The sequence below is a fragment of the Nocardia sp. NPDC059691 genome, from assembly GCF_042733915.1.
Taxonomy (GTDB): domain Bacteria; phylum Actinomycetota; class Actinomycetes; order Mycobacteriales; family Mycobacteriaceae; genus Nocardia; species Nocardia sichangensis.
Genome location: NZ_JBHWFB010000003.1, coordinates 229219 through 341737 on the forward strand (window position 1 = coordinate 229219; position 112519 = coordinate 341737).

Here is a 112519-nt window from a genome sequence, read left to right on the forward strand (position 1 = left end):
ACGCCGCACTGGTGACCATCCTGCGCGGCGGGCGCGTGATCGTGCCGCAGCCGGACGACGCGCTGGAAGGCGACGACGAGCTGCTGTTCGTGACTTCGGTGGAGGCCGAGGAGGACCTCCGGCTGGAACTCGCCAACCACGGCATCAGACCGTAACTCCCCGTGACACGGCCGGACGCGCGTTCTCGGCGAAGCGCTGCCGGAAACCCTACGCGGCCAGCTTCAGCTCCGCGCGCAGCTTGTTCAGTGCGCGGTGCTGCATCACCCGCACCACACCCGGGCTGGTGCCGATGGCCTCGGCGGTCTCCGCGGCCGACCAGCCGAGCACGATGCGCATCACCAGCACCTCACGGTGCGCCGGGGCCAGCACTTTCATGAGTTCCCTTGTGGCGGCGCGGCGTTCGGAGGCCAGCGCCCACTCCTCGGGACCGGCGGCCGAGGACGCGGAGTCCGGGACGTCGGCCACCGGGTAGGCGGGGTGCTGCTGCGAGCGGCGGAACGCGTCGGCGACCTTGTTGGCCGCGATGCCGTAGACGAAGGCCAGGAACGACTTGCCCTGGTCGCGGTAGCGCGGGATGGCGTTGACGGTGGCCAGCAGGATCTCCTGGACCACGTCGTCGGCGGTGACCTGCAGATGGGCCGTGTTGCCCAGGCGCGCGCCGCAGTAACGCCGCACCAGCGGATGAACGATCCGGATGATCTCCGAGACCGCCCGGCGATCGCCTCCGGCCGCCGGACCGATCAGCTTGTCCAGCTCGGCCGAGATCCGCCGGCTCTCCGAGAGCGCGGGGTTGTGGTTGACGGGCAGCGCCGCGGTGTTGTGCTCGGTAGCCACGTCCGAGTCCTTTCTTGCCGATCAGTGCGTGTTTTTCGGTACGCATAGATCGTCTGATGAACTCGGAGGACCAACCAGGCACCCCAGGGTGGGGAAGCACCCACCTCGGCGGTGGCGATCTCCCCACCCCTGTGGTTTTCGCCGGATGGCGGCGGAAGGTTAACGGCTCAGGCCCGGTTCGGTCGCGCGCACCGACTTGGCGGGCAGGTGACCGGCCCGGCGCACAGCCCAGATCGTGACGGCCAGCGCCACCGCGGTCAGCGGCCAGCCCATCGCGATGCGGGCGAAGGCGAGCCAGCCGGTGCGGTCGGTGTCGTAGAGCTGCGACTGCACCAGGTAGCGCGCCCCGAACACGAGGATCCAGGTGGTGGTGGCCAAGTCGTAGAGGCGCACCGAGCGCGGGTCGGACCGCCAGTCGGAGCCGTGGCCGTTCAGCACGCCCCAGATCACGCCGACCAGCGGCCTGCGGATCAGGATGGACGCGAGGAACACCGCGGCGTAGACGAGGCTGGTGTAGATGCCGAAGAGGAAGAACCCTTTGGCCTCGCCCATCCGGTAGGCGATGAAGGCGCAGATGCCGACGCCGAAGAAGCCCGAGATGGCGGGCTGGATGGGATCGCGCCGTACCAGGCGCCACAGGAGGATGGCGGCCGCCACCCCCAGGGCCGACCAGATCGCGGCGGCCAGCCCGGCGACACTGTTCACGGGAACGAACACGACAACGGGAAGCGTCGAGTAGATCAGGCCGCTGAAGCCGCCCAGTTGTTCGAGGAGGGTCTGCTCGGCACGTTCCTCGTCACGGTCGGGCGAGGGGAGCCCGGTGCGGTCGTCCGATCCTGCGTTGTCGTTGCTCGAAGGCATACGTCAGCTGTTCCCGCGCAATTCGTAGTAGGGGTTGAAGATCACTTTGCGGCCGTCGCGGTCGCCGACCCGGCCACGGACGAGGATGCGCCTGCCCGGCTCGATGCCGGGAATGCGCCTGCGTCCGATCCAGACCAGCGTAATCGCGTCGGTGCCGTCGAAGAACTCGGCCTGGACGCTGGCGCCCGCCGACTTGGGACACGCTTCGACGCTACGGAGCCTACCGAGCATGGTCGCCTCGTCACCGCGCCGACACTCCGACGCGCGGCATGCGCCCGATGCTTCGGACGTCTCGGCCAGCTCTTCGGCATCCAGCTGATCGATGTCTTCGGTCAGCCTGCGGCCCAGACGTCGAAAATACCCTGAGGCTGCGGATGACATTGTGCACGCTCTCCTGCATAGAGCAGATGGCATGGGTCGCACACCATCGTGAGGGATCCGATCCGCACGGCCTGCGGCGGCCGTACAACGCCACTGTAGATGGACCGGGGCACCCCCGCTACGCTCGGACCGATGTTCGACTCCCCACACCCCGCTCGTGTCGTGGCACTGCCCGGCACCGGGTCCGACGCCGATTTCGCCAGGCGCGCCTTCGGTCCCGCGAGCGCCGCACGCGGCCTGGATTTCGTCGCGGTGGAACCCGACCCGCGCCGGGTGGTTGCGAGCTGCCGCGCAGCGCTGGATGCGGCGGCGGATTCGGGCCCGGTGCTGGTGGCGGGCATTTCCCTGGGCGCGGCGATCGCACTGGAGTGGGCCGCCGAGCACCCCCGACGCGTCGTGGGGGTCGTGGCGGCACTGCCCGCCTGGACCGGGCCCGACACCGCGGCCTGCCCCGCCACGCTGAGCGCGGCGGCCACCGCGGCGCAGCTGCGCGTGGACGGTCTGGACACGGTGATCGACCGGATGCGGGCGAGCAGCCCGCGGTGGCTGGCTGACGCGCTGACCCAGTCCTGGCGGGCCCAGTGGCCGGAACTGCCGCGGGCGCTCGAGGAGGCCGCGGACTACAAGTGGCCCGATGCCGAGCTGCTGTCGGCATTCGAGCTGCCGCTCGCGGTGGTCACCGCGGTCGACGACCCGGTGCACCCGCGCGCGGTCGCCGAGGAATGGGCGGCGCTGGCCCCCCGCGCGCACCTGTACCGGATCACGCTGGACGAACTCGGCGCCGACCCCGCGATCCTGGGACACACGGGTATCGGCGCCTTCGCGTGAGATCTTCCGCTCAGTTCAGGCCGAGTTGCTGCATGGCCGACCCGTCCGCGCCCCGGCGCGGGCCCTGCGGCATGCGCGGCACCACCGGTTGCGCACCGGTCTGCGCCGCCACCTGCGCGGCCATCGCCTGCTGCTGAGCCTCCACCTGCTGCTGATGGGCTGCGGCGAGTTGCTCGGCCAACTCCTGCGGCAGCACCACCGGAAGCGGGTCCCGCACCGGCAGCGGGTCCTCGCCGCGCCGCACCACGGTCTCGCTCAGGATCGCCCGCGCCGCCTTGACCAGAGGGCTGCCGTCGTTCGCCGCGCCCGAGGGGCCCGCCGCGACCAGCCGCACCATCCAGCGATAGCCGTCCACGCCGATGAAACGCAGGTCCGCGCCTTCGGTCAGGGCCAGCAGTTCTCGGCCCCACGGCCCGTTCTCGACCGACACCCTGGCGCCGTCCTTGCGCAGCGAGTCGGCGAGATCCGCGGCGACCAGCCGCCACTGGCCGGAGGTCTTGGGCGCGGCGTAGGCCGCGACGGTGATCCGGCCGTGCTCCGTGGCCAGGTGCACCGCCTGCGGCTGGCCTTCCGGGGTCATCTCGACCTGCAGCTGACCGCCCGGCGGGACCGGCAACAACACCGACCCGAGATCCAGCCGCTGCTCGGACACCGAATCCAGCAGCTCGGCGACCTCGTCGTAGTCGTAGGGGCCGGGCCGTCCGTTGGGCCGGTCGACGTCCAGATCCACGCCCTCGTACGAGCGCTCGTCGGTGGGGGCGTCGTCGTAGAAATCGTCGTCGTACTCGCCCTCGTAGGCGGACTCGTAGTCGGCGTAGTCGCCCGCCTCGTCGTACCGGTCGTCCGCGGCCCGGCTCGAGTTCTTTCTCTTTCCGAACATTCCCGTCATGCCTCCTCGCCGGTAGCCCGGCCCACCCCGTTCGTCTGTGCGGTCAAACTCGAGTGACCGCCGCTGGAGCCATAGCCACCCGCTCCCCTCGTGGTCTCGTCGAGCGAGTCGACCTCCACGAAATCCACCAGCTCCACCCGCTGTACCAGCAGTTGCGCGATCCGATCACCGCGCCGCAACTCGATCGGCGTGCGCGGATCGTGGTTGATCAGGCACACCTTGATCTCGCCCCGGTACCCCGCGTCGACCGTGCCGGGGGTGTTCACCACCGACAGCCCGGCCTTGGCCGCCAGACCCGAGCGCGGATGGATCAGGCCGACGGTGCCGACCGGTAGCGCGACGGCGACGCCGGTGCCGACCAGCACCCGCTCCCCCGGCTCCAGGATGACGTCTTGCGTGGTGCACAGATCCACGCCCGCGTCACCCGCATGGGCGCGCGTGGGCAGAGGGATGCCGGGGTCGAGCCGCAGCAAGGGTATGGGTGAAAGTGCGCTCACGTTGGACGAGCCTACGCGTAGGCTGTTTGCCCTCGTGACTTAGTGTTGACTCGTGTCGGACCAGCCCAACCCCATGACCGCGGACGAGAAAGCGCAGCCTGCGCACCGATACCGGGAGCGCCTGTGGGTGCCGCTGTGGTGGTGGCCGGTGGCGTTCGCCGTCACCGGACTGCTCGCGGCGGAGATCCATATGGGCGCGCCGGGACTGCGTGCCTGGCTGCCCTATGTGCTGCTGTTCCCCGTGCCGGTCTGGGTGCTGCTGTGGCTGAGCCGCCACCGCGTCGAAGTGGCGCCGGACGCGAACGGCACACCGGAGTTGCGCGCCGATCGCGCGCATCTGCCGGTGAATTTCGTTGCTCGCGCGGCCGCCGTCGCCCCCACCGCGAAAAGCGCGGCGCTGGGTCGCCAGCTCGACCCCGCCGCCTATGTCCAGCATCGCCCCTGGATCGGGCCGATGGTCTTGCTCGTGCTCGACGACCCGGACGATCCGACGCCGTACTGGCTGGTCAGTACGCGGCGGCCCGAACGGGTCCTCGCCGCGCTCGGTCTACCGAGCGCGGGCTGACACTGTTGTTCGATCTCGTCGAGATCAGGCGGCGCAATCCATGCAGATCATCTGACCGCCCTTGTCACTGGCCAGCCTGCTCCGGTGATGGACCAGGAAACAGCTGGAACAGGTGAACTCGTCGGCCTGCTTCGGGATCACCCGAACCGTCAGCACTTCCTCGGACAGGTCGGCGCCGGGAAGCTCGAACGACTCCGCGGTATCGGATTCGTCGATATCCACGACGGCGGACTGTGCCTCGTTACGACGAGCCTTCAGCTCCTCCAGCGAATCCTCCGACACATCGTCGGATTCGGTGCGCCTCGGTGCGTCATAGTCGGTTGCCATGTCGTCTTCCCCTCGTCCTAACTCCGTATATCCCGGACCGGTCCGCTCACACCCGATTCCTGCCGGAATCGCCGCGACCGGTACCGCCCCGCCGGTGGTGCACGTCACACGTACACCGGTCGCCTATCAGGGCGGATCATGCCGATCCACTCCTGATAGCGCTGGGTAAACGCAGGACATGCCCTTCTTGTTCCCGCGACCGACCACTGATTTCCGCACCGGTGATTCGATCTGGGCCGCCAGACAATAGCGGACCCCGGAGCAAAAGTCGCAATCAAAACACAGCCGAGTCGAAAATGAGGGGCAATCGACACCGTCCGTGGAACGCACCGAGACCTTGCGACGCGACCGCTCCACATTTTCGTAGAGTGTGCTGGTGGTTTCACTGATCACCGAAGGCACCGCGACGGATTCGCAAGGGCAACCGTACGTGCGCCGCCGCCCCCAGCCCTGGCTCATCATGCTCGGCGTTCTCGCCCTGATCTGCGGGATCGTCTGGGTCAAAGCCCTTACGACGCACGACACCGACCACACCGCGATGGCGTGCAACTCACCGAGTCCGGCCTCGGATCCCGGTGCGCCGCAACCGACTCCGCTCGGCCAGCGGGTCGGCGCAGGCCGGCTGCAGGACGTGGAACCAGCACCGCTGGCGGCGAGCAAGGTGCGCGTGCTGAACGCGAACAACCAGCGCGGCCAGGCCGCGCACGTCGCCGCCCAGCTCGGCGACCTCGGATTCGCGAGCGCTCCCGGAACGCAATACGGCAACGATTCGGTATACGTCAACGGCGACCTGGAATGCACCGGGCAGGTCCGCTTCGGCGTCAACGGCCGTCCGGCCGCGGCCGCCGTACAGCTGGTCGCGCCGTGCGCCGAGCTGATCGAGGATCAGCGCGGCGACGACACCGTCGATCTCGTGCTCGGCTCGCTGTTCCGGGACATCCGCCCCAGCAACGACGCCGAGGAAGTGCTGCGTTCGCTCAAGAACCCGGCGCCGGGCAACTCCACCTCCATCGACATCAAGCTGCTCGACGCCGCACGGCAGGCCCGCTGCTGATCAGCGGTCCGGAATCGGCTCGGTAGCGCCGACCCGGGCCAGCAGCTCCCCCAGCTCGTCGGCGATGCCGGGCGCGGCGGCCACCACCAGGTCGCCGTCTGTGCCCGGCGCCGTCGCGGGCGGCAGCGTCAGGCGCGCACCCGCCTCGGCGGCGATCAGCGCGCCCGCGCCCCAGTCCCAGGCGTTCAAGCCGTGCTCGAAGTAGGCGTCCACGCGGCCTGCGGCGACATGACACAGATCCAGTGCCGCCGCACCGAAACGGCGGATGTCGCGCACGTGCGGCAGCACCTGCGCGATCAATTCCGCCTGCCTGCTCCTGCGGTGCCTGCCGTAGGCGAATCCGGTGGAGACCAGCGACATCGCCACCGACTCGACGGGCGTGCAACTCAAGTGCTCCACCGCGCCGTCGGCATCGACACGCAGCGCGCCGAGTCCGAGCCCGGCGCTGTAGGTGGCTGCCCGCGCGACGTCCACCACGGCGCCCGCGACCGGACGGCCGCCGCGCAGCGCGGCCACCGACACGGCGTAGCCGGGAATGCCGTAGAGGAAGTTGACGGTGCCGTCGATCGGATCAACCACCCAGTGGACGGTGTCCGCGCTCGCGTCATCGATGCTGCCGCCGCCCTCCTCGCCGACGATCGGGTCGCCGGGGCGTTGTTCGGCGAGCAGTCTTCGGATCAGCTCTTCGGTCTCGGTGTCCACGATGGTGACCGGATCGGTCTCGTGGCTCTTGGACCGCACGGCGCCTTCGGCGTGCACGCCCGCGGGCCCGAACACCTCGGGACGACGGGCACGGACATGGGCGGCGGCCGTCTCGGCGAGGTCGACCGCGACACGGCGCAGGTCGGCTTCGTCGCCACGCGCGACGATCGAGACGAACGAGTCGGGGGTGTAGTCGGACACTGACGATGAGGTTTCCGGCACGCCCACCATCGCATCACACATCCTCGCCGAACGCCCAGCCTCGTGGTCCCATTACTCTTGTCGTGCACGACACAGCGCCGTCGTCGGGCATCCCATTCGCACGCCCGCCATGGGCGTCCCGGGTCCCGTGCAGCGCTGTCATCACACCGGCCAGCACAGGGAAACGAGGGGTTAGTCATGTCCGCTCGGGGGCACGCATTCGGCATCGACATCGGCGGCAGCGGCGTCAAAGGCGCCACGGTCGATCTGGCCACCGGCGAGTTGGTCCACGAGCGGATCAAGATCGCGACGCCGCACCCGGCGACACCGTTCGCCGTGGCGGAGGCGGTCGCCGAACTGGTCGACAAGGCCAAGTGGACCGGGCCGGTCGGCCTCACCCTGCCCTCGGTGGTGATCGGCGGCGTGGCGCGCACCGCGGCGAACATCGACAAGTCCTGGATCGGCACCGACGCGCGGGCGCTGTTCTCCGCCGCGCTCGGCGGCCGTCCGGTCACCGTGCTCAACGACGCGGACGCCGCGGGCATGGCCGAGGACCACTTCGGCGCGGCGCGCAATTTCGCGGGCTTGGTCATGCTGCTGACCTTCGGCACCGGCATCGGCTCGGCGTTGCTCTACCACGGCACGCTGGTGCCCAACACCGAACTGGGACATCTGGAGATCCAGGGCATGGAGAGCGAGCACCGGGCGGCGGCCTCGATCAAGGAACGCGACGGCCTGAGCTACGAGCAGTGGGCAGCGCAGGTCAGCCTGGTGCTGACGGGGCTGGAGAACCTGTTCTTCCCGGTCGTCTTCGTCGCGGGCGGGGGCATCAGCAGAGAGGCCGAGCAGTGGATTCCCCTGCTCACCAACCGGACTCCGGTCATCCCGGCCCGCCTGCGCAACACCGCGGGCATCGTCGGCGCCGCCATGGCGATCGCGGGGGGCGTCGCACCGTGAGGCGCGCGGGAACCGCGAGGATGCCGTTCCCGGCATCGTGCCGTAGGTACCCTGGTTAGATCGTTACAATGGAACGTGCCCGGCTGAGCCGGAGAAACCCCGACCGGCCCTCCGCCGGTGCAACCCGACAGATCGCTCCGCCGGAAACCCACTCTGGCGTGACGCCGCACGAGACCGTCACGAAAGGGCGTACGTGGTAGCCACGAATACCCGTCAGACCGCCGAATCGGCCGATGCCGACTCCGCAGATGTAACCGCAGCACGGCCGGTCCGTAAGGCTGCCGCGAAGAAGGCTCCGGCGAAGAAGGCCGCCGCCAAGAAGGCGCCTGCCAAGAAGGCCGCGAAGGCGGCCAAGGCTCCCGCGAAGAAGGCCACCACCAAGAAGGCGGGCCCCGACGGCGAGCCGGGCGCCGACGAGGCCATCGAGGACGAGTCGCTCGATCTCGACGATCTCGGCGATCTGGAAGTCTCCGAGGAGGACCTCGCCGACGGCGACGAACTGGTCGACGTCGCCGAGGACACCGAAACCGAGGAAGCCGAGAGCGAGGAAGCCGACGAGCCGACGGCGGCCGACAAGGCCTCCGGCGATTTCGTCTGGGACGAAGAGGAGTCCGAGGCGCTGCGCCAGGCCCGCAAGGACGCCGAGCTCACCGCCTCGGCCGACTCGGTCCGCGCCTACCTCAAGCAGATCGGTAAGGTCGCGCTGCTCAACGCCGAGGAGGAGGTCGAACTCGCCAAGCGGATCGAGGCGGGCCTCTACGCCGCGGAGAAGGTGCGCGAATTCGCCGAGCAGGGCGAGAAGCTGCCGGTCGCCATGCGCCGCGACTTCAACTGGATCGTCCGCGACGGCAACCGGGCCAAGAACCACCTGCTCGAGGCCAACCTGCGCCTGGTCGTCTCGCTGGCCAAGCGCTACACCGGCCGCGGCATGGCGTTCCTGGACCTGATCCAGGAGGGCAACCTCGGTCTGATCCGCGCGGTGGAGAAGTTCGACTACACCAAGGGCTACAAGTTCTCCACGTACGCCACCTGGTGGATCCGGCAGGCCATCACCCGCGCCATGGCCGACCAGGCCCGCACCATCCGCATCCCGGTGCACATGGTGGAGGTCATCAACAAGCTCGGCCGCATCCAGCGCGAGCTGCTCCAGGATCTCGGCCGCGAGCCGACGCCGGAGGAGCTGGCCAAGGAAATGGACATCACGCCGGAGAAGGTGCTGGAGATCCAGCAGTACGCGCGTGAGCCCATCTCGCTGGACCAGACCATCGGCGACGAGGGCGACAGCCAGCTCGGCGATTTCATCGAGGACTCCGAGGCCGTGGTCGCGGTGGACGCGGTGAGCTTCACGCTGCTGCAGGATCAGCTGCAGTCGGTGCTGGAGACGCTGTCGGAGCGGGAGGCGGGCGTGGTCCGGCTGCGCTTCGGCCTCACCGACGGCCAGCCGCGGACCCTCGACGAGATCGGCCAGGTCTACGGGGTCACCCGCGAACGCATCCGCCAGATCGAGTCCAAGACCATGAGCAAGCTGCGCCACCCCAGCCGCTCGCAGGTCCTGCGCGACTACCTCGACTAGGTCGCATCGCCTCGACGCCCGCATTCGTCGTCCGCTCGATTCCTCCAGCGGCCGGTGAATGCGGGCGTCGCGCTTTCCGCGCCAGGCCGCAGACGCGACGGATGAAACGGCGCCACGACGGGGGCACTTCGCCGCGCTCGGCTTCCGCCCGGCAGACTTGCGGGGTGGTTGCCTCGACCTCGACTTCGAGCTGGCTGCGGTCACCGTGGACGCAGACCGTCGACCTGCGCGCCGAGTGGCGCGACGTGCAAGCCTGGCTGCGCCGTCCCGGGCTGCCGCGGCGGCTCCTGCCCGCGATCCGCGCGCACCTGGGAGCCGCCCCCGCCAGCACCGCCTACGCGTTCACGCTGTTCGTCACCTGGTGGACGCTGCGCGGGGTCGGTGACTCGGTGGAGCGCAGATTGATCTTCTCGGCGTCGACCAACCTCTACAACATGCGGCACAACCCGGTTCAGGTGCTGGTCGCCTCGGCGTTCTGGACCGACGGCGGCTTCCCCTGGACAACCATCGCCGGTTTCCTGATCGTCATGGCATATGCCGAGCGCTGGCTGGGCACCGCGCGCTGGATCCTGCTGTTCGCGACCGGGCACATCGGGGCGACGCTGCTGACCGTCACCGGCATCTCACACGCCATCGACCGTGGCCTCATCCCGCTGCGGGTGGCCGTCGCCGCGGATGTCGGTACCAGCTACGGCTTTTCGGCCGTGCTGGCGGCGCTGGCATTCCGGTTCCGCGGCAGGGTGCGGCTGGTGTGGGCCGGTGCGCTGCTTCTGACGCTCGGCGTGGCGCTGTGGATCGAACCGACATTCACCGACTACGGCCATCTCTGCGCCGCCGTGATCGGGCTGGCGGTCGGGGCGATCGCGAGCCTGTTCTGGCATCGGTTGGAGCGGACCGCGGGTCGCAGAGCCCGCACGGCGCAGGACTGATCAGTAGACCTGGGGCTCGCGGCGGCCGCGGTTGGGCAGCAAACCGACCATCGGCTCGACCACTCGCGCCGCGATCGGGCCCAGCACCGCCATCAGCAGGACGTAGGTCGAGGCGAGCGCCGTGAGCTGACCGTCCATCGCGCCCGCGCTCACGGCCAATCCCGCGATGACGATGGAGAATTCGCCCCGCGCGACGAGCGCCGCGCCCGCTCTGGCCCGGCCCATCCGCCGGATGCCCTCGCGCGCGGCGGCCCACCACCCGGTCGCCACCTTGGTAACGACCGTGACCGCCGCCAGCGCGATCGCCCAGCCCAGCACCGGCGGGATCGCTCGCAGGTCGGTGTTCAACCCGAAGGCCACGAAGAAGATGGCCGCGAACAGGTCGCGCAGCGGTTCGAGCATCTTCGCCGCCGCGTGCGCGGTCGAGCCGGAGATCGCGATGCCGAGCAGGAACGCTCCGACCGCCGCCGACACGCTCAGCGCCGAGGAGACGCCCGCGACCAGCAACGCCGCGCCGAGCAGCGTGAGCAGGAAGACCTCACGGTCGGCGCTGTCCACGACCGCCGAGACGTACCGCCCGTAACGCAGCGCCACCACGAGCACCAGCGTGATGGTGATCAGTGCCACCGCCAGGGCGCGCAGCCCGCTGAGCCAGCTGAGCCCCGCCAGCACCGTGGTGAGGATCGGCAGGTAGACCGCCATCGCCAGGTCCTCGAATACCAGGATGGACAGGACCACCGGCGTCTCCCGGTTACCCAGGCGTCCGAGGTCGTCGAGGACCTTCGCCACGATGCCCGAGGAGGAGATGTAGGTGACGCCTGCCATCGTGATCGCGCCGTCGACACCCCAGCCCAGCATCAGCGCGACCACCGCCCCCGGTGACGCGTTGACCACGATGTCCACCACACCGGCCGCCCAGGAACGACGCAGGCCGGTCACCAGCTCCGCCGCCGTGTACTCCAAGCCGAGCAGCAAGAGCAGCAGCACCACCCCGATCTCGCCCGCGATATGGCCGAAGTCGTGAGCGGCCCGGAGTTCGATGAGACCACCTTGGCCGAAGGCGACACCGCCGAGCAGGTACAGCGGAATGGGCGACATACCGACACGGCCTGCGACACGCCCCAGCATGCCGAGAACGAAGAGAACCGCTCCGAGCTCGATCAGGGCGAGCGCGGTGTCCGTCACGGCTCAGCCGTGCGTCAATATCTTCGCGGCGGCATCCAAGCCCTCCGGAGTGCCGACGACCACGAGCAGGTCGCTCGCGGTGAAGGTGAAATCGGGTCCGGGCGAGGGATGCAACTGCCCGGCCCGCATGACCGCCACGATGGAGGCCTTCGTGCGGGTACGCATCTCGGTCTCACCGAGGGTGCGTCCGTCGTAGGGGGAATCGTCCCCGATCGGGAGCTGGCGCGTGGTGATCCCGGGCAGGTCGCGGTGGTCGTCGTTGAGCTTGGCGACCAGCTGCGGCGCACCGAGCAAGTTGGCCAGGACCGCGGCCTCATCGGTGGTCAGCGGGATCTGCGCGGCACAGGCGTCGGGATCATCGAGTTTGGAGACGATCAGGTCGATATCACCATCGCGGTGGGCGACCACGCCGATTCGGCGACCGGATCGCACTTCGAAGTCCTTCCGGACACCGATCCCGGGTAGTGCGGTGACGTCGACGTTCACGCCCTCCAGATTAGCCGGATCACCGCGTCCGCGAACGGATCGGTCATCACTTCGGCCGATGGCGCGTCGCGGTCGCTGTGCTGTGATGGAGGCGTGTGGCGGTGGGCGGATGTGCCGGAGCGGGCACGGGATGCGCTGGGCGCCGTGATCGCGTTCGCCGGCGGCGCGGCGCTGTACCTCGCAGGCTTGTCCACCATGACCGAGCGGGGCGAGCAGGCGTCGTTGTGGGTGCGGTGCGGTGTGCTGGCCCTACTGTGCCTGGCGACCTTCTGCCGGCGCCGGATGCCGGTCGCGGCCATGCTTGCCGGGCTCTTGCCGCTGGCCGTGGACATCTGGCTGGGCGCCACGGTGCCGGTGTGGATCGTCTACGCCGACTTGATCTACGCGGCCGTGCTGTACGCCGGGCGCCGGGCGTCGCGGATCACGGCGCTGTCCTGGTCGACGCTCTCCGTCGTCGTGGTGGTGCTGACCCTCGCCTTGACCGGCGACCTGCGCGCGGTCGCGCTGGCGCTGGTGGCGGTGTTCAGCTTCGTCGCGACGCCGATCTGGTGGGCGAACTCGGTGCGCACGCACAAGGAGGTCGCGCACGCCGAGCGCACCCGCGCCGAGGCGCTGACCTTGGTCGCCGAACTCGACCGGCGCGCGGCCATCGCCGACGAGCGCACCACGATGGCGCGCGACCTGCACGACGTGATCGCCGGGCACCTGTCGGCCATCGCACTGCACTCGGAGGCGGCGCTCGGCGTGCTGGCCCGCCGCGACGCCGACCCGGCGGTGGCCGGCATCATGCGCTCCATCCGCGCCAACAGCGTCAGCGCACTGGAGGAGATGCGCACCATGATCGGATTGCTGCACAGCGACGACGGCGCGGCGGAAGTAGCCGCGCCGCGCACCCTCGCGCAGTTGCCGATCCTGGTGGACGCCGCACGCGCGGCGGGGATCTCGGTACGGGTGCGCGAATCACTGGACGGCGCCGCGCTGCCCAGCGCTGTCGACCAGGCCGCTTATCGCATCGTCCAGGAGGCTTTGACCAACGCCATGAAACACGCCCCGGGACAGGAGGTCTCCATCGACGTGCGCGCAGAGCAGGAGAGGCTGACCATATCCGTCCGCAACAGGACAACGCCCGCGCGGCCCCACCGGGCCGTGGACCGAGCGGGGCGTCGCGGTCTGGTGAACATGCGCGAGCGGGCCGCGGCACTGGGCGGAAGCTTGCGCGCCGGAACAGATTCCGGCCACTGGGAAGTTCTGGCCACCCTGCCGCTCGGCTGTGTGGGCGCCGCATGACGATTCGGGTGGTGATCGCCGACGACCACGCCGCGATCCGCGCCGGCCTGCGGATGATCCTGGACGTCGAGGACGATATCGAGGTGGTCGGCGAGGCCGCCGACGGCGATGTCGCGGTGGCACAGGCCAAAGCGCTGCGGCCGCAGGTGGTGCTGATGGACGTGCGCATGCCGGGGGTGGACGGGATCACCGCGACCGAGCGGATCACCGCGGGCGGCGTGGCGAAGGTGCTGATCCTCACCACGTTCGACCTGGACGAGTACGTCTTTCGCACGCTGCGCGCGGGCGCCTCCGGGTTCGTGCTGAAATCCACGTCGGGCCGGGCGCTGGTCGAGGCGGTGCGCGCGGTCGCGGCCGGGGACGGCGTGCTGGCTCCGGAGGTGACGCGAGCGGTGATCTCGGCGTTCGCCGCGTCGAATCAGATTGCCGCGCAAGCGGCTCCCGCCGGATTCGGCGAGCTCACCGAGCGGGAACGCGAAGTGCTCGATTGCCTCGGCGACGGCCTGTCCAACGCGCAGATCGCGGGTCGGCTGTTCATCGGCGAGACGACCGTCAAAACACACGTGTCCCGGGTGCTGACGAAACTCGGTGTGCGGTCGCGGGTTCAGGCCGCCATCGTGGCGCGTGAGATCCGCGACCGATAGTCACGCCTGGAGCGGGGTGAATGTCCCGTCCGCCGCGGGCAGGTACTCTACGACCCCCGTGACCGCCCCCACCGGCAGGGGGCCGTACAGGTGCGGGAAGAGCATCGACTCCGGATCGGTCGGGACGCCCGGCTCCCACTTGATCGGCGACCCGACGCGGCGGGAGTCGATCCGCAGCAACACCAGATCACGCCGTCCCCCGAACAAGCGATTCGCGGGCAGGTGCACCTGTTGCGGCGACGAGAGATGGATGAACCCTGCCTCGGCGAGGGAGGGCGCTCGGTACTCCCCCGTTTGCCGCGCGGATAACCATTCATCCAAAGTGCATAGGTGAACAAGCGTGTGAGTGTCATAGGTCACGGGTAATCTCCCGGTAGACAACTGGATCGGCCGATCGAGAGTGTGACGCAGTGCACATCTACGACAGGACCAGCGGCGTTCGCCCGTAGCGAAATCCCTGGTCGTGTTATCGAAAACACACTGCTTCATCCGCGGGAACAAAGTCCCCCGTCCCGAACGTCTGACAGAGTAGTCATACCCCTGCTGGGAAGTAGCGGTAGCGAGCTCGTGGTGAGTGACCACGGGCCCCACACCAGGTGAACGGTCGTCGGGACCGGGAGCCAGGACGGAGGAGTCATGCCAGGAACCCTGACAAGCACCCCACTGACCGCGGTCGATCGTTGCGACCGCTGCGGGGCGGCGGCCCGTGTGCGCGCCGTACTGCCCGCAGGTGGAGAGTTGCTCTTCTGCCAGCACCACGCGAACGAACACATGGATCGGCTGCGTGAGCTGGACGCCGTGATCGACACGGAGTCCGCTCCCGCGCTCTGACCTGCTCCTCGCGTCCTGACACAACAGCATCGAACAACAGAACACCGTTTCCACCGGCAGCGGGCGACCCACAGGTCGCCCGCTGTCGCTGTGTCCGGCGGCGCTCAGTCCGCGCCGAGGATGCCGTCCAGCAGCCTGGCCAGGCCGTATTCGAACGCGCCGTCCGGGTCGGCCGGCGCCTGGTACAGCTCACCCACCGCCGCCCCGACACGTGCGGCGAGCGGGAACCGGCTCGGCGGCATGACCTCGCTCAGCAGCGGACCGTGCACTTCCCACCACTGCGCGTCGCTCATTCGCGCGGTCTCGCGGGCCGCGGCCACCGCCATACGCGCGTTTCCGGTGGCGAACTCCGACAGCACGGCGATCGCCCGGTCCATCGCCACGTCCGGCAAGCCGAGCCCGTCGATCGCGGCGAGCTGCCGCTCGTAGCGACGCATCCGTCCCGGCCCGAGCACGAGCCGCCACGGCGACACCTCGAGCAGCCAGGGGTGCGCGAGGAGTTCCGCGCGCACCTGGCGGGCCACCGCGGCGAGGCGCTCACGCGGCGGCAGATCGGCGGGAACCGGCGCGTCCTCCTCGGCCACCGCGTCGACCATGAGCACCGTCAGTGCGTCTTTGCTCGGTACGTACGTGTAGAGACTCATCGGCCGCAGCCCCAGTTCGGCGGCGACCGTGCGGATGGAGACCTTGTCATAGCCCTGCCGGTCGGCGAGCGCGACCGCCGCGGCGACCACCGCGTCCACGCTGACCGCCTGCTTCGGACCGCGCCCTGCCGGGCGCGACGGTAGTTCGTGCCGCCACAGCAAGCTCATCAGCCGCCTGGCCTCGTCGGATGTGACGTCTTCGCTCACTGGCTCCTCGGAACCGATCCGGTACGGTGTCCGTTGTCAGATTACTCCGTACACCATACGTTGATTCAAGGGGTGCGCTCTGCCCAGCACACACGCCACTTATCTACCGGATCGGCACATGTTCGCGCTCTGGACCTGGCTCGGACACGCCACCGGTCCGGCTCCGACCGGTCCAGGTGACCGCGAGACCCTCGCGCTGGCCGTCCCCATCGGCGTGGACGGAGCCCTCGAGGTCATCGACGTCGATGCCGCCTTGGTGGATCCCGAGACGTTCGCGGACTCGAGCCTGGAGCACCCGGGTGAGTCGGTCCTGGCCTGGCAACAGGTGGTGCGTTCCGCGCTCGCCGACCCCGCCGGTGAGCCGTCCGGCCCGGACGCCGATGCCCTGCCCATCGCCGCGCACGCCGTGCCGGACGCGTCCCGCACGGCAATCGTCTCCCCGCGACGAGCATTGGCCGTCCTGCGCGACACCGAGGCGGTCACGGCGGATCTGCGAGCCACCCTGAAAGCCCGGCTGCGCCCCTACCAGGCCCGCGGGGTCGGCTGGCTGCGCGAAACGGTGGCCGCGCACGGCGGCGCGGTGCTCGCCGACGAGATGGGGCTGGGCAAGACCGTGCAGACCATCGGCTTCCTGCTCGACAGGGCCGAGGCCGGTCCGCAGTTGGTGGTATGCCCGACTTCGCTGGTCGGCAACTGGGCGCACGAGATCGGCCGGTTCGCGCCCGGGCTGCGCGTGGTCGTGTGGCGAGGCGGCGCCGTCGATCCCGACGCCGCGACGATCGTGGTCGCCGGTTACCCGACGTTGCGGTTACATGGGCAGCTGCTGGCGCAGCGGAGGTGGGCGACGGCCGTCTTCGACGAGGCGCAGGCGCTGAAGAATCCCCGCACCCAGGTCGCGAAGGCGGCGCGCGCGATCGACGCGGCCGCCACGGTCGCACTCACCGGCACGCCGGTGGAGAACCATCTCGATGAGTTGTGGGCCCTGCTGCACCTGGTGGCACCCCGATTGTTCGGGCACCGGACGCAGTTCCGGCGGCGCTTCGTGCGGCCCATCCACGAGGGTTCGGCCGCCGCCGCGGCACGGTTGCGCGGCACCATCGAACCGGTGGTGCTGGCCCGCACGAAACGTCAGGTCGCCGCCGCCCTGCCCGCGAAGATCCACAGCGACCTGCTCTGCGACCTCACCGCCGAACAGGAACAGCTGTACGACCAACTGCTCGACAAGGCCGTGGACGACGGATTCGGCGCGGGCATCGAGCGCCACGGCCGCGTGCTCGCGGCGCTGACCGCCCTGAAGCAGGTGTGCAACCATCCCGGCCTGATCACCGGCGAACTCGACGAGCTCGCCGGCCGGTCCGGGAAGCTCGACCTGTGCACCGATATCGTCGCCGCCAATCTCGAAACCGGCAGTCCGACGCTGATTTTCACGCAGTACCGGCAGACCGGTGACCTGCTGGTACGGCATCTCGCCGAGCAGTTCGGCGTGGATGCGCCGTTCTTCCACGGCGGCCTTTCGCAGGCCGAGCGCGCCGAGATCGTCACCCGGTTCCAGGCCGAGGACGGGCCACCGGTGCTGGTGCTCAGCCTGCGCGCGGCGGGCACCGGGCTCACGCTGACCCGCGCCGCCGACGTCGTCCACTTCGATCGCTGGTGGAACCCGGCGGTGGAGGCGCAGGCCTCCGACCGGGTGCACCGGATCGGCCAGACCCGTACGGTCACCGTCACCACGCTGACCTCCACCACCACCGTGGAGGAGCACATCGCGGGCATGCACGACCGCAAGGCGGCGCTGCGCGACCTCGGCGACGCTGCGGGTATCGCGGCGCTGGCCGCACTGGACGACGCCCAGCTGATCGAGGTACTGCGCCGCAAGAGGGAGAACTGATGGCGGACAACGAGTTCGGCTACACCGCATGGGGCATGGACTGGGTCCGGCTGGCCGAGCCGCTGCGCCAGACCCGGCCGGACCCATTGCTGCCCCGCGCGCGCAGCATCGCGCGCAACAACGGTGTGCGGGCCACCGTCGAAGGACAGGTCGTGCGGGCCACCATCCACCGGGGCGGTCAGGCGTCGGTGACGCAGGTGGAGGTGGCCCCCATGTCCCGGACCGCCGTTACCGCGATCGCCGGATTCGTGCCGGACCCGCCCGTACCGACCGACGAGGTGCACCGCGCGATCAGCGCGGCCGGGGTTTCCCTCGCACCCGTCCTCGCGGGTACCGACTGCTCGTGCACCGCGCGCAAGACACGATGCGTGCACCTTCTGGCCGTCTTCTACGAGATGGCACGGCGAGTCGACGAGGATCCGCGACTGGGCTTGGCGATCCTCGGTTATTTCGCCGCCGCGCCGCACGACTCGGACGAGTCCGCACCGGCGACGCGGTGGACGCCGATCAGTGCGCTGGATCCTCGGCGATTCTTCACCACGACGCCGCGCTGAACTGCCGAACCACCTCGGAGTATCCGGGCCACCGATCGCACCCCCGCCGTCTGGCCCCGGAAGCGGAGAATTACTGCGCCGGAGGCGATCTCGATGGTTCGCGTCGTGGACGGGTGGCGTACGTGGACCCCGCCGCATCGTTGCCGCTGCTCTGCCACGGGCATGCCGCTCGCGCGGGTCGCGAGCCGATCGGTCCCGCGACGCCGAGCACGTACGTCGCGGCGTTCCAGCGAGCGGTCGTGGTCCCGCAGCGGCGGCATTTCGCCGAGATGATCAGGCGTTGGTCCCGCTGTCAACGGTGAGGAACGCACCGGTCACGCTGCGACCGGACGGCCCGGCCAGGAAGGCCACCGTCGCCGCCACATCGTCGGCGGCGCCGAAGCGCCCGAGCGCGGTCAGGTCGCGCTGCCTGCCCGCATGCGCTCCGTCGCCCGGATTCATGTCGGTGTCGGTGGAGCCGGGCTGGACGAGGTTCACCGTGATCGCGCGCGGGCCCAGTTCGCGCGCCAGCGCCTTGGTGAATCCGTTGAGGGCGGACTTGCTGAGGTTGTAGAGCGTCACCCCGTCGAACGGCGCGTGATCGGTCAGGTTGGTCCCGATGCTGATGATCCGCCCGCCGTCGGTCATGTGCGCGACCGCGGCCTGCGCGCCGACGAACGCGGCGCGCGCGTGCACACCGAGCGCGTTGTCGATCTCCGCGACGGTGAACTCCTCGAACGGCTTCGCCGGGAAGATCCCCGCGTTGTTGACCAGGATGTCCAGCCCGCCGAGTTCGGACGCCGCGCGGTCCACCGCCGTGCGCACGGCGGTGGCGTCGGCGCTGTCGGCCTGGATGGCGACGGCTCGCCGCCCGAGCGCCTCGACCTCGCCGACCACCGTCTTCGCCTGCCCCTCGGCGTGCTGGTAGGTCAGCGCCATGTCCGCGCCCGCCTCGGCGAGGCGGCGCACGATCGCCGCCCCTATCCCGCGGCTACCCCCGGTGACCAGTGCGACCTTGCCCGTCAGCTCCGGCATCGGTACTCCTTCTATTTTTGTGTCGATCAATACATAAATAGCCAAGCGCATCCGCCGCCGCGGTGTCAAGGGGTATATTTAACGATCGACACAGAAAGGTTCGGCATGGCTGAACGGGGACGACCACGCGCCTTCGATCGCGCCGAGGCCTTGCGCCGCGCCATGGAGGTGTTCTGGGAACACGGCTACGAGGGCGCGTCGATGAACGACCTCACCGCCGCGATGGGGATCAACTCACCCAGCCTGTACGCCGCGTTCGGCGGCAAGGAGGCGTTGTTCCGCGCGGCCGTCGACCTCTACGGGCACACCGACGGCGGCTACACCGCCCGTGCGCTGCGCGAGGAACCCACCGCGCGGGCGGCCATCGAGGCGATGCTGCGGGACAACGCGATGGCCTACACCGAGGAGAACAAGCCGCACGGGTGCATGGTCGTGCTCGCGGGCTCCACCTACACCACGAGAAACACCGGCATCCGCGATTTCCTGATCGACAAGCGCCGCGCGACGACCGAAGACATCCGGCGACGACTCGAGCGCGGCGTCGCCGAGGGCGATCTGCCGCCCGGTACCGACAGCGCGGCGCTCGCCGCTTTCTACACGACGGTCCTCTACGGGTTGTCCATCCAGGCACGGGACGGCGCGGCGCTGCCGGAACTCACCGCGTCCATCGACTGCGCCATGGCCGCCTGGCCCGCCCCGGCCGACTGACGCGGGCTACTTCCGGCGCAGCGCCGCGATGCGCTCACCGAGTTGTTCGGCGGTGGCCAGCGCGGTCGGCGGCCCGCCGCACTCGCGGCGCAGCTCGCCGTGGATCACGCCGTGCGGCTTCCCGGTGCGATGGTGATGCATCGCCACCAGGCTGTTGAGTTCGCGCCGCAGCTCGCCGAGCCGATCGGCGGTGGCGACCCGCTCCGCGGCGCCCGCCACCTGTGGACCGGGATCCGGGACGGGCGCGGACAGGCTCCGATCCGCGACCTGTCTGGCCTGCCGCTCACGCAACAGCGCGCGCATCTGCTCGGCGTCCAGCAGGCCCGGAATCCCGAGGTAGTCGGCTTCCTCGTCGCTTCCGGCGAAAGTCGCGGTACCGAAGGAGGATCCGTCGTAGATCACCTGGTCGAGCTCGGCGTCGGCGGCCAGCGCGACGAAGGACTTCTCCTGCTCGCCCGGTTCGTCCTGCTGCTTGTTCGCCTCGATCAGCAAGTCGTCGTCCAAGCCGTTCTTCTCCCGGTGCGGCTTGCCGATGACGTGGTCGCGCTGCAACTCCAGTTGCGCGGCCAGATCCAGCAGCACCGGTACCGACGGCAGGAACACCGTCGCGGTCTCGCCGGACTTACGGGCACGCACGAAACGCCCGATCGCCTGCGCGAAATACAACGGGGTGGAGGCGCTGGTCGCGTACACCCCGACGGCGAGGCGCGGCACGTCGACGCCCTCGGACACCATGCGGACCGCGACCATCCAGGGCTGGGTGCTGTTGCTGAATTCGGCGATGCGGTTGGAGGAGGCCGGGTCGTCGGACAGCACCAGCGCCGGCTTCTCACCCGAGATGTGTTCCAGCAGTTCGGCGTAGTCGCGGGCACGGTCCTGGTCGGTGGCGATCACCAGACCGCCCGCGTCGGGCATGCCGGAGGCGCGCTTCTGGCGCAGCCGGATGTCGGCGGCGCGCAGCACGGCGGAGATCCAGTCGCCGGCCGGGTCGAGCGCGGTCCGCCAGGCACGGGCGGTCTGCTCGGCGTTCAGCGGCTCGCCGAGGCGGGCGGAATACTCCTCGCCCGCGCTGTCGCGCCAGTGCGCTTCGCCGGAGTAGGCCAGGAAGACCACCGGCCGCACCACGCCGTCGGCGAGCGCCTCGGCGTAGCCGTAGGTGTGGTCGGCGCGGGACTTCGGGAAACCGGACTCGTCGGGTTCGTAGACGACGAAAGGGATCTGGCTGTCGTCGCTGCGGAACGGGGTACCGGTCAGGGCGAGGCGGCGAGTCGCGTCGCCGAACGCCTCAGCGGTCGCGTCACCCCAGCTCTTGGCGTCTCCCGCGTGATGGATCTCGTCGAGAACGACCAGCGTCCTGCGATTCTCGGTGCGCACGCGGTGGCGCGAGGGATGCGCGGCGACCTGCGCGTACGTGACCACGACACCGTGATAGTCACCCGAGGTGCCACCGGTGGAGTTGGAGAACCGCGAGTCCAGCGCGATCCCGGAGCGCGCCGCCGACTGTGCCCACTGGTGCTTCAGATGTTCGGTGGGCGCCACCACGGTGATCTGGTCCACAGTGCGGTCGGCCAGCAGTTCGGCGGCCACGCGCAGCGCGAAGGTGGTCTTGCCCGCGCCAGGGGTGGCCACGGCGAGGAAGTCCCGTGGTTTGGTGGCCAGGTACTTCGTCAGCGCACGTCGCTGCCAGGCGCGGAGGGAACCGCCGCTGACGGCGGGGCCGATCGCTTTCGAATCGCCCGGCGTCTCTGCCTCTCCCGCCACAGCGGCGCCACCCGACCCAGTCACGCAGACGACCCTAGCGGCCCGGCACGGCGTGTCGCCAAACCGACGCGGCGGGCGCGACGGGCATCACACGGCCACCAGCCAGGACGCTGGGAGTTCACCCGATGCCCACCGACACGTCGCGCGCACACTCCGATGCGGATCGCCGAAGTGCGCGATGCTGTAAGCACGATGACCGAGCACCACGCCATTCCGGGGGATCCGCCGCGGACCGACACACCGTCGACCCGCGCCGCCGCTGTGCGCCCTCCCACTTGGGCCGACCGCGCGAGCGCGTGCACAGCGGTGTTGAGCAGACGGGCCGCCGCGCTGATCCTGCGGGTGGCGGCGAAGGCGTGGACGGATTCCATCTTCGCCAAATCGGCCGCGGCCGCGTTCTGGCAGACGCTCTCGCTGGCGCCGCTGTTGCTCGGCCTGCTCGGCAGCCTCGGTTACGTCGGCGGATGGTTCGGCCCGGACACGGTGCAGATCGTCGAGTCCAAGATCATCGCGTTCAGCCGGGAGCTGTTCAGCGCCAGCGTGGTGTCCGATCTCATCGAGCCCACGGTGCAGGACGTCCTCGGGCGCGGGCGCGGAGCGGTGGTGTCGGTGGGCTTCGTGCTGTCGCTGTGGGCCGGATCGTCGGCGATGGCGACCTTCGTCGACTCGATCGTGGAGGCCCACGACCAGCAGGACGCGCGGCACCCGGTGTGGCAGCGCATCTTCGCGCTGTTGCTGTACCTGCTGTTCCTGGCGGCGTCGGTGTTCATCCTGCCGCTGGTGGCGCTGGGGCCGACGCTGATCGGGCGGGTGCTGCCCACCGCGTGGCGGGCCACCGGACTGCAACTGCTGGACTTCTTCTACTACCCGGGCGTCGGCCTGCTGCTGATCGTCGGGCTCACCACCCTGTACAAGCTGGCACTGCACACCTCGTTGCCCTGGCACCGGCTCTTCGGCGGGGCGCTGGTGGCGGGGGTGTTCTTCATGGCGGCCAGCGAAGTGCTGCGCCGCTACCTGTCGTGGGTCAGCCGCACCGGCGTCACCTACGGTGCGCTGGCGACGCCGATCGCGTTCCTGCTGTTCACGTTCTTCCTGGGCTTCGCGGTGATCCTGGGCGCGGAGTTCAACGCGGCGGTGCAGGAGTTCTGGCCCGCCCGCGCGACGCGCATGGAGCAGGTCAAGGAGTGGATCGCCAATCAGGTGCGCGGCGAGAGCGGAACCGACGCGGACACGACGGATCCCGACGAGGCCGCGGCGGGGCCGGACGACGCGGGCTCCGACGACCTGCGCGCCGTGCTCGATCTGCGCGCGGCGCGGTCCTCGTCCGGCGAGTAGATCGTCGCCTCAGTCGCCCTTGCGTAGGCCGTCGTAGACCTTCTTGCACTCCGGGCACACCGGAGAGCCCGGCTTGGGCGAGCGGGTCACCGGAAAGACCTCTCCGCACAGCGCGACCACGTGGGTGCCCAGCACGGCGCTCTCGGCGATCTTGTCCTTCTTCACGTAGTGGAAGAACTTCGGGGTGTCGTCGCCCGTCGTCTCGTCGGTCGTCGTATCCGGGCGAACCATGGTGTCGGTGCTCACGCACTCCATGATGCCGCATCGCGCGACAACCCCGCTGATCACGGTCTCACCTCGGTGTCGCATCACCGGCCACCGCCGAGCAGACCCGACCCCACCTCGGAGTCGCATCACCGGCCACCGCCGACCAAACCCCACCCCACCTCGGTGTGTGCGCGGAAGGACCACGAGTGGAAGACTCGGGGTATGCAGCAGAACGGCGATTCCCCATCCGCCGACGGCCGCGACCGCGAAGAGCACCCCGACGTGACGATGCCGACGCAGCCCCGCCGTTCCTCCGGATACTTCCCAGGCACCGACGACAAGCACCCCGCGTTGATCACCGAGGCGGCGCCCTCGCTGGACGATCAGCACCGGGCCCGGGTGCGCAGGTACACGATCATCATGGCGTTCCGCATCCCGTGCCTGGTCCTCGCCGCGATCGCCTACAGCGCGTTCGGCAACCCGCTGCTGTCCATCCTGATCATCGTCGCGTCGATTCCGCTGCCCTGGATCGCGGTGCTGATCGCCAACGATCGTCCGCCACGCCGCAAAGACGAGCCCAGCAGGTGGGACCGTCCGCGCACGGCCATCGAGTCGCGTCCGCACAACGCCATCGACGGTTGAGCCCGCCGGAAAGACCGGCTCACCGCGCCGCTGCCGGAGGCCTGCGGACGACGGCCGACATCACGGCGGCGGCGCCGCACAGAGCGCCCGCCAGGTACCAGGCGAGGTCGTAGCTGCCTTGCAGGTCACGGATCACGCCCGCGCCGGTGGCCGCCACCGCCGAGCCGATCTGGTGCGAGGCGAACACCCAGCCGAACGCGACGGGGCCGTCGGCGCCGAACAGTTCGCGGCACAGCACGACCGTCGGCGGCACCGTGGCCACCCAGTCCAGACCGTAGAAGACGATGAACACCCACAGGCTCGGTTGCGTGTCCGGACCCAGCAGCGCGGGCAGGATCAGCAACGACAGACCGCGCAGCGTGTAGTAGCCGATCAGCAGGTAGCGCGGATCGATCCGGTCGGTCAGCCAGCCCGAGGCGATGGTGCCCGCCACGTCGAAGACGCCGACGACGGCCAGCAGGCTCGCCGCGGCGGTCGGCGGCATGCCGTGATCGTGCGCGGCACTGACGAAATGAGTGCCGACCAGCCCGTTGGTGGACGCGCCGCACACCGCGAAACCGCCTGCGAGCAGCCAGAACCCGGGACGCCTCGCGATCGTCCCGAGCACCGTGAGCGCGCGCGACGCGCCGCCCGCGGCGGGCACGCGCAGGCCCGCCGTGCTGTCCGGCTCGGCGCCGTAGGCTCGCACGCCGAGGTCGCTCGGGTAGTCCCGGATGAACAGCACAACCAACGGCGCCACGGCCAGCGCCGCGCCCGCGACGATCAGCGACGGCAACCGCCAGCCGTGGGCGTGCGCCAGCGCCGACACCAACGGCAGGAAGACCAACTGTCCGGTCGCGCCCGCGGCGGTGAGCACGCCGGTGACCAGACCGCGCTGTCGCACGAACCACCGGCCGGTGATCGTGGCGACGAACGGCATGGACATCGACCCGACGCCGACACCGACCAGCAGGCCCCAGGTCAGCACGAGGTGCCACGGCCGGGACATGAAGACCGTCAGCCCGCTGCCCGCGGCGACCAGCAGCAGCGCGCAGGCGACCACCCTGCGGATGCCGAAGCGATCCATCAGCGCGGCGGCGAACGGCGAGATCAAGCCGTATAGCAACAGATTCAGTGAAACGGCCGTCCCGATGGTGCCGTGCGACCAGCCGAACTCCTCGTGCAACGGGTCCATCAGCACGCTGGGCACGGAGCGGAACGCGGCCGCGCCCAGCAGGGCGATGAAGCCCACGCCTGCGACCGGCCACGCCGGATGTAAGCGCCGGCGCGGCGCGGTAGCCAGGGAAACGGGAGTCGGCGTCTGCAGTTCGGTCACCCGATGAGCCTGCCCGAACCATGCTCACGCAACGAGTGGCTGAAATGCCACATAACATTGAATTCCTGCCAAATGTGGCGGCGCCGGTATTTTCTCGACAAGGCGGGCACGCGTCCCTAGGGTCGCATGAGGCCTCGCGCACCACGATCACCGGCCACGGTTTGTTGCGGGCGACAAGACAGGAGTGCACATGATTCGGTGGATCTGGGTCTTCCTGGACCGCCCGGCGCAGCGTTTCGACGACTGCGCGAAGTTCTGGTCCACGGTCACCGGCACCGAGCTCTCCCCTCGGCGCGGCGCGAACGACGAGTTCCTCACCCTGTTGCCGGACCCGGCGCTGTTCGCCGCGGCGAGCGTCAAGATGCAAGCGGTGACCGGCCTCGGCGGCGTCCACCTCGACCTGGACGTCGACGACATCCCCTCCGCCGTGCGCACCGCGCTCGGCCTCGGGGCCGAGCTGGTCGCCAACCATCCCGGCTACGCCGTCCTGCGATCCCCCGGCGGCCAGACGTTCTGCCTGACTCCCAGCGGCCGCGCCACCAGCACGCCCGCTCCCGCCGTCCGGGCTCCGGACGGCGCGCTGTCGCGCCTGGACCAGGTGTGCCTCGACATCGGCCCCGACGATCACGAGGTCGAGACCCGCTTCTGGACGCTGCTGACCGGCTGGACCCATCAACCGGGCAGACGGCCGGAGTTCGCCCGGTTGCGCTCCGAGGAACGGCAGCTGCCCGCGCAGCTGCTGTTGCAGCGCCTCGGCGAGAACCGCCCGACCAGCGCGCACGTCGATCTGGCGGCCACCGACATCGACGCCACCGCCGCGTGGCACGAGTCACTCGGTGCGACCGTGGTGGAACGTCACGAACACTGGATAGTCCTGAGCGATCCCGGCGACGCGTTGTACTGCGTCACCGGACGCGACCCCAGCGGGGTCTGACCGGCTCCGGCGGCGGCCCGAGTGGCAGCGCGGTGCCGCGGAACACAGCGGGCACCTGATCCGCGCCCGGTGGTCGCGGTGGCAGAGTACGGGTGTGCCTACGAACCGATCGACGACCACCGGATCGCTGCTCGCCGCGCTGTGCCCGGATCTGCGGACCGCGCTCACGCGGGTGGGCTACGACGCCGACACCCTGCTCGAGGTGCTCGGCGAGGCGCACGCGGCGCTGGGCCGGTCGGAGCCGGTACCGGTGCGCCGCGCGGCCCGCGCGGCAGGCGAGCTGGGCACCCTCATCCGTCTGTTGCTGTTGGGCGACGCGCTGCCCGAGCGGGAGGTGGCCGCGGCGCTGGCGCCGGTCGAGATGGATCGCGCGGTCGCGGCGGGCCTGCTGGAGCGTGAGGGCGACGAGGTGCGTGCGGCGCTCGACCTGCGGCCGCTCGACACGGGCGCGGGCACTCGGTGGGTGCTGTCCGACCTCGACGACTCGATGCGCAGGCGCACACTGACCGAGGATCACGTCCTCGGCGTCGGCCACGCCTCCCTCTCGCTGCTGCGCGCCACACCCACCCGGCCGGTCGGCACGGTGCTCGACCTCGGCACCGGGTGCGGCGTGCAGGCGGTGCACGCCGCCTCCTACGCGCGGCGCGTGACCGCCACCGATGTCAATCCCCGCGCATTGTGGCTGGCCGAGGCCACCGCCGCGCTCAACGAGTTGGACATCGAACTGGTGGAAGGCTCCTGGTTCGACCCGGTGCGGGGCAGGCGGTTCGACCAGGTCGTGGCCAATCCTCCGTTCGTGGTGGGCCCGGGGCGTGTCGAGCACACCTATCGCGATTCCGGCCTCGCACTGGACGGCGCGAGCGAGTTGGTCATCTCGCAGGCCGCCGACTTGCTGGCGCCCGGCGGTACCGCCGCGATGCTCGCCGCGTGGGTCCATGTCGACGACGAGGACTGGCGCGGGCGCGTCTCCTCCTGGTTGCCCGCGCACGGGGTGGACGCCTGGGTGGTGCAACGTGACGTCGCCGACCCAGCCCTGTACGTGGGCACCTGGTTGCGCGACGCGGGCGCGGACCCGCGCGATCCCGCCACGCAGGCCCGCGCGGAGCGCTGGCTGGACGCCTTCGAGGCAGCCGACGTGGCGGGCATCGGTTTCGGGTTCGTCTACCTGCGCGCCATCGATGGGCCGACCGAATTGCTCGCCGAGGACCTCACCCACGGCTTCGATGATCCGCTCGGCGAGGAGGCCTTCCGGTATTTCGAGCGCTCGGCCTGGTTGCGGGCCGTCGCCGGCGACGAAAATCTCGCCTGGTCTTCACGTTTCGTCGTGGACCGGGCGACGGCGCTGGAGCGGGTGTATCTGCACGACGCCGAGGGATGGGAGCCGAAGGTGGCGCGACTGCATCGCGGCGACGGCCCCCGCTGGCAGCACGAAGTGGATGAGGCGACGATCTCACTGCTGGCGGGAATGCACGCCGACGGCCTGCCGTTGTACGACCTGATCGAACTGCTGGCGCTCGCCCATGGATCCGATGCGGTGGGCACCGAGTTCGCCGCCGACGCGTTGTCCGTGGTCACCGGCCTGGTTCGGCACGGATTGATCAAGCCCGTGTGAGAAACGGCAGCCGCGCGCCGGCCGGTGCAGGTCCTGGCCGGGGATCGTCCCCGCGCTGCGGCGCTTCTCAGGAACTTCTCAGACGAGAAGGGCGAAAACCGCTGCTCAGAGCGGTTTATGCCAGCCGTAACGGGGAACTTTCTCCCTGTCGGGTCCGTTTATCGGAGTGAGACACCACCGACAGGAGGCAAGTCATGACAAGCCCCGCCACCACTCGTGTGCGCACCAGCGATTCGGACCTCGACGCTCAGAGCCCTGCCGCCGACTTGGTACGTGTGTACCTGAACGGAATCGGCCGCACCGCGCTGCTCACCGCTGCCGACGAGGTCGAGCTGGCCAAGCGCATCGAGGCGGGCCTCTACGCGCAGTACCTGCTGGAAACCGGCAAGCGACTGTCGGCGTCCCGCAAGCGTGATCTGGCGATGATCGTGCGCGACGGTCAGGCCGCCCGGTCGCACCTGCTCGAAGCCAACCTGCGCCTTGTTGTCTCGCTCGCCAAGCGGTACACCGGCCGCGGCATGCCGCTGCTCGACCTGATCCAAGAGGGCAACCTCGGGTTGATCCGCGCCATGGAGAAGTTCGACTACGCCAAGGGCTTCAAGTTCTCCACCTACGCCACCTGGTGGATCCGGCAGGCCATCACTCGCGGCATGGCCGACCAGAGCCGCACCATCCGCCTGCCCGTCCACCTCGTCGAGCAGGTGAACAAGCTGGCCAGGATCAAGCGCGAACTGCATCAGCAGCTGGGCCGCGAGGCCACCGACGAGGAACTGGCCAACGAATCCGGCATCCCGGTCGACAAGATCTCCGATCTGCTCGACCACAGCCGCGACCCGGTGAGCCTGGACATGCCGGTCGGCAACGACGAAGAGGCCCCGCTGGGCGATTTCATCGAGGACTCCGAGGCCACCTCGGCCGAGTCCGCGGTCATCGCCGGTCTGCTGCACCACGATGTGCGCAGCGTGCTCGCCACCCTGGACGAGCGCGAACAGCAGGTCATCCGGCTGCGGTTCGGCTTGGACGACGGCCAGCCGCGCACGCTGGACCAGATCGGCAAGCTCTTCGGTCTCTCCCGCGAGCGGGTACGTCAGATCGAGCGTGAAGTCATGGCGAAGCTGCGCAAGGGTGAGCGGGCCGACCGGCTCCGCGCCTACGCCAGCTGATCGTCCGGCGCCGGCCGCCCCGAGACAGCGCCGGCGTTCGGCTCGGTGGCCCTTCCGCCAGGGTCACCTTCCCGCGCCGACCGGTATGCGCGCGTGCCCGTCCCCTCCGGGCGTCGCGCGGGCCGGTCGGCGGTGTCGTATCCCCCTCTCCGCGCCGCGTCGGCTCAGCTCTGGTCCACCGCGATGTCGTATTTCACGGTGTCGCCTTCCACCGAGGTCACCGTCAGCGTCACACCGAGCGTGTTCCCGGCCGCGGTGAGCGTGCAACGCATGGTGGTCCCTTCTTTGCCAGTGAGATCACCGGGGCAATCGATCGCGTCGGGTTCCTGCCCGACCTTCTCGGTGAGCGAGTCCTTGACCGACTTCTCCAAGTCGGCCTCCTTCACCTTCGGGGTGCCGATTGTGACGGAACACGCGGTGAGCGCCGCCGCGAGCAGCGACAAGACGGCAACACTGCGAATCTTCATGGCGAGCAGGCCTTTCTGACGGACGAACGTGACATCCCCAGATCGCGGCAGAAGCGATCGTCCGTTATCGGACATTTCGCGTGTGACGTGTGCGAGCCGATGTCTCAGCCGTGCCACGCGATAGGCGGGGCGTGCTGCGCAGCGAATTCGCCCGGCGGATCCGCCGAGGCTCAACCCAATCGGCGCGGACCGGTGTCGAAACGGCTGGGCTGCGGGCCGATCCGGGCGCGGGCGTACAGGATCTCCGCTGATGTCGGCGAGGCCAGCACCGGATCGAAGGACAGTTCCCGCATCTCCGGCAGGTCGTCGAACAGCGCCGAAATGCGCTGGGCCAGTTCGGCGAGGGCCGCTTTGTCCACGCGTGGACTCGCCGGCGTACCCGACAGCAACGGTGCGGCTCGCGGCGCGTCGATCAGGGCCGTCGCCTCGTCGGCGGTCAACGGCAGTGCCCGATAGGCGCGGTCGCCGAGCAACTCGATGATCAGGCCGGACAGGCCGAATTCGATCACCGAGCCGAACGACGGGTCGTCCTGGACGCGCAGGATGCAGCCGACACCCTTGGTGGCCATCTTCTGGATGTGCAGTACCGGATCACCGCACAACTCCGCCAAGTCCGCGTATCCCTGTCGCACCGCTTCGGGACGCCACAGATCGAGCCGGACGCCGGTGAGATCCGGTCTACGCCGCCACAACTCGCCGGTCGCCTTGGCCGCTACCGGATAGCCGAGTTCTTCCGCGGCGGCGACCGCTTCCTCGGCATTGCGTACCTCGCGGAACTCGACGACCGAGATGCCATAGCAAGCAAGCAGTTCCACCGTTTCCAGATCGGTGAGCCGCCGACCGCCCGAACCGGCCATCCAATCGGCCACCAATTGACGCGCACGGTCGGTGTCGATGCCCTCCGGCCGCACCACCGGCGAGACCGGCCTGGTTCGCCATGCGGCGTATCGCCGCACCCGGGCCAGCGCTCGAGCCGCGCGTTCCGGATCCGGATACGACGGGATCGAGCCGTGCGCCGCCGTGGCGCCGGGACCACGCACCGCGAGCAGGTTCGGAATCCCTTGCTCGGCGACGAACGTGGTGAGAATCGGCTTGTTCGCCTCGGGCACCGCGGCCGCCGCCGCTCGGATCGCGTCGGCGAAACCGGCGGTCGGCAGCGGCACCGGAGGTGCGAAAACGACGATCAAGGCGTCCGTCTCGTCCGAGCGCAACGCTGCGACCAGAGCGTCCAGATACGCGCCCGGCGTCGCCTGCGGACCGAGGTTGACCGGCTCGCCGACCTCGAGGCCCTCCCCCTGCGCCGCGTCGACGGCCAGCCAGTTGAGCGCCGCGCTGTTGCCGACGACCGCCAGCCGCGAGCCGCGCGGCAACGGCTGATAGCCCAGCAGAGCGGCGCAGTCGAACAGTTCGGAGATCGAGTCGACCTGGACGATTCCGGCCTGGGCGAACAGATCCCGCACGATCGACCGGTCCATGTCCCCTGCGGGCTGAGCGACCGAGCGGCCGCTGCTCACCGCGACGATCGGCTTGGTCCGGGCCACCCGGCGCGCGATCCGGGAGAACTTGCGCGGATTACCGAAGCTTTCCAGGTACAGCAGCACCACATCGGTGTCCGAGTCGCTGTCCCAGTACTGCAGCAGGTCGTTGCCGGAGACGTCGGCACGGTTACCGGCCGACACGAACGTCGACAAACCGAGATTGCGGGCGGCCGCCTCCCCGAGGATGGCCGCGCCCAAGGGCCCGGACTGGCAGAAGAAACCGATACGTCCGCGACCGGGCAACACCGGGGCGAGGGTCGCGTTCATGGCGACCGCCGGATCGGTATTCGCGATGCCGAGCGCGCTCGGCCCGACCACGCGCATGCCGTGCCCACGAGCGGCCGCCACCAGTTCGCGTTCGGCCGCCGACCCCCCGGCGCCGGTCTCACCGAAACCCGCGGTCAGCACGACGAGGCCTTTGACCCCTTTGGCCATGCAGTCGTCGAGCACCGAGCCGATCGCCGCGGGCGGCACCGCGACCACGGCGAGATCGACCTCGTCGGGAATCTCCCGGACCGTCGCGTACGCCCGCACCCCGCGCACCGACTTGCGGTTCGGGTTCACCGGGAACACCGGCCCCTGGAACAGACCCGACAGCAGATTCGACAGCACCGCCCCGCCCACCCGCCCGGTCGCGGGGGTGGCGCCGATCACCGCCACCGATCGCGGGGTGAGCAGATTGCCCACGCTGCGCGCCTCGGATGCGCGTTCGCGCGAATCACGCACCGACAGCAATGCTTCGGTGGGGTCGATGGCGAACTCGAGATGCAGGACCGACCCGTCCCGGCTGCGCTCGACCTGGTAGCCCGCGTCGCGGAAGACCGTCACCATGACGGTGTTCTCCGCGAGCACCTCGGCGACGAAGGTCTCGATCTTGTTCTCCGCGGCGGCGCCGGCCAGATGCTCCAGCAGGATCGAGCCGAGCCCGCGCCCTTGATGGCCGTCGGCGACCACGAACGCGACCTCCGCCGCCCGCGGCCCACCCCGCTCCAGCAACTCGTAGCGGCCCACCGCGACGATCGCCTCGCCGAGTTCCAGCACCAGGCCGACCCGGTCGTGGTAGTCGACATGCGTGGTGCGATACAAATCCTTCGGCGAGATCCTGGGGTACGGGCCGAAATATCGCAGATACCTGGTGCGGTCCGACAGCGCGCCGTGGAACTCCTGCAGCCGCTCGGCGTCGTCGGGAGTGATCGGGCGCAGTCGTACGACGCCACCGTCGGAGGCGAGCACGTCGGCGAACCAGTGCTGCGGCGGCGGGGGCGGGGTGGCGGGAGTGTCCGCGGTGTCGGGAAAGTCAGTCACGAGGATCCTCCGGGTCCAGACCCAGCAACCCGAAAGTCGCTCGGCGGGTGGCCAGCACGGCCATGTCGACGGCACGTTGGGCGCGATCGACCCGTACGTCACCGGTCTCACCGGTACCGCCGGGGCCGTCCCATGGACGGTAGGCGACGTCACCGCCGTCGCCCATGGTGCGCGGCGGGTCCGCCCGCGGCACCGCCGCGCCGATCAGGTCGATCCAGTCCTGCGGGATCGCTGTCGCGGGATCGATGGTGCGATCCAACGCGGTGGCCAGCAAGTGGGTCCAGGCCCGCGGCACCACCCGGACCAACCCGTATCCGCCACCACCGACGGCCAGCCAGCGTCCTTCGGCATAGCGGTCGGCGAGTTCACGCATGGCGCGGAAGGCCGCGCGCTGTCCGTCGACGGTGAGTTCCAGGTCGGCCAGCGGATCTTCCCGATGGCTGTCCACCCCGCACTGGCTGACCACGATCTGCGGACGGAATGCCTCCACCGCGCCCGGGACCACGGCATGAAACCCTCGCAGCCACTGAGCGTCCCGGGTGCCCGGCAGCAACGGCAGGTTGATCGACGTGCCCTCCGCCGCGCCGACGCCGATCTCCTCCGGCCAACCGGTGTTGGGCCACAGGGTGGCCGGATGCTGGTGCAGCGAGATGGTCAGTACCCGTGGGTCGGCGTAGAAGGCCCGTTGCACGCCGTCGCCGTGGTGCACATCCACGTCGATGTAGGCGATCTTGTCGAAACCGTGGTCCAGCAGCCAGGAAATGGCCACCGCCGCGTCGTTGTACACGCAGAACCCCGCCGCCGAATCGGCCATCGCGTGGTGCATGCCGCCGCCGATGCTCACCGCCCGGTTGGTGCGGCCCTCCGCGATCTCCCTGGCCGCGGCCAGCGTGCCGCCGACGATCGTGGACGCCGCCTGGTGCATTCGCGGAAAAACCGGATTGTCCGGGGAACCGAGACCGAAGGGTGGAGCGGCAGGCGAACCCACCGGCGGCACGGCGCGTTCGACCGCGTCCAGGTAGTCGGGCGTGTGGACGCGCAACAGATCGGGGCGTTCCGCGGCGGCGGGCTCGAGCACTTCGACGCCATCGAGCAAGCCGAGACTCTCCGCCAGCGCCATGGTGAACTTCAGGCGCGCGGGCTGCATCGGGTGCTCCGGAGTCCAGCGGTAATCCAGGAACCGCTCGGTCCAGACGACGGTTGCGGGGCGGCTCGTTCCGGGCGAAATCGGCGCCCGAGGTTCGCCGCGCGGTGCAGTGGCCATGCTCGCAACGCTAGCGGGAAGCAAGGAACCCCGCGAAACGTTCCTATGCAGTACAAATACAAGAAAGTATGCTCACGGCCGCCTGCCGTGCGCCGATCACGTTCCCGCAATGCCGCCGGAGATGTCGTGCGCAGCGTGGAGCGACACGATCCGGCACACGGGGGTGCCGTCGTGCGTGGGTAGAATTCGTGCCGACGAAGGGGTAACAGGTGAAGGATCTGGTCGACACCACGGAGATGTATCTCCGTACCATCTACGACCTCGAGGAGGAGGGCGTGGTGCCCCTGCGCGCCCGGATCGCCGAGCGCCTCGAACAGAGTGGTCCCACCGTGAGCCAGACCGTCGCGCGCATGGAACGGGACGGTTTGCTGCTGGTCGCCGGAGACCGTCATCTGGAATTGACCGAGAAGGGGCGCAGCATGGCCGTCGCGGTCATGCGCAAGCACCGGCTGGCCGAACGGCTGCTGGTCGACATCATCGGCCTGGACTGGCAGAACGTGCACGCGGAGGCCTGTCGCTGGGAGCACGTGATGAGCGAGGACGTCGAGCGCCGTTTGGTCGAGGTGCTCAACCACCCCACCACCTCCCCGTACGGCAACCCCATTCCCGGCCTGGACGAACTGGGCATCATTCCGCCCGTCGCCGCCGACGAGACGCTGCTGCGCCTGTCGGATCTGCCGAACGGCCAGCAGCACGCCGTCGTCGTGCGCAGGCTCGCCGAGCACATCCAGACCGACCCCGAAGTCATCGGCCGACTGCGGGAGGCGGGCGTGGTGCCCGACGCCCGCGTCACGGTGGAGACGAGGCAGGGTTCGGTGATCATCACCGTGCCGGGCCACGACGGCTTCGAACTGCCCGACGAGATGGCGCACGCCGTCCAGGTGAAGCTGGCCTGACACGTGAGACTTCTCGTCACGGGTGGCGCGGGTTACGTCGGCGGCGTCTGCGCCCAAGTTCTGCTGGAAGCCGGCCACGAGGTGATCGTGGTCGATGATCTGTCCACCGGCAATGCCGAGGGCGTGCCCTCCGCCGCCCGGTTCGTCCAGGGTGACGTGGCGGTCGCCGCGCCGGAGCTGCTGGCCGCCGAACCCTTCGACGCTGTTCTGCATTTCGCGGCCCAGTCGCTGGTCGGCGAGTCGGTGCAGCAGCCGGAGAAGTACTGGCACGGCAACGTCGTGAAGACGTTCGAGCTGCTGGAGGCGATGCGGCGCACGGGAACGCCGCGTCTGGTCTTCTCCTCCACCGCCGCGGTCTACGGGGAACCGGAGCGGGTGCCGATCACCGAGGATGCCCCGACCCGCCCGACCAATCCGTACGGCGCGTCGAAGCTGGCCATCGACCATGCCATCACCTCCTACGCGATCGCGCACGGGCTGGCGGCGACCAGCCTGCGGTACTTCAACGTCGCAGGCGCCTATGGCGGACTGGGCGAGAACCGAGTGGTGGAAACGCATCTCATCCCGCTGGTCCTGCAAGTCGCGGCCGGGCACCGCAAGGCGATCTCGGTCTTCGGCACCGATTGGCCCACCCCCGACGGGACCGCGGTCCGCGACTACATCCACATCCGCGACCTCGCTCAGGCCCATCTGCTGGCCTTGACGACCGCCGAGCCGGGCACCCACCGGATCTACAACCTCGGCAGTGGCACCGGATTCTCCGTTCGCGAGGTGATCTCGGCCTGCGAGCGCGTCACCGGCCTGCCGATCGCCGCGCAGGACGCGCCCCGTCGTCCCGGCGACCCGGCGACGCTCATCGCGTCCAGCGAACGCGCCATCACCGAGCTGGGCTGGCGTCCCGAGCACAACGATCTCGACGAAATCGTCACCGACGCTTGGGCTTTCCTGCGATCGCTCGGCTCCCGCGCGCACAGCGCGCGATAATCCGCCACCTGCGGTCCGAGTCGACCCCGCACCGACTCGGGCCGCGGCGCCGACGCAACTGGCCCGGAGCCGACTTCGCCGCGACGACACCTGCACGGACGAAGCACGGTGTTCCGCCGAATCGTCACGGTGATCCGGCGCGGGCAGCATCGCGAACTCGTTGTCACCGATCCGCATATCCGGCTTCACGGCGCCGGTTCCCCCAGGTCGACACCGAGACCAGCGGCGGTCCGGTAGCCGCTGCGCGCGAGGCGACGCAACTGTTCCGGGCGCATGCCCAGGCGCAGCGAGGTGTCGAGCAGCATCGCCATCGGATGCCCCGGATCCGCCTCCAGCGCGGCTTCCAGCGCGATGCCCGCCAGTGGTCCGTCACCACGGACGTAGGCGCTGTAGCCGAGCAGTGCGGCGGCCTCGGCACGATCCGCGCCGGTCAGCGCGCGGGTCAGCGCGATCCACACCGCCTCCGCCGCGGCGGCGTGGTCGCCAACGGCCAGTGCGAACATCGTGTCCCGCACCGCCCGATCGCGCAGGGCCGCGGTGATCTTCGCGAGTTCGGGCGCCATCAGCGCCGCGCCCGAGGCGGTGTTGGCGATCTGCCACAGCACATGGTCCAGCGCTTGCCTGCTGTATCCGATCGGATCGCCGCGACGCGCGGCCCGGGCGTAGCGTTCGCCCGCACGCGCGAGCGCGTCCGGCAGGTGCGCCGCCATCTCGGCACATGCGAGCGGATCGGGCGCGACCAGACCGGTGAGTTCGGAACGGGAACCGCGGATCGGCCTGCCTTCCAGCACGTGGGTCAGCGTCACCAGAGAGGCCGCAGGATCACGGAGCACTCCGCGCCGCCGTGGTCCCGTCAAGGTCCACCACCGCTGCCCGGCGGCGATCGCAGGCACGGCCCACACTCCGGCCAGCGAGATGTCACACGCTGCCAGCCGCCTGCCGAGCGAGCCGACCAGCGCGTCGAATCGTCCGGCCGCGCATCTCGACCGGTCGGCGCTCGGCTCCACGGCGCGTTCGTCGACGACGACGGCCATGACCTCGGCCGCCTGGTCGTGCGCGCAGATCCGCGCGACCGCGGCAGCCAGCGTCGCACCCCGCACGCTGCGGCCACCGGGCGAATCCAGGTCGAAGCGCACCACCGCGTCGACCGTCGCACCGCCGGGCGTCCCGTGCCGCAGGACGAGCACGACCACCGACCGTTCCGGGGTGAATCCGAGCATCGCGGGCACCGCGGCAATCAACTCCGCCGGATCATCCACGCACACAACATGTTCCGGAGCACCATGGAACTGCGGAGGATCTTCGCCGCATCGAGCGTGCCGAGATCGACCACCGGGAGTCCACGCGTCTGTTCCGTCCTCCGCCGCGCGCGAATGCGAGTGCGGCGCGGCGATCGCTGCGGGAACGGCGCGTGGCGCGGTGTCGGAGCGAGCGCCGCACCTCGATGGATGGTTGCGGCCGGAATCCGGCCGTGATTCGTCGTCCATGCCTGCATGTCCGGCATCGACCGGTTCGGGGGCTCGAAACGGGTTCGCGGAAGTGGTCATGCTTCGACCATGCGGCTCGGTGGACTCCGGTCTTCGACGCCGACCTGGCGATTCCGCCGCCCTGGGGAATCCGCTTCGCGCTGTGCACGACTCGGCCGACACGACGGCGGTATCGCGATTCGTGTCGGAGGCGCCTGCTACCGTGCCGCCCGCGCTACCTCCCGCGCACTTTGCGCACCGCCGTGGCGAACAGCGCATCCAGCGCGGGGGTATCCGGTTCGCCCTCGGCGAACGACATGTAGGTCACCGAGATTCGCACGTCCCCCACTTGCGCGACGTGCGTGCGCATGGTTTGGGTCAGCCGGGCGCCTCCCGACTCCGGCCGAACTGTCCTCCGCAGCGAGAGGGTGTCGTCGGCGTCGATCGGCGGCGGCGAGTCCAACTCGGACGTCACGGTGGTGGCGGCGCCCGCTCGGTTGACCCGCACCGATCGGCACTGCTCCAGCCGGGCGCGCAGGGCGGCCAGCGGCTCGCCGCTGCGGGTCAATTCGACGGTCAGCGTCGCGCGGGTCGCGTCGTCCGTGCCGACCGCCATCGCGGTGCGATCGGGCCCGAAGTCCTGATTCGGCGGCACGCACCGGCTGGGCTGGACGTTCGCACCGCGGCCCATGCCGTCCAGGTCGCCCGCCGCCTGAGCCACGGCGTCCTGGGGCAGCACCACCGCCGCGTACGGCGGTGGAAACTGGCTCGGATCCGGTAGCAATGTCGGCAGTTCCGCGCTGACGTGCCGGGTCACCGCGGTCGGCGCCGACGAGACCGGGCGCCCCGGTACCGTCGACCCGCATCCTGCGAGCAGCACCGCGCAGACGACGGGCGCCACCCGGCCCAGCCGCATGCGCCTCGAATCCGCCACGGTCACATCCCCACTGTGCCAAACTCCTCGTGTCCGGTCGGCGATGCCACGCCGCCGGGCCGGGAATGCGCGGCCCACCGATGCTGTTGGCTCGGAGTACGGGTCGGTGTCCGGCCGTGCGCGGCGACCGCCACGGCATGGGGGACAATGGACAGTGGTCCCCGGTTCGGACGACTGCTCGTCTCCGCACCACCAGGAGTGGCGAACGATCGGGCAGGCAACCACACTGGCGCGTGAGGCACGCGTCCGGGCCGCAGGAGCCGCGCAGGAAGGAGTACGCGATGGACTACGAGTCGCGAATGTACGAACTGGAGTTCCCCGCTCCGCAGCTGTCGTCCGCCGACGGCGCGGGCCCGGTCCTGGTGCACGGACTGGAAGGCTTCACCGACGCCGGGCACGCGGTGCGGTTGGCGACCACGCACCTGCGCGAAAGCCTCGAAAGCGAACTGGTCGCCTCGTTCGACGTGGACGAGCTGCTGGACTACCGGTCGCGGCGCCCGCTCATGACGTTCAAGACCGATCATTTCTCCGATTACGCCGAGCCGGAACTCAACCTCTGGGCATTGCGCGACACCGCGGGGACCCCGTTCCTGTTGCTCGCGGGTCTGGAGCCGGACCTACGCTGGGAGAAGTTCACCACCGCGGTGCGGCTGCTCGCCGACCAGCTGGGCGTGCGGCGCAGCATCGGCCTGAGCGCCATCCCGATGGCGATTCCGCACACTCGCCCGCTGGGCGTGACCGCGCACTCCTCCAACCGCGACCTGATCTCCGAGCACCAGCGGTGGCCGGGCGAGCTGCAGGTTCCTGGCAGCGCGTCGTCGCTGCTGGAATTCCGCATGGCGCAGCACGGTCACGAGTCGGTCGGCTTCTCGGTCCACGTGCCGCACTACCTGGCACAGACCGCCTACCCGGAGGCCGCGCAGACGCTGCTGGAGAACGTCGCCGACAACGCGGGCCTGGAGTTCCCGCTGGCCGCGCTCGGCGAGGCCGCCGCCCGGGTACGCGAACAGGTCAACGAGCACATCGCGGGCAATGCCGAGGTGGAGACCGTCGTGCACGCGCTGGAGCGGCAGTACGACAGCTTCGTCACCGCGCAGGAACGCCAGTCGAGCCTGCTGGTCGGTGACGGCGAGTTGCCCAGCGGCGACGAGTTGGGCGCCGAATTCGAGCGATTTCTCGCCGAGCAAGGCCGTTACACCGGCGACGACGAGGGCGAACAGGACTGATCCGCCCGGCCGCCTGGTCCCGATCGCCCCTGCAAACGTGCTCACGGGCGAGGCCGTAGGGTTGTCGGAGTGGATCTGACCGAACTGCTCGACATCCCGGGGACCGACGCCGACGCGCTCTACGAGTCGTTCGGCATCTGGGCCGCCGAGCAGGGCACCCCGCTCTACCCCGCGCAGGACGAGGCGCTGCTCGAGCTGGCATCCGGATCCAACGTCATCCTCGCCACCCCAACCGGTTCCGGGAAGTCACTCGTCGCGGTCGGCGCGCATATGTTCGCCCTCACCCAGGGCCTGCGCACGTATTACACCGCTCCGATCAAGGCGCTGGTGAGCGAGAAATTCTTCGCCCTGTGCGAGGTATTCGGCGCCGAACGCGTCGGCATGGTCACCGGCGACGCCGCGGTGAATCCGGACGCGCCGATCATCTGCGCGACCGCGGAGATCCTGGCCAATCTGGCGCTGCGCGAAGGCGCGGACGCCGCCGTCGGCCAAGTGGTGATGGACGAATTCCACTTCTACGCCGACCCCGATCGGGGGTGGGCCTGGCAGGTCCCGCTGCTGGAACTTCCCCGCGCCCAGTTCCTGCTCATGTCGGCCACCCTCGGGGAGGTCGATTTTTTCGCCCGTGACCTGGAGCGCCGGACCGGCCGCTCCACCGCGATCGTCGCGGGCACCGAGCGCCCCGTGCCGCTGAGCTTCTCCTATGCCCGCACCCCGATCACCGAGACGCTCGAAGAGCTGGTCACCACCCACCAGGCTCCGGTGTACGTCGTGCACTTCACGCAGGCCGCCGCGCTCGAACGTGCGCAGGCGCTGACGAGTGTGAATTTCGCGACGCGCGCCGAGAAGGACGCGATCGCCGACGCGCTGGGCGAATTCCGGTTCGCCGCCGGATTCGGCAAGACGCTGTCGCGGCTGATCCGGCACGGCATCGGCGTACATCACGCGGGCATGCTGCCGAAGTACCGGCGACTGGTGGAGCGCCTGGCCCAGGACGGCCTGCTGAAGGTGGTCTGCGGCACCGACACCCTCGGCGTCGGCATCAACGTGCCCATCCGCACGGTGCTGCTCACCGGGCTGACCAAATTCGACGGCGTGCGCACACGCAGGCTCAAGGCGCGGGAGTTCCACCAGATCGCGGGCCGCGCGGGCCGGGCGGGTTACGACACCATGGGCACCGTCGTCGTGCAGGCTCCGGAGCACGAGGTGGAGAACACTCGGCTGCTGGCCAAGGCGGGCGACGATCCCAAAAAGCAGCGCAAGGTGCAGCGGCGCAAACCGCCGGAGGGCTTCGTCTCCTGGAGTGAGGAGACCTTCGACCGCTTGGTCGCCGCGCAGCCGGAGCCGATGGTGTCGCGTTTCACGGTCACCAACGCCATGCTGCTGAATGTGATCGCCAGGCCGGGCAACTGCTTCACCGCCATGCGCCATCTGCTCGAAGACAACCACGAGCCGCGACCCGCCCAGCGCAGGCACATTCTGCGCGCCATCCGGCTGTATCGGGCGCTGCGCGACGCCGGGGTGGTGCAGCAACTGCCCGAACCCGACGCGCAGGGCCGCCGCGCCCGCCTGACCGTCGACCTGCAGCGTGACTTCGCCCTCGACCAGCCGCTGTCGCCGTTCGCGCTGGCCGCGCTGGAGTTGCTGGACAAACAGTCCCCGAGTTATACCCTCGACGTGGTGTCGCTCATCGAATCCACGTTGGAGGATCCGCGCCAGTTGCTCATGGCCCAGCAGCACAAGGCGCGCGGCGAGGCCATCGCGGAGATGAAGGCCGACGGCATCGACTACGACGAGCGGATGGAACTGCTCGAAGAGGTGACCTGGCCCAAGCCGCTGGCCGAACTGATCGAGCCGGCCTTCGAGACCTACCGCGCCGGACACCCGTGGGTGTCGGAGTTCGCGCCGGCGCCGAAGTCGGTGGTGCGCGACATGATCGAGCGCGCCATGACCTTCGCCGAACTGATCTCCTTCTACGAGCTGGCCCGATCCGAGGGCGTGGTGCTGCGCTACCTCGCCGACGCCTATCGCGCGCTGCGGCGCACCGTGCCGGAGTCGGCGCGCACCGAAGAACTCGACGACATCACCGAGTGGCTCGGAGAGCTTGTGCGGCAAGTCGATTCGAGCCTGCTCGACGAATGGGAGCAACTGACCAACCCGGGCGCGGAGACCGACGCCGACCAGATCGCGTTCGGCGCCGAAACCGTGCGCCCGATCTCCGCCAACGAACGCGCGTTCCGGGTGATGGTCCGCAACGCGATGTTCCGCCGGGTCGAACTGGCCGCGCTGCGACGCTGGGACGAGCTGGCGGCACTCGGTCCCGGCCCGGACTGGGCCGAGGCACTCGCGGACTACTACGCGGAATACGAGCGCATCGGCACCGGACCCGACGCCAGGGGACCGCAACTGTTCCAAGTGGAACGAAGACCCGGATTCTGGCATGTGCGGCAGGTGCTGGAGGACCCGGCGGGCGACCACGGCTGGTCGATCGACGCGGTGGTCGATCTGGCCGAGTCCGACGCCGCGGGCGAGGTCGTCTTCGACGACGTCACCGTGTCCGCCGGCTGAGCCCGCATCGCCTACCGGCCACCTGTTCCCGCAGGTCAGCAGCTCCGTCGCGGCCTGATGACAGGGTTGCGCCACCATGGGGCGAATCCAGGTTTGGACGGATTCGTTACTGGGTAGGGGCCGCTGATACTCTCTCCCCCGCTGCCGAAGCGAAAGATCAACTATGCCCGAATCGCCGTACCTTGTCATCCATCCCGAGCGTGTCCGCCGGAATTACCGCGCGCTCGACGCCGCCCTGTCCGCGGGCACGGGCGCCGCGACGAGGATCCGTTTCGCCGTGAAGGCGAGCCCGGTGCCGGAGATCGTGCGCCTGCTGGACGAGGAAGGCGCGGAATTCGACGTAGCCAGCATCGGCGAGATCGACCTCTGCCTCGGGCTCGGTGTGGCTCCGGAGCGGCTGTGCTACGGCAACCCGATCAAGAAGGCCGCGCACATCGCCCGCGCCTACGCCCTCGGGGTGCGCCGCTTCGCCTTCGACACCGAGGACGATCTGCTGCGCATCGCCGAGCACGCGCCCGGCTCCGAGGTGGAGTGCCGCTTCCTCGCCTCGGCGCCGGAGTCGCGCACCCCGTTCGGCACGAAGTTCGGCTGCAGCCCCGGCGAGGCGTTCCGGCTGCTGGTCCGGGCCAGGGATCTCGGGCTGGTCGTCGCCGGACCCTACTTCCACGTCGGCTCTCAGCAACTGGATCCCACCGCGTGGCGGATCGGCATCGAGCAGGCGGGCCGGATCGCCGAGGCATTGGCCGACAAGGATATCGCGGTCGGCTCGGTGAACATCGGCGGCGGGCTGCCGATCTCCTACGCCGACCCGGCGCCCGCGCTGGGCGAGATCGCCGCGGTGGTGAACCACGCGGCGGCCGAATTCCTTTCCGGGAATACCGGATTGGTCGTCGAACCGGGCCGGGCACTGGTCGGTTCGGCGGGCACGATTCACGCCGAGGTCGTCGGCGTCCGCACCGCGCCGGACGGTCGGCGCTGGGTGTATCTCGACATCGGTCGCTACAACGGCATGGCCGAGACCGAGAACGAGTACATCGCCTACCGGTTCGTCACCGATCGCGACGGCGACCCCGTCGACGAGGCGGTGGTGGCCGGTCCGACCTGCGACGGCGACGATGTACTGTATCAACGCACGCGAGTCCTCCTACCGACCACGTTGCGAGCCGGTGATCGCGTTCGAATCCTCGACACCGGTGCCTATACCGCGAGCTATTCGTCGGTGTCCTTCAATGGTTTTCCGCCCTTGACCGTTCATGTCTCGGGCGCTGAGCGAGAGTGAGTTTGCCCATGACGGCGGAATTCACCGGTTGGCATGTGCTGGCCGAGTTCGGTGGTGTCGACGCAGCCCTCTGCGACGATCTCGAACGACTCGAATCGGCGTTGCGTGAGTCTCTGATCGCGGCGGGCGTCACCATCTGCGATGTCGTACACAAGAAGTTCGAACCGCAGGGGGTGACCGTCCTCGCGCTGTTGTCGGAGTCCCACGCCTCGATTCACACCTATCCGGAGTCCGGCGACATCTTCGTCGACGTCTTCACTTGCGGCAGCATCGGCGCGGGCGCGTCGAAGGCGGTCGAGCTACTGCGGGACGCGTTGGCGCCCAAGGATGTTCGGATGCAGGTCATCCGCAGGGGACACGGCAGTCAGCGGATCGAGGAGCCGGTGGGCGCGGGCCTGACCCGCATCTGGGACCTGCACGACGTGATCGTCGACACCCACACCCCGTTCCAGCACATGATCATCGCGCGGACCGAGCAGGGCATCAGCCTGTTCTCCGACGACGACCGCCAGTCCACCGAGTTCTCCCAGGTCACCTACCACGAGGCGATGATGGTCCCCGCCTTCGTGCTGGCCGAGAAGCTGGACAAGGTGCTGATCATCGGCTCCGGGGAAGGCGTCGCCAGCCAGATGTCGGTCGCCGCGGGCGCCACTCTGGTCGACCACGTCGACATCGACCAGCTCGAGGTCGAGCTGTGCGCCGAGCACCTGCCCTACGGCTACACCAGGGATGAACTGGCCGCCGCGGTCAAGGGTGAGGGGCCGATCAAGGTCCATTACGCCGATGGCTGGGATTTTCTGGCCGAGGCCGAGCGGGCGGGCACCCGGTACGACGTCATCGTGATCGACCTGCCGGACGAGCGCGTCGAGGACGCGCAGCACAACCGCCTCTACGAGGCGGAGTTCCTGTCCCGATGTCGTGCGCTGCTCGCGCCCGGCGGTGTGCTGTGCGCCCAAGCGGGCTGCGCGACGATGTGGCGCAACGAGACCCTGAAGCGGTCCTGGCAGCGTTTCCACGAGCAGTTCGGCACCGTGGTGCACTACGGCAGCGACGAACACGAGTGGTCGTTCCTGTTCGGCCTGGCCGAGGAGATCGACGACCCGGTCGGCGGGATGACCGATCGCCTGGCGCTGCTGCCCTACAAGCCCGAGACCATCGACGCCAGGGCGCTGGAGCGCGGCGCGATCGAACCGCACGCCCTGCGGGTCTAGGCAACGGCGCTCGAATGCGCCGGTTCCGGATCCGGAGCCGGCGCATTCGGCGTTTCGTGTCCGATCAGAGCCGCGCCGGGTCGACGGGCGGCTGGTCCCGGTTGGTTCAGGAGCGCTGCTGCGCGCGCCACTGCTCGACGTCGACTCCGCCGACGCCCCAGTTCGACAGCGCGACCTCGTCGATCACGACATAGGTGCTCGCGGGCGATTTGCCGAGCACGTCCTGCAGCAGATCGGTGACACCCTTGATCAGCCGCGCCTTCTGCTCGCGGGTCACGCCTTCGTCGGTGACTTTGATGTTCACATAAGGCATTTCAGGCCGCCCTTCCAGAGATGAACCCGCCGTCGACGGGGAGGATGTGTCCGGTGGTGAAGGCCGCGTCGGCGAGATACAAGACCGCGGCCGTCGTTTCGGCGACTTCGCCGATGCGGTTCAACAGCGCGAGTCTGCCCGAAGCAGGCTCGTCGCCGTCGCCGAACAGCGGTGTGCGAATGATGCCGGGGGCGACAGCGTTGACCCGGATGCCCTCGGCGGCGAGTTCGGCGGCGAGGCTGGTGGTCAACGCGTGTATGCCGCCCTTGCTGACCAAAGCCGCGGTGGCGGGCAACCCGGCGAGGGCGTGATCGATCAGCACGGTGCCGATGTTCACGATGCTGCCGCCCCTGGCTTGCGTCAGGAACTGCCGCACCACGGCCTGCGTCGTGAAGTAGGTGCCTTTGAGGTTGCCGTTCAGATAGACGTCCAGGTCTTGCTCGGTCACCTCGACAAACGGCTTGGCTCCGAAGATGCCCGCGTTGTTGACCAGCACGTCCACGCCACCGAATCGCTCCACCGCGACGCGCACCAGGGTCGCCGCGGTCGTGGCGGCGCCGATATCGCCCGGCACCGTAGCCACCCGCTCCGGCGCACCGATTTCGGCGGCCACCCGGGTCAGCTTTTCCGCGTCTCGGCCGTTGAGCACGACGTTGTCGCCGCGTTCCACGAACGCCCGTGCGATATCGCGACCGATTCCGCTCGAGGAACCGGTCACGATGACGGTCTTCACCATGGTGATCCTTTCTTATATACGACCGGTCGTCTCGGAACGGGTAGCCGAAGACGACGGACAGGCGCTGCCCCTGGAATCAGGGCAGGAAGTAATCGCCCAGCAGGCGATCGAGGCACTTGTGCAGCGGCGCGAGGGTGCGCTCCATCTTCATCCTGATGACCGCCCCTTCCCAGGATTCGAGCAGGAGATCGGCCAGTTCGACCGCCTCGATGTCGGCGCGGATCATGCCGAGGCGCTGCGCCTGCGCGAGTTGCTCGGCGACGCGATCGCGCCACGCGCGCCAAGCCACCGACAGCGATTCCCGCAACAACTCACTGCCTTCCAGCTCGCCCCCGAGATTCGCGATGAGGCACCCGCCGGTGAAATCCGCCGCGACGAAATCGTCCATCAGCCGTCCGAAGAACGCCCGCAAGCCGCTCACCGGGTCCGGCTCCGCGCCGAACGCCTCGGTCAGATTGCGCTGTACGCAGACCGAATGGTGCTCGATGATCGCGCGACCGAAGCTCTCCTTGCTGTCGAAGTAGTTGTAGAACGAGCCCTTCGGCACACCGACCTTGTCCAGGATCTGTTTGATCCCCGTGCCGTGGTAACCGTTGGTCAGAAACCCCGCGGCGCCCTCTTCGACGAGAAGACGCCGGGTGTCCTGGCTGCGTCGCGGTCGTGCCATGCGCTGAATATACGACCGGTCGTCTTGGAATTGCAACAGCTACACGCACGGCCTCACGCCGAGGGATCCGACCACCCGGGCCCGGCCGAGCCCGAGAAGCTCGCGGGGTCCTGCCGCCACCGCGCGGACCGGACGGCGAAACGCGCGAGATGCTCGGCGGCGAACCGGTCCCGTTCCCAGTCCGCCGAGTCCGCCGCCACCGTCCAGACGTAGGTCCACACCGGAGCGTTCCGGCCCTCGAGGCGCACTTGGCGCAGGTCGTACTCGTCGTCCTCGAACGCGTCGAGAATCCTCCACTCCGTCGCGCTGAGACCGGTCAGCACGGCGCCGCGGGCGCGCCCGTGCGCCGCGGCGACCAGCCCCGGATACAACCGCCGCGGCAGCGCGGCGGCGCGCCACCCGGCCAGCTCGGCCGGTTCGAGCGATGGCACTCGCCCGAGCAGCGTCGTCAACACCTCGGGGAATTGCAGGGTGCCGTAGACGAACAACGCATGGTCGGATCCGGACAGGCGGCCGAGCCGCCCCTCTCCCAGCGCCGCCGATGCCAACTCGCCTCTCCTCTCACCGGCCTCCACTGTGCCCGGCCGGCGCGTGCGACGCAGCTACATCGGCCGCTGAGCACGGACGATGGCGGCCAGGTATTCGTAATCGTCGGCGCGGGCGCTGGACGTGCGAAAAACCAGGCCGATGGTGCGGCCGGGTGCGGGAGCGGAGAAGTGCGCCACGTCCAACGTGCCGCGCGCGGTCTCCGCCGCGACCGCCATCTGCGGGATCAGCGTGACACCGAGCCCGCCCGCCACGCACTGGACCACGGTGGACAGGGACGCGGCCCTGGTGTCGCCGACGGCGGCGGGATGCACATCGGCCGAGCGGCACGCCTCCAAGGTCTGATCGCGCAGGCAGTGCCCCTCGTCCAGCAGCAGCAGCGGCTGGGCGTCCAGCACCGACGCCGCCAGGTCGCCACGCCCGGCCAGTTCGTGGCCGCGCGGCGTGACCAGCACGAATTCCTCGGAGTACAGCGGAATCTCGACCAGGCCCGGCATCTCGGTGGGGACCGCGAGCAGCGCGACGTCCAGCACGCCGGTGCGCAGCCCGTCCAGCAGCCGGGCGGTCTGGTCCTCGATGATCTGCGGGCGCAGTTCGGGCAGCCGCTTGCGCAATTCCGGCAGCAACCCGGGCAGCACATAGGGGGCGACCGTCGGGATGATGCCCATCCGCAGCGTGCCGCCGAGCCCGTCACCGGTCGCCGACGCGACGAAACGGTCCGCGGCCTCCAGCGTCGCCATCGCCTTTGGCAGCAACCGCATCCCGGCGGCGGTGACCAGCACGCGCCGGGTGCTGCGTTCGATCAACTGGAGCCCGAGCCCGTGTTCCAGGGCGGCGAGCGCCTGCGATAGCGTGGGCTGACTCACACCGAGACGGGCAGCCGCGGTGCCGAAATGGCGGTATTCCGCGATCGCCACGAACGCACGCAGCTGTGACAGGGTGGGCTGATAAGTCTGATCAGTCACCCCTATCAGTGTAGTGCGACTGATCACCTTTACCTTTTACCGCCCCTTGGGCAAGATCGCCCATGAGCTTTCACCCGCGGTGTGAGTGCTGAATTCGAGTCGGTGGACGGCTTTCACGGCAACGGTTCGGCAATACCGCAGAACACAGTTGGCAATCAAATGACGAGGAGACGAGCATGGCCCTGCTGACCATCGGCGACCAATTCCCGGCATACAACCTCACCGCGGTCATCGGCGGTGACCTGTCGAAGGTCGACGCTCAGCAGCCCGACGACTACTTCACCCGGATCACCAGCGACGACCACGCGGGCAAGTGGCGGATCGTCTTCTTCTGGCCGAAGGACTTCACCTTCGTGTGCCCGACGGAGATCGCCGCGTTCGGCAAGCTCAACGACGAATTCGAGGACCGGGACGCCGTGGTGCTCGGCGCCTCGGTGGACAACGAGTTCGTGCACTTCCAGTGGCGCGCTCAGCACGAGGACCTCAAGACCCTCCCCTTCCCCATGCTCTCGGACCTCAAGCGGGAACTGGCCGCGGCCACCGGTGTGCTCAACGCCGACGGCGTCGCCGACCGCGCCACCTTCATCGTCGACCCGAACAACGAGGTCCAGTTCGTCTCCGTGACCGCGGGTTCGGTCGGCCGCAACGTCGACGAGGTGCTGCGCGTGCTCGACGCCCTGCAGTCCGACGAGCTGTGCGCCTGCAACTGGAAGAAGGGCGACCCCACCATCGACGCGGTCGAACTCCTGTCCGCCAGCGTCTGAAAACCGCGGTCGCATCCGGACTTCCTGGTACGTCCCAACCCCACACCATCGAGAACCGACCTGGTCCCGCACGGGATCGCTTCGAGTAGAGGAATCGCCGCATGAGCATTGAGAACCTGAAGAACTCCCTTCCCGAGTACGCCAAGGACCTCAAGCTCAATCTGTCATCCATCGCGCGCACCACGGTGCTGAACGAACAGCAGTTGTGGGGCACCCTGCTCGCGTCGGCGGCCGCCACCCGGTCGACGACCACGCTGCGCGAGATCGCCGAGGAAGCCGCCGACGTGCTGTCGGCGGAGGCGTACAACGCCGCGCTCGGCGCCGCCTCGATCATGGGCATGAACAACGTGTTCTACCGGGGCAAGGCGTTCCTCGGCGGTCGCTACGACGACTTGCGGGCCGGGCTGCGCATGCAGATCATCGGCACGCCGGGCGTCGACAAGGCCGACTTCGAGCTGTGGTCGTTCGCGGTCTCGTCGATCAACGGTTGCGCGCACTGCCTCGAGGCGCACGAGCACACGTTGCGCGAAGCGGGCGTATCTCGCGAGGTGATCTTCGAATCGCTGCGCGCCGCCGCGATCGTGGCCGGTGTCGGCCAGGCGGTGCAGTCGACCGAGGCCCTCACCGCGGCCGCGATCTGATTTCGCTGGGAAAGAGGCCCCTGTCCTGCGACGGGGGCCTCTTTCGCGTTCCATTGTGGTCTGCGTGACAGCTCGCGCCCGCGGCATCCGAGTAGGCTCGGCGAGCATGAGCACACAGGTCGATGTGGTGCGAGTGTTCACCGACGCCGCCGGACGCTTCGGCAACGAGTTGGGTATCGCACGGGCGGCCGACGTGGCCGCGGCCGATCGGCAGGCGCTGGCCGCCAAGGCCGGATACAGCGAGACCGTGGTCGTCGAGGAGCCGGTGGACGGCACCGCCGCGGTGCGGATCTACACCCCCACGATGGAACTTCCGTTCGCCGGGCACCCCTCGGTGGGGACTGCGTGGTGGTTCGCGTCGCAGGGCCTTCCGGTGCGGACACTGGACGTCCCCGCGGGCCCGGTGGCCGTGGAGCTCACCGAGGGATTGACTTGGATCACCGCTCGCGGCGAGTGGGCGCCCGCGTTCACCTTCCATCAACTGGAGGACGCCGAGGAGCTGGCCACCTTGCGGCCGGAGGAGTTCCCCGGCGGTCCGCACTACCTGTGGGCGTGGACCGACGAGCATCGCGCCGCCCTGCGATCGCGCATGTTCGCGCCGACCATGGGCATCACCGAGGACGAGGCGACCGGAGCCGCGGCCGTGGCGTTGACGGCGCTGCTGCGCAAGGGACTGGTCATCACCCAGGGCAAAGGCTCGCAATTGTTCACCCGGTGGGACTCCGACGGCTGGGTGCATCTGGGCGGCCGAGTCGCCGCGGACCAGCCGGTGGAGATCTGACGCCGCTCAGGGCAGGGTCACGCCCACGATCGGATCGCCGCTCGGTGCGTCCGAACCGCCGTCCGGTTCGACGCTCACCGCCAGCACTTCGCCGGACCGGAAACCGGTGACGAACGGCCGCTCGGTCGACGGCACGTCGCTCAGCAATCCCGCCGAGCGTGGTCGCCCGTCGGAACCGACCAGCCACACCTGATACACCCGGCCCAACGGCGGCGGAGCGACCCGATCGAAGACGACGACCGCGCGTCCGAGTTCGGGTGAGGCGTCGACGACGAGCAGCCCACCCCCGGCGAACGATCCGTTCACCGTCCGCATGTGCACCCGATCGGCGGCGGCCGGGTCCGAGTGGGAGCCGAGGAGCTGCGCGGTCACCACGCTGCCACCGATCACCAGGCACAAGACGGCCGCGATCGGCGCCACCCAGCGCAGCGAGCGCCGCCACGACGCGATCCGCGTGCTCGACCGCTCGGCGCGCTCGTCGGGCAGCGCGGCCAGGATGCGGCGTTCCAGCTCCGGCGGCGGCGCGAGCTCACCGAGCACGGCCAGCCGCCCCATGACGTCACGCACCTGCCACACGGTGTCGGAGAACGCTTGGCGCACCTCCGGGTCCGCGGCCGCCAGACGGGCATCGATGTGCCTGCGTTCGATATCGGCGACCGCGTCCAGCGCGCAGGGGTAGGCGAGGTCGATGAGGTCCGCCTCCGAGCGCGGCGAGGTGTCAACCATCGCTGCCTTCCCCGGACAAACATTGCTCCAATCGTTTCAGCCCGTCGCGGATGCGGGTCTTGATCGTGGGCAGCGGCACCGAGAGACGATCGGCGACCTCCCGGTAGGTCCACCCGCCGTAATAGGCCAGCACGATCGCTTCGCGCTGCGTGGGGGTCAACCTCCCCAGGCAGCCTGCCACCTGTTGCTCCTCGATGCGCTGGGTGACCGATTCGGCGACGACATCGTGGGCGCGCCCGAGCTGCCCGTGCGCGTAGACGAGGTCTCGGCTGGTGGCCGAACTCTCCGCGCGAACCCGGTCCACCGCCCGGCGATGGGCGAGCATCATGAGCCAGCCGACCGGACTGGCCAGCGTGGCATCGTAGCGATCGGCCATCGACCAGACCTGGAGGTAGACCTCCTGGGTCACCTCCTCCGCGGCGGCATGACTGCGCAGGACTCGCACCGCGAGCCCGAACACCCGCGGACTGGTCAGCTGATAGAACTCGGTGAACGCGCCGCGATCGCCCGCGCCTGCGGCGGCGAGCAGCGCCGCGAGCTCACGGCTCGCGCTGGTCGCCCCTGCTCGGTCGTAGCCGGTGGGCAGCGGGCACGCGAGCGCCGGGTCATCGGTTTCCTCGCGCGCACGCGCCGGACCGCCGGAGCGATGGGGTGAAGCAGAACCGTGTTCGTTGCTCATGGCCGAATCCCGTGCCTGCATGCACAGGGGTTCGGTATGCGCGGGAAACCGGATTGGTCACGGTCACCGAATGATCACGGCCGCGAGCATGTATGCGGTGCCCGCGTCCATCACCACATGCGGCACCGCCGCCCACGGTTTCGCGGGACCGGTGAGGGCGGCGACGCAGCCGCCGGAACGCACCAGCAGCCCCAGCGGCCCCGGCACGTGCGCCCGGGTCCGGCCGGTACAGGCGGTGAAGGTCACCAGAAGGGCGTCGAGCAGGAACAGGACGGCGAGAACGAGCGCCGGTCCGGTGGACGGACCGCCCACATGGCCGGAACCCGTATGGCCGGACATCGCGTAGAGCATCGCCGCGGCGGCGACGATGTGGTAGCCGAGCGGTACCAGCCGGTCGATCGGCAATGGCCGCCCCTGGGTGGCGTGCTCCACGGCACGGATCGTCAGCAACCCGGCGAACACCACGGCCATCGCCGTCAGTACGCCGCGCACCGCATGCGGGCTCGCGCCCGAGGGAAACGCCAGCATGCCGAGCATCACCAGGCACATCACCAGGTGGGCCGCATCGGATTCGGAGTGCCCGGCCGAGGCGTCCGACGGTGGCTGCGTCTGCGCGACCGACCCGGTCGACGACGCCGCGGCCGCCGCCACCCGCGACAGCACGATCCCCGCGGCGATCACGAACGCCGCCAACATCATCCACCGCAACACGGCATACTCCTGCACGAACTGCGCCACACCCCACCACCTCTCAGCACGGCGACCACGGTCGTCGCCCTTCCATGCTCGCATCCCGGAGCGCTCGGGGTGTCATTTTCAAATCGCGCACATCATGTATGACGCTGAGGGAAGCCACACCTCGGCATTTCGATCGCCTGCCCTCATGGCCGAGTTCCGGTGTGCGCGCCGCATCGCGGATTCGGTCGAACGACAGTGGTTTCGATCTATCCTGAAGACAGCGCTGACAGGTGCTTCTTCGATGCTGTTGAAGGCTGCTGTCGGACAGATACTTACGTTCTGAGCGCGGCCTGCCGTCCCGGCGACGACTTCGCGGCGCGCTCCGCCGTGTCGCGGAGGTCGGCTCCGCGCGGCGCTCTTCGATCCGAGGCCGCCCGGGGAACGCTCGGGTGCGGCCTCGGCGAGGTGCCGAGTCAGCGGCGGGATGCGGGTGGAACCGAGCGACCCGCCATGATGGAGTCATGTCCCACCAGGCCGGCAAACACGTCACCGAAATCGAGCGCGACGGTCTGCGCATCGTCGTCGACGACCTCACCGGCCCGGAGGTCGCGGCACTGCTCACCGAGCACCTTGCCGAGATGGCCGCGCACTCGCCCGCGGAGAGCATGCACGCGCTGGACCTGGCGGCGCTGCGTCATCCGGACGTCACGTTCTGGACCGCATGGGATGGTGCGGCCCTCGCCGGATGCGCCGCGGTGAAGCGCCTCGACGACGACCACGCCGAGATCAAATCGATGCGCACCGCCGCGACGCACCAACGCCGCGGTATCGCGACGACCCTGCTGCGTCATCTGCTCGCCGAGGCCACCGCGCGCGGCTACCGCCGCCTCAGCCTCGAGACGGGTGCGCATGATTTCTTCCGGCCCGCACGACGGCTCTACGCCGCCCACGGCTTCGCCCACTGCCCGCCGTTCGGTGACTACCGCCCTGATCCACATAGCGTCTTCATGAGCCGTGACCTCTGACGTCAAGCATCGTTCAACGCGCGGGTGAATCCCTCGACGAGCTCGGCGACCTGGTCGTCGGTCATGACGAAGGCCGGGGAGACCTGCATGGCTCCTTGGCCCGCGGCGCGACCGGAGATGCCGTGCGCACGCAACGTCTTGACCAGTCGCGGCCCTTCGTCCGGATCGGCGAGCTGGATGGCCGCGACGGCGCCGAATCCGCTGCGCACCTCGGCGACCCTGGGGTGTTCGGCGAGCACCGACAGCTGATCGTGCAGGCTGGATTCCAGGCGCAAAGCGGCCGCGAGCAGGTCTTCCCGCTCGACGATGTCGAGATTCGCCAACGCGGCGGCCGCCGCGCCCGCGTGGCCGCCGTAGGTGTAGCCGTGCCGCCACCAGACGCCGCCCGCGAAGAACGGCTCCGCCACGCGCGGTGCGGCGAATACCGCGCCCATCGGGAGATATCCGGAGGTCAGCCCCTTCGCGGTGGTCATCAGATCGGGTTCGAGCGCGAGCCGGGACGAGGCGAACCACGCTCCGCCGATGCGGCCGAAACCGGTGACCACCTCGTCGGCGACGAACAGGATGTCGTGGTCACGGCAGATCCGGCGCACCTCGGCGAGGTAACCCGCCGGTGGCGGATACACACCGCCCGCGCCGATGACGGGTTCGCAGAAGAACGCGGCGATCCGCTCGGCGCCGACTTCCTCGATGAGGGCGAGCAGTGCCTTAGCGTCGTCCCATTCCACGGTGCGCGCCGCGGGCATCAGCTCGCCATAGCCTTCGCGGTTTCCCGGTAGGCCACCGAGCGCGGTGCCGCCCACGTGCATGCCGTGATAGGCCATCCGCCGCCCGACCATGATCGTCTTGCCCGGCTGCCCTAGTTCGTGCCAGTAGCGGCGGGCGAGCTTGGTCGCGGTGTCGACGGAATCGGAGCCGCCCGAGGTGAAGAAGATCTTGCTCCCGGGAACCGGCGCGAGCCCGGCGAGCCGCTCGGCGAGTTCCTGGGTGGCGGGCTCGGTGATGTCGCCGAAATTGGAGTAGTGCGCGATCGTGCGCAGCTGGGCGGCCACCGCGTCGGCAATCTCGGCGCGCCCGTGGCCCACGTTGGCGAACCACAGGCCCGCGGTGGCGTCCAGGTAGCGGTTGCCCGCCCGGTCGAAGACGTAGGCGCCCTCCCCGCGGGCGACCACGAACGCTCCGTCCCGCTCGACGGCGCCCATGTCGGCGAAGCCATGCCATAGCGCGTTCATGTGTTCCACCTTTACCGGTTCCCCGGCCGCGGTCCATACCTCCGAACACCGCGGCCGCTACGCGAACCGGACACAAGCACCGCGCGCATCGGCGCTGAGCAGCGCATATCCGGGCGGGACACCGCGCCGATCGCGCACCACTGGCTTACTCTCGGCTACCGGACGCACCGCCTGGTGGAAAAATTCGCTGGCGGATTTCGCTAGGCTGGTCGATGCAATGACCAGGACAGCCGCCACCGATCTCCGCGACCTTCGCACCCGCCTGGCGAATCTCTCCCTTCGCGACGAACACCGGTTGCGGCGCAGGCTCGACAAAGCGCGCGGCGGCGACCTGGGCGAGGTGGAGACCGAGATCACAGCGGCCGAACTGCGCGTCGAAGCGCGGCGCGCCGCGGTGCCGGAGATCCGCTACCCGGAGCAGCTACCGGTCACCGCCCGCCGCGAGGACATCGCCGCTGCCATCGCCGAGCACCAGGTGGTCATCGTCGCGGGCGAGACCGGCTCCGGCAAGACCACCCAGATCCCGAAGATCTGCCTCGAACTCGGCCGCGGCATCCGCGGCACCATCGGGCACACCCAGCCCCGCAGGCTCGCCGCGCGCACCGTGGCCGAGCGCATCGCCGAGGAGCTGGGTACCGAACTCGGCGACGTGGTCGGCTACACGGTGCGGTTCACCGACCACGCCTCCGAACACACTCTGGTCAAGTTGATGACCGACGGCATCCTGCTCGCGGAGATCCAGCGCGACCGGCTGCTGCGCCGCTACGACACGATCATCATCGATGAGGCGCACGAACGCAGTCTCAACATCGACTTCCTGCTCGGCTACCTCAAACAGCTGCTGCCCCGCAGGCCCGACCTCAAGGTGATCATCACCTCGGCGACCATCGATCCCGAGCTGTTCGCCCGGCATTTCGCGGACGAACAGGGCACGCCGGCACCGATCGTCGAGGTCTCCGGGCGCTCGTACCCGGTGGAGATCCGCTACCGGCCGCTCGCGCTGGAGCTGCCGAGCGCCGCCGAGGACGAAGACGACGAAGATACCCGCATCGTCGACCGAGACCCGGTGGACGCCATCGGTGACGCGGTGACCGAACTGTTCGCCGCGGGCGACGGCGACGTGCTGGTGTTCCTTTCCGGCGAACGCGAGATCCGCGACACCGCGGACGCGCTGCGCGATCTGAAGCTGCCGCGCACCGAGATCCTGCCGCTGTACGCCCGGCTGTCCACCGCCGAGCAGCACCGCGTGTTCGCCCCGCACACCGGGCGCCGGGTGGTGCTCGCGACGAACGTCGCGGAGACCTCGCTCACGGTGCCAGGGATCCGGTACGTCGTCGACCCGGGCACCGCGCGGATCTCGCGCTATTCCATGCGGACCAAAGTGCAACGGCTGCCGATCGAACCGGTGTCCCAGGCATCGGCGCGGCAGCGATCCGGGCGTTGCGGTCGCGTCGCCGACGGCATCTGCATCCGCCTGTATTCGGAGGACGACTTCGAATCCCGGCCCACCTTCACCGATCCGGAGATCCTGCGCACCAACCTCGCCGCGGTGATCCTGCAGATGACCGCGCTCGGACTCGGTGACATCGAGAACTTCCCGTTCGTGGAGGCGCCGGACCGCCGCGCCATCCGCGACGGCGTCGCCCTGCTCGAGGAGCTCGGCGCACTCGCGCGGCGAGACGGCGGGGCCAGGGCGAGTGGCGACGACGCCGCACTGTCGCTGACGCCGATCGGCCGTGAGATGGCCCAGCTCCCCGTCGATCCCCGGATGGCGCGGATGCTGGTGGAGGCGCAGCGCACCGGGTGCCTGGCCGACGTGCTGGTCATCGTCGCGGCGCTGTCGATCCAGGACGTCCGCGAGCGGCCCGCCGATCAGCAGCAGGCCGCCGACACCAAGCACGCGCGGTTCACCGTCGACGGCTCCGATTTCCTGGCCTACCTGCGCCTGTGGGAATACCTCGGCGGACAGCGCAAGTCGTTGTCGTCCAATCAGTTCCGCCGTCTGTGCCGGGAGGAGTTCCTGCACTACCTGCGGATCCGGGAGTGGCAGGATCTCCACGGGCAGCTGCGCACGATCACCAGGGGCCTCGGCTGGTCGACGCGCGCGGAGAACGCGGAGGACGGCGCGAAACCGGACCGAGCCGAAGCGGCGGCACCGGATCGCAAGTCCGGCAACAGGTCACGCAGAGGTCGCGGTGGCGACGGACGCGCAGGCTCCGAACGTGGCAAATCCGCCGCCGCGGCCGTCGTGGACGACGGACTCCCCTGGGATGCCACCGCCATCCATCAGGCGCTGCTGGCGGGCATGCTGTCGCACATCGGCGTCCGCGAGGCGGAAACCCGGGAGTTCCTCGGCGCCCGCAACGCCAAGTTCATGATCTTCCCCGGTTCCTCGCTGGCCAAGAAGCCGCCCCGCTGGGTGATGGCCGCCGAACTGGTCGAGACCTCACGGCTGTGGGGGCGGATGGCCGCGAAGATCGAGCCCGAATGGGCCGAGCGGCTGGCGGGCGACCTCGTCAAGCGCACCTACTCCGAACCACACTGGTCGGCCAAGCGAGGCGCGGCGCGCGCCTACGAACGGGTGACGCTGTACGGCATCCCCCTGGTCACCGGCAGGCCCGTGGATTACGGCCGCATCGACCCGGAGCTGTCACGCGAGTTGTTCATCCGCCATGCCCTGGTGCAGGGCGAGTGGCAGACCCGGCACGAGTTCTTCCACCGCAATCGCGCGCTGCTGGACGATGTCGCCGACCTGGAGCACCGCGCCCGCCGCCGCGACATCCTGGTCGACGACGAGGTGCTGTTCGAGTTCTACCACAAGCGCCTGCCCGCCGACATCGTCTCGGTGCGACACTTCGACAGCTGGTGGCGCGCCGCACGCCGGGAAGACCCGGCGCAGCTGGACTTCTCCACCTCCACCGTGGTCAACGAGGGCGCGGCCGCGCTGGACCCGGCGGCGTTCCCCGACTCCTGGCGGCAGGGCGAACTCAGTTTCCCGCTCTCCTACCAGTTCGAACCGGGCAACGAGGACGACGGCGTCACCGTGCGTATACCGGTGGAACAGCTCGCCCACGTTCGCGCCGTCGGTTTCGACTGGCTGGTGCCGGGCATGCGCGACGAACTGGCCGCCGCTCTGATCAAGACCTTACCGAAGGCCTTGCGGCGCAGTGTTGTTCCCGCCCCCGATTTCGCGACCGCCGCCTTGGCGGCGCTCACCCCGCGTGCGGAGCCGCTGCGCGCGGGGCTGGCGCGCGAGCTCTCCCGGCTGGGTTCGGTGCCGATCGCCCCCACCGACTTCGACATCGCCGCGCTGCCCGACCACCTGCGCATGACCTTCGCGGCCGTCGGCGGCGACGGGGCTACGCTCGCGCGCGGCAAGAGCCTCGCCGCACTGAAAACGCAACTGGCCGAACAGGTCTCCGCCTCGGTCGCCCGGGCCACCGCGGGCGCGGAACGCCCTCCGGCCACGGTGTGGACCTCCGAATCGCTGGGCACCATCGCGCCGACGGTGCGGCGCGAGGTGGCGGGCCAGACCGTCACCGGATATCCCGCGCTCGTCGCCGAAGGGGACGGTGTGGCGCTCCGGGTTCTCAGCTCCCCCGCGGAGCAGGCCGCCGCCATGCGCCTCGGCACCAGAGCGCTGCTGCTGCACGCACTGCCCACGTCGGTCCGCTCCGCCACCGCGGGCCTGTCGCCCGCGGACCGCCTCGCCCTGAGTCAGAATCCGTACGGCTCGCTGGAGGCGCTGCTCGAGGACTGCCGCGCGGCCGCCGCCGACGAACTGCTCGCGGCCGCGGGCGGGCCGGTGCACGACCCGGCCGAGTTCGACGGGCTCGTCGCCCGGATCCGGCCCGACTTCGCCGCTACCGTCGCTCGTTTCGTGCGCCTGGTCGTGCCGATCCTCGCCGGCGCACACCAGGTCTCCGCGGCGCTGGAGCGAACGAGCGAGCGCGACATCGCCGATGACGTCCGTCATCAGCTCGACAACCTGGTGTTCCGCGGCTTCGTCTCCGAGACGGGCGCGACGAGACTGCGTGAGCTGCCCCGTTATCTCCAGGCCGCGGTGGCGCGACTGGAGGCGCTGCCCGGCTCCGCCGTTCGCGATCGGCAGGGCATGGCCGAACTCGATCGGGCGCTGGCCGCCTACGACCGCCTGGTCGCGTCGCTACCGGAGAACCGCAAGCATGCGCCCGCGGTCACCGAAATCTGGTGGATGATCGAGGAATTCCGGGTCAGTCTGTTCGCGCAGAAGCTCGGCACCCCGTTTCCGGTGTCGGCCAAGCGAATCGAGAAGGCGATCGCCGCTGTGCGGCGCTGAGTCAGTCGGCGGCCGACAACGCTTCCGCACGCGCCCGGCGCATCTCCCTGATCTCGCGTTCGAAGTCGTCGGCCGAGGTGAACGATCGGTAGACCGACGCGAAGCGCAGGTAGGCCACCTCGTCCAGATCCCGTAGCGGGCCGAGAATGGCCAAGCCCACCTCGTGACTCGGCACCTCGGGAGAACCCTTCGCCCGCACCGCGTCTTCCACCTGCTGGGCGAGCAGGTTCAGCGCGTCGTCGTCGACCTCACGGCCTTGGCAGGCCCGGCGCACACCCCGGATGACCTTCTCACGGCTGAACGGCTCGGTGACGCCGCTACGCTTGACCACCGACAGGATGGCCGTCTCCACCGTGGTGAACCGCCGCCCACATTGCGGGCAGGCGCGACGGCGACGGATGGCCGCGCCTTCGTCGGCCTCGCGCGAATCCACCACCCGAGAGTCGGGGTGTCGGCAGTACGGGCAATGCATCCGAGAAATCCTTCGTCGATGCGCGTGCTCGCGTCCGGACCGGGCACCGATCGCGGCGATCGGTCCGGCGAGCCCGTGTACAGAGGTCTATACCCCGGCACCAGGTATTCCTCGTGCGACACGCGGAATACCTGCATAACACTTCGAGGATACCCGTCCGAGTTTCCGGTTTGTCGCACTCACCCCGGCTATCGGACGCTGCTCGGTCATCCGGAGATCTGCCAGTGCGCGGTCAGGTCCGCGAGCAGCTCCGGTAAGCGTGCGGCCAGACGACCGCGCGCCAGCTTGTTCCAGAACGCCTCGCCGAGGACGGCGCCGGCCGACACGGGATCGGTCTCCATATCGATGTGGCGGGGCACCAGGTCACCGGTGATGTAGTTCCATCGGGTGTCGCGGTCGGCCCAGTTGAAGCCGGGCAACGGGACGCGCAGCGCGAGGCCGCGGCCTCCGACTTCGGCGCTCACCACCGTCGGGGCGAACACGCCTGGCGCGCGAACGCCCGGGACAGCGGGTTTACCCGCGATGGTGCTGACATAGGTGAGCACGCGGCCGATCGGCGCGCGACCCGCCGATGTCTCGTCCCACTGGTCGGCCACGACGTGGTTCTGCTCCCGATCGGTCATCCGGACGAGCGCGTCGATGTAGCCGTCCCGGGTGCCCGAGGCGATCGACCGCCAAGCGGCGTGGATGTCGTCGTCCAGCACACCGGCCGCGTACATCTCGTCGATTCCGCGCATGCCGAGCGCGACGTAGGCCTCGTGCATCGGCACCAGATCCGTGAAGATGTGCTTCTGCATGATCATCAGGCGTGTCTGGTACCAGGCGACGTCCGCCGCGGTCAGCCGAGAACCCTCGGTAGCGAGCAGCCGGATGTCCTCCGGCAGCGCAGCCGCCAGTTCCGGTGGAGTGGCGCGCAGGAGATCGGCGACCGTGTCGCCGAGCCGATGGATGCCGGGCAGGTCCAGGACGAAACCCGCGTCGCTCATGTCGAAGAATCCGGAGGCGAACGATCCGCCCGCGATTCCGGCGAGTCCCGCCCAGTAGAACCCCGGCTGCTGGGTGGCCAGCCGCAGGTAGTTGACGTACACCTGGTTGAACGTGCGTTCGTTCGCGCGCGGGCCCCGACCGGGATCCCAGGCCGCCAAGTCGATGTCGGCGTTGCGGGTGGCGACCACCAGCCAGTACTGGTGCAGCAGCGTCGCGTATCTGCGCGGCGGCACTCCGTCGGCCCGTGCCTGCCGCAACGCCTCCGCTAGGTCGAATTCGCTCAGCGGGAGAAGCGGATCGAGTCCACCCGGCCCCGCACCGTCGCCATTGACGGACGGGAGATCGAGATACGCCGCGTAGGCGGGCTCCGCCCTGGCGATGGCTGCCGCGCCGAGGCCGAAGACCAGGCAGAGGGACAAGGCGGCAACGCGGGTGAAGACGCGAACCGAGCGCCCTGCGGTAAGGAGTGTCATGTGCTGAGAAGTCCCGACATCGTTCGGGCGGCGTTGCCCGGATCACGTTTTCAGCACGGTAGCAACACGTTCTAGTTTTCGATCGACAATTCCGGCCGCCCAGGGTGGCCGATTTCCCTTGTGCTCAGCGCGAATTGCCGTCCATCGGCACGCTCGGGCCATCCACCACGGCCGGCACCGACCGGCCGGACCCACCGCCCCACTCACCCGCGCGCACATGCGACAACGCGATCAAGCCCACCACCGTCGAAGCGGTGAGCAGGGCGGCGACGGCGAGGGCGGCGAACCCGATCTGCGCCTGCTCGACCCGGCGCATGGGATGTTCGCCACGAGGACGACGCCGCGCGAAAGTGCTTACGCCCCGGTCATAAGCGAGCATGCCCGCACCGGGACGCGCGCCGGGTGGGCGCCGATCGACCGCGGATCGATGCGCGGGCGTCAGCGTGCGCGGGCGCGCGCCGCCGCGCAGCAGCCGCCGAGCAGTCTCGTACCCGAGATCATCCTGCGCCGGTGCCGGATCGGCGACGCGGCGCTCGGCTTCGGCCTCCGCCGCAGCGATTGAAGGGGTGACATGGCTGATCGCAGTGCTCATCGGACAAACCTCCGTAGTGGGTGCTCCGTTGCCGGTCGAGCCGTTCGAACACACGTTCCGCGCTCATTCGCTCACATGTTCGAAGAACTGGTGTTCGATTTCTACCACGCCGCGACGACAAAGTCAGCAGGAACACCCGACATGCGTCGAACAGATGTTTGATCCAGCGGCGCTACCGGACTAGATTCGAAGGACCGAAGACACGACAGGCCGAGAAGACACATGCCGGGCGCGGACCGGCCTGGCACAGCAGGAAAGGGCGGTTGCGGTGAGGCAGACGGACGACACGGGTGACGAGACCGAGAGCGGCGCCGACGCGGCGGGTAGCGGGGCGGATCTCACCGTGCGTCAGCGCAAAGTGCTCGAGGTGATCCGCACCTCGGTGAGCGAGCGCGGCTACCCGCCGAGCATCCGGGAGATCGGTGACGCCGTCGGCCTCACGTCCACCTCGTCGGTCGCCCATCAGCTGCGCGCCCTGGAACGCAAGGGCTACCTGCGCCGGGACCCGAATCGCCCGCGTGCCGTGGACGTCAGGGGCCTGGACGAAGTGGTCCGGTCGGTGACCAGCTTGCCGGTCGCCGCGGTCGACGACGGGGAGATCACCGTCGACGTCGACCGTCCCGTCCCCACCTTCGTTCCGGTGCTCGGCCGCATCGCCGCCGGTGGTCCGATCCTGGCCGAGCAGGCCGTGGAGGACGTCTTCCCGCTGCCGCGCGAGCTGGTCGGCGACGGTTCGCTGTTCCTGCTGAAGGTCGTCGGTCAATCCATGATCGACGCGGCGATCTGCGACGGCGACTGGGTGGTCGTGCGGCAGCAGAACGTCGCCGAGAACGGCGACATCGTCGCGGCGATGATCGACGGTGAGGCCACGGTGAAGACCTTCAAGCGCACCGGCAAGGACGTCTGGCTGATGCCGCACAACCCGGTCTTCGAGCCGATCCCCGGCAACGACGCCCAAATTCTGGGCAAGGTCGTCACGGTCATCCGCAAGATCTGACGGCCCGGCGCAACGATCCACCGTCGGCGTGCCGAATGCTCGTCGGCCGGTGGACGTCCGGTACTCACAGCTGATTGCCAGGATGCGCGCAGGAGATTCACCAGGACGCTTGCGAGACTCCTGCGGTGACAGCGATCCCCGCCGAGGCCGCCCTGCCCGATGCGAATCCGATTGCCACCCGTCCGGAGCCGGGCGGATTACCGCCCGCGCGGCTATCGGAGCGCGCAGGGCTGGCGGCATTGCTGCTCGGGACCGCGGCCGCGTACTTGTGGCACATCACGGTCAACGGCATGGGCAACGGCTTCTACGCCGCGGCGGCCTGGTCGGGTGCGCGGGACTGGAAAGCGGTGCTGTTCGGTTCTCTCGACCCGGGCAACTTCATCACGGTGGACAAGCCGCCGGTGTCGCAATGGGTGATGGGTGTTTCGGGGCAGCTGTTCGGATTCGGCAGCGCGAGCATGCTGGTGCCGCAGGCGCTGATGGCTGTCGCCGCGGTGGCATTGATGTACGCGATGGTCGCCGGGGCGACGACCAGCCGGGCCGCCGGTCTGCTCGCCGGAGCCGCGCTGGCGGCAACGCCGGTGGTGGCGTTGATGTTCCGGTTCAACAATCCGGATGCCGTGATGGTGCTGCTGATGACCGCGGGCGCGTACTGCACGCTTCGGTCGGCGCGGCAGGCGAGCGCGCGCTGGCTGATGCTGGCGGGCGTCGCGCTCGGGTTCGCGTTCCTGGCGAAGATGCTCGAAGGTCTCATGGTGTTGCCCGCCTTGGCGCTCACCTATCTGATCGTCGCGCCGACCTCGGTGCGGAACCGGTTGCTGCACTTGTCGGCCGCCGCGGCGGCACTGGTCGTCTCGTCCGGCTGGTATGTGCTGCTGACGGTGCTGTGGCCCGCCACGGCGCGGCCGTACCTGGCAGGCTCGACGGACAACACGTTCATGGATCTGGTGCTGGGCTACAACGGGTTCGCTCGCTTCCTGGGACAGAACCACCACGGCGGCAACAGATTCGCGCTGCCTCCGGGGTACGAGATGCCTGCCTCCGCCGGGCACACCGGCGGCGGGTTCGGCGGCTTCAGCGGACCAGGCCCGGCTCGCCTGTTCACCGGTGAGATCGGTTTCGAGATCTCCTGGCTGCTTCCGGCCGCCCTGCTCGCCTTCGCACTGGTGCTCGTCTCCCGTCGGGGTACGCCACGAACGGACCCGGTTCGTGCGGCCGCGCTGGCGTTCGGGCTGTGGCTGGTCGTCGACGGCGTCGCGTTCACCGTGATGCGCGGCGGTATGCACGCCTACTACACGTTGGCGATCGGTCCGGCCGTGGCCGGGATGTTCGCCATCGGGGTGGCGGAGGTGTGGCGGCGCCGGTCGGAGGCGTTCGGTCGTGTCGGCGCCGCCGCACTGGTGCTGACGTCGGGACTGTGGGCGTTCGTCCTGCTGAACCGCAATCCCGGGTGGCTGCCGCCGCTGCGCTGGACGCTCGTGGCGATCTCGCTGGCGGTGGCGCTCGGACTGGTCGCCGCCGCCTTCCCGGCCGGGGCGCGACGGGTGCGAGCCAGAGCCGTATCGGTGCTCGTCGCCGTGGGTGTGCTCGCCGGGATCGGCGGATCGACGGCATACGCCGCGGCCACCCTGCGCAGGCGCACACGGGCGGCAGTCCTACCGTGGGCCCGGCACGGCCCACGACGGGGGATCCGTCGAGCGACATGCGCCGCGCGGTGACCGCGTTCATCGACGGGGAGGTCGAACCCCAACTCGCCACGCTGTTGCGCGACACCTCCACCCCCTGGTCGGCCGCAGTGGACCGGTCCTCGGTCGCCGCGTCGCTGGAACTCGCCACCCACACCTCGGTAGTCGCGATCGGCGGCTTCACTTCCGACGATCCGGTGCCCACCCTCGACGAGTTCCAGACCATGGTGCGCACCCATCAGGTGACGTACTACCTCGCGCAGGAGGTGCGGCTGCCCGATTCGTGGCGGGTGCGCGACCAGCCCGCCGGGGCCGGCCGGAGCGACGCCCCGGACAACGGATGGTGGCGGCCGGCCGGGCACAAAGACATCGCCGAGTGGGTGTCGGCGCACTACAGCGCGGTACACATCGGCAACGTCGCGGTCTACGACCTCACCGCCCCGGCCTGCGACAGTACACAACCCTCGCCGCCCGCGGCCTGCGCGAAATAACTGGGGACTCCCGCCGTCGCGGCCACCCACCGGTGGCTCTCGTCTGGGACGAGAGGTCAGCTGCCGACGCCGAGCGCGGTCAGGAACACCAGCACGACGGTCGTCACGGCGAAAACCCCGTGTGCGGCGACGACGGCAACGGGAAAGTGCTTTTCGGGCGGTTCAGCCGTTCCCGCGGCGGAGCGGCGTTCGACCGTTCCCGCGGCGGAACGCTCTCGATAGGTGGGAATCCAGCGCACCAACATCGTGAATCCGAGTAGGGCGACCGGAATCAGCAGCACGAAGGCGATCCAGGCCCACGCCGTGTTGTCGATGACGAGGTACACGATCCACACGATCAGTCCGGCCACGGCGAGCAGGAAGTGCCCGAACAATACCGGCGCGGGCAGCTGGGTCGAATTCGGCTGACGCGTGCCGCCCTTGGCGATCCAGGTGCCGAGCAGGAAAAAACCGCCGCCCGCGGTGAGCAGCCAGAAGATCAATGCGGCGATGCCCATGGTGTGCCTCCTGACGTTGGGAAGGGATTCAGCGCTTGAAGCCGCTCGCCTGGGTTGCCTCGTCGGCGACACGTACGCCGTACCGGTAGGCGAGCTTGCCCCCGAGATACCCCGATATCGCCAATGCCCCCAGGGCCGCCACCGACAGCGCCAGCGGCCCGGCCGGAACCGCGCGTGTGGTGTCGGCGCCCCGCCGCCAGACGAAACCGACCGCGTAGGCGACGGTGACCAGCAGATTGAGGGTCATGTGCAGCAGGCCGGTGCGGAAGGCGGGCGTACCCGTCGGGATGGCGAGCAGGTCGAGGAACCCGATCGTCGCGGCGGCCAAGGCGCCGAGCACGCCGATCGCGATCAGCCACGACGACCCCTTGACCAGGAACTCCGGATCGTCCACCACTCGGGATGCGAGGTCGAACACCAGACTGGCGACCCATGCGCCGATCGGGACGGTGACCAGGATCGGATGGAACGGGTGCCCGTACGGGCCGGCCAGCGCGGCGCTCACCGGCCGCTTCGCCTGCTGCGGATCCTCGGTCATGGCGCACCTCCATCGAGGTCGATCGCCTTCGCCTCCGCCGACCGGCCACGGGGCCGAGGCTCGGCCACGGTCCGCCGGGTCGTTCGACTCCGCCCGCGCAGATGGCCGACGGATTCCACTCTCCTGTATACGGGAATATCGCATCGAATACGGTAGGCCACAAAGTGGATATACCACCGTACGGAAATCGCACACCTCGTTCGGAAAAGCCGCACCCATCGCCTCGACGCAGAATTGTCGGACGCTTGCACAACTGCGGTTTTCCGGCTTCTGGGACGGCTACTACATCATCGGAAGCATCGGCATCGGCATGCCCGGGAACATGTTGTTCCACATGTCGCGAATCATCCCCATCATCTGATCCAACACTGTAGTTCACCTCCCTTCGGGTGATATCCGAAACGCGGATCAGCCCGTCGGGCACGATGGCGGAGGACGCGCCGACACACCGGATAAATCATCCGGGAACAGTTCGGACTTTCGCCGGACGACTATCGGTGAAATACACGTGTCGCTCCCCGAGGTCGGGCTCGACAGCTATATACAGGATACGCGCACCTGGGTGAGCCAAACACGCCTCGCGGATCTGCCGAATTCGCGAACCGTCGAGTTCGCCACGATTGAGGGAATCGGAACTTTCTCATCGGCAACCGCCGCAACATATCGGCGCTGTCAGCAAGCAGTCCGCCGCCTCGGTGTCGGGCGTGGACGACCGGCAACTCATGTGCTCGTCAGCTGATCGCGGGGCTCCCTTGTGCGGCGAGTCGTCGGTTGGTGAGCTCCAATTGACGCACCGTGCCCACCTCCAGAGCACTCACCTGGGCGTCGTCCAAGCGCCCGCACAGCCGCCCCCAGTGCACCGCGACCCGCTCCCCTACCGCGACATCCGGCAGCGCCGCGTACCCGTCCACCCGGATCGGCACCGACCGCGCCGTCTCCGCCGACAACGCGAGGCGTTCGCCGTCCCAGCTCAGCGCACGGCAGCCCAACACGACCTCGCCGCCGGCACGGTCGAGCACCGTTCCCCAGCCGATCCGGCAGTTGTCGAGCACGTGCAGGGGATGTTCGTTGCCGTGTCCGAGCAGCCGCGACCAGGGGTACACACCGAAGACGTGGAAGCAGTGGTTGGCGGCCGCCTCCTCGGCCAGCCGTGGCGTCAGGTACGTCCAATACCCGCCCGCGACCGGGCCGAGCAGATCCAGCAGTTCGGCGGTGAACTCGCGGGCATCCAGTTCCGCGCCGACGCCGCCGCACAGCCAGTACGCCTCGACGATCCTGCGGTCCAGCGGGTCCGCTATACCGGTCATGCGCGCCATCACGCGCAGGTAGGGCCACGCTCCGGTGAACCGGCGCGCCACCGCCCGCACCTGCTCGTCCGAGCCGTCGCGCAGGGCGGCCGCGTCGGGCGGCCCGCAGTAGCCCAACCGATTGGGCGCGTAGGCGTACCGGGCGAACATCTCCGCTCCGCTGCCCGCCATCAGCACGGCCCTCCGCCCGCCCGGCCCGGGGACCACCGCTGCTCGATCCGGCCGAATCGCCATACTCCGACGGCGACCGCCCAGGTGAGCAGGAACAGTCCGGCGATCACGAAGCCCATGGCGCCCAGATCCAGCCCGCCGACCCACGCCAGCGGTCCGTCGGCGATGCCGAATTCGTCGGCCAGCAAGGAAATCATCTCCTGCGCGCCGATCAGCAGCGCTACGGCCACCGACAGACCGGTGACGACGATGTTGTAGTAGACGGTGCGCAGCGGTCCGGCGAACGCCCATCCGTATGCGTAGTTCATGAACGCGCCGTCCAGCGCGTCGAACAGCGTCATGCCCGCCGAGAAGAGCACGGGCAGCACGAGGATCGCGTACCACGGCAGGTCGGTCGCCGCCGCGCCGCCCGCGATCACCAGCAAGCTCACCTCGGTGACGGTGTCGAAGCCGAGGCCGAACAGCAGCCCGACGAGGTACATCTGCCACGGCGCGCGCACCGCCCGGGTCAGCGGCCCGGTCACCCGCTGCAACGCGCCGCGGTCGTGCAGCCGCTGCCGCAACGCGGCCTCGTCGTAGCTCCCACGGCGCATCGAACGGAACACCCGCCAGATGCCGATCAGCGAGACCAGGTTCAACGCCCCGATGGCGAGCAGGAAAGTGCCGGAGATGCCGGTGCCGAAGAGGCCGGTCCAGCGTTGCAACCCGGAGTTCTCGTCGCGCAGGTTGCCCGCCAGCGCCTTGACGCCGAATGCCAGCAGCGCGACGAGGACGAACACGATGGTGGAGTGCCCGAGGGAGAACCAAAATCCGACCGACAGCGGCTTGCGCCCGTCCGCGACCAGTTTGCGGGTGGTGTTGTCGATCGCGGCGATGTGATCGGCGTCGAACGCGTGCCGCATGCCGAGCGTGTAGGCGGTGACGCCGAGGCCGACGCCGAACACCGCACCGTCCACCACGTATCCACCAGGGACAACGAGCAGCAGCAGCGCCGACCACCCGAGGACGTGCAGGACGACCACGACCGACGCCATCCCCGCGACGCCGCGCCGCTGTCGTCCGTCCAGCGGGGCACGCGACGCCGCAGGCGTCTCGGCGATCCGAACGATGATCCACACCTCGCCTTCTGGCTCAGGGCCGATACCGGTCCCCTGTCAGCAGATCCGCGGCAGCTGCTCGCCCGCGGGCAGATCCACCACCCGCGTACCGCCGAGCGCCGTGCGGGCGACCACCATGCCGGGATGTTCGGCGACGCATCGGCCGATCACGGCGGCCTGCGCGCCCAGTGGGTGCTCCCGCATCGCCGCCAGCACGCGTTCGGCGTCCTCGGGCGCGACGAACGCCAGCAGCTTGCCCTCGTTGGCCACGTACATCGGGTCCAGGCCGAGCAGCCCGCACGCGTCGCGCACGCCGTCCGGCACGGGAAGCTGCCGCTCGTCCAGGGCCACGCCGACTTTCGCGGCACGGGCGATCTCGTTGAGCGAGGCCGCGACGCCGCCGCGGGTGGGGTCGCGCAGCACGTGCACGTCGGCGCCGGTGGCCAGCATCGCCGCGACCAGACCGTGCAGCGGCGCGGTGTCGCTGAGCACGGTGGTACCGAACTCCAGACCCTCGCGGCAACTGAGCACCGCGACACCGTGCACCCCGATCTCGCCGCTGACCAGCACGACGTCGCCCGGGGTCGCGCGTTGCGGCCGGATGTCCACCTCGGGGGGCACCACGCCGATGCCCGCGGTGTTGATATAGATCCCGTCACCGTGCCCGGCGTCGACCACCTTGGTGTCCCCGGTGACCAGCTGGACTTCGGCCGCCAGCGCGGCGGTCCCGACCGCCTGCGCGATGCGTGCGATGTCGGCCAGCGCGGTGCCCTCCTCCAGGATGAACGCGGTGGACAGCACCATCGGACGCGCACCGGACATGGCCAGATCGTTCACCGTGCCGTTGACCGCGAGCTCACCGATGGTGCCGCCAGGGAAGACGAGCGGCTTCACCACGAACGAATCGGTGGAGAAGGCCAGCCGCGCGCCGTCGAGCGTGACGACCGCGGAATCGGTCAGGTCCGCGTTCGCGGCGGAGCCGAACGCGGGCAGGAACAGATGCTCGATCAGCTCGCCGGACATCGCGCCGCCGCCGCCGTGGCCCATGACGATGTTCGGCGAATCCCGCAGCGGCATCGGGCAGACCCAGCCCTCATCGATCGTCACGGGCGCGGCGCCTTCATCACGCATGAGCCACCTCCGCGGGCAGATCCAAGCGCCGGTACAGGTAGTAGGCGGCGCACGCGCCTTCGGAGGACACCATGGTGGCGCCCAGAGGATTCCGCGGCGTGCACTGCTTGCCGAAAGCGGCGCACTCGTTCGGCTTGATCAGCCCTTGCAGCACCTCTCCGGAGCGGCAGATGGTCGATTCTTCGGTGTGCAGGTCGCCCACGGCGAAGCGGTGCTCGGCGTCGAACTCGCGATAGCGCTCCGACAGCCGCCAGCCGCTGCGCGGGATGACGCCGATGCCGCGCCAGGCCCGGTCGGTGACCTCGAAGACGTCCTGCAGCATGGCTTTCGCCGCGGGATTGCCCGCAGCGGCCACCGCGCGCGGGTAGGCGTTCTCCAGTTCGTGCCTGCCGGACTCCAGTTGCAGCACGGTGCGGCGGATGCCCTCCAGGATGTCCAGCGGCTCGAATCCGGTGACCACCATCGGCACCCGGTACTGCTCGGCCAGCGGCGGATATTCGTCGGTGCCCATCACGGTGCAGACGTGCCCGGCGGCGAGGAACCCCTGCACCCGACAGGTCGGGGACTCCATGATGGCGGCGATGGCGGGCGGGACCAGCACGTGCGACACCAGCAGCGAGAAGTTCCTGATCCCCAGCCGCTTCGCCTGGTAGACCGTCATGGCGTTGGCCGGAGCCGTGGTCTCGAATCCGATGCCGAAGAACACTACCTCGCGGTCGGGATTCTCCTTGGCCAGGTTCAGCGCGTCCAGCGGCGAGTACACCACTCGGACGTCACCGCCCTCGCTCTTCACCCGGAACAGGTCCTTGGAACTGCCCGGCACGCGCAGCATGTCACCGAACGAACAGAAGATCACGCCCGGTCGCGCGGCGATCTCCAGCGCCTTGTCGATCACCTCCAGCGGGGTGACGCAGACCGGGCAGCCGGGGCCGTGGATCATCTCGATCTGGTCGGGCAGCAGTTGGTCTATGCCGTGGCGGATGATCGAATGTGTTTGTCCGCCACAGACTTCCATGATCGCCCAGCGGCGGCTGGTCGCGGCGCGGATCCGATCGAGCAGGTGCCGGGCCAGTTCGGGGTTGCTGAACTCGTCGAGATATTTCATGACTTCGCCTCCGGTTCCTCGCGGGACGGCTCGGCGGCGGGATTGTCCAGGCCCGCCTGCTTCGCGGCGATGGCGAAACCGTCGCCGAATTCCTCGTTCAGTACGCCGAGGTGCTCGAACTCGGCCAGGGTCCGCAGCGCGGACTCCTCGTCCAGACGCTGGATCGCGAAACCGACGTGGACCACGACGTAATCGCCGACCGCCGCGTCCGGGATGTATTGCAGGCACACGTCCTTGTGCACGCCGCCGAAGTCGACGACCGACATCAGCGTGCCGTCCCGCTCGTGCAGGCTGAGCACTTTGCCTGGTACCGCAAGACACATCGTTGCTCTCCTTCGCTCATCCCTCGCTGCACGCGAGGAGTTGCCCGAACGCGAGGCCGCCGTCGTTGGGCGGCAGTCTGTGGTGGGTGATCACGGTGAACCCGTTGTCGCGCAGCAGCGCACACGATCGCGCGAGCAGCAGGGCGTTCTGGAACACGCCGCCGGACAGGGCGACGACCGTCCCCGGGGCGGCGTAACGCGCCGCGAGGTCGAGCACCAACCGAGCGACGGCGGCGTGGAAGCGCGCGCCCACCACCTGCGGGGGCGCGCCCGCGCGAACGTCGGCGACCAGGTCCGCGATCACCGGCGCGGCATCGATCCCGGCGGGGTCGCCGTCCGCGAGCGGGAATCGGTAGGCGGCGTCGCCTTCCGCCCCCGCGCGCGAGAGTCCTTCCAGTTCGATCGCCGCCTGGGCTTCGTAGTCGACGACGTGCCGCACGCCGCACAGCGAGGACACCGCGTCGAACAACCGGCCCATGCTGGACGTGGGCGCGCAGCCCAGTCCGGTCCGGAACTGGTGGGCCAGCACCGAACGCTCGGCGGGCGGACACGCCGCGACCGCGGGAATGTCCTCGGACCAGTCGATCCCGGCCGCGCGCAGATGAGCCAGCGCCATGCGGTAGGGCCTGCGCACGGCGAGATCGCCGCCCGCGAGCGGCACGTACTTCAGGTGTGCCAGACGCCGGTAGCCCTTGTAGCCCGCCAGCAGCGCCTCACCGCCCCACACCGCCGCGTCCGGTCCGTACCCGGTGCCGTCGAAGGCGATGCCGACCACCTGCTCGGTCGCGCCGAGCCCGTGCTCGCCCATGACTGCGGCGATGTGCGCGTGATGGTGCTGGACGGTGTAGACGGCTCGCTCGCCCGCGTGCCTGCGCGCCCAGGCGGTAGAGCGGTAGCCGGGGTGCGCGTCGGCGACCAGCTGCGCGGGACGGACGCCGGTGAGTTCTCCGAGGTGGCGCTGCGCGGCGTCGAAGGAGCGCAGCGTCGCCAGGTCGTCCATGTCGCCGATGTGCTGGCTCAGCCAGGCGTAGCGGCCGTCGGCCATCGCGCAGGTGTTCTTGAGGTCCGCGCCGACGGCGAGCGTCGGCGGCAGCGGCACCGGTAGCAACAGCGGCAGCGGCGCGTAGCCGCGCGAGCGCCGGACCGGCAGTTCGCAACCGTCGAGCGAGCGCACCACCGAGTCGTCGCAGGGCACCAGGATGCGCCGGTTGTGCGACAGCCAGCCGTCGGCGAGCCCGGCCAGGCGGGTGCGTGCGTCGTCGTCCTGGTAGCAGATCGGCTCGCCGCCGAGATTGCCCGAGGTCATCACGAGCACCTGCGGGCCGGGCGGGTCGCCGGGCAGACCGAACAGCAGCAGGTGCAGCGGGGTGTAGGCGAGCATCACGCCCAGGTCTGGATTGCCGGGCGCCACCGATGGCGAGACCGCCGGGCCGTCGTTCGAAGGGGGCTCCTCGGGCGAGGATCGGCGAGCGAGCAACACGATGGGGCGAGCCGAGCTGGTCAGCAGCGTCTCGGCGGCGTCGTCGACGGCGACGATAGCCCGTGCCGTGACCAGATCCGGCACCATGACGGCGAAAGGTTTGTCACCGCGGCGTTTGCGACGCCGCAGTTCCGCGACGGCCGCCTCGTTCGTGGCGTCACAGGCGAGGTGGTATCCGCCGATGCCTTTGACCGCCAGGATTCCGCCCGCGCGCAGCAGTCGCCGCGCGGCAGTCAGCGGCGTACCGGCTCCCGGTCCCGTATAGGCGAGCGTGGGGCCGCAGTCGGGGCAGGCGATCGGCTGCGCGTGGAAGCGCCGATCGGCGGGATCGGCGTATTCCCGCGCGCACCGCTCGCACATGGCGAAGTCGGCCATCGATGTGCGCTCGCGGTCGTAGGGCAGGCTCGCGATGATGGTGAAACGCGGACCGCAGTTGGTGCAATTGACGAACGGATGGCGATAACGGCGATCGCGCGGATCGCGCAACTCGCGTTCGCAATCGGCGCAGATCGCGACATCGGGTGAGGCGAGCGTACGACCACCACCCTCGCGCGTGGTGCCCGCGATGTGGAATCCGGTGCCGCCGCGCGCCGGGATGTCGGCCTGCTCGACCGACTCGATCACCGCCAGCGGCGGTGGTCGCAGGCGCAGCCGCCGGGCGAACTCGTCCAGATCTCTGGCCGCTCCCTCGATCTCGACGATCACGCCGTTGCTGTTGTTGCTCACGCTGCCGGACAGAGCCAGTTCGGCGGCGGTGGTGTAGACGAACGGCCGGAATCCGACGCCTTGGACCACACCGCGCACCAGCAGACGCCGCCGCAGCCGCACAGTGTTCATGACTGGTCCCCGCGTTGCAGCAGACGCAGCCCTTGCAGAGCCGCCTCGGCTCCCGCCGCGTCGGTCTTCTCCACCGCGAAGCCCATGTGGATGATCACCCAGTCACCCGGCCGGGCCGGATCGTCGTCGAGCAGCCCGATGTTCACCTTCCGCTGCTCGCCGGAGACGTCGACCAAGGCGATCTGATCGTGGTAGCCGTCAGGGATCGCCAGCACCTGTCCCGGGATGCCCAGACACATCGGTCAGTCCTCCTGTCGCGCTGTGGCCCGCGGAAGCGGGGAGCCATCGGATGTCCCGGCGGGCAGGAACGCGGCCAGCACCTCGCCGACGGCGGCGACCGCCTCCGGCACCGCCGCCGCGACCGGCGCGGACAGGCCGATGCCCTCCTCCACGCAGGCGACCTGGCAGCCGATCACCACCGTGGGCGGCAACACACCGCCCAGCGCGCGTACCCCGGCGAAGACGGCGTCCGGGCTCATCGCGTGGGCGTCGAGCCGGGCGCCGGTGTCCTCCGGCTCGGCGCCGAACACCTCGACCCGGCCGGGCGCGCCGCGGTCGGGCAGCGCGTCGATCAGCAGCAGCGCCGCCCAGGGGTCGAGCAGGTCGTAGGCGAGGTGCATGCCGCGGATGCCGTAGTCCACCGCGCGCACACCGGGGTCGGGGTGGTGCGGCAGCCTGCGCACCACCTCGGGTCCGAATCCGTCGTCGCCGAGGAAGATGTTGCCGATCCCGGCGATCAGCACCGCGGCCGTCGAGTCACCCCTCTTTCTCGGTGGGTGTCGTCGCGCCGCCCACTCGCGCGTCGTCGACCTTTCCGGTCGCCGTCTCCGCGGGGGCGTTGGCGGTGTCCTTGCGCTCGTCGTACGGAGGTGCCGCCGCTTCGGTGCCGGTCGGGGCTTCCGAGGTGAACTCGGTGCCCTTCTTGGCGTCTTCCGGATGCGCGGAGGTCATCTCCTCGTGACCGATGTGGCCCGGTTCCCGGTCCGCCGGGCCTCCGGCCGCGATGCCCGTGCCCGCGTCGCGCGAACCCGGCGCGCCACGTGCCGATTGCGGCTCTTCGCGATGCTCACCCATGATGCTCCTTTCCGGTGCCCCGCTACATGTGCCGGATCTTCAGATATCGCCGCAGATCCGGGAGCGACCGCACGCCGAGATACACTCCCGCCGCCACCAGCACGGCGACGACGGTCGTCGAGACCACTCCCACGGTTTCCATAGCGGACTTCCTTTCATTCCTCGGTGCCGTCGAGCGGCTCCAGTTCGTCGGGCGCGAAATATAGGTAGCGCCCGTACCATTCGTGCAGCTCGGCCGCCGGATCGGCGTCCAGCACCACCCCGACGTGCGCCTGTCCGTCCACGTCCTCGTGCACCGAGACGACCCGCGCGCACTGCCCGTCGAAGAACAGATCCTGGGCGTCGGCCCGGCGCGCCGGATGCAGCCGGACGCGGCTGCCCTTGCGCACCAGCGCCCCCGCGACCGGCACAGCGTCCAAGTCCGGACGGACGGCGCTGTCGGCCAGCGGGTCCCACCAATCGACGCCCTCGGGAATCTCCGGGATCAACCCGGGCCCCTCGGCGTGCGGGTCGCGCAGCACCCCGTGCAACTGCCGCATCGCGTCGGGCGACATGGCCTCGCAGCGGTCGATGATCTCCGCCGCGCGCGGGTCGGTGGCTCGGGCGCTCGCCTTCTCCGCATCGGTCATGGTGAGTATGCGCAGCGTGAGGATCTCGTCGATCTCGGTGGAGTCGAACAGCGCTCCTTCGCTCTGCTCCGCGATCTCCGGGTGGTCGTAGAGAATGATCGGCGAGATGAGCAGCACGCTGTAGTCGCCGGGCGGCCCCGCGAGCACCGGGAAACACCGGTACCGATCGCAGCGGGCGGCCACGGCGGTTGCGTCGGGCGGCGGTTCCAGCAGGGAGACGAACTGTCCGCCGGTGATCTCCGCGATGATGTGCGCGCCGATCAGCGAGCGGGCGATGGCGTCGCGCTTGTCGGTCGCGGGTGCGCCCACGTTGCGCAGGACGACCGTGAGCCGTAGGAAGCCGTCGTCTCGGTCGGCGGCGAGTTCCAGCTCACCCGTCAGCGGCAGCCGGGTCCGCACGAACGTGCCCGGCGCGGAGACGGCCGCGGTGGCGATCTGCTCGGCGTCGGAGCCGCCCGGGATGTCCAGCGGCACGACCATACGGGCGGGCGGGACGGGGCCGACGGTGATCTCCTTCTCGACCGCCTCGTCCCAGGACAGCCACGACCGCGCGCCATCGGTCAGCTCCGCGACGGGCGTACCGTCCCCGTCCACCACTTGACGGCGCTGGAGCTGGAGGAACCGCACGGTGAGGGTGAGTTCGGGATTCTCGCCCGGTTCGATCAGGCACTGCGCCGACAGCGTCGACTCCTCGCCGAGTCCCGCCGCGGCGGCCTCGTGCGGTCCCAGCACGCCGAACTGCCAGCGCGACTGGTTCTTGCGCGCGTCGGCCCGGTAGGGGTAGAGCAGATAGCCCTCGTAGAGCACCGCGTCGGCCACGGCGCGGGCGCGGGCACGAGCTTCGGCGGTCGTCACGGCGTCTCCTCGGCGCTGGTCAGCAGGCGGGTCACCGCGTCGTCGAAGCCGTGCAGGCCGTGGCTGGATTTATAGGTGGCCAGCGCCCGAAGCGTGTCGTTGTGCAGCCGCACCCACCCGGTATTCGGGAAGTACGCGTCCATCAGGCCCTGCCAGACCGATACGGGCATCTCGAACTTGTCCTCCCGGTCCCATGGAATCTGCTGGATGGCGAATCCGGTCGTGCCCCGGATGAAGACCGTCCCGCTGAACAGGAACAGCAGCGGAACCACACCCTCGCGCAACGCGTGCAGGTACTTCGATCCGGTCACCTCGAAGTCGTAGGTGCACGGCATCGGCAGGTCCACTTGGGCGCCGCCGGTGAAACTCGGAACCATGGTGGCGCAGTGCATCCAGAGAAACGAGCGCTGGGTCTCGTGCCACCGTTCGCGCGGGCCGAACAGATCGACCAGCCCTGCGGCCTCCTCGTCGGAGTAGCCGCGGCGGAACGGCTCGATGCGCACCTGCGCGCGCAGGGCGATGGCGTGCACGGGCTCCTCCGCGAGCGCGGCGATGCCGACGCGCGCGGACAGGATCGGCGCGACGGCGTACGGCTCGGGTTTGATCTCGAGCACGGCGAACGTCGTCGAGTACACCGGGCTCACGCCGCACCGCCGGTTTTCGCGCGCGCCGACGCCTCGGCGAAGAACTCCTCCAGGTATCGGTGCACGTCCTGGCCGCCGTCGAATCCGTGCCACAGCAGCCGCATCCGGCCGACGAACTCGTAGCAGGCGTCGATCGGTAGCAGCAGGCAGGCCGCCCGCTCGGTGCGGCGGTCGGGCACCCGGATGAGCAGCGCTTCCACGTCCGGGGCGAGCACGTCCAGCTCGGGATGCCGGTGAATGATCGAATTCCATTGCTCCAGAGGTAATTCCGACTCTGTAGCGCCGGCGGGTCCTGGATAGAACGCCACCGTCCGGTCCAGTGCGGAATTGCGGAAGAAGAACGCCAGATTCACGGGGATGTCCAGTGCGTCCCATTCGGCCCGGCTGATCGTGAAATCCGGGAACGTGAGATACCGGTCCGGCACCGCGCGATACCGCAGCTCCGCGTTCTGGTCGACGAACAGCAAGTAGCAGCCGCGGCATACGCACATCAGCTGCCTGCCTTCGACGTTCACCACGTGCTGGTGCCGGTCGGCGATCGGCTCCGCGCACATCTCGCACCGCTCGCCGGGCCGGGGAGCGGGCCCGCGATCGGCGGCGATCCGCTGGAGCGCGCGAAACGGTGTGCTCACCCGCGGACCTCCACCGGCACCGCCACCGACAGTTCGCCGGAGCGCACGAGCACGGGGAGCGGTTCGAGGTGACCGTCACCGTCGACCCGAGCGCCCGCGTGCACCACGTCGTAGTGCGCCCGGCAGGTCGGGCACCGAAGCACCGCGTCACCGGCCGGGAACCCCACGCGCCGCTCCAGCGCCGCACCCGCGAGCGATCGGTCGCATCCGGGGCAGTGGTCGCGATAGGCGTACAGCTCCGTTCCCACCCGGCAGGCGAGCACCGTCAGCCCGGCGACGTCGAAGCCGCCCACCTCGCCCGCGTCGAGTTCGGCCAGTTCGGGGACCGCGACCCAGTTGCCGGACCGCGCGCCGTCCGCGCGCACGCGCGAGAACAGCGAGTCGGCGGAGATCACCCCCGCCGACTCGGTCTGCGCGGCGACCACTTCGATGGACTCGATCTCCGGCGCGGCCGCCCGCACCGCGTCCTCGACGGCCAGTTCGAGCGTCACCGACGAGGACGGACAGCTCTTGCAACTACCCGCCAGTTCCAAGCGCACCACGCCGTCGACGATGTCGACCAGGTGGACGTCGCCGCCGTGGGAACCGAGATACGGACGCACGCTGTCCAGCGCGTTCCCTACGCGGGTGGTCACATCGTGCGGATGCAACCCGTGCACGAGCAGCAGGCTCGCGACCAGGTCGTCGCGGGTCAACCGCTCGACCGCCGCGTCGTCGAGCAGCTCGACCACGCGGGTCAGCGCCGCGCCGTAGAGTTCGACGAGTTCGCGCACGAGTTGCTCCGCGCGTTCGCGGGCGAGCGCACCGCCCGCCGAACTCGCTTCCAGCAAGGTCTCGATGCGATCACCGGCTTCGCGCCACCGGGAGTCGTCGAGCGTCGCGTCGTCCCGGTCGTCCGGGCGATCCTCCACCGTCACCTCCGGGTCGTTTCGCCCGACGCGGACTCACTCGGGAGTGAGCGTCTGCGTCGGTGAATGCAGCTTCTCCAGCGTCTTGCCCTTGCCTAGATACATGTGCACGCCACACGGCAGGCACGGATCGAAGCTGCGCACGGTGCGCATGACGTCGATGCCCTTGAAGTGCTCGCGGTCGTTCTCCTCGAAGATCGGCTGGCCCTGCACCGCGTCCTCGTAGGGACCCGGCGTGCCGAAGCTGTCGCGCGGGCTGGCGTTCCACGGCGTCGGCGGGTACGGGTGGTAGTTCGCGATCTTGCCGTCCCGGATCACCATGTGATGCGACAGCACGCCGCGCACGGCCTCGGTGAAGCCGCAGCCGATGCTTTCTTCCGGCACCTCGAACTTCTCCCAGGTCTTGGTGTGGCCGGCCCGGATCTCCGCCATCGCCTTCTCCGCGAAGTGCAGCGCGCAGGCCGCCGCGTACGCCTGGAAATAGGTGCGCGCGCGGTTGCGCTCGAGGGTGTTGCTGCCGTGCACCGGCACCTTCCACTCCAGCGTGACCGGCCCCTTGAGCGCGGTCTTGGGCAGATTGATCTGCACGCTGTGCCCGGTGGCCTTCACGTAGCCGATGTCGATGAGGTTGGCCAGCGCCGTCGACCACAGCCGGGCCAGCGGGCCGCCGCCGGTGTCCAGGGGGAGGTGATCGGTGCCGTCGAACCACCGCGGCGACATGACCCAGCTGTACTTCTCGTCCAAGTCGCGTTTCTGCGGCCGGGGGTTGGTGTGCTGGTTCCAGGGATGGCGGCGGTCCACCGGGTTGCCCAGCGGATCGGTCTTGACGAACATCTCCTGATCGGTCCAGTCCTCGTAGTACGAACTGCCCAGCAGGATCCGCAGTCCCAAGTTGATGTCGACCAGGGAGGTGGTCAGCAGTTTGCCGTCGACCACGACGCCGGGGGTCACGTACATCTTGCGGCCCCAGTCCGCCATGTCCTTGTACTCGAAATTGCAGAACTCCGGGTCCTGGAACGAGCCCCAGCAACCCAACAGCGTGCGCCGCAGGCCGACCTTCTCGTAGCCCGGCAGCGCCTCGTAGAAGAAGTCGAACAGATCGTCGTGCATCGGCACGACCTTCTTCATGAACTCCACGTAGCGCATCAGCCGGGACATGTAGTCGGTCATCAACTGGATCGTCGCGACCGTGCCGGGTCCACCGGGATACAGCGTGGACGGATGGACGTGCCTGCCTTCCATCAGGCAGAACATCTCGCGCGTGATCCGGCTGACCTGCAACGCCTCCCGGTAGAACTCACCGGTGAACGGGTTGAGCGCGCGCATGATGTCGGCGATGGTGCGATACCCGTGGTCGCCCGCGTGCGGCGCCTCGGTGTTCTCGGCCCTGGCCAGCACGCCCGGATTGGTCTCGGAGACCATCTTCTCGCAGTAGTCGACGCCGACCAGGTTCTCCTGGAAGATGTTGTGGTCGAACATGTACTCGGCGGCCTCGCCCAGGTTGACGATCCATTCGCCGAGGTGCGGCGGGCGCACGCCGTAGGCCATGTTCTGGCAGTAGCACGAACAGGTGGCGTGGTTGTCGCCGCAGATGCCGCAGATGCGGCTGGTGATGAAGTGCGCGTCGCGCGGGTCCTTGCCCTTCATGAAGATCGAGTAGCCGCGGAAGATGGACGAGGTGCTGTGGCACTCGACCACTTCCCGATTCTCGAAGTCGATTTTGGTGTAGATGCCGAGGCTGCCGACGATGCGAGTGATCGGGTCCCACGCCATCTCGACGAGGCGGTCCGGCTCGATCGTTTTGTGCGACGGCTCCGGAATGATCTGGGTCATCAGAGAACCTCCTACCAGGTGCGGGTCGCGCCGGTTTCCAGCTTCCGGCCGCGGTGCCGCCAGTGCGGCTCCTTGTCGACCGTGCGTCCGGTGATGTGACGGAGGCTGCGGATCACCGATCCGTAGAGCCCCGATGCGCTGGACGAGAGCTTTCCGCCCGGTGGTTCGTCCATGAACGGCATGAACTTGTCCGGGAATCCCGGCATGGTGCAGCCGATGCAGATGCCGCCGACGTTCGGGCAGCCGCCCAAGCCGTTCATCCAGCCACGCTTGGGCACGTTGCACTTGACCACGGGCCCCCAGCAGCCGAGCTTCACAATGCATTTCGGCGAGCCGTACTCGGTGGCGAACTCACCCTGCTCGTAGTAACCCGCGCGGTCGCAACCCTCGTGCACCGTCGCCCCGAACAGCCACTTGGGCCGCAACGCGTCGTCGAGCGGAATCATGGGCGCCTGGCCGGTCGCCATGTAGAGCAGATAGGTCAGCGTCTCCGACAAGTTGTCCGGCTGGATCGGGCAGCCCGGCACGCAGACGATCGGAATACCCGCTTTGCTCTTCCAGTCCCAGCCGAGATAATCCGGCACGCCCATCGCGCCGGTGGGATTGCCCGCCATGGCGTGGATGCCACCGTAGGTCGCACAGGTGCCCGCCGCCACGATGGCCGTTGCCTTCGGCGCGAGACGGTCGAGCCATTCGCTGGTCGTCATGGGCTGGCCGGTGGCGGGATTGTTGCCGAACCCGCACCAGTAGCCCTCCTCTTTGATCTGCTCGTTCGGAATCGAGCCCTCGACCACCAGCACGAACGGTTCGAGTTCCCCGCGGTCGGCTTTGAAGAACCACTCCAGGAAGTCGTCCGCACCGCCGTTGGGGCCGCACTCGTAGTCGATCAGCGGCCAATGCACGGCGATCTTCGGCAGACCGGGAAGCGCGCCGAGGGCGATCTCTTCGACGCTCGGCTGCGTGGCCGCCGTCAGGGCGACCGAATCACCGTCACAACTGAGTCCCGCGTTGATCCACAGAACGTGGATCAGCGTCTCTTCGGCTCGTACTGCTTCCTGAGTGGGCATTTCTCGCCACCTTCCGCAGCGGACCACGGGGGCCGAATCTCGCCTTTCTCGAAGAAGGGGTCACCCGCAGATGTGATCCTGATCACTTCACTTTAAGCGCGCCCGGCGGCTTCCTCAAGAGCCGCCGGACCGGCCGCGCGACGCTGCTCGGCCAGCCAGTCGTACCAGGTAGACAGGCCTGTTCCGCTGCTCACGGACAGCGGCAGGACCTCGACGCCGGGGTGTATCGAATGGATGTATTCCCGGCATCGGTCCACATCGAAATCGACATACGGCAGCAGGTCGGTCTTGTTCACCAGGACCAGCCCCGCCGCCTGGAACATGTGCGGATACTTCAGCGGTTTGTCGGTCCCCTCGGTCACCGAGATGACGACCACCTTCTCCCGCTCCCCCAGATCGAACAGCGCCGGGCAGACCAGGTTGCCGACGTTCTCGACGAACAGCAGTGTGCCCGGCGCCGGGTCGAGGGTCTCCAGCGCGCGATACATCATCTCCGCGTCGAGGTGACATCCCGCGCCGGTGTTGACCTGCACCACACGGCACCCCGTCGCCTTGATCCGGTCGGCATCGAGCAATGTCGCCTGATCCCCTTCGATCACCGCGATCGGGGACTGGCCGGACTCACGGATGGTGCGCTCCAGCAGCGTGGTCTTACCCGCGCCCGGCGAACTCGTCATATTGAGCGCGAGGATGCCGCGCCCGGCCAGCCAGTCCCGGTTGCGCTGCGCCAGTTCGTCGTTCTTGGCGAGGACCTTCAACTCCAGGGTGACCGTCTCGGTGGCGGGCACGTGGACGTGGTCGGCGCCGGGGCCGTGCTGGTGTGGATGGTGGTCCTCGTGCGTGTGCTCATGGTCCGCATGGGCGTGATCGTGCCCGTCTGCGTGCTGGTGATCGTGCGGGACGCGAATCAGCGCGGCGGCGTCGTCGCCGCACCCGCAGGTTGCGCACATGCCTCACTCACCTCCATGGATCGGATACGCAGCTCGCGCCCGGAGCGGATCTCGACATCGGCGCTGCCGCAGGGACACAGCAGGATCGGGTCCGGCAGCCGGAACTCGGCGCCACAGGTACGGCATCCCGCCACCCCCGGGATCTCCACCAGGACCAGGTCCGCGCCCTCGGCGACCGTCGCCTCGGCCGCGACTTCGAAACAGAACCGCATGGCATCGGGTACGACAGCGCACAGCGCGCCGACCTCGACGGTGACGGAATGGACCCGCCGGCCCGCCGCGTGCTCGCAGACGGCGTCGATGACGCCGCGCGTGATGGCCATCTCGTGCATCCGGACCTCGATTCCTCGAGTGGACAACTTGAGGCTACTCCCGGGCAAACCGCCCGCGGGGCAAATCTTCGATGCTCGGCGAACGCGTCTCCGGGGCGTCACGCGTTACGTCGGCCACGGACCACGGATACCGGCGAAGCCACGGCCGGAATCCCCCTCCGGATCCCTGCCGCCCGGCAGCAAACACCTCGTGCTTACCCATGCGCCGACCCGTCACACCTGCGTCCGCCGACGCGGTCAGTCGGGGTCGACCACGGTGCGGACCTGGCCGCTGTCGGCATCTATCGTCACGTCGTGCTCCACGCCCGCGGGAGTGGTGAGCTCCACCTCCCACACCGCGACCCCCCGGTCCGTGTCGAGCTGGATGGACGTGACCCGTCCGCCCGGCACGGCCGCCAGGGCCTTGTCGATGGCCTGCTGCCTGCTGATACCGGTATCGGCCACCAGCGACCGGTCCGCCGCGACCGAACGGAACGCGACGGTGTGATCGTCCGGACCGCCGGTGGCCACCGCGGACAGGACCGCGCTCAGACCGACGACGGCGGCCGCGACGGCCGTGCCGACGAGCAGCCAGCGAAGACCGGCGTAAGCACGGCGGAATACGGTTGTCATGGGAAACCTCCTGCGCGAGTGATGATCTCGAATGCGTTCACTGTGGCGAACCGAGCTGAAGGCGAGCTGAAGTCACCTGAAGACGGTTTCAGGATCCGTCTGCCACTCTTGGGGGATGCGTCTGCTGATCGTCGAAGACGAGAAACGTCTGGCTCGCACGCTGGCAAAAGGGTTGTCGGCCGAGGGATTCGCCGTGGATGTGGTGTACGACGGCGCCGAGGGCCTGCATCTGGCGACGACAACCGACTACGACTTGATCATCCTCGACATCATGCTGCCCGGCATGAACGGCTACCGCGTCTGCGCCGCGCTGCGCGCCGGTGGCCACGAGACGCCCGTGCTCATGCTCACCGCGAAAGACGGCGAATACGACGAGGCCGAGGGCCTGGACACCGGCGCGGACGACTACCTCAGCAAGCCGTTCTCCTACCTGGTGCTGCTGGCCCGCATCCGTGCGCTGTTGCGCCGCCGGACCCGCGGCGGCGCGCGCGTGTTGCGCGTCGGCGACCTGATCGTGGACCCGGGCACCCGGACCTGCCGCCGCGGCACGCGGGACGTGACGCTGACCGCCAAGGAGTTCGCCGTGCTCGAGCACCTGGCCGTCCGCGCCGGGGAGGTGGTCTCGAAAGCCGATATCCTGGACCATGTCTGGGATTTCGCCTACGACGGCGACCCGAACATCGTCGAGGTCTACATCAGCACATTGCGCCGCAAGATCGACGCGCCGTTCGGACGCCGATCGATCACCACCGTTCGCGGCGCGGGCTACCGGCTGACGGCCGATCGTGCCTGAGCGAGCCGCGCGGGCCTGGTGGCGCTCGGTCCGCGTGCGCACCACGGTCGCGGCGACGGTTGTGGTCGCGGTGGCGCTGACCGCGGCCGGGCTCGTGGTGCTGGCCGTGCTGCGGCACAACCTGGTGCACAGCGCCGAAATGCAGGCGGAGTCCACCGCGCAGGACGTGGCGACGCAGCTCGCGACGGGCACGGATCTCGCCCGGCTGCGGCTTCCCGATGCCGAAAGCGAACCGGTGCAGGTCGTTTCGCTCGACCGCCGCGTGCTCGCGGCCGACGACGACCTCGCGGGCAAACCGCCCATGGCCGAGTTCGGCCCGTACGCCAAGACTTCCGATGACGATGACGAGGACGAGGAGGACGACGAAGAGGACGAGGACGAGAAGCCGGGCCGCGAAAGCCTGTCGCAACCCACGGACCCCACGGCGGCCGACGCCGAATTCGGCGACGTGCGGCTGACGGTGGACGACGAGGACGGGCCGCATCCGTTCCGGGTCGCCGCCCTCGCGGTGACCATCCGGGGCGGACAGCCCGCCACCGTCTACGCGGGCTCCTCGCTGGCGACCGCCGACAGCGCGGTGGCGGACGCACGGCAAGCGATGCTGATCGGCCTGCCTCCGCTACTCCTGGTGGTCGCCCTGGTGACCTGGCTGGTCACCCGGCGCGCCCTGCGCCCGGTGGAGGCGATTCGCAGGCAGCTCGCCGAGATCATGGACGGCGATCTCTCCCTGCGCGTGCCGGAACCGGGCTCCCGCGACGAGATCGGCAGGCTGGCGAGCACCACCAACGCCACGCTCGCCGCGCTGGAGGAGTCCACGGAGCGCCAGCGGCGGTTCATCGCCGACGCCGCACACGAGTTGCGCAGCCCCATCGCGAGCCTGCGCACCCAGCTCGAGGTGGCCCAGGCGCACCCCGAACTGCTGGAACTGGACGGACTGATCGGCGACACCATCCGGCTGGAACATCTCGCGGCGGACCTCTTGCTCCTGGCCCGGCTCGACGCGGGCGAGCAACCGCGCGCGGATCGGGTGGACCTGACCGTGCTGGTCCGTGAGGAGTTGGAGCACCGCGTCCGGGACCGGGTGGCCGTGCGGATCTCGATACCGGAAGAGCCCGTGGCGGTCACCGGGAGCCGTACCCAGCTCGCCCGCGTTCTGGGCAACCTGGTCGACAACGCGCAGCGGCATGCCGCGAACACCGTTGACGTCGCCGTGGACCACGACGCCGACGAGCGGGTGGTGCTGTCGGTCACCGACGACGGACCGGGTGTGCCGCCCGCCGACCGCGACCGGATCTTCCAGCGATTCGTCCGCCTGGACGACGCGCGCAGCCGCGACGATGGCGGCGCGGGCCTCGGCCTGGCCATCGTCCGCGACGTCGTGGAACGCCACGGCGGCACCATCCACGTCACCGACGGCACACCCGGCGCCCGTTTCGTGGTCACGCTGCCCGCAGCCGGTACGTAGCCGGGCGCAACGGGTTCGACGTTGGCAGGTCACGGACCTACGACACCGCCACGGTGCCCACGACGAATCCGCCGCTCGCAGCCCTGGACAGCCCCGTCGGCGGCGAGGCCCTGCCCTTGTCACGCGTCAGCCGAGCTCGCACGCGAACCGGGCGGCGACAACGCGATTCGGCACCGCACCGTCGTTCAACTGGCGAGCGCGCTACGCAGACTCTCGATGACGACCCGACGCGCGGCACGCCCTTCCGGGGTCGGGGTCAGCGGATAGACATGGGGCAGGCCGGGAGCCTCGTGGTAGTCCACCACGACCCCGGCGTCGCGCGCCGCCTCGACCAGCAGGAGGGTGTCCGGCCACAGGATGTCATCGGTGCCGCAGAAGACCGTCAGCGGGCCGAGTCCGCGCGGGTCGGCGGCCAATGGGCTGACGCGCGGGTCGGCGAGCTCGAGATCGCCGCGCCAGTGTTCGATGAACACGCGCGATCCCGCGACGCCCAGCCACGGGTCCCGTGGCTGCACGACCTCGATTTCCGGATTGGTCAGCGACAGATCGAGCGCGGGGGCGATGAGCACGGTGCCGGGCAGCCGCACGTCGTGCTCGTCCCGCAGGGCCACCGCGGCCGACAGTGCGATCTGCCCTCCGGCGGAATCCCCTGCCACGCATACATTTCCGTAGGTCTCCCGGTTGGCGAGCGCCAGCTCCACGAAGCCCGCGACGACCTGACCTGCCGTCCCGAACGGAATCAGCGGGTAGATCGGGACCGTCACCGCCGCACCGGCTTCCGCGGTGACCGCCGCGCACAGCGCCCAGTGCTGCGGCGCGATCTCGTGCACCCAGCCGCCGCCGTGTGCGTACACAACGTTCCCTCGTGGCGTGCGCCCGCGCGGAGTGAGGGTGTAGACCGGCCAGCCGCCGCGACGCTCCACCGTGATGGTCACATCCGCGCGCAGCCGCCGCGGCGGACCGTAGTTGCGAGGCCGCACGCTCCGATCGAGGACCCGCCTGCGCGCCGCGTCGGCATCGATGAACACGCGATTGGCCCGCGTCGCCTTCAGGTACCCGCGCACCACCTGGTTGGCCAGACTCGGCATCGCATCTCCTCCACTCCGGCGACCGGCGAACGGCGAGTTCGCCATCACCTCGGAAGGCGATTGTGCCGCACCCGGGCCGGCGGCAGCCGTCGGCCCGAGCCGGAATTCGCGCGGTCAGGACAGCTTCAGGCTGCGTCCGATGATCTCTTTCATGATCTCGGTGGTGCCGCCGTAGATGGTCTGGATGCGGGCGTCCATGTAGGCCTTGGCGATCGGGTATTCCTTCATGTAGCCGTATCCGCCGTGCAGTTGCAGGCAGCGGTTGATCAGGTCGAGCTGCTCCTCGGTGCTCCACCACTTCGCCATCGCCGCGTCCTCCGCGGTCAGCTTGCCCTCGTTGAGCAGCTCGATGAACTTGTCGACCATCAGCCGCACCGCCGTGGTCTTGGTGGCCAGTTCGGCGAGCACGAAGCGGGTGTTCTGCAGCGCGCCGATCGGCTTGCCGAACGCCTTGCGGTCGCGGACGTACTGCACGGTCATGTCCAGGCAGGACTCCATCGCCGCCGCGGCCATGACGGCGATCGACAGGCGTTCCTGCGGCAGGTTGTGCATGAGGTGGATGAAGCCCATCCCCTCGGTGCCGAGCAGGTTCTTGCCGGGCACGCGCACGTCGGTGAAGCTCAGCTCGGCGGTGTCCTGGGCCTTGAGGCCGAGCTTGTCCAGGTTGCGGCCGCGCTCGAAGCCGGGCATGCCGCGCTCGACCACGAACAGGCTGAAGCCCATGGCCCCCTTCTCGGGGTCGGTCTGCGCCACCACGATCACGATGTCGGAGTTGATGCCGTTGGTGATGAAGGTCTTGGCGCCGTTGAGGATCCAGTCGTCCCCGTCCCGCACCGCGCGAGTCTTGATGCCCTGCAGGTCCGAACCGGTACCGGGTTCGGTCATCGCGATCGCGGTGATGATCTCGCCCGCGCAGAAGCCGGGCAACCAGCGCTGCTTCTGCTCCTCGTTGGCCAGCTCGAGCAGATAAGGCGCGATCACATCGTTGTGCAGCGAGAAGCCGAGGCCGGAGTATTGGCCGCGCACCGACTCCTCCGAGACGATGGCGTTGTAGCGGAAGTCCTTCACCCCGCCGCCGCCGTACTGCTCCGGCATGGCCATGCCGAGGAAGCCCTGCTTGCCCGCCTCGAGCCAGACCGCCCGGTCGACGATGCCCTGCTCCTCCCACTTCGCGTGATTCGGCGCGACGTGCTGATCGAGAAACTTGCGGAACGACTCCCGGAACAGTTCGTGCTCGGGTTCGAACAGTGTGCGTTCCACGCCAACCTCCTAGTGACCACACCGGCCGGTCCACACCGACCAGTCGTTGCCCCATACCGTACCCGGGGCGAGAATCCCTGTTCACTTCTGGGGCCGGAACCATGGTCTCACCAGGAGCGGCGGATCGGGTCGAGATCAGCGAACGAGATTCCCGGCAAACGATCGAAGGCTTGGGACGATTGGCCGCCGGCCGGGGCGTGACGCCGCAGAACGAGGCCGGCCTGCCACTGACCGGCACGCGCTTCGGTTGTCGATCAAGACGACGAGCCGCGCGACCACGGGCGCCGACGAAGCCGACTCAGGCGAAACGCCGACAGGCGCAGACGCCGCTCGCCGATGGCAACGACCGCCGCGGCACCCGGCGCGCGAGGTCCGATCCGTCGACGAACCGATGGTGTCGACGGAGGATCCGGCCGACTGTCATGTCCGAGGCCGGAAACCGCGCGCACGACTGGGATCGCTGGGGGCTCGGCTGGTAGAACGGCTCGCAGTCGCTCCGATCGTCGGCGGCCATCCAGCTTACGGCGCGCTCGAGAACCGGCCGTCACGAAACGTGTTCCGACGACTCAGCCGCCGACCGTTTCCGCGGCCGCGCAAGCTTCAGCTCGCGACGGCGATGCGTCCGGCCGGGAAGTTCCGTGGCGAAGGCGCTGATCGGGCGTGAAACGGTCGAGCCGTGAGCTCGGCGGCGAATCGCCCTACGTGACGTGCCGCATGCAGCACCGACGCCGACGATGGACAGTCGGACGATGAACAGTCGACCGACGCGCCGATCTCCGAAGCCATCAGCGTGTCAGCCAGCCCCGCAATCGGCCCACCAAGGTGCGGCCTTCGTCACGCGCGCGTTCGGCGAAGAGGAAGTTCATCTCCTCCTCCAGCGCTTTGCGCACCACGTCGCGGAATTCCGTGGCGGCGGCGTGCATGTCGCCCGCGTTGCGCCACGGCGCCGGGTCGATGGGCGCACCGGCGGAGAAGTAGAAGCGTTCCGGACGGGGGATGACGGTGGGACCGACGCCGCGGATGAGTGGCGGGGTGAGGTCGCGGCTGAGCCCGAGCGCTTCCACGGTCCAGCGCAGGGGGCGCAGGATCGGATGGTCGCCGTCGACCAGGATGTCGTAGGCGTCGTCGACGCCGATCATCGCGACCGGGACGATGGGCGCGCCCGCTTCGATCGCCATGCGCGCGAAACCGCTGCGCCCCTCCCACTTCAGCAGGTACTTCTCGTTCTTGCGGCGGACCGCCTCCCGGCCACCGCCAGGGAACACCATCACGGCTTCGCCGCGCCGGAGCAGGGCCAGGCAGTTGGACCGAGTGCCGCGCACCGCGCCGTAGTGGTGCAGCAGGTGCCGGACACCGGGAACGTTGATCAGCACGTTCTCGGCGAGACCGCGGATCAAGCGGCCGCGGCGGCGCAGCACCTCGGGCAGCAGCATGGGGGCGTCGATGCCGCCCAGCAGGTTGTGGTTACCGACCAGCAGCACCGGGCCGTCGGCCGGGATGTTCTCCAAGCCGTAGAAGCGCGGGCTGGTCCACGCGCGCAGCGGCGCGAGCAGGGTGTCGATCACCCGCAGATCGGTGTCGGTCAGCGAAACCGACAGCGGCGCACCGTCGCTGAGCGCCGGATCGGCGCTGTTCGCGGCGCCGGAGCGCCGGGTGCGGGAATCGGAGCGGGCGTCCGACATGAACCCTCCTGGTGTCGATTCGATGACGATAGCGCAACGAAATCGACTGCGTCGCACCGGATGTGCGCGTCGCATCGCGACACGCCCGATCCGGTCGGTCGACCAGCTCGTTCGCCGTCCCGGCAAGCCTGTCGCGAACTCGCACTTCAGCGGCGGTCCGCGAGCACGGATACGCCGCGGACCAGCGCGCGGAAAGACAGCGTCACATCTCAGGGAGTGAGATGCTCGACCTAATCCTGCGTACCGGCCGTGCCCGCGTGCGCGTACTCCGACAAGGCGGCGGCGAGAGCATGCGGGACGCGCGCGTGGACGCGGGTTCCGCCCTCTTCGTGATCCGAACCGAGGATGCGGCCATCGGCGTGGATGCGGGCGAGCAGGTCACCGCGCGTGTACGGCAGCAGCACGCTGATCTCCACGTCCAAGTCCCCGAGCAGCTCGGCGAGCCGCTCGCGCAGCCCATCGATCCCGCGGCCGCTGCGCGCCGACACGAACGACGCGTCGGGCAGCAGCGCACGCAGGTTGGTGAGCTCGGTCGGCCCCATCGCGTCGGTCTTGTTCACCACCAGCAGTTCGGGCGGGGCGGGCGTACCGGATTCCTTGATCACGTCCGTGATCACCTCGCGGACCGCCTTGATCTGCTCGGCGGGCAGCGCGTCGGAGCCGTCCACCACGTGCACCAGCAGGTCGGCGCCGGTCACCTCCTCCAAGGTGGAGCGGAAAGCCTCGACCAGCTGGGTCGGCAGGTGCCGCACGAAGCCGACGGTGTCGGTGAAGACGACTTCGCGCCCGTCGTCCAGCTCGGCCCGGCGGGTGGTCGGATCGAGGGTGGCGAACAGGGCGTCCTGGACCAGCACGCCGGAGCCGGTGAGCTTGTTCATCAGGCTCGACTTGCCCGCGTTGGTGTAGCCGACGATCGCGACGGACGGGATGCCACTGGACGTGCGGCGCGACCGCATGGTGTCGCGCGCGGTCTTCATCTCGCGGATCTCCCGGCGCAGTTTGGCCATCCGCTCACGGATGCGACGACGATCGGTCTCGATCTTGGTCTCACCGGGGCCGCGCAGACCCACGCCGCCGTTGCTACCGGCGCGGCCACCGGCCTGCCGGGACATCGACTCACCCCAGCCGCGCAGCCGGGGCAGCATGTACTCCATCTGGGCCAGCGAGACCTGCGCCTTGCCCTCCCGGGAAGTGGCGTGCTGAGCGAAGATGTCCAAAATCAACGCGGTCCGGTCGACCACCTTGACCTTGACCACCTTCTCCAGGGCGGTCAGCTGAGCGGGGGTCAGCTCACCGTCACAGATGACGGTGTCCGCGCCGGTCTCCAGCACCACGGAGCGCAGCTCGTCGGCCTTGCCGGAGCCGATGTAGGTGGCCGGATCCGGCCGGTCGCGGCGCTGGATCAACGCTTCCAGCACCTCGGAGCCCGCGGTCTCGGCGAGCGCGGCGAGTTCGGCCATGCTGGCATCGGCCTGCGTGGCGGTCCCCGTGGTCCAGACCCCGACCAGCACGACGCGCTCCAGGCGCAGCTGCCGGTACTCGACCTCGGTGATGTCGGTGAGCTCGGTGGACAGGCCCGCCACACGGCGCAGCGAACTGCGGTCCTCCAACTGCAGTTCACCGGTGGTCGGATCGGCCGACCAACCCGATCGCCGCATCCGTGCCCGGTGCTCGGCGACGACGTCGCCGGTCACCGCGTCTTCGCCGGACACCGCGTCGTCGGCCGCATCGGCGGCGCGATCGTTCGCGTCCGCCGGAGTGAATTCATACGTCTCTGACTTCCTCATACACCATCCATGCTGCCACGACATCACCGCAGCACGCACCCGGTTATCGGGGCGATGCCGCTACCGACCGTCCCACCAGGACCCGGCGAGGCGACCCGAGGCCAGCAAAACCGACGGCCCGCGCAGCCATGCCGACCCGCGCTCGAGCCCGACGGTCAGTTCGCCGCCGGGCACCCGGACCGTCACCCGACCGGAGTCGGCGCCGATCCGGAAGCCGTCGGCGGCCAGCGCCGCGGCGGCCGCGGCGACGGTACCCGTTCCGCAGGAACGGGTCTCGCCCACACCGCGCTCGTAGACCCGCATGTCGACCGACCTCTCGGCGTCCAGCGCCGTGACGATCTCGACGTTCACCCCGTGTGGGAACAGGTCCGGATCGAAGCCGGGCGGCACGGTCAGGTCGAGCTTGCCGAGCGCGTCCACGGACATACCCGGATCGACGCAGGCCAAATGCGGATTGCCGACATCGATGCCGATCCCGGGCAGCGCCCAGCCCGCGATGGTCGCGGTGGACGGGCCGAGTTCGCGCACCCGGCCCATGCCGACGGTGACGTCCCCGGTGACCGAGTTCCCGGCATGCACGGTGACCGGGCGCGCCCCGGCGCGGCTGCCGACCACGAAGCTGTCGCGGGTTTCCAATCCCGCCGCGTGCAGGTAATGCGCGAATACGCGCACGCCGTTGCCGCACATCTCCGCGATCGAGCCGTCGGCATTGCGGTAATCCATGAACCAGTCGTCGGCGCCCACGTCCTCCGGAAGCTCCGCCAGCACACCGGCGGCCTGCAACGCACCGGCCCGCGCGACCCGCAACACGCCATCCGCGCCGAGCCCGCGCCTGCGATCACACAGCGCGCCGACCTGCTCGGCCGTCAGCGCGAGGCCGGCCTGCGGGTCGGGCAGCACCACGAAATCGTTCTGGGTGCCGTGCCCCTTGGTGAACTCGATATCCGGCACGTGCGATGTCTCCCTGTCTCGTCGTCATTTGGCAAACGTCCGGCGTTGCCGGGAAATTTCGTAGAGCGCCACCGCGGCCGCCGAGGGCGCCCCCAGCGAGCTGGCCGTCCCACCCATCGGGATGTGCACCATGTCGTCGCAGGCCGCCTCCCACGCGGCGCTCATACCGCTGGTCTCGTTGCCGATGACGAGGATGGTCGCGTCGGTGAAGTCGTAGTCGTAGGCGGCGTGGCTGCCGTGCTCGTCGGTGCCAACGATGCGGGTCGGGATGCCGCGGCGGATCTGCCGGTTGCGGAACTCCAGCACCTGCGCGGGCCCGGCGGCGCGGATCACCGGCACGGCGAACAGCGAACCGGTCGAGGCGCGCACCGCCTGCGGGTCGTACTGGTCGGCGCCGTGTCCGGTGACGATGACGCCGCTGGCGCCGAACGCGTCGGCCGAGCGGATCAGCGTGCCCAGGTTGCCCGGCGAGTTGGGCCGGTCGAACACCACGACCACCGGCGCGTCCTCCCCCGGCTCACCCGGCTCGAAGGCCTCCAGTTCGGGCTGCCGCGACTCCGCGACCGCCACCAGTTCCGGTATCCCGGCGGCCTTTTCGCCGAGTTCGGCCATCAGCTCGGGCACCAGGCCGACCTGTGGCACTCCGCTGGTGTCCAGCACTTCGCGCGCCCAGCTGGACAGCTCGGGGCCGCCGAGCCGGTACAGCAGCGTCTCCAGCGGCCAGTCGTTGGCCATGGCCTGCGTGATCGGACGCACGCCCTGCACCAGGAAACGGCCGTCGCGATGACGCTTGGTGCGGTTGTTGAGGTAGGCCTGCCACACCTGGACGGAGGCGTTGCGCGTGCTCACACGTCGGGTCACTGCGGAGTCCGTTCTTTCTCGTCGAGCAGGGCCAGCGCCGTCGCGGCCGGATCAGGGGCGGCGCCGTCCACCCACCGCACCCGGGGATCGCGCCGGAACCAGGAGCGTTGCCTGCGCACGTAGCGCCGCGTGCCGATCAGGGTGCGTTCCTGAGCATGGTTCAGGTCGTATTCGTTGTCCAAATAGGCCAGGACTTGTGCGTAGCCGATGGCCCGCCGGGCCGTGACGCCCTCGCGCAGGCCGCACTCGATCAGGCCGCGTACCTCCTCGACCAGCCCGCCTTCGAACATCGCGGCGGTGCGCCGCTCGATGCGCGCGTCCAAGGCCGCGGTCTCCCGGTCGACGCCGATGACGATCGTGCCCCAGCGCGGCTGCCCGATGGTCGGCGCCGACGCGGCGAACGGCTGTCCGGTGAGTTCCACGACCTCGAGCGCACGCACCATACGGCGCCCGTCGGTGGGCAGGATGGTGGCAGCGGCCACCGGATCGGCCGCGCGCAGCGCCGCGTGTACGGCCGCGACGCCCCGCTCGGCGAGCACCGCCTCCCAGCGCGCCCGCACGGCCGGATCGGTGGCCGGGAACTCCCATTGGTCCAACAGCGCCTGGACGTACATCATCGAGCCGCCCACGATGACGGGCACCCGGCCGCGCCCCATGATCGCGACGACGTCCGCGCTCGCCGCCGCCTGATACGCGGCCACGGACGCGGTGTCGGTCACGTCGAGCACGTCGAGCTGGTGGTGCGGGATGCCCCGGCGCTGCGCGACGGGCAGCTTCGCGGTGCCGATGTCCATGCCGCGGTACAGCTGCATGGCGTCGATGTTCACGATCTCGCCGCCGAGTTGTTCGGCCAGGTCGAGAGCCAGATCGGATTTGCCGGTGGCGGTGGGGCCGACGACCGCGATCGGAGTGATGCCGGAATCCGTCACGGCGCGTCGTCTCCCGCGGGCCGCCAGAGGCTCACGTGGTAGCCGACTCCGAACGGGGCGTCCCGGTAGCGCGTCTCGACCAGCGGATCGGCGCGGAACAGCCCGGCCAGCACCTGATAGGCCGGGCGGCCCGTCACGCCCAGTTCGGCACACAGTCCGGAGTCGAGTGCCCGCAACGCGGCGCGATCACCTGTGCTCAGCGCGGCGTCCAGCCGGTCCTGCACCGGGCGGGCCCGTTCGTCGAGGTAGCCGGGCGCCTTGACCGACAGCGTCGCCGCCCCGTCGGCGACGACCAGCACACCGCGCGGCTCGCCGTCGCTGTCCAGCTCGGCACGCAGCTTCGTCCCGGTCTCCCGGCAATGCTCCGCGGGCGCGTCCGCGGCGACGACACTCGCCTCGGCGACCGCGTCAGGGGCGACCTGCCCGCGTAGCCACCCGCCGATCAGTACGGCCAGCGGCAACCCGGCATCGGCCTGCCGCGCTCCGGCGACGGCGGCACTCGAGAGGCCGACCCGCACGTCGACGCCGAAGCCGCGGAACGTGCCGACGGTCTCCGGACCGAACGTGCGGTCACCGGCATCGGCGCCGATCACCGTCCAGTGGCCTGTCACGGACGCGAAGGCGCGCACGGTGTCGAGCACGGCCGACCGCAGCACCGCGCGCGGATCCGAATCCCCTGCTCCCGCCGTGTCCGCCGTACCACCGCACAACTCGGGGACCAGCACGGGCGGCGACGGAACGAGGGCGGCGACGGAGAACACGTCGTAACCGTAGTCGTTGCGGGTACTGCCGGTACCGGCCGGCTTCGAGTGTCTCTGCCGTAAATACCGCCGAGATTGATAGTGTTCGAGGAGCTACAACCCAGGTCATCAGGGGTTGGAATCCGCGGGATTCCTCCGTGGGAAGGCATGGATCGATGGTCACAAGGGCTCGGACCGGGTTGAATGGGATGAGCTAGGGCGTAACCAGGCAGCCGTGACGCGCGGCAGGGACGAGGAAAAATGACCGACAGCAACGGAACCGCGAAAGCCGGACCCGGCAAGATGCCCCGTTCTTCCGGTGCTCCGAAACCGGGCCGCTCGATTCAACCGCCCAAACCGCACGCGGTCAAACCCGCCCCGGGCCCGGCCCAGCAGCATCCCCATCCCGTCGTCGTGCCCACCGTCTCCGATCCGAGCCGGTGGGGCCGGGTCGACGAAGACGGCACCGCGTGGGTGAAGACCGCCGAGGGTGAACGCCAGATCGGCTCATGGCAGGCCGGTGACGCCGCGGAGGGCTTGGCCCACTTCGGCCGCCGGTTCGACGATCTGGCCACCGAGGTCGCCCTGCTGGAGGCCAGGTTGGCCGCGGGCGCGGACGCACGCAAGACCAAGGCCGCCGCCGTCACGCTGGCCGAGTCGCTGCCGACCGCCGCCGTCATCGGCGACATCGAGGGCTTGGCCCGGCGCCTGCAGGCCATCGCCGAGCACTCCGAAGAGGCCGCCGCGCACGCCAAGGAAGAGAAGGAACGCGCTAGGCACGAGCACACCGAACGCAAGGAGGCGCTGGCCGCCGAGGCGGAGAAGATCGCCGCCGAGTCCACCCAGTGGAAGGCCGCGGGCGATCGGTTGCGCGAGATCCTCGACGAGTGGAAGTCCATCCGGGGCGTGGACCGCAAGGTCGACGACGCGCTGTGGAAGCGCTACTCCAAGGCGCGTGAGGCGTTCAACCGCCGCCGCGGCGCGCACTTCGCCGAGCTGGATCGCGAACGCGCCGCCGCGAAGGCGCGCAAGGAAGAACTGTGCGTGCAGGCCGAGGAACTGTCCGGCTCCACAGAGTGGGTGGCCACCGCGGGCATCTTCCGCGATCTGCTCACCGAGTGGAAAGCCGCCGGTCGCGCGCCGCGCGAGGCCGACGAGGCGCTGTGGCGGCGCTTCAAGAGCGCCCAGGACGTCTTCTTCGCCGCGCGCAACGCCGCGGTCTCCGAGCGCGACGCCGAGTTCGAGCACAACGCGGCCGCCAAAGAGGAACTGCTGAACCACTACGCCTACATCGATCCGTCCGCCGACCTGGAAGCGGCCCGCGGCGCGCTGCGCGAGCTCCAGGACAAGTGGGACGCCATCGGCAAGGTTCCGCGCGAGCGCATGCAAGAACTGGAAGGCAAGCTGCGGGCTATCGAGAAGCGTGTGCGCGACGCCGTCGACGCGCAGTGGCGGCGCACCGACCCCGAGGCGATGGCCCGCGCCGCCCAGTTCCGCGAGCGCGTGGCGCAGTTCGAGGAGCAGGCCGCGAAGGCGCAGGCCGCAGGCAAGGCTCGCGACGCGGAGAAGGCGCTGGAACAGGCCAAGCAGTGGCGAGAGTGGGCCGAGGCCGCCGAGGGAGCCGTCAGCAACCGCTGAGATATCGGCACGATCGAAACGAACAGCGGCCCCTCCCGGCTGGGATGGGCCGCTGTCGTGTGGAAAGAGCCGGTCAGGAATCGCCCATCAGCCGACGACGGTCGCGTTCCTCCGCCGCCGCGGCGGCGTTGCGGCGCTGCTCCTCTGCGGCCAAGTGCAGTGCGGTGCGGCTCCACACCACCCGGATCCAGTGGAAGGTGAGCACGACGGTCACGATCGCGCCGAGGATCAGGCCGATGCCGGGGCCCGCGCCGACATAGTTGCCGAGCCCGGGCGTCTGGCGGTGCCAGACGGACAGCACGCCGAACACGGCCGCCACGGCACTGCCCGCGACCGCGACCCAAGCCAGCACCCAGCGGCGGGTCATCAGCGCCAGCATCGAGAAGCCGATGCCGAACACCACGACGAACCACACGAAGATCCGCGAGGGCAGCCCGATGTGCTCGGCCCGCGCGACGTCGGTGTTCAGCAGCACGTCGAAGCCGCGCGCCGCGCCGGCGTGCGACAGCACCAGCGAGGCCAGCAGCAGGAACACCGAGCCCGCCACGACCATCGCGCGGACGCCGGGATCGATCTCACCGGCGATCTTGCGCTCGACGGCGTCGAGATCGTCGCGGAACTGTTCGAAATCGGCGGTGCTCTCGACCGAGCTCACGGAATCCTCGTTTCGTTCGTCTGCGTCGGGGCTCGCCGGCTCGCGCCCCCGGTCGGCCGCGGACGCGCCGCGCTGGTCGTCGCCGGACGCGGGGACAGATCCATCGGCGCCACGGGTGGCGTCGTCGTTGTCCTGCGGGCTCGCGGTCATGCGTCGCAGCCGGTCGAGCAGCTCGCGGCCGTGGGTTCCGGGGCGGGTGCGCCGATGCGAGGCAGTCCGAGCCCGACGCCGATCGGCGCGGTCTTCGGGGTGACGCCGCGCTCGTGCGCGTCACCGGCGCGGGTACGGCGGTGGGTCTTGATCGCGGCATCGGCGACCAAGTGGTGCGGCGCCGCGGCGGTGATGTCCACCGTGATCAGATCGCCGGGGCGGATCGGCTCGGCCGTGCCGCCCGGGCGGAAGTGCACCAGCCTGCCGTCGCGGGCGCGGCCGCTCATGCGCGCGGTCGCGGCGTTCTTCTTGCCCGCGCCCTCGGCTACCAGCAATTCCACCTCGGTGCCGACCAGCTCTCGATTGGCCGTCAAGGAGATCTCCTCCTGCAACGCGATGAGCCGGTCGTAGCGCTCCTGCACCACGGCCTTGGGCAGCTGATCGGGCATGTCGGCGGCGGGCGTACCGGGCCGCTTGGAGTACTGGAAGGTGAACGCGCTGGTGAAACGCGCCTGCCGGACCACGTCCAGGGTCTCCTGGAAATCCTCCTCGGTCTCGCCGGGGAAGCCGACGATGATGTCGGTGGTGATCGCGGCATGCGGCATCGCGGCGCGCACCTTGTCGATGATGCCGAGGTAGCGCGCCTTGCGGTAGGAGCGGCGCATCGCCTTGAGCACCCGGTCCGAACCCGACTGCAGCGGCATGTGCAGCTGCGGGCAGATGTTCGGGGTCTCGGCCATGGCCTCGATCACGTCGTCGGTGAACTCCGCCGGGTGCGGCGAGGTGAACCTGACCCGCTCCAAGCCGTCGATGTGTCCGCACGCGCGCAGCAGCTTGGCGAACGCGCCGCGGTCGCGGGGTTCGTCCGGGTCGGCGAACGAGGCGCCGTAGGAGTTCACGTTCTGGCCGAGCAGCGTCACCTCGAGCACGCCCTGATCCACCAGCGCCCGCACCTCGGCGAGCACGTCACCGGGGCGGCGGTCGACCTCCTTACCGCGCAGTGACGGCACGATGCAGAAGGTGCAGGTGTTGTTGCAGCCGACCGAGATGGAAACCCAGCCCGCGTAGGCGGATTCGCGCTTGGCGGGCAGGGTGGACGGGAACGCCTCCAGCGACTCCAGGATCTCCACCTGGGCTTCCCTGTTGTGCCGCGCCCGCTCCAGCAGCACCGGCAGCGAACCGATGTTGTGGGTGCCGAAGACCACGTCCACCCACGGCGCCTTGCGCACCACGACGTCGCGGTCCTTCTGCGCCAGGCAGCCGCCCACGGCGATCTGCATGCCCGGATGGCCCGCCTTGATCGGCGCGAGGTGGCCGAGCGTGCCGTAGAGCTTGTTGTCGGCGTTCTCACGCACCGCGCAGGTGTTGAAGACGACGAGGTCGGCCGTCGCGCCGGGCGCGGCCTTCACGTAGCCCGCGTCCTCCAGCAAACCCGACAAGCGTTCGGAATCGTGCACGTTCATCTGGCAACCGAAGGTGCGGACCTCGTAACTGCGTGCTGTGCCCTCGGCGGGCGCGGGAGACAACACTGCCTGTCCGATCGAATCCACCCGTCCAGGGTACGGGGCGGCCTCCGGTGGCTTTCGCGGGCATCGACGCAGGCTCGGGGCGGTCCACCGCCGACGACGGAGGAACCGCGAAGTTACGCGCACATGTCGAATCGGCGTGGCGAGAGGGTGTGTCGCCGAAAGTCGGGCAAATTTCCGATTTTTGCCTAAGGTCATGACCATGACCGACGACGACGCCGCGCCCGCCACGACCGGGGACGCCTCTGCCGGGGCCGTCAACGCCGCCACCAGCGGCCCACCGATGATCTTGATGCGCAAAGTGGACAAACACTTCGGCGACCTGCACGTACTCAAGGACATCAACCTCGAGGTCCCCAAAGGGCAGGTCGTCATCGTGCTGGGCCCCTCGGGATCCGGCAAGTCGACGCTGTGTCGCACCATCAACCGGCTGGAGCCGATCGATTCCGGTGACATCGCCATCGACGGTGTCCCGCTGCCCGCCGAGGGCCGCGCGCTGGCCGCGCTCCGCGCCGACGTCGGCATGGTCTTCCAGTCCTTCAATCTCTTCGCGCACAAGACGATCCTCGAGAACGTCGTGCTCGCGCCGGTCAAGGTCCGCAAGATCAAGAAGGACGCCGCCCGCGCCCGCGCCATGGAGCTGCTCGACCGGGTCGGCATCGCCGATCAGGCCGACAAGTACCCGGCGCAGCTGTCCGGCGGCCAGCAGCAGCGCGTCGCCATCGCCAGGGCGCTGGCGATGAACCCGAAGGTGATGCTGTTCGACGAGCCGACCTCCGCGCTGGACCCGGAGATGGTCAACGAGGTGCTCGAGGTCATGGTGTCGCTGGCCAAGGACGGGATGACGATGCTGGTCGTCACCCACGAGATGGGCTTCGCGCGCCGCGCGGGGAATCGGGTGCTGTTCATGGCCGACGGCCAGGTGGTGGAGGACGCGACGCCGGACACCTTCTTCACCGCCCCGAAGTCCGAGCGAGCGAAGGATTTCCTGGGCAAGATCTTGAGCCACTGACCTGCCGGACACAGCGGCCAGCACACCCACTGGATAGGGAGAAGGAACTCGATGAGGATCAATCGCGCTCTGCGCATCGGTGTCGAGGCGATCGCCCTGACACTCGCCGCCGCGACCGCCACCGCGTGTGGCGGCGGCGGCGACAAGTCCGCCCTGGATCACGCCAAGGACGGCAAGCTCACCATCGGCATCAAGTTCGACCAGCCGGGTCTGGGCCTGCGGAACAAGGACGGGTCCTACAGCGGCTTCGACGTCGAAGTGGCCAAGTACGTCGCCGGGAAACTGGGTGTGCAGCCGAACGACATCACGTTCAAGGAAGCGCCGTCGCCGCAGCGTGAGACCCTGATCGAGAACGGACAGGTCGACTACATCGTCGCCACCTACTCGATCAACGACAAGCGCAAGGAGAAGGTCGACTTCGCCGGTCCGTACTACGTCGCGGGACAGTCGCTGCTGGTGCGCGCCGACAACACCGACATCAACGGCCCGGACAACCTGAAGGGCAAGAAGGTCTGCTCGGTGAAGGGCTCCACCCCAGCCCAGAACATCGAGAAGAACTTCCCCGACACGCAGTTGCAGACCAACGACACCTACTCGCTCTGCCTCGAGGGCCTGCGCGCCGGATCCTGGGACGCGGTGACCACCGACGACATCATCCTGGCCGGTTACGCGGCGCAGAGCAGCGGCGCGTTCAAGGTGGTCGGCAAGCCGTTCACCACCGAGAACTACGGCATCGGGTCGAAGAAGGGCGACAAGGAACTGCGCGACAAGATCAACGACGCGATCGAGGCGATGATCGCCGACGGTTCCTGGAAGAAGGCGTTCGACTCGACCGTCGGCGCCTCGGGCTACCAGGCCCCGCAGCCGCCGACGGTGAACCGGTACTGAGCGTCCGCACCGTTCGCCTCAGCACGGGTGGCCCGTCCCCGACCGGGCCGGGCCACCCGCCGCACCTCCCCTGACCATCGCGACCCGATCGGAGGAACGCGTCCGCCGTGTTCGACCTGATCTCGAGGTACGACAGCCAAATCCTCGAAGCCTTCTGGGTGACCATCCAGCTGACCGTGCTGTCCGCGGTCGGCGCGCTGATCCTCGGCACCGTCGTCGCGGCGCTGCGCGTGTCCCCCGTGCCGGTCGCCCGCTGGGTCGGCACCGCCTACGTCACCATCTTCCGCAATACTCCGCTCACGCTGATCATCGTGTTCATGTCGCTGGGCCTCTACACGACAATGGGCTGGCGCCTCGCCGGCGAGGGCCCGAACTCGCTGGCCCAGAACAACTTCCGCTTCGCGGTCGTCGGCCTGAGCATCTACACCGCCTCCTTCGTCTGCGAGTCGCTGCGCGCGGGCATCAACACCGTGCCGATGGGCCAGTCCGAGGCGGGCCGCTCGCTCGGATTCGGCTTCCTGCAGAACCTGCGGCTGGTCGTGCTGCCGCAAGCCTTCCGCTCGGTGATCGCCCCGCTGGGCAGCGTGCTGATCGCGCTGACCAAGAACTCCACCATCGCCTCGGCGATCGGCGTCGCCGAAGCGGCGACCCTGATGGCGGAGATGACCGAGACCGAGGCCGCGGTGCTGGCGATCGGCGCGATCTTCGCGCTCGGCTTCGTGATCCTGACCCTGCCGACCGGCCTGTTCTTCGGCTGGCTGGCCAAGAAATACGAGGTGTCCCGATGAGCGCAGGCGCTTCGGTCCTGTTCGACGCGCCGGGCCCGAAGGCGAGGCTGCGCAACAACGTCTACTCGCTGCTGGTCGTGGTCGCCGTGGCCGCGACGGGCTGGGTGCTCTATCGCGGTTTCGCCGACAAGGGGCAGTTCACCGCGGAGAAGTGGAAGCCGTTCCTGGAGGCGGAGGTCTGGTCGACCTACCTGCTGCCCGGTCTGCGCGGCACCGTCGTCGCCGCGCTGCTGTCCATCGTGTTCGCGCTGATCATCGGCATGATCTTCGGCGTCTTGCGGCTGTCGGACCATCGCGTGGTGCGCTGGGTCGCGGGCACCGTCGTCGAGGTGGCGCGCGCCATCCCCGTGCTGATCCTGATGATCTTCCTGTTCGCGGTGTACTCCCAGTACGACGTGTTCCAGTCCGAGGATCTCGCGCTCGCCGCGGTGGTCACGGCGCTGACCGTCTACAACGGCTCGGTCATCGCGGAGATCGTGCGCGCGGGCATCCGCTCGCTGCCGAAGGGGCAGACCGAGGCGGCCGTCGCGCTGGGCATGCGCAAGAACCAGCTGATGCGGTTGATCCTGCTGCCGCAGGCGATCACGGCCATGCTGCCCGCGCTGGTCTCACAGATGGTGGTCGCGCTCAAGGACTCGGCGCTGGGCTACCAGATCACCTACGTCGAAATCGTGCGCTCCGGCCAGCAACTCGGCGCGGCCGAACAGAACACGATTCCGGCGCTGATCGTCATCGCGATCGTCATGATCGCGCTCAACAGCGCGCTGACGCTGGTGGCGACCAGGCTGGAACGGCGGCTGCGGGCGCGCAAGCGCGGAAAGGGCGGCGGCGCTGTCCTCGCCGCGGACTCGGTCATCACCGATGCCGCGCCCGGCGTCGACCTCGGCCAGAAGCCCTGAGCCGGGCTGCGGAAACCTTGCCGCGCAAGCGAACTGGTTAGCGCGCGGCAATTCCGCACGGGTGCCGGAGTGTTGTGCTCGAGCTGAGCGCAACACTCGTGCCCTCGGCGGCGTCCCGTCAATCTCGTAGGCATACGCCGATCCCCGGTATTCGACCGGTGGGACGGTCATCAGCGCGTCATACCTGCGGGAGTTGATCGATGACCAGCCGTACCTCCGACCTTCTCTTCGACGAGTCCTTCTCCTTCCCCGGCGAACTGCGCCACCCCGGGAACGCGGGCCCCGCACGGGTCGCGGTGATCGGCGCGGGTGCGAGCGGTCTGGCCGCCGCCTACGAGCTGCAACGCCACGGTCTGGACGTGACCGTCTATGAGCGCACGGCACGTCCCGGTGGGCGGGTCCGCACCTGGCGGTTCTGGGACGGCACCCACGGTGAACTCGGTGCGATGCGGATCCCGGGCAACCATCACTGCACGCTGCACTACGTCGACGAGTTCGGCTTGGCCACCAGGCCTTTCGTCAACGCGAATCCGGATGCGTACTACCTGCTGCGGGGCCGTCGGGTGCGCAGGTCCCAGGTGGAACAGGTGCTGCCCGCCTACCAGCTGGACGAGGCCGAGCGCACCGACCCGCTACTGGTGCTCGAGCGGCTGCTGCGTGCCGCCTGGCAGGGTCTCGGCGATCATCGGCGCAAGGCCCTGCTGGCCGGTGACGTGGCCGACCCGGAGCTGGACCGGCTCGCGGCGACCTCGCTGTGGCAGTTCACCCGGCAACGCCTCTCGCCGGACGCCTGGGATCTGATCGGGCATGCCAGCGGACTGCTGCACTACGAGCACGCCTCGCTGCTGGAAGTGCTCGTGGATTACTTCGGGTTGTTCAATGTCGACCAACTGGAGCTGGTGGACGGCACCGATGCGCTCATCCGCGGTTTCACCGACGCGTTGCGCCCAGGCAGCCTGCGGCTGGCCACCCGCATCACCGAACTGCACGTCACCGGCGACGGCGTGCGGTTGCGCGGCGAGCGGCACGGCGCGGCGTTCACCGACGAAGTCGACTTCGTGATCTGCGCGGTACCCGCGCCCGGCCTGGATCAGATCGACATCTCCCCCGCGCTGCCCGCGCCCCAGCGGCAGGCGATCCGCGGCATCAGTTACGCCAGCAGCACGAAGACCCTCGTCCACGTCCGTGCGCGGCACTGGGAGCACGTCGACGGGATCTTCGGCGGCGGCAGCTTCACCGATCTGCCGATCCAGCAGGTGTGGTACCCGTCCGACAACGCCCGGCTCGCCCCCGAGTCGGCCCGCTGGAGTGCGGCGGATCCCGAGCGCTCGCACGCACCGGCCGTGCTCACCGCGGCCTACCTGTGGGAGAACAACGCCCGGCGGTTCGCGGCGCTGCCCGAGAGCGACCGCACCAGAATCGTGCTCGCCTCGCTCGAACAGCTGCATCCCGGCCTGACCGCCGTCGTCGACGACGTCGTGCACTGGACCTGGGACGAGCAGGTCGGCATCGGCGGCGGGGCGTTCGCCTACTTGGCGCCGGGACAGCACGCGCGCTACCTCGCGGAAATCGGCGCACCGCATCCGCATCCGGCGCCGCGGGTGTTCTTCGCAGGCGAGCATCTCTCGGTCGCGCACGCCTGGATCCAAGGCGCGCTGCAGTCGGCGCTGGAGTCGGTGCGCCACGTGCTGGATCAGGTGAGCGTGCCGCGTGCGGCTTGATCGCGCGACCTGGGTGCTCGCCTCGGTGAGCACCGTGTGGGGCGCCAGCTACACGGTCACCGGCTGGGGTCTGCGCGAACTGGACGTGGTGACCTTCAACGCGATCCGCTTCGCCGCGGCCGCGCCACTGCTGCTGGTCCTCGCGTGCGCCGTGGAGGGCAGGCCCGCCATCGCGAGCCGGTGGTGGCCGCGGCTGGCGCTGTCGGCCGCGATCGGCATCGTGGCGTATCAGCTGGCCTTCAGCGCCGCGGTGGCGCTCACCACGGTCACCGAGTCCGCCATCCTGATCGCTTTGTCGCCGTTCTGGACCGCGCTGCTCGCGCGGCTGAGCGGTGAGCCCGTCCGCGCCGGCGTGCTGATCGGCGCGTGCGTGGCGATGGCAGGCGTGGTCCTGGTCGTCCTCGGCCGCGAGGCGGGCCACGCGGCGCCGAACCGCGCGCTCGGGGATCTGGCCGCTTTGGTCGCGTCCGCGCTGTGGGGCGCCTACCCGGTCGTCACCCGTCCCTTGCTGGTCGACCACAGCCCCCTGCGGGTGACGGCGTGGGCTTCGGTGATCGGCGCCGCGATACTGCTGCCCGCGGCGTCCGCACTGGGACCGCCGCGCGATGTGCAGGAGATTTCTGGAACGACCCTGGTCTCGCTGGCCTTTTCCGTGCTCGCCGTGACCATTTACGGCCTCGTGGCGTGGTACTGGGGCGTGCGGCGGGTGGGGTCGGCGCAAACGATGGTCTTCATGTTCGCGGTGCCGGTGGCGGCGGCGGTGTTCGCCGTCGCGGCCGGCACAGAACGCGTCACCTGGCCGCAGGTCGCCGGTGCGGGGCTCGTGCTCGCGGCATTGACCTGTAGCCAACGCAATCCGAAAGTCCTCGACACAGGAGTAGGAAATGACGGTTACCACGACCTCGATCACGCTGGAACGCGCGACGCTCATCGTTAGCGAGGCGCTGGCCTACGGCGCCGCGCACGGGTTCGACCCGCTCACGGTGGCGGTTCTGGATCCCGGCGGCCATCTCGTCGCGTTACAACGCCAGGACGGCTCCGGCATCCTGCGACCACAGATCGCGATCGCCAAGGCCTGGGGCGTGCTCGGCCTCGGCGTCTCCAACCGCGAGATCGCCCGCCGCGCGGCGGCCGCGCCGACCTTCTTCACGTCGGTGGCCGCGCTCGCCGAAGGGCGCATCCTCGATGTCCCCGGCGGTGTCTTCATCCGGGACGCGGCGGGCTCGATTCTCGGCGCGGTCGGTTCGACTGGGGCCACGACCTCCTTGGAGGACGAACGCGCCGCCGTGGCGGGTATCGAGGCCGCCGGTCTATCCGCGGATACAGGAGAGGTGTAGACCGACGATGCCGCACCCGAAACCCGCGCAGCGTTGCACCTCCGCCGCAGCGGTACGAAGGGCACAGACCTCGACCGCCGCGGGCCGGGCCCCGATCGGCTGTCCGAGCAGCGACAATCAGCAAGCCGATCGAAAACGCCGTAGTCGCCCGCGTTTTCGCTAGCACGGCGGCTGCGCCGGGCCGTACCCGAGCAGTAGCCGCACACCGACCATCCGTATCCCGCACAGCCGACCGGCGTGGAGCGCAGTTGTGAGCGGGATAGGGCTTCCCCTACCGGGCCGGATCCGGTCGGCGCCAACCGTGCGCGCTCCCCCGCACGACCGCACATCGCTTCGGCAGCGGTGTGCCGATTCCGGTGAGATCGGTACCGCCGACGAACTCCCACCAACTCGCGCGGTTCGACTGCCGCCGGTATACGACAACGCCTCGAACTGGTGGAGCACGGCTCCCGATCGCCGGGAGCCGCATGGGCGAGTTCAGTCGATGGTCTCGTCGAGGTCGCCCTCGAACCCCTGATCGGCCAGTTCGGCCTTGACCACCCGATACGCCGTGGACTGACCGTAGCCACGGCGGGCGAGCATGCCGACGAGGCGGCGAATCATCTTGTCCCGGTCCAGATCTCGCGGCAGAGAGCGCAATTTGCGGCGGACCAGCTCGGCGGCGCGGGTTTCCTCGTCGTCGGTGGTGATGGCGTCGAGGGCGGCCACGGCATCCGATTGTGCGACGCCCTTGCGCCGAAGTTCTTGCGCGAGCGCCTGCTTGCCCTTACCGGAGAAGGTGTGCCGAGAGTGCACCCATTGCTCGGCGAAGGCGGCGTCGTCGACGAGACCCACTTCGCCGAGGCGATCGAGCGCCCGTTCGCTCACTTCGGCCGAGTACCCCTTGGCGGCCAGACGCTGAGCCAGCTCGGCACGGCTGCGGGCGCGAACGGCGAGCAATCGGAGACACGCCTCCTTCGCCTGTTCGACCGTTCCGGCTTCGGATCCGGCCGCTCCCGGATCGGCCGTTGGTCCTTCGGTGAGACCGGAGTCGGCCGAGGGCGAGCCGATACGCGCCCGCGCACCCCGGGGACCACGACGGGACCCAGCCGGGCGCGCCCGCTGCGGATCGGACGCGCCCGGCCGAGTTCCCATGGTGTCCGGCGCAACCGAACCACCTTCGGCCCTCCGGACGAGCTCGGCGTCCTGTCCGCGGGACCGGGCGCCGTCGGGCGGACCGGAAGCGGACAAGAGTTCTTCCAGCCGACGCCGCATCTCCTGCACCGCGTCGGCCCGTGGCCGCCCGGAATCGGCCGGAGCCGTTCCGGGCGAGCGACGGCTGTGCGTCGGCTCAGAAATCGGCGGGCACCTCCGCGGCCGCATCGGCCGTCACGTCGGCGCCGATGCCGAGCTTCTCCTTGATCTTCTTCTCGATCTCGTCGCGGACGTCGACGTTCTCCAGCAGGAACTTGCGGGCGTTCTCCTTGCCCTGGCCGAGCTGATCGCCCTCGTAGGTGTACCAGGAGCCGGACTTGCGGATGAAGCCCTGCTCGACACCCATGTCGATGAGCGAGCCCTCCTTGGAGATACCGTGCCCGTAGAGGATGTCGAACTCGGCCTGCTTGAACGGCGGGGAGACCTTGTTCTTCACGACCTTCACGCGGGTGCGGTTGCCCACCGCGTCGCTGCCGTCCTTGAGCGTCTCGATGCGGCGCACGTCCAGGCGCACCGACGCGTAGAACTTCAACGCCTTGCCGCCGGTGGTGGTCTCCGGCGAGCCGAACATCACGCCGATCTTCTCGCGCAGCTGGTTGATGAAGATCGCGGTGGTGCCGGAATTGTTCAGCGCGCTGGTCATCTTGCGCAGCGCCTGGCTCATCAGGCGGGCCTGCAGACCGACGTGGCTGTCGCCCATCTCGCCCTCGATCTCGGCGCGCGGCACCAGCGCGGCCACCGAGTCGATGACGATGATGTCGATGGCGCCGGAGCGCACCAGCATGTCGGCGATCTCCAGCGCCTGCTCACCCGTGTCGGGCTGGGAGACCAGCAGCGCGTCGGTGTCGACGCCCAGCTTGCGGGCGTAGTCCGGATCGAGCGCGTGCTCGGCGTCGATGAACGCCGCCACGCCGCCCGCGGCCTGCGCGTTGGCCACCGCGTGCAGCGCCACGGTGGTCTTACCCGAGGATTCGGGGCCGTAGATCTCGACGATGCGGCCGCGCGGCAGGCCGCCGATGCCCAGCGCCACGTCGAGCGCGATCGAGCCGGTGGGGATCACCGAGATGGGCTGGCGCGCCTCCTCGCCGAGGCGCATGACGGCGCCCTTGCCGAAGCTCTTCTCCACCTGGGCCAGCGCGAGTTCGAGCGCCTTGTCCCGGTCGTACGCCTGTGGTGCCATGGTCCTGCTCCCCTTTTCGACGGGTAAGTCTCGTTCTGTGGTTGGCGCCTACAGTAGAGCGCGGCACCGACAAGTTCTGGCGACCAGCCTAGACGAACAGGTGTTCGAGTCAAGCGACGCGCCCGGCGCGCAGCGCACCGCTCGCGCCCTCTCCGGCGAACGCCGCGCGATCAGCGCACCAGGGCGATCCGGTCGGTGTCCAGCAGCGTCTGCGCCTGTTTGAGCACGCGCAGGGAAGGCGTCACTTCCACGTCGGTGATCCCGTCCAGCGCGCCGAGGCGCTCGGTCACGTACCGGTAGAGATCCGCGGTGTCGCGGCAGATGATCGAAGCGAACACATTGGACGGCCCGGTGGTGGCGGCGACGAACACGATCTCCTGGTGCGTCGCCAGCGCGCGCCCCACCGCGTCCAGATCGGCGGGCCGCACGCGCAGCCAGAGCGCGCCGCGCACGCCGTAGCCCATCCGCTCGATCGCGAAATCGACGTCGAAGTACAGCACGCCCGCCGCGGTGAGCTCGGCCATGCGCCGCGCGACTCGCGGCGCTGTCCACCCGGTTTCGGCCGCGAGCTGGGCGTACGGAGCGCGCCCGTCCCGGCCGAGCAGCGTGAGCATCGCCTCGTCGGCCGCCGAAAGGTGCACCGGTGCTTCCGGTCCCGCGTCCGCGGTCCGGGGCCGGGCGGGGCCGAGTGCGTCGAGCTGGGCGGCAGTGAGCAGGTGCCGATAGCGCGGCCACTCCTCGTCGAGCGGAAAACGATGGATGACCTCGTACGCGGTCAGCGCCAGCACTTGCGGGGCGCGCGGCAGGATCTGCAACAGCAGCGCGTCGCGCCGCTCGATCGAGCGCGGCCTGCCCACGCAGGTCACCTCGGAGCCGGTGGACAGCAGGGTCACCCAGCTCAGATCCGGGAACCGGGACAGGGATTCGGCCAGCCGCAGCGCTTTGTCCGGTGTCGATTTCAAGCGCAGCACCCAGCGCGCGTGACCGAGCGGCGCCGCGTTCACCTGTCCGGCCACGTGCAGGATGCCGCATTGCCGCAGTGCGCGGTAACGCCGCGCCACCGTCTGCTCGGAAACGCCGAGAGCGCCGCCCAGCCGGGCGAACGGCATCCGGGCGTCGTGAACCAGCGCGTGCACGATCTGTTTGTCCAGGACATCCAGATCGGAAGATTCCCTCGGGCCATCGTCGCGCACAGGAGGAATCTAACGCAATTACCGCTGTGGCTAGGGGGATCCGTCCGATTGCCGCACGCTTGGCGTCGAAATCATTCGAATCCGCCGTGGAGGCTCCCGTGAGGAAATGGCTCCCCCTGTTCGCCGCGTGCCTCGGCACGCTGATGCTGCTCATCGACGTCACCATCGTGAACGTCGCCCTGCCGGATATCGCCGCCGATCTGGACACCGGATTGTCCGGCTTGCAGTGGGTGGTGGACGGCTACGCCTTGGCGCTGGCGGCGCTGCTGCTGGTGCTCGGCTCGCTCGCCGACCGGGTCGGTGCGAAGCACGCCTACCTGGCCGGACTGGTCGTCTTCGCGATCGCGTCGCTCGGGTGCGGCGTCGCCGAGAACGCGGCGGCGCTCGTCGCGGCGCGGGCGCTGCAAGGCGTCGGCGGCGCGGCCATGTTCGCCACCACGCTGTCGCTGCTGCACGCCACCTACACCGGCCGTGACCGCGGCGTCGCCTTCGGCGTCTGGGGCGCGGTGTCCGGTGCGGCGGCGGGCATCGGAGTGGTGCTCGGCGGCGTGCTCACCGAGGCGCTGTCGTGGCGCTGGATCTTCTTCGTCAACCTGCCCATCGCCGTGCTGGCGATCGGGCTGACCGCCACCGTGTTCCCGCCCGTCCAGCGGCGGGTGGGCCGCGCGGTGGACCTGCCGGGCATGCTGGCCTTCGCGACCGCGGCGACGGCGGTCACCTACGGTGTCATCCGCGGCGGCGAGCACGGCTGGACGGACGCGGCCGCGGTGACGGCGTTCACGCTGGGCGCTGCCGCGACCGCGATCTTCGGCTGGGCCGAAGCGCGCGGCGCCGCACCGATGTTCCCCTTGGCACTGCTGCGCAACCGCGATTTCGGCGCGACCCTGTTCGGCGCGTCCGGACAGACGTTCGCCGCGTTCGCGAGCACTCCCCTGGTCTCGCTGTGGCTGCAACAGCAACTGCGCATGTCGCCCCTGCACGCGGGTCTGGCGATGCTCCCGATGGCCGCGACCGCGTTCGTGGTGGCGGGCGCCTTCGGTCGGCTGCTGCACGATGTCGCGCCGAAATGGACCATCGGCGCGGGGTTGGTGGTGGTCGGCCTGGGCAGTTGGCTGCTGATGATCGTCGGCGCCGGGTCCTCCTGGGTCGCGCTGATCCCGGGATTCGTGGTGATCGGCATCGGGATCGGCGTCAACGCGCCCGCGCTGGTCTCGGTCGGCATGGCGGCGGTCGCCCCGGAGCAAGCGGGCACCGCCGCGGGTGCGGTGAACACTGCCCGGCAACTGGGCCTCGCGCTCGGCGTCGCGGTGCTCGGCACCGTCTTCCGCGGGGTGGCCGACGCCGCGCAGCCGATGACGTCGCCGCACTTCGTCGCCGGGCTCGACGCGGCGTTCGGCATCGCGGCGGCGGTGGGCATCGGATTCGGACTGGTCGCGTTCGGACTGTTCCACCGGAAGCGCGCCGACGCCGGATCGCCCGAAGCCGAGCGGCAGGCCGTCGCCGCCTGATCGCGATCCAGCACGAAGAGACGGCGGCGTCCCGGACGGGCGCCGCCGTTTCCCGTGCCCCGGCGGCCCTAACGCTGCGGCAGTACCGACTCGTCACCAGGCTCGCGTGGCCCGAAGATGCGCCGCTCGGATTCCCCGATCGGGACATCGTTGATGCTGGCCTCACGCCGGGACATCAGCCCGTCCGGCGCGAACTCCCATTGCTCGTTGCCGTAGCTGCGGAACCACCGGCCGGACTCGTCGTGCCATTCGTACTGGAACCGCACGGCGATGCGGTTGCCGTGGAAGGCCCATAGATCCTTGCGCAGCGCGTAGCCGTTCTCGATGGACCACTTCCTGGTGAGGAACTCGACGATGGCGTCACGGCCGGTGAAGAACTCGTCGCGATTGCGCCACACCGAATCTTCGGTGTACGCGGCGGCGACCCGTTCGGGATCGCGCGTGTTCCAGGCGTTTTCCGCAGCCCGTACCTTGGCTTCGGCGGATTCCGCGTCGAACGGGGGTAGCGGAGGTCGCATGGGACGACTCCTTTTCTCGAAGTCTCAGGGATTCACGGGAGAAAGTTCGGCAGGGCCCCATCGCAGCGCTCCCGTGGATCGCTCGACCACCTCTTCGATGGTGAAATCGAGGGAGCACTGCGCGCCCGCCGTGAAGGTCTCGGCTGCCCAGACCAACTCGGCCGTGCCGGTGAGCTGCAACGTGGCGCCCGTGGACCAGTCCGGGATCAGGATCCCGCAGCGGGGGTTGACCGCGAGGTTGCCGAGCGTCATGAACATCGAATTGCCCCGATAGTCCGGCCAGCGCAGCCGCGTGGGCGAGAGCACTTGCAGGAAGCCGGGATTCCCGCCGCGATGCGAGGCGTCGGCGTTGCCTTCCTCGTCCGCGGTCGCGACGAAGAACGTGTCGGCCGAGGCGATCGCGGACCGCTGCTCGGCATCCAATTCGGCACCGCGACGCACCGCGGGCGTCGTAGCGCCGGGCGTGTAGCTCGCGACATCCCGGCGGGAGATGTACTTGGGACAATTCGAGTACACCTGATCGGTGACTATGCGCACGCCCGCGTCCTCCGGCGCGGACCTTCCATTGACGCGCATCCGCCTGCGCCGCTGCGGTTGCAGGGCGATCATGCCGACGCGAGACCGGCGGGTCAGCGCTTCGTGTAGCGGGTCGGCGGCAGCGGGCATGGTGCCGATCGAAATGGTCCGGTCGTCCACCGCTCGGACAAATCCCGGCTGCCCGACCAGCTCGCTCGCCCACAGCCTGCCCGCCGCGTCGGCGGCGGCGAGCACCACCATCCGCTGTTCGGCCAGGAAATCGGCCGCGACCGCGGGGATGTCGGCGCGGATCATGCGACCGACCCGTCCGGCGATGTCCGCCTGCCCCATCCGGCGCTGCACGGCGACCTCCCCGCGGTGGAACGCCTCCATCGCGATACTCCCTTCGCTACGCGGCCGGATCAGAAGAAGCCGCAGGTCGGTGCCGCGCCGCTGGGCGCGGGAGCGGATTCCGCGCCACTGGGCGCGTACACCTCCAGCCGGATGCCGTCGGGATCGGTGAAGAAGATCCCACCGGAGGCGACGCCCTCGCCGTGCGCCACCACGCCGTCGTGGGCGAAGGTGACCGAGAGTTCACGCAGCACCCGTTCCACCGCGCGTACCTCGTCGATGCTGTCGACCTGGAACGAAAGATGATGCAGCCCCGGCGTTTCGGTGGAGAACGCGCCGCCGCTCTGCTGCCACAGGGTGACCACCAGCTTGCCGTCGCGACCGAGGAAGGCCCAGCGGCGCTGCTCGTCGGCGCTCGCGGCGAGCTGTTCGAAACCAAGGGCCCGGCGGTAGAAGTCCACCGAGCGATCCAGATCCGAGACGTTCAGGCCGATGTGCCCGGTGCTGAGCTGAGGCGCGGCAACCGCGGTCATGAGTTCCTCCTCGGAAGATTCAACCGCCTTGTGCGGTTTCACTGGTTAGAACGTACCGACCCGGGAACAATGGTGTCAACCATCTAAATAATTTTCAACGGTTAGAAAGGGGGTGACGGCCGTGGCCGACGGCGCCCACTCGGTACCCTCGGGCATGTCCGATCCACGCCCCCACCTCGGTGAACCCCTGGCGCTCGATCTGCTGAACACGAGATGGATCGAGCACGGACCACAGGACCTGCTCACCGATGTCACCGGCCTGCACACCTGGCTGGCGTCGGCGGGCCTCACCGATCGCGCGACCGCCGACGAAGCCACCCTGAACGCGGTGCTGACCGCCCGGACCGCCATCTACGACGTGGTGGTGCACGCTTCCCCCGCCGGACTCAACGACGTGCTGGAACACGGCCGCGTCCGCCGCGCGCTCACCGCATCCGGGCCCGCCGACCTGGTGGACGTCCCGGAGCAAGCTTGGTTGCCCGGCTGGCTGGCTGCCGACAATCTGCTGGAGCTGCTGCGCACCGCACCCGATCGGATCCGCCAATGCGCGCATCCGGAGTGCGTGCTGTTCTTCTACGACACCTCGAAGAACGGAACCCGCCGCTGGCACTCCATGGCCACCTGCGGCAACCGCACCAAAGCGGCGCGGCACTACGCGCGAAAGCCCTGAGGCTCAGAACAACTCGTCGAGCAGCCGGTAATACGTCAAGCGGCGCTCGTCCGGCTCGGCCAGTCCGTAGGCCGCGAAGAAGGCCGTCACCTCCGCTTCGCCGAAATCCGCGCGCAGGTCGCGGACGGCGAGCGCCAGATCACGGTAACGGTCGGCAACACCGAGCCCGCCGACATCGAGGAGGACGCCGTTCGCCAGCACGTTCGGCGGGGTGAAATCACCGTGCGCCACCACCAGATCCTCACGCTCCGGCCGCTGTGCCAGCAGCCGCTCGAGGATCTCCGCGGCGGTGGACCCGGCGTTGTCGTCGTCGAAATCGTCCGCGTCAACCAGACCTTCGACCACGTTGCGGCGCGCCCGCGCCAGCACGACGTCCAGGCGTCCGTCGAACGGGCACTCGGCGACCGGAATGCTGTGCAGCCGGCGCAACAACGCGCCGAGCACGGCGCCGGTCGAGGCCGCGTGAGCGCCGCCGGAGCCCGCCGACAAGCTGGGCGCGCCCACGTCCGCGAGTACCAGCACGTCGTCCTCGAACGCCGTCACCTCCGGCACGGCGATCCCGCGCTCACGCAGCCAGGTGAGCCGCCGATACTCGGCGACGGCCTTCGGACCGCGTTTGAGCCAGTAGGCGCCGTCGACGCGCACCACACCACCGCTCATGCCCTCGTGCTCGTACGACCAGCTCGGCACCTCGCCGAACAACGCCGCGACGGGGGGCGGCAACGGAATCGGCAGCTCGCCCAGCG

At 69.5% G+C, this 112519-nt stretch carries 114 protein-coding genes (2 of these 114 running past the window's edge); 44 read left to right on the top strand and 70 right to left on the bottom strand.

Features of this window, described 5'->3' with window-relative positions; all coding sequences use genetic code 11:
* Positions 1–155 carry the final stretch of a potassium channel family protein gene (locus ACFV2O_RS08195; RefSeq protein WP_379251151.1) on the top strand. 517 nt of this gene lie to the left of the window's left edge, so 155 of the gene's 672 nt are visible here — the last part of the coding sequence; the start codon falls outside the window, past its left edge; it ends in the stop codon at positions 153–155.
* A 52-nt stretch (positions 156–207) separates the two neighbouring features.
* Here ACFV2O_RS08195 and ACFV2O_RS08200 read toward each other — a convergent pair whose 3' ends face one another.
* The 3 genes from ACFV2O_RS08200 to ACFV2O_RS08210 form a co-directional block, all read right to left on the bottom strand.
* A complete protein-coding gene (locus tag ACFV2O_RS08200) occupies positions 208–834 on the bottom strand; it encodes a sigma-70 family RNA polymerase sigma factor (RefSeq protein WP_355070380.1) in 627 nt (208 codons plus the stop codon).
* 159 nt (positions 835–993) lie between these two features.
* Positions 994–1695, bottom strand: a complete 702-nt coding sequence (locus ACFV2O_RS08205; RefSeq protein WP_379251153.1) for a DUF3159 domain-containing protein — start codon at positions 1693–1695, stop codon at positions 994–996.
* Positions 1696–1698: 3 nt separating this feature from the next.
* Positions 1699–2076, bottom strand: a complete 378-nt coding sequence (locus ACFV2O_RS08210) for an OB-fold nucleic acid binding domain-containing protein (RefSeq protein WP_067808861.1) — start codon at positions 2074–2076, stop codon at positions 1699–1701.
* A 132-nt stretch (positions 2077–2208) separates the two neighbouring features.
* Here ACFV2O_RS08210 and ACFV2O_RS08215 point away from each other — a divergent pair, with 132 nt between their 5' ends.
* A complete protein-coding gene (locus tag ACFV2O_RS08215; RefSeq protein ID WP_355070376.1) occupies positions 2209–2904 on the top strand; it encodes an alpha/beta hydrolase in 696 nt (231 codons plus the stop codon).
* Between the two features lie 10 nt (positions 2905–2914).
* Here ACFV2O_RS08215 and ACFV2O_RS08220 read toward each other — a convergent pair whose 3' ends face one another.
* A complete protein-coding gene (locus ACFV2O_RS08220) occupies positions 2915–3784 on the bottom strand; it encodes a DUF3710 domain-containing protein (RefSeq protein ID WP_364425988.1) in 870 nt (289 codons plus the stop codon).
* A 5-nt stretch (positions 3785–3789) separates the two neighbouring features.
* On the bottom strand, positions 3790–4290 hold the full coding sequence (gene dut, locus ACFV2O_RS08225) for a dUTP diphosphatase (RefSeq protein ID WP_379251156.1): 501 nt from the start codon (positions 4288–4290) through the stop codon (positions 3790–3792).
* 73 nt (positions 4291–4363) lie between these two features.
* Between dut and ACFV2O_RS08230 the strand changes: the two genes are divergently transcribed.
* On the top strand, positions 4364–4855 hold the full coding sequence (locus tag ACFV2O_RS08230) for a DUF3093 domain-containing protein (RefSeq protein ID WP_355071029.1): 492 nt from the start codon (positions 4364–4366) through the stop codon (positions 4853–4855).
* A gap of 24 nt (positions 4856–4879) precedes the next feature.
* On the opposite strand, the gene ACFV2O_RS08235 is transcribed toward ACFV2O_RS08230, so the two are convergent.
* Positions 4880–5182 (bottom strand): DUF4193 domain-containing protein, encoded by a 303-nt coding sequence (locus ACFV2O_RS08235; protein ID WP_014351871.1) that lies wholly within the window; start codon positions 5180–5182, stop codon positions 4880–4882.
* A gap of 376 nt (positions 5183–5558) precedes the next feature.
* Between ACFV2O_RS08235 and cei the strand changes: the two genes are divergently transcribed.
* Positions 5559–6236, top strand: a complete 678-nt coding sequence (cei, locus tag ACFV2O_RS08240; protein ID WP_356961577.1) for an envelope integrity protein Cei — start codon at positions 5559–5561, stop codon at positions 6234–6236.
* Here the strand turns inward: cei and ACFV2O_RS08245 are convergent, their stop codons facing one another.
* The gene (locus tag ACFV2O_RS08245; protein ID WP_379251159.1) at positions 6237–7181 is read right to left on the bottom strand and encodes an inositol monophosphatase family protein; all 945 of its coding nucleotides are present in this window, start codon (positions 7179–7181) and stop codon (positions 6237–6239) included.
* Between the two features lie 156 nt (positions 7182–7337).
* Here ACFV2O_RS08245 and ppgK point away from each other — a divergent pair, with 156 nt between their 5' ends.
* From ppgK to ACFV2O_RS08260, 3 genes are all read left to right on the top strand, one after another.
* Complete coding sequence (gene ppgK, locus ACFV2O_RS08250; RefSeq protein WP_355070367.1) at positions 7338–8096, top strand: polyphosphate--glucose phosphotransferase; 759 nt, start codon at positions 7338–7340, stop codon at positions 8094–8096.
* A 193-nt stretch (positions 8097–8289) separates the two neighbouring features.
* Positions 8290–9669, top strand: coding sequence for an RNA polymerase sigma factor (locus tag ACFV2O_RS08255; RefSeq protein ID WP_379251162.1), 1380 nt, complete (start codon positions 8290–8292; stop codon positions 9667–9669).
* Between the two features lie 164 nt (positions 9670–9833).
* Positions 9834–10598: a rhomboid-like protein gene (locus ACFV2O_RS08260; protein WP_355070365.1), complete on the top strand. Its 765-nt coding sequence runs from the start codon at positions 9834–9836 to the stop codon at positions 10596–10598.
* Here ACFV2O_RS08260 and ACFV2O_RS08265 read toward each other — a convergent pair whose 3' ends face one another.
* Together ACFV2O_RS08265 and ACFV2O_RS08270 are read right to left on the bottom strand one after the other, a co-directional pair.
* Positions 10599–11783 carry a cation:proton antiporter gene (locus tag ACFV2O_RS08265; protein WP_379251164.1) on the bottom strand — a complete coding sequence of 395 codons (1185 nt, stop codon included), beginning with the start codon at positions 11781–11783 and terminating at the stop codon, positions 10599–10601.
* Positions 11784–11786: 3 nt separating this feature from the next.
* A complete protein-coding gene (locus ACFV2O_RS08270; RefSeq protein ID WP_355070361.1) occupies positions 11787–12269 on the bottom strand; it encodes a cation:proton antiporter regulatory subunit in 483 nt (160 codons plus the stop codon).
* A 111-nt stretch (positions 12270–12380) separates the two neighbouring features.
* On the opposite strand from ACFV2O_RS08270, the gene ACFV2O_RS08275 reads away from it, so the two are divergent.
* A complete protein-coding gene (locus ACFV2O_RS08275; protein ID WP_379251166.1) occupies positions 12381–13556 on the top strand; it encodes a sensor histidine kinase in 1176 nt (391 codons plus the stop codon).
* Positions 13553–14200, top strand: a complete 648-nt coding sequence (locus ACFV2O_RS08280; protein ID WP_379251168.1) for a response regulator — start codon at positions 13553–13555, stop codon at positions 14198–14200. Before ACFV2O_RS08275 ends, ACFV2O_RS08280 begins: the two co-directional genes overlap by 4 nt.
* Here the strand turns inward: ACFV2O_RS08280 and ACFV2O_RS08285 are convergent, their stop codons facing one another.
* A complete protein-coding gene (locus ACFV2O_RS08285; RefSeq protein WP_379251170.1) occupies positions 14201–14560 on the bottom strand; it encodes a DUF952 domain-containing protein in 360 nt (119 codons plus the stop codon).
* 276 nt (positions 14561–14836) lie between these two features.
* On the opposite strand from ACFV2O_RS08285, the gene ACFV2O_RS08290 reads away from it, so the two are divergent.
* Complete coding sequence (locus tag ACFV2O_RS08290) at positions 14837–15031, top strand: hypothetical protein (RefSeq protein WP_036538000.1); 195 nt, start codon at positions 14837–14839, stop codon at positions 15029–15031.
* Positions 15032–15135: 104 nt separating this feature from the next.
* Here ACFV2O_RS08290 and ACFV2O_RS08295 read toward each other — a convergent pair whose 3' ends face one another.
* On the bottom strand, positions 15136–15843 hold the full coding sequence (locus ACFV2O_RS08295; RefSeq protein WP_364426097.1) for a TetR/AcrR family transcriptional regulator C-terminal domain-containing protein: 708 nt from the start codon (positions 15841–15843) through the stop codon (positions 15136–15138).
* A 157-nt stretch (positions 15844–16000) separates the two neighbouring features.
* On the opposite strand from ACFV2O_RS08295, the gene ACFV2O_RS08300 reads away from it, so the two are divergent.
* A complete protein-coding gene (locus ACFV2O_RS08300; RefSeq protein WP_379251172.1) occupies positions 16001–17767 on the top strand; it encodes a DEAD/DEAH box helicase in 1767 nt (588 codons plus the stop codon).
* Positions 17767–18321, top strand: a complete 555-nt coding sequence (locus ACFV2O_RS08305; RefSeq protein WP_379251174.1) for a hypothetical protein — start codon at positions 17767–17769, stop codon at positions 18319–18321. Before ACFV2O_RS08300 ends, ACFV2O_RS08305 begins: the two co-directional genes overlap by 1 nt.
* Positions 18322–18594: 273 nt before the next feature.
* Here ACFV2O_RS08305 and ACFV2O_RS08310 read toward each other — a convergent pair whose 3' ends face one another.
* Positions 18595–19335 carry an SDR family NAD(P)-dependent oxidoreductase gene (locus ACFV2O_RS08310; protein ID WP_379251175.1) on the bottom strand — a complete coding sequence of 247 codons (741 nt, stop codon included), beginning with the start codon at positions 19333–19335 and terminating at the stop codon, positions 18595–18597.
* A 105-nt stretch (positions 19336–19440) separates the two neighbouring features.
* Here ACFV2O_RS08310 and ACFV2O_RS08315 point away from each other — a divergent pair, with 105 nt between their 5' ends.
* Positions 19441–20043 carry a TetR/AcrR family transcriptional regulator gene (locus tag ACFV2O_RS08315; RefSeq protein ID WP_379251176.1) on the top strand — a complete coding sequence of 201 codons (603 nt, stop codon included), beginning with the start codon at positions 19441–19443 and terminating at the stop codon, positions 20041–20043.
* A gap of 6 nt (positions 20044–20049) precedes the next feature.
* On the opposite strand, the gene ACFV2O_RS08320 is transcribed toward ACFV2O_RS08315, so the two are convergent.
* Positions 20050–21804: a DEAD/DEAH box helicase gene (locus ACFV2O_RS08320; RefSeq protein WP_379251563.1), complete on the bottom strand. Its 1755-nt coding sequence runs from the start codon at positions 21802–21804 to the stop codon at positions 20050–20052.
* Positions 21805–21996: 192 nt separating this feature from the next.
* On the opposite strand from ACFV2O_RS08320, the gene ACFV2O_RS08325 reads away from it, so the two are divergent.
* Positions 21997–23139, top strand: a complete 1143-nt coding sequence (locus tag ACFV2O_RS08325; protein WP_379251177.1) for a YihY/virulence factor BrkB family protein — start codon at positions 21997–21999, stop codon at positions 23137–23139.
* A gap of 9 nt (positions 23140–23148) precedes the next feature.
* Here the strand turns inward: ACFV2O_RS08325 and ACFV2O_RS08330 are convergent, their stop codons facing one another.
* Positions 23149–23385: a DUF3039 domain-containing protein gene (locus ACFV2O_RS08330; RefSeq protein ID WP_039799212.1), complete on the bottom strand. Its 237-nt coding sequence runs from the start codon at positions 23383–23385 to the stop codon at positions 23149–23151.
* 249 nt (positions 23386–23634) lie between these two features.
* On the opposite strand from ACFV2O_RS08330, the gene ACFV2O_RS08335 reads away from it, so the two are divergent.
* Positions 23635–23988 carry a DUF3099 domain-containing protein gene (locus ACFV2O_RS08335; protein ID WP_355071024.1) on the top strand — a complete coding sequence of 118 codons (354 nt, stop codon included), beginning with the start codon at positions 23635–23637 and terminating at the stop codon, positions 23986–23988.
* A 19-nt stretch (positions 23989–24007) separates the two neighbouring features.
* Here ACFV2O_RS08335 and ACFV2O_RS08340 read toward each other — a convergent pair whose 3' ends face one another.
* Positions 24008–25303, bottom strand: coding sequence for an MFS transporter (locus ACFV2O_RS08340; RefSeq protein ID WP_355070346.1), 1296 nt, complete (start codon positions 25301–25303; stop codon positions 24008–24010).
* Positions 25304–25493: 190 nt separating this feature from the next.
* Between ACFV2O_RS08340 and ACFV2O_RS08345 the strand changes: the two genes are divergently transcribed.
* The 3 genes from ACFV2O_RS08345 to ACFV2O_RS08355 all read left to right on the top strand — a co-directional run bounded on the left by ACFV2O_RS08345 (position 25494) and on the right by ACFV2O_RS08355 (position 29012).
* A complete protein-coding gene (locus ACFV2O_RS08345) occupies positions 25494–26237 on the top strand; it encodes a VOC family protein (RefSeq protein ID WP_355070344.1) in 744 nt (247 codons plus the stop codon).
* Between the two features lie 94 nt (positions 26238–26331).
* Positions 26332–27849, top strand: coding sequence for a methyltransferase (locus tag ACFV2O_RS08350; protein ID WP_379251178.1), 1518 nt, complete (start codon positions 26332–26334; stop codon positions 27847–27849).
* 194 nt (positions 27850–28043) lie between these two features.
* Entirely contained in the window at positions 28044–29012 is a 969-nt protein-coding gene (locus ACFV2O_RS08355; RefSeq protein WP_355070340.1) for a sigma-70 family RNA polymerase sigma factor, read from the top strand.
* A gap of 164 nt (positions 29013–29176) precedes the next feature.
* Here ACFV2O_RS08355 and ACFV2O_RS08360 read toward each other — a convergent pair whose 3' ends face one another.
* The 3 genes from ACFV2O_RS08360 to ACFV2O_RS08370 form a co-directional block, all read right to left on the bottom strand.
* Positions 29177–29479 carry a DUF4333 domain-containing protein gene (locus ACFV2O_RS08360; RefSeq protein ID WP_379251179.1) on the bottom strand — a complete coding sequence of 101 codons (303 nt, stop codon included), beginning with the start codon at positions 29477–29479 and terminating at the stop codon, positions 29177–29179.
* Between the two features lie 170 nt (positions 29480–29649).
* Positions 29650–32322, bottom strand: a complete 2673-nt coding sequence (locus ACFV2O_RS08365) for a GNAT family N-acetyltransferase (RefSeq protein WP_379251180.1) — start codon at positions 32320–32322, stop codon at positions 29650–29652.
* Positions 32315–33586: an acetoin utilization protein AcuC gene (locus tag ACFV2O_RS08370; RefSeq protein ID WP_379251181.1), complete on the bottom strand. Its 1272-nt coding sequence runs from the start codon at positions 33584–33586 to the stop codon at positions 32315–32317. The genes ACFV2O_RS08365 and ACFV2O_RS08370 overlap by 8 nt, the downstream gene beginning before the upstream one ends.
* 209 nt (positions 33587–33795) lie before the next feature.
* On the opposite strand from ACFV2O_RS08370, the gene ACFV2O_RS08375 reads away from it, so the two are divergent.
* Positions 33796–34482, top strand: coding sequence for an iron dependent repressor, metal binding and dimerization domain protein (locus tag ACFV2O_RS08375; RefSeq protein ID WP_379251182.1), 687 nt, complete (start codon positions 33796–33798; stop codon positions 34480–34482).
* A 3-nt stretch (positions 34483–34485) separates the two neighbouring features.
* Positions 34486–35466, top strand: a complete 981-nt coding sequence (gene galE, locus ACFV2O_RS08380; protein ID WP_379251183.1) for a UDP-glucose 4-epimerase GalE — start codon at positions 34486–34488, stop codon at positions 35464–35466.
* A 185-nt stretch (positions 35467–35651) separates the two neighbouring features.
* Here galE and ACFV2O_RS08385 read toward each other — a convergent pair whose 3' ends face one another.
* Complete coding sequence (locus tag ACFV2O_RS08385; RefSeq protein ID WP_379251184.1) at positions 35652–36725, bottom strand: DUF4192 domain-containing protein; 1074 nt, start codon at positions 36723–36725, stop codon at positions 35652–35654.
* 442 nt (positions 36726–37167) lie between these two features.
* Entirely contained in the window at positions 37168–37866 is a 699-nt protein-coding gene (locus tag ACFV2O_RS08390; RefSeq protein ID WP_379251186.1) for a sensor domain-containing protein, read from the bottom strand.
* Between the two features lie 281 nt (positions 37867–38147).
* On the opposite strand from ACFV2O_RS08390, the gene ACFV2O_RS08395 reads away from it, so the two are divergent.
* From ACFV2O_RS08395 to speD, 4 genes are all read left to right on the top strand, one after another.
* Positions 38148–39092: a PAC2 family protein gene (locus tag ACFV2O_RS08395; protein ID WP_355070327.1), complete on the top strand. Its 945-nt coding sequence runs from the start codon at positions 38148–38150 to the stop codon at positions 39090–39092.
* A 69-nt stretch (positions 39093–39161) separates the two neighbouring features.
* Complete coding sequence (locus tag ACFV2O_RS08400) at positions 39162–41660, top strand: DEAD/DEAH box helicase (RefSeq protein WP_379251188.1); 2499 nt, start codon at positions 39162–39164, stop codon at positions 41658–41660.
* A gap of 163 nt (positions 41661–41823) precedes the next feature.
* Positions 41824–42939 (top strand): type III PLP-dependent enzyme, encoded by a 1116-nt coding sequence (locus tag ACFV2O_RS08405; protein WP_379251190.1) that lies wholly within the window; start codon positions 41824–41826, stop codon positions 42937–42939.
* An 8-nt stretch (positions 42940–42947) separates the two neighbouring features.
* Positions 42948–44150: an adenosylmethionine decarboxylase gene (speD, locus tag ACFV2O_RS08410; protein WP_379251192.1), complete on the top strand. Its 1203-nt coding sequence runs from the start codon at positions 42948–42950 to the stop codon at positions 44148–44150.
* A gap of 106 nt (positions 44151–44256) precedes the next feature.
* On the opposite strand, the gene ACFV2O_RS08415 is transcribed toward speD, so the two are convergent.
* The 5 genes from ACFV2O_RS08415 to ACFV2O_RS08435 all read right to left on the bottom strand — a co-directional run bounded on the left by ACFV2O_RS08415 (position 44257) and on the right by ACFV2O_RS08435 (position 47377).
* The gene (locus ACFV2O_RS08415) at positions 44257–44463 is read right to left on the bottom strand and encodes a 4-oxalocrotonate tautomerase family protein (protein ID WP_355070321.1); all 207 of its coding nucleotides are present in this window, start codon (positions 44461–44463) and stop codon (positions 44257–44259) included.
* 1 nt (position 44464) lies between these two features.
* Positions 44465–45199: an SDR family NAD(P)-dependent oxidoreductase gene (locus tag ACFV2O_RS08420; protein ID WP_379251194.1), complete on the bottom strand. Its 735-nt coding sequence runs from the start codon at positions 45197–45199 to the stop codon at positions 44465–44467.
* A gap of 76 nt (positions 45200–45275) precedes the next feature.
* Positions 45276–45866: a TetR family transcriptional regulator C-terminal domain-containing protein gene (locus ACFV2O_RS08425; RefSeq protein WP_379251196.1), complete on the bottom strand. Its 591-nt coding sequence runs from the start codon at positions 45864–45866 to the stop codon at positions 45276–45278.
* A 53-nt stretch (positions 45867–45919) separates the two neighbouring features.
* Positions 45920–46414 (bottom strand): gamma-glutamylcyclotransferase family protein, encoded by a 495-nt coding sequence (locus tag ACFV2O_RS08430; RefSeq protein ID WP_379251198.1) that lies wholly within the window; start codon positions 46412–46414, stop codon positions 45920–45922.
* 54 nt (positions 46415–46468) lie between these two features.
* A complete protein-coding gene (locus tag ACFV2O_RS08435; RefSeq protein WP_379251200.1) occupies positions 46469–47377 on the bottom strand; it encodes a hydrogen peroxide-inducible genes activator in 909 nt (302 codons plus the stop codon).
* Positions 47378–47553: 176 nt separating this feature from the next.
* Between ACFV2O_RS08435 and ACFV2O_RS08440 the strand changes: the two genes are divergently transcribed.
* The 3 genes from ACFV2O_RS08440 to ACFV2O_RS08450 all read left to right on the top strand — a co-directional run bounded on the left by ACFV2O_RS08440 (position 47554) and on the right by ACFV2O_RS08450 (position 49563).
* Positions 47554–48141: a peroxiredoxin gene (locus ACFV2O_RS08440; protein ID WP_379251202.1), complete on the top strand. Its 588-nt coding sequence runs from the start codon at positions 47554–47556 to the stop codon at positions 48139–48141.
* 101 nt (positions 48142–48242) lie between these two features.
* Positions 48243–48782 (top strand): carboxymuconolactone decarboxylase family protein, encoded by a 540-nt coding sequence (locus ACFV2O_RS08445; RefSeq protein WP_039799200.1) that lies wholly within the window; start codon positions 48243–48245, stop codon positions 48780–48782.
* 106 nt (positions 48783–48888) lie between these two features.
* A complete protein-coding gene (locus tag ACFV2O_RS08450; protein WP_379251204.1) occupies positions 48889–49563 on the top strand; it encodes a PhzF family phenazine biosynthesis protein in 675 nt (224 codons plus the stop codon).
* A 6-nt stretch (positions 49564–49569) separates the two neighbouring features.
* Here ACFV2O_RS08450 and ACFV2O_RS08455 read toward each other — a convergent pair whose 3' ends face one another.
* The 3 genes from ACFV2O_RS08455 to ACFV2O_RS08465 all read right to left on the bottom strand — a co-directional run bounded on the left by ACFV2O_RS08455 (position 49570) and on the right by ACFV2O_RS08465 (position 51706).
* Positions 49570–50289 carry an anti-sigma factor domain-containing protein gene (locus ACFV2O_RS08455; protein WP_379251206.1) on the bottom strand — a complete coding sequence of 240 codons (720 nt, stop codon included), beginning with the start codon at positions 50287–50289 and terminating at the stop codon, positions 49570–49572.
* Positions 50282–50968 carry an ECF RNA polymerase sigma factor SigK gene (gene sigK, locus ACFV2O_RS08460; RefSeq protein WP_379251208.1) on the bottom strand — a complete coding sequence of 229 codons (687 nt, stop codon included), beginning with the start codon at positions 50966–50968 and terminating at the stop codon, positions 50282–50284. The genes ACFV2O_RS08455 and sigK overlap by 8 nt, the downstream gene beginning before the upstream one ends.
* 63 nt (positions 50969–51031) lie before the next feature.
* The gene (locus ACFV2O_RS08465; RefSeq protein WP_379251210.1) at positions 51032–51706 is read right to left on the bottom strand and encodes a DUF5134 domain-containing protein; all 675 of its coding nucleotides are present in this window, start codon (positions 51704–51706) and stop codon (positions 51032–51034) included.
* 461 nt (positions 51707–52167) lie between these two features.
* Here ACFV2O_RS08465 and ACFV2O_RS08470 point away from each other — a divergent pair, with 461 nt between their 5' ends.
* Positions 52168–52671, top strand: coding sequence for a GNAT family N-acetyltransferase (locus tag ACFV2O_RS08470; protein WP_356961540.1), 504 nt, complete (start codon positions 52168–52170; stop codon positions 52669–52671).
* Between the two features lie 2 nt (positions 52672–52673).
* On the opposite strand, the gene ACFV2O_RS08475 is transcribed toward ACFV2O_RS08470, so the two are convergent.
* Entirely contained in the window at positions 52674–53903 is a 1230-nt protein-coding gene (locus ACFV2O_RS08475; RefSeq protein ID WP_379251212.1) for an aspartate aminotransferase family protein, read from the bottom strand.
* Between the two features lie 217 nt (positions 53904–54120).
* Here ACFV2O_RS08475 and hrpA point away from each other — a divergent pair, with 217 nt between their 5' ends.
* Positions 54121–58221: an ATP-dependent RNA helicase HrpA gene (gene hrpA / locus ACFV2O_RS08480; protein ID WP_379251214.1), complete on the top strand. Its 4101-nt coding sequence runs from the start codon at positions 54121–54123 to the stop codon at positions 58219–58221.
* A gap of 1 nt (position 58222) precedes the next feature.
* Here the strand turns inward: hrpA and nrdR are convergent, their stop codons facing one another.
* The 3 genes from nrdR to ACFV2O_RS08495 all read right to left on the bottom strand — a co-directional run bounded on the left by nrdR (position 58223) and on the right by ACFV2O_RS08495 (position 60745).
* Complete coding sequence (gene nrdR, locus ACFV2O_RS08485) at positions 58223–58693, bottom strand: transcriptional regulator NrdR (RefSeq protein WP_355070293.1); 471 nt, start codon at positions 58691–58693, stop codon at positions 58223–58225.
* Positions 58694–58899: 206 nt separating this feature from the next.
* Entirely contained in the window at positions 58900–60153 is a 1254-nt protein-coding gene (locus ACFV2O_RS08490; RefSeq protein WP_379251216.1) for a hypothetical protein, read from the bottom strand.
* Between the two features lie 124 nt (positions 60154–60277).
* Entirely contained in the window at positions 60278–60745 is a 468-nt protein-coding gene (locus ACFV2O_RS08495) for a hypothetical protein (RefSeq protein WP_379251218.1), read from the bottom strand.
* A 268-nt stretch (positions 60746–61013) separates the two neighbouring features.
* Between ACFV2O_RS08495 and lexA the strand changes: the two genes are divergently transcribed.
* From lexA to ACFV2O_RS08510, 3 genes are all read left to right on the top strand, one after another.
* Complete coding sequence (gene lexA / locus ACFV2O_RS08500; RefSeq protein ID WP_379251220.1) at positions 61014–61742, top strand: transcriptional repressor LexA; 729 nt, start codon at positions 61014–61016, stop codon at positions 61740–61742.
* A gap of 125 nt (positions 61743–61867) precedes the next feature.
* Positions 61868–63460 carry a glycosyltransferase family 39 protein gene (locus ACFV2O_RS08505; RefSeq protein WP_379251222.1) on the top strand — a complete coding sequence of 531 codons (1593 nt, stop codon included), beginning with the start codon at positions 61868–61870 and terminating at the stop codon, positions 63458–63460.
* Positions 63457–63918: a hypothetical protein gene (locus ACFV2O_RS08510; RefSeq protein ID WP_379251224.1), complete on the top strand. Its 462-nt coding sequence runs from the start codon at positions 63457–63459 to the stop codon at positions 63916–63918. The genes ACFV2O_RS08505 and ACFV2O_RS08510 overlap by 4 nt, the downstream gene beginning before the upstream one ends.
* 56 nt (positions 63919–63974) lie before the next feature.
* On the opposite strand, the gene ACFV2O_RS08515 is transcribed toward ACFV2O_RS08510, so the two are convergent.
* The 21 genes from ACFV2O_RS08515 to ACFV2O_RS08615 all read right to left on the bottom strand — a co-directional run bounded on the left by ACFV2O_RS08515 (position 63975) and on the right by ACFV2O_RS08615 (position 81940).
* On the bottom strand, positions 63975–64415 hold the full coding sequence (locus ACFV2O_RS08515) for a hypothetical protein (protein ID WP_379251226.1): 441 nt from the start codon (positions 64413–64415) through the stop codon (positions 63975–63977).
* 28 nt (positions 64416–64443) lie between these two features.
* A complete protein-coding gene (locus ACFV2O_RS08520) occupies positions 64444–64953 on the bottom strand; it encodes a DUF2231 domain-containing protein (RefSeq protein WP_379251228.1) in 510 nt (169 codons plus the stop codon).
* A 731-nt stretch (positions 64954–65684) separates the two neighbouring features.
* On the bottom strand, positions 65685–66431 hold the full coding sequence (locus ACFV2O_RS08525; RefSeq protein ID WP_379251230.1) for a DUF6390 family protein: 747 nt from the start codon (positions 66429–66431) through the stop codon (positions 65685–65687).
* Positions 66431–67498, bottom strand: a complete 1068-nt coding sequence (locus ACFV2O_RS08530; RefSeq protein WP_355071020.1) for a HoxN/HupN/NixA family nickel/cobalt transporter — start codon at positions 67496–67498, stop codon at positions 66431–66433. Before ACFV2O_RS08530 ends, ACFV2O_RS08525 begins: the two co-directional genes overlap by 1 nt.
* Before the next feature lie 87 nt (positions 67499–67585).
* Positions 67586–68659, bottom strand: a complete 1074-nt coding sequence (gene hypE / locus ACFV2O_RS08535) for a hydrogenase expression/formation protein HypE (RefSeq protein ID WP_379251232.1) — start codon at positions 68657–68659, stop codon at positions 67586–67588.
* Positions 68652–69764 carry a hydrogenase formation protein HypD gene (gene hypD / locus ACFV2O_RS08540; protein WP_379251234.1) on the bottom strand — a complete coding sequence of 371 codons (1113 nt, stop codon included), beginning with the start codon at positions 69762–69764 and terminating at the stop codon, positions 68652–68654. The genes hypE and hypD overlap by 8 nt, the downstream gene beginning before the upstream one ends.
* A complete protein-coding gene (locus ACFV2O_RS08545; protein ID WP_355070277.1) occupies positions 69761–70087 on the bottom strand; it encodes a HypC/HybG/HupF family hydrogenase formation chaperone in 327 nt (108 codons plus the stop codon). The genes hypD and ACFV2O_RS08545 overlap by 4 nt, the downstream gene beginning before the upstream one ends.
* A gap of 16 nt (positions 70088–70103) precedes the next feature.
* Positions 70104–72404 (bottom strand): carbamoyltransferase HypF, encoded by a 2301-nt coding sequence (gene hypF, locus ACFV2O_RS08550; protein ID WP_379251236.1) that lies wholly within the window; start codon positions 72402–72404, stop codon positions 70104–70106.
* Positions 72401–72643: a HypC/HybG/HupF family hydrogenase formation chaperone gene (locus ACFV2O_RS08555; protein WP_355070275.1), complete on the bottom strand. Its 243-nt coding sequence runs from the start codon at positions 72641–72643 to the stop codon at positions 72401–72403. The genes hypF and ACFV2O_RS08555 overlap by 4 nt, the downstream gene beginning before the upstream one ends.
* 3 nt (positions 72644–72646) lie before the next feature.
* Positions 72647–73147 carry a hydrogenase maturation protease gene (locus ACFV2O_RS08560; protein ID WP_379251238.1) on the bottom strand — a complete coding sequence of 167 codons (501 nt, stop codon included), beginning with the start codon at positions 73145–73147 and terminating at the stop codon, positions 72647–72649.
* 13 nt (positions 73148–73160) lie between these two features.
* Positions 73161–73478, bottom strand: coding sequence for a hypothetical protein (locus ACFV2O_RS08565; RefSeq protein WP_379251240.1), 318 nt, complete (start codon positions 73476–73478; stop codon positions 73161–73163).
* A gap of 22 nt (positions 73479–73500) precedes the next feature.
* On the bottom strand, positions 73501–73620 hold the full coding sequence (locus ACFV2O_RS08570) for a DUF6893 family small protein (RefSeq protein WP_379251242.1): 120 nt from the start codon (positions 73618–73620) through the stop codon (positions 73501–73503).
* A 13-nt stretch (positions 73621–73633) separates the two neighbouring features.
* Positions 73634–74962 carry a hypothetical protein gene (locus tag ACFV2O_RS08575; RefSeq protein ID WP_379251244.1) on the bottom strand — a complete coding sequence of 443 codons (1329 nt, stop codon included), beginning with the start codon at positions 74960–74962 and terminating at the stop codon, positions 73634–73636.
* Positions 74959–75597, bottom strand: coding sequence for a DUF6084 family protein (locus ACFV2O_RS08580; protein ID WP_379251564.1), 639 nt, complete (start codon positions 75595–75597; stop codon positions 74959–74961). Before ACFV2O_RS08580 ends, ACFV2O_RS08575 begins: the two co-directional genes overlap by 4 nt.
* 5 nt (positions 75598–75602) lie before the next feature.
* Positions 75603–76238, bottom strand: a complete 636-nt coding sequence (locus tag ACFV2O_RS08585; protein ID WP_356961512.1) for a DUF5947 family protein — start codon at positions 76236–76238, stop codon at positions 75603–75605.
* Positions 76235–77149 carry a NifU family protein gene (locus ACFV2O_RS08590; RefSeq protein WP_379251565.1) on the bottom strand — a complete coding sequence of 305 codons (915 nt, stop codon included), beginning with the start codon at positions 77147–77149 and terminating at the stop codon, positions 76235–76237. Before ACFV2O_RS08590 ends, ACFV2O_RS08585 begins: the two co-directional genes overlap by 4 nt.
* A 33-nt stretch (positions 77150–77182) precedes the next feature.
* The gene (locus tag ACFV2O_RS08595) at positions 77183–78979 is read right to left on the bottom strand and encodes a nickel-dependent hydrogenase large subunit (protein WP_355070264.1); all 1797 of its coding nucleotides are present in this window, start codon (positions 78977–78979) and stop codon (positions 77183–77185) included.
* A gap of 11 nt (positions 78980–78990) precedes the next feature.
* Positions 78991–80046, bottom strand: a complete 1056-nt coding sequence (locus ACFV2O_RS08600) for a hydrogenase expression protein HypE (RefSeq protein ID WP_355070263.1) — start codon at positions 80044–80046, stop codon at positions 78991–78993.
* Between the two features lie 92 nt (positions 80047–80138).
* Positions 80139–80996: a hydrogenase nickel incorporation protein HypB gene (gene hypB / locus ACFV2O_RS08605; protein ID WP_379251247.1), complete on the bottom strand. Its 858-nt coding sequence runs from the start codon at positions 80994–80996 to the stop codon at positions 80139–80141.
* Positions 80954–81328, bottom strand: coding sequence for a hydrogenase maturation nickel metallochaperone HypA (locus ACFV2O_RS08610; RefSeq protein WP_379251566.1), 375 nt, complete (start codon positions 81326–81328; stop codon positions 80954–80956). Before ACFV2O_RS08610 ends, hypB begins: the two co-directional genes overlap by 43 nt.
* Before the next feature lie 237 nt (positions 81329–81565).
* Positions 81566–81940 (bottom strand): PepSY domain-containing protein, encoded by a 375-nt coding sequence (locus tag ACFV2O_RS08615; RefSeq protein WP_379251249.1) that lies wholly within the window; start codon positions 81938–81940, stop codon positions 81566–81568.
* A gap of 115 nt (positions 81941–82055) precedes the next feature.
* On the opposite strand from ACFV2O_RS08615, the gene ACFV2O_RS08620 reads away from it, so the two are divergent.
* Positions 82056–82733: a response regulator gene (locus ACFV2O_RS08620; protein WP_379251251.1), complete on the top strand. Its 678-nt coding sequence runs from the start codon at positions 82056–82058 to the stop codon at positions 82731–82733.
* Entirely contained in the window at positions 82726–84198 is a 1473-nt protein-coding gene (locus ACFV2O_RS08625; protein WP_379251253.1) for a sensor histidine kinase, read from the top strand. The genes ACFV2O_RS08620 and ACFV2O_RS08625 overlap by 8 nt, the downstream gene beginning before the upstream one ends.
* Before the next feature lie 185 nt (positions 84199–84383).
* Here the strand turns inward: ACFV2O_RS08625 and ACFV2O_RS08630 are convergent, their stop codons facing one another.
* From ACFV2O_RS08630 to ACFV2O_RS08665, 8 genes are all read right to left on the bottom strand, one after another.
* Positions 84384–85286, bottom strand: a complete 903-nt coding sequence (locus ACFV2O_RS08630) for an alpha/beta hydrolase fold domain-containing protein (protein WP_379251255.1) — start codon at positions 85284–85286, stop codon at positions 84384–84386.
* A 114-nt stretch (positions 85287–85400) separates the two neighbouring features.
* Positions 85401–86546 (bottom strand): acyl-CoA dehydrogenase family protein, encoded by a 1146-nt coding sequence (locus ACFV2O_RS08635; RefSeq protein ID WP_379251257.1) that lies wholly within the window; start codon positions 86544–86546, stop codon positions 85401–85403.
* A 785-nt stretch (positions 86547–87331) separates the two neighbouring features.
* Positions 87332–88228, bottom strand: coding sequence for a lysophospholipid acyltransferase family protein (locus ACFV2O_RS08640; protein ID WP_379251259.1), 897 nt, complete (start codon positions 88226–88228; stop codon positions 87332–87334).
* A 230-nt stretch (positions 88229–88458) separates the two neighbouring features.
* Positions 88459–89886, bottom strand: coding sequence for a GTPase HflX (gene hflX, locus ACFV2O_RS08645; protein WP_379251567.1), 1428 nt, complete (start codon positions 89884–89886; stop codon positions 88459–88461).
* A 189-nt stretch (positions 89887–90075) separates the two neighbouring features.
* A complete protein-coding gene (gene dapF, locus ACFV2O_RS08650) occupies positions 90076–90957 on the bottom strand; it encodes a diaminopimelate epimerase (protein WP_356962444.1) in 882 nt (293 codons plus the stop codon).
* A 33-nt stretch (positions 90958–90990) separates the two neighbouring features.
* Positions 90991–91827: a TrmH family RNA methyltransferase gene (locus ACFV2O_RS08655; RefSeq protein ID WP_364426073.1), complete on the bottom strand. Its 837-nt coding sequence runs from the start codon at positions 91825–91827 to the stop codon at positions 90991–90993.
* Positions 91824–92756, bottom strand: a complete 933-nt coding sequence (miaA, locus tag ACFV2O_RS08660; RefSeq protein ID WP_356961496.1) for a tRNA (adenosine(37)-N6)-dimethylallyltransferase MiaA — start codon at positions 92754–92756, stop codon at positions 91824–91826. Before miaA ends, ACFV2O_RS08655 begins: the two co-directional genes overlap by 4 nt.
* Positions 92753–93517 (bottom strand): hypothetical protein, encoded by a 765-nt coding sequence (locus tag ACFV2O_RS08665; RefSeq protein ID WP_379251261.1) that lies wholly within the window; start codon positions 93515–93517, stop codon positions 92753–92755. Before ACFV2O_RS08665 ends, miaA begins: the two co-directional genes overlap by 4 nt.
* 240 nt (positions 93518–93757) lie before the next feature.
* On the opposite strand from ACFV2O_RS08665, the gene ACFV2O_RS08670 reads away from it, so the two are divergent.
* Positions 93758–95134 carry a DUF349 domain-containing protein gene (locus ACFV2O_RS08670; protein WP_356961492.1) on the top strand — a complete coding sequence of 459 codons (1377 nt, stop codon included), beginning with the start codon at positions 93758–93760 and terminating at the stop codon, positions 95132–95134.
* A 73-nt stretch (positions 95135–95207) separates the two neighbouring features.
* Here ACFV2O_RS08670 and ACFV2O_RS08675 read toward each other — a convergent pair whose 3' ends face one another.
* Positions 95208–95939 (bottom strand): hypothetical protein, encoded by a 732-nt coding sequence (locus ACFV2O_RS08675; protein ID WP_379251263.1) that lies wholly within the window; start codon positions 95937–95939, stop codon positions 95208–95210.
* Positions 95936–97489, bottom strand: a complete 1554-nt coding sequence (gene miaB, locus ACFV2O_RS08680) for a tRNA (N6-isopentenyl adenosine(37)-C2)-methylthiotransferase MiaB (RefSeq protein ID WP_379251265.1) — start codon at positions 97487–97489, stop codon at positions 95936–95938. The genes ACFV2O_RS08675 and miaB overlap by 4 nt, the downstream gene beginning before the upstream one ends.
* Positions 97490–97748: 259 nt before the next feature.
* On the opposite strand from miaB, the gene ACFV2O_RS08685 reads away from it, so the two are divergent.
* The 7 genes from ACFV2O_RS08685 to ACFV2O_RS08715 all read left to right on the top strand — a co-directional run bounded on the left by ACFV2O_RS08685 (position 97749) and on the right by ACFV2O_RS08715 (position 104110).
* Complete coding sequence (locus tag ACFV2O_RS08685; RefSeq protein ID WP_379251568.1) at positions 97749–98477, top strand: amino acid ABC transporter ATP-binding protein; 729 nt, start codon at positions 97749–97751, stop codon at positions 98475–98477.
* A gap of 51 nt (positions 98478–98528) precedes the next feature.
* Positions 98529–99365: a glutamate ABC transporter substrate-binding protein gene (locus ACFV2O_RS08690; RefSeq protein ID WP_379251267.1), complete on the top strand. Its 837-nt coding sequence runs from the start codon at positions 98529–98531 to the stop codon at positions 99363–99365.
* Between the two features lie 107 nt (positions 99366–99472).
* Complete coding sequence (locus tag ACFV2O_RS08695; RefSeq protein ID WP_355070237.1) at positions 99473–100153, top strand: amino acid ABC transporter permease; 681 nt, start codon at positions 99473–99475, stop codon at positions 100151–100153.
* Positions 100150–101052 (top strand): amino acid ABC transporter permease, encoded by a 903-nt coding sequence (locus tag ACFV2O_RS08700; protein WP_356961487.1) that lies wholly within the window; start codon positions 100150–100152, stop codon positions 101050–101052. Before ACFV2O_RS08695 ends, ACFV2O_RS08700 begins: the two co-directional genes overlap by 4 nt.
* A 200-nt stretch (positions 101053–101252) precedes the next feature.
* Positions 101253–102773, top strand: a complete 1521-nt coding sequence (locus ACFV2O_RS08705) for an NAD(P)/FAD-dependent oxidoreductase (protein WP_355070233.1) — start codon at positions 101253–101255, stop codon at positions 102771–102773.
* On the top strand, positions 102763–103710 hold the full coding sequence (locus tag ACFV2O_RS08710; RefSeq protein WP_379251269.1) for a DMT family transporter: 948 nt from the start codon (positions 102763–102765) through the stop codon (positions 103708–103710). Before ACFV2O_RS08705 ends, ACFV2O_RS08710 begins: the two co-directional genes overlap by 11 nt.
* Complete coding sequence (locus tag ACFV2O_RS08715) at positions 103658–104110, top strand: heme-binding protein (protein ID WP_379251271.1); 453 nt, start codon at positions 103658–103660, stop codon at positions 104108–104110. Before ACFV2O_RS08710 ends, ACFV2O_RS08715 begins: the two co-directional genes overlap by 53 nt.
* Positions 104111–104587: 477 nt before the next feature.
* Here ACFV2O_RS08715 and recX read toward each other — a convergent pair whose 3' ends face one another.
* From recX to ACFV2O_RS08730, 3 genes are all read right to left on the bottom strand, one after another.
* On the bottom strand, positions 104588–105244 hold the full coding sequence (gene recX / locus ACFV2O_RS08720; protein ID WP_379251273.1) for a recombination regulator RecX: 657 nt from the start codon (positions 105242–105244) through the stop codon (positions 104588–104590).
* A gap of 196 nt (positions 105245–105440) precedes the next feature.
* Positions 105441–106484 carry a recombinase RecA gene (gene recA, locus ACFV2O_RS08725; RefSeq protein ID WP_039799269.1) on the bottom strand — a complete coding sequence of 348 codons (1044 nt, stop codon included), beginning with the start codon at positions 106482–106484 and terminating at the stop codon, positions 105441–105443.
* A gap of 170 nt (positions 106485–106654) precedes the next feature.
* Entirely contained in the window at positions 106655–107677 is a 1023-nt protein-coding gene (locus ACFV2O_RS08730; protein ID WP_379251275.1) for an Lrp/AsnC family transcriptional regulator, read from the bottom strand.
* A gap of 98 nt (positions 107678–107775) precedes the next feature.
* Between ACFV2O_RS08730 and ACFV2O_RS08735 the strand changes: the two genes are divergently transcribed.
* Entirely contained in the window at positions 107776–109185 is a 1410-nt protein-coding gene (locus ACFV2O_RS08735) for an MFS transporter (protein ID WP_379251277.1), read from the top strand.
* A gap of 68 nt (positions 109186–109253) precedes the next feature.
* On the opposite strand, the gene ACFV2O_RS08740 is transcribed toward ACFV2O_RS08735, so the two are convergent.
* Genes ACFV2O_RS08740 through ACFV2O_RS08750 form a run of 3 tightly spaced genes read right to left on the bottom strand, consistent with a single transcriptional unit; the run spans position 109254 to position 111103 of the window.
* Positions 109254–109703, bottom strand: a complete 450-nt coding sequence (locus tag ACFV2O_RS08740; RefSeq protein ID WP_355070223.1) for a nuclear transport factor 2 family protein — start codon at positions 109701–109703, stop codon at positions 109254–109256.
* Positions 109704–109727: 24 nt separating this feature from the next.
* Positions 109728–110612: a pyridoxamine 5'-phosphate oxidase family protein gene (locus ACFV2O_RS08745; protein WP_355070221.1), complete on the bottom strand. Its 885-nt coding sequence runs from the start codon at positions 110610–110612 to the stop codon at positions 109728–109730.
* A gap of 29 nt (positions 110613–110641) precedes the next feature.
* On the bottom strand, positions 110642–111103 hold the full coding sequence (locus ACFV2O_RS08750) for a VOC family protein (protein ID WP_379251280.1): 462 nt from the start codon (positions 111101–111103) through the stop codon (positions 110642–110644).
* 154 nt (positions 111104–111257) lie between these two features.
* On the opposite strand from ACFV2O_RS08750, the gene ACFV2O_RS08755 reads away from it, so the two are divergent.
* Positions 111258–111773 (top strand): CGNR zinc finger domain-containing protein, encoded by a 516-nt coding sequence (locus ACFV2O_RS08755; protein ID WP_379251282.1) that lies wholly within the window; start codon positions 111258–111260, stop codon positions 111771–111773.
* A gap of 3 nt (positions 111774–111776) precedes the next feature.
* Here ACFV2O_RS08755 and ACFV2O_RS08760 read toward each other — a convergent pair whose 3' ends face one another.
* A protein-coding gene (locus ACFV2O_RS08760) for an APH(3') family aminoglycoside O-phosphotransferase (RefSeq protein WP_379251284.1) crosses the window boundary here: on the bottom strand, positions 111777–112519 show its 3' portion. 496 nt of this gene lie beyond the right edge of the window; 743 of the gene's 1239 nt are visible here — the last part of the coding sequence; the start codon falls outside the window, past its right edge; the stop codon is at positions 111777–111779.

Bases quoted from the DNA above. Each gene is read 5' to 3' on its own strand.
- ACFV2O_RS08245 (WP_379251159.1), bottom strand. From the start codon at position 7,181: ATGTGTGATGCGATGGTGGGCGTGCCGGAAACCTCATCGTCAGTGTCC.
- ACFV2O_RS08280 (WP_379251168.1), top strand. From the start codon at position 13,553: ATGACGATTCGGGTGGTGATCGCCGACGACCACGCCGCGATCCGCGCC.
- ACFV2O_RS08670 (WP_356961492.1), top strand. From the start codon at position 93,758: ATGACCGACAGCAACGGAACCGCGAAAGCCGGACCCGGCAAGATGCCC.
- ACFV2O_RS08360 (WP_379251179.1), bottom strand. From the start codon at position 29,479: ATGAAGATTCGCAGTGTTGCCGTCTTGTCGCTGCTCGCGGCGGCGCTC.
- ACFV2O_RS08565 (WP_379251240.1), bottom strand. From the start codon at position 73,478: ATGGGTGAGCATCGCGAAGAGCCGCAATCGGCACGTGGCGCGCCGGGT.
- recX (WP_379251273.1), bottom strand. From the start codon at position 105,244: ATGGGAACTCGGCCGGGCGCGTCCGATCCGCAGCGGGCGCGCCCGGCT.
- ACFV2O_RS08620 (WP_379251251.1), top strand. From the start codon at position 82,056: ATGCGTCTGCTGATCGTCGAAGACGAGAAACGTCTGGCTCGCACGCTG.
- ACFV2O_RS08555 (WP_355070275.1), bottom strand. From the start codon at position 72,643: ATGTGTCTGGGCATCCCGGGACAGGTGCTGGCGATCCCTGACGGCTAC.
- ACFV2O_RS08290 (WP_036538000.1), top strand. From the start codon at position 14,837: ATGCCAGGAACCCTGACAAGCACCCCACTGACCGCGGTCGATCGTTGC.
- hypB (WP_379251247.1), bottom strand. From the start codon at position 80,996: ATGTGCGCAACCTGCGGGTGCGGCGACGACGCCGCCGCGCTGATTCGC.
- ACFV2O_RS08705 (WP_355070233.1), top strand. From the start codon at position 101,253: ATGACCAGCCGTACCTCCGACCTTCTCTTCGACGAGTCCTTCTCCTTC.
- sigK (WP_379251208.1), bottom strand. From the start codon at position 50,968: ATGAGCAACGAACACGGTTCTGCTTCACCCCATCGCTCCGGCGGTCCG.
- ACFV2O_RS08495 (WP_379251218.1), bottom strand. From the start codon at position 60,745: ATGAGCACTGCGATCAGCCATGTCACCCCTTCAATCGCTGCGGCGGAG.
- hflX (WP_379251567.1), bottom strand. From the start codon at position 89,886: ATGCGGCGATCGGGTTGGTCGGCCGATCCGACCACCGGTGAACTGCAG.
- speD (WP_379251192.1), top strand. From the start codon at position 42,948: ATGACGGCGGAATTCACCGGTTGGCATGTGCTGGCCGAGTTCGGTGGT.
- ACFV2O_RS08685 (WP_379251568.1), top strand. From the start codon at position 97,749: ATGATCTTGATGCGCAAAGTGGACAAACACTTCGGCGACCTGCACGTA.
- ACFV2O_RS08370 (WP_379251181.1), bottom strand. From the start codon at position 33,586: ATGGCCACTGCACCGCGCGGCGAACCTCGGGCGCCGATTTCGCCCGGA.
- ppgK (WP_355070367.1), top strand. From the start codon at position 7,338: ATGTCCGCTCGGGGGCACGCATTCGGCATCGACATCGGCGGCAGCGGC.
- ACFV2O_RS08470 (WP_356961540.1), top strand. From the start codon at position 52,168: ATGTCCCACCAGGCCGGCAAACACGTCACCGAAATCGAGCGCGACGGT.
- recA (WP_039799269.1), bottom strand. From the start codon at position 106,484: ATGGCACCACAGGCGTACGACCGGGACAAGGCGCTCGAACTCGCGCTG.
- ACFV2O_RS08690 (WP_379251267.1), top strand. From the start codon at position 98,529: ATGAGGATCAATCGCGCTCTGCGCATCGGTGTCGAGGCGATCGCCCTG.
- ACFV2O_RS08750 (WP_379251280.1), bottom strand. From the start codon at position 111,103: ATGACCGCGGTTGCCGCGCCTCAGCTCAGCACCGGGCACATCGGCCTG.
- ACFV2O_RS08230 (WP_355071029.1), top strand. From the start codon at position 4,364: ATGACCGCGGACGAGAAAGCGCAGCCTGCGCACCGATACCGGGAGCGC.
- ACFV2O_RS08210 (WP_067808861.1), bottom strand. From the start codon at position 2,076: ATGTCATCCGCAGCCTCAGGGTATTTTCGACGTCTGGGCCGCAGGCTG.
- ACFV2O_RS08675 (WP_379251263.1), bottom strand. From the start codon at position 95,939: ATGACCGCGAGCCCGCAGGACAACGACGACGCCACCCGTGGCGCCGAT.
- ACFV2O_RS08205 (WP_379251153.1), bottom strand. From the start codon at position 1,695: ATGCCTTCGAGCAACGACAACGCAGGATCGGACGACCGCACCGGGCTC.
- ACFV2O_RS08305 (WP_379251174.1), top strand. From the start codon at position 17,767: ATGGCGGACAACGAGTTCGGCTACACCGCATGGGGCATGGACTGGGTC.
- ACFV2O_RS08745 (WP_355070221.1), bottom strand. From the start codon at position 110,612: ATGGAGGCGTTCCACCGCGGGGAGGTCGCCGTGCAGCGCCGGATGGGG.
- ACFV2O_RS08445 (WP_039799200.1), top strand. From the start codon at position 48,243: ATGAGCATTGAGAACCTGAAGAACTCCCTTCCCGAGTACGCCAAGGAC.
- hypD (WP_379251234.1), bottom strand. From the start codon at position 69,764: ATGAAATATCTCGACGAGTTCAGCAACCCCGAACTGGCCCGGCACCTG.
- ACFV2O_RS08315 (WP_379251176.1), top strand. From the start codon at position 19,441: ATGGCTGAACGGGGACGACCACGCGCCTTCGATCGCGCCGAGGCCTTG.
- ACFV2O_RS08355 (WP_355070340.1), top strand. From the start codon at position 28,044: ATGACAAGCCCCGCCACCACTCGTGTGCGCACCAGCGATTCGGACCTC.
- hypF (WP_379251236.1), bottom strand. From the start codon at position 72,404: ATGAACACTGTGCGGCTGCGGCGGCGTCTGCTGGTGCGCGGTGTGGTC.
- ACFV2O_RS08610 (WP_379251566.1), bottom strand. From the start codon at position 81,328: ATGCACGAGATGGCCATCACGCGCGGCGTCATCGACGCCGTCTGCGAG.
- ACFV2O_RS08235 (WP_014351871.1), bottom strand. From the start codon at position 5,182: ATGGCAACCGACTATGACGCACCGAGGCGCACCGAATCCGACGATGTG.
- ACFV2O_RS08515 (WP_379251226.1), bottom strand. From the start codon at position 64,415: ATGGGCATCGCCGCATTGATCTTCTGGCTGCTCACCGCGGGCGGCGGT.
- ACFV2O_RS08570 (WP_379251242.1), bottom strand. From the start codon at position 73,620: ATGGAAACCGTGGGAGTGGTCTCGACGACCGTCGTCGCCGTGCTGGTG.
- ACFV2O_RS08325 (WP_379251177.1), top strand. From the start codon at position 21,997: ATGACCGAGCACCACGCCATTCCGGGGGATCCGCCGCGGACCGACACA.
- ACFV2O_RS08640 (WP_379251259.1), bottom strand. From the start codon at position 88,228: ATGTCGGACGCCCGCTCCGATTCCCGCACCCGGCGCTCCGGCGCCGCG.
- ACFV2O_RS08220 (WP_364425988.1), bottom strand. From the start codon at position 3,784: ATGTTCGGAAAGAGAAAGAACTCGAGCCGGGCCGCGGACGACCGGTAC.
- ACFV2O_RS08545 (WP_355070277.1), bottom strand. From the start codon at position 70,087: ATGTGTCTTGCGGTACCAGGCAAAGTGCTCAGCCTGCACGAGCGGGAC.
- ACFV2O_RS08420 (WP_379251194.1), bottom strand. From the start codon at position 45,199: ATGGTGAAGACCGTCATCGTGACCGGTTCCTCGAGCGGAATCGGTCGC.
- nrdR (WP_355070293.1), bottom strand. From the start codon at position 58,693: ATGCATTGCCCGTACTGCCGACACCCCGACTCTCGGGTGGTGGATTCG.
- ACFV2O_RS08475 (WP_379251212.1), bottom strand. From the start codon at position 53,903: ATGAACGCGCTATGGCATGGCTTCGCCGACATGGGCGCCGTCGAGCGG.
- ACFV2O_RS08425 (WP_379251196.1), bottom strand. From the start codon at position 45,866: ATGGCACGACCGCGACGCAGCCAGGACACCCGGCGTCTTCTCGTCGAA.
- ACFV2O_RS08755 (WP_379251282.1), top strand. From the start codon at position 111,258: ATGTCCGATCCACGCCCCCACCTCGGTGAACCCCTGGCGCTCGATCTG.
- ACFV2O_RS08335 (WP_355071024.1), top strand. From the start codon at position 23,635: ATGCCGACGCAGCCCCGCCGTTCCTCCGGATACTTCCCAGGCACCGAC.
- ACFV2O_RS08440 (WP_379251202.1), top strand. From the start codon at position 47,554: ATGGCCCTGCTGACCATCGGCGACCAATTCCCGGCATACAACCTCACC.
- ACFV2O_RS08520 (WP_379251228.1), bottom strand. From the start codon at position 64,953: ATGACCGAGGATCCGCAGCAGGCGAAGCGGCCGGTGAGCGCCGCGCTG.
- ACFV2O_RS08740 (WP_355070223.1), bottom strand. From the start codon at position 109,703: ATGCGACCTCCGCTACCCCCGTTCGACGCGGAATCCGCCGAAGCCAAG.
- ACFV2O_RS08395 (WP_355070327.1), top strand. From the start codon at position 38,148: ATGGACTACGAGTCGCGAATGTACGAACTGGAGTTCCCCGCTCCGCAG.
- ACFV2O_RS08700 (WP_356961487.1), top strand. From the start codon at position 100,150: ATGAGCGCAGGCGCTTCGGTCCTGTTCGACGCGCCGGGCCCGAAGGCG.
- ACFV2O_RS08490 (WP_379251216.1), bottom strand. From the start codon at position 60,153: ATGACACTCCTTACCGCAGGGCGCTCGGTTCGCGTCTTCACCCGCGTT.
- ACFV2O_RS08630 (WP_379251255.1), bottom strand. From the start codon at position 85,286: ATGCCGAGTCTGGCCAACCAGGTGGTGCGCGGGTACCTGAAGGCGACG.
- ACFV2O_RS08595 (WP_355070264.1), bottom strand. From the start codon at position 78,979: ATGACCCAGATCATTCCGGAGCCGTCGCACAAAACGATCGAGCCGGAC.
- ACFV2O_RS08415 (WP_355070321.1), bottom strand. From the start codon at position 44,463: ATGCCTTATGTGAACATCAAAGTCACCGACGAAGGCGTGACCCGCGAG.
- ACFV2O_RS08450 (WP_379251204.1), top strand. From the start codon at position 48,889: ATGAGCACACAGGTCGATGTGGTGCGAGTGTTCACCGACGCCGCCGGA.
- hrpA (WP_379251214.1), top strand. From the start codon at position 54,121: ATGACCAGGACAGCCGCCACCGATCTCCGCGACCTTCGCACCCGCCTG.
- hypE (WP_379251232.1), bottom strand. From the start codon at position 68,659: ATGCGTGATGAAGGCGCCGCGCCCGTGACGATCGATGAGGGCTGGGTC.
- ACFV2O_RS08405 (WP_379251190.1), top strand. From the start codon at position 41,824: ATGCCCGAATCGCCGTACCTTGTCATCCATCCCGAGCGTGTCCGCCGG.
- ACFV2O_RS08455 (WP_379251206.1), bottom strand. From the start codon at position 50,289: ATGGTTGACACCTCGCCGCGCTCGGAGGCGGACCTCATCGACCTCGCC.
- ACFV2O_RS08525 (WP_379251230.1), bottom strand. From the start codon at position 66,431: ATGGCGGGCAGCGGAGCGGAGATGTTCGCCCGGTACGCCTACGCGCCC.
- ACFV2O_RS08215 (WP_355070376.1), top strand. From the start codon at position 2,209: ATGTTCGACTCCCCACACCCCGCTCGTGTCGTGGCACTGCCCGGCACC.
- ACFV2O_RS08615 (WP_379251249.1), bottom strand. From the start codon at position 81,940: ATGACAACCGTATTCCGCCGTGCTTACGCCGGTCTTCGCTGGCTGCTC.
- ACFV2O_RS08310 (WP_379251175.1), bottom strand. From the start codon at position 19,335: ATGCCGGAGCTGACGGGCAAGGTCGCACTGGTCACCGGGGGTAGCCGC.
- ACFV2O_RS08345 (WP_355070344.1), top strand. From the start codon at position 25,494: ATGATTCGGTGGATCTGGGTCTTCCTGGACCGCCCGGCGCAGCGTTTC.
- ACFV2O_RS08600 (WP_355070263.1), bottom strand. From the start codon at position 80,046: ATGCCCACTCAGGAAGCAGTACGAGCCGAAGAGACGCTGATCCACGTT.
- ACFV2O_RS08300 (WP_379251172.1), top strand. From the start codon at position 16,001: ATGTTCGCGCTCTGGACCTGGCTCGGACACGCCACCGGTCCGGCTCCG.
- ACFV2O_RS08295 (WP_364426097.1), bottom strand. From the start codon at position 15,843: ATGAGCTTGCTGTGGCGGCACGAACTACCGTCGCGCCCGGCAGGGCGC.
- ACFV2O_RS08715 (WP_379251271.1), top strand. From the start codon at position 103,658: ATGACGGTTACCACGACCTCGATCACGCTGGAACGCGCGACGCTCATC.